The sequence below is a fragment of the Hanstruepera ponticola genome (assembly GCF_012931685.1).
Taxonomy (GTDB): domain Bacteria; phylum Bacteroidota; class Bacteroidia; order Flavobacteriales; family Flavobacteriaceae; genus Hanstruepera; species Hanstruepera ponticola.
On the sequence record NZ_JABANC010000001.1, the window covers coordinates 1 to 115,343 of the forward strand.

107 protein-coding genes and 1 tRNA gene (1 of these 108 running past the window's edge) are annotated in these 115,343 nt (G+C 33.8%); 50 read left to right on the top strand and 58 right to left on the bottom strand.

The annotated features are described in order from the left end of the window. Together HGK31_RS00005 and HGK31_RS00010 are read right to left on the bottom strand one after the other, a co-directional pair. The coding region (locus tag HGK31_RS00005; protein ID WP_191857982.1) for a hypothetical protein at positions 1-621 on the bottom strand (621 nt) is incomplete at its 3' end. Positions 622-833: 212 nt separating this feature from the next. Beyond that, on the bottom strand, positions 834-1,415 hold the full coding sequence (locus tag HGK31_RS00010; protein ID WP_191857983.1) for an NUDIX hydrolase: 582 nt from the start codon (positions 1,413-1,415) through the stop codon (positions 834-836). A gap of 116 nt (positions 1,416-1,531) precedes the next feature. On the opposite strand from HGK31_RS00010, the gene pyrE reads away from it, so the two are divergent. Next, the gene (gene pyrE, locus HGK31_RS00015) at positions 1,532-2,176 is read left to right on the top strand and encodes an orotate phosphoribosyltransferase (protein ID WP_191857984.1); all 645 of its coding nucleotides are present in this window, start codon (positions 1,532-1,534) and stop codon (positions 2,174-2,176) included. A 28-nt stretch (positions 2,177-2,204) separates the two neighbouring features. Then, positions 2,205-2,600, top strand: a complete 396-nt coding sequence (locus tag HGK31_RS00020) for an SRPBCC family protein (RefSeq protein WP_104734556.1) — start codon at positions 2,205-2,207, stop codon at positions 2,598-2,600. On the opposite strand, the gene HGK31_RS00025 is transcribed toward HGK31_RS00020, so the two are convergent. Continuing rightward, positions 2,597-3,328 carry a biotin--[acetyl-CoA-carboxylase] ligase gene (locus HGK31_RS00025; RefSeq protein ID WP_191857985.1) on the bottom strand — a complete coding sequence of 244 codons (732 nt, stop codon included), beginning with the start codon at positions 3,326-3,328 and terminating at the stop codon, positions 2,597-2,599. The genes HGK31_RS00020 and HGK31_RS00025 overlap by 4 nt on opposite strands. A gap of 95 nt (positions 3,329-3,423) precedes the next feature. Between HGK31_RS00025 and rsfS the strand changes: the two genes are divergently transcribed. The 6 genes from rsfS to HGK31_RS00055 all read left to right on the top strand — a co-directional run bounded on the left by rsfS (position 3,424) and on the right by HGK31_RS00055 (position 8,219). Beyond that, the gene (rsfS, locus tag HGK31_RS00030) at positions 3,424-3,795 is read left to right on the top strand and encodes a ribosome silencing factor (RefSeq protein WP_104734558.1); all 372 of its coding nucleotides are present in this window, start codon (positions 3,424-3,426) and stop codon (positions 3,793-3,795) included. Positions 3,796-3,803: 8 nt separating this feature from the next. Beyond that, a complete protein-coding gene (gene ftsH, locus HGK31_RS00035) occupies positions 3,804-5,771 on the top strand; it encodes an ATP-dependent zinc metalloprotease FtsH (RefSeq protein WP_191857986.1) in 1,968 nt (655 codons plus the stop codon). 113 nt (positions 5,772-5,884) lie between these two features. Next, positions 5,885-6,493: an LUD domain-containing protein gene (locus HGK31_RS00040; RefSeq protein ID WP_104734560.1), complete on the top strand. Its 609-nt coding sequence runs from the start codon at positions 5,885-5,887 to the stop codon at positions 6,491-6,493. Between the two features lies 1 nt (position 6,494). Further along, positions 6,495-7,304: a phosphatidate cytidylyltransferase gene (locus HGK31_RS00045; RefSeq protein ID WP_191857987.1), complete on the top strand. Its 810-nt coding sequence runs from the start codon at positions 6,495-6,497 to the stop codon at positions 7,302-7,304. Position 7,305: 1 nt separating this feature from the next. Then, positions 7,306-7,956, top strand: coding sequence for a phosphatidylserine decarboxylase family protein (locus HGK31_RS00050; RefSeq protein ID WP_191857988.1), 651 nt, complete (start codon positions 7,306-7,308; stop codon positions 7,954-7,956). After that, positions 7,953-8,219, top strand: coding sequence for an acyl-CoA-binding protein (locus HGK31_RS00055; RefSeq protein ID WP_104734563.1), 267 nt, complete (start codon positions 7,953-7,955; stop codon positions 8,217-8,219). The genes HGK31_RS00050 and HGK31_RS00055 overlap by 4 nt, the downstream gene beginning before the upstream one ends. Positions 8,220-8,224: 5 nt before the next feature. Here the strand turns inward: HGK31_RS00055 and pafA are convergent, their stop codons facing one another. Further along, positions 8,225-9,907, bottom strand: a complete 1,683-nt coding sequence (pafA, locus tag HGK31_RS00060) for an alkaline phosphatase PafA (protein ID WP_191857989.1) — start codon at positions 9,905-9,907, stop codon at positions 8,225-8,227. A 107-nt stretch (positions 9,908-10,014) separates the two neighbouring features. On the opposite strand from pafA, the gene HGK31_RS00065 reads away from it, so the two are divergent. Both HGK31_RS00065 and HGK31_RS00070 read left to right on the top strand, forming a co-directional pair. Continuing rightward, positions 10,015-10,755, top strand: coding sequence for an MlaE family ABC transporter permease (locus tag HGK31_RS00065; protein WP_104734565.1), 741 nt, complete (start codon positions 10,015-10,017; stop codon positions 10,753-10,755). Beyond that, positions 10,752-11,519: an ABC transporter ATP-binding protein gene (locus HGK31_RS00070; protein WP_191857990.1), complete on the top strand. Its 768-nt coding sequence runs from the start codon at positions 10,752-10,754 to the stop codon at positions 11,517-11,519. The genes HGK31_RS00065 and HGK31_RS00070 overlap by 4 nt, the downstream gene beginning before the upstream one ends. Positions 11,520-11,529: 10 nt before the next feature. Here HGK31_RS00070 and HGK31_RS00075 read toward each other — a convergent pair whose 3' ends face one another. From HGK31_RS00075 to HGK31_RS00090, 4 genes are read right to left on the bottom strand one after another with little or no spacing between them, the layout of a single operon-like run. Next, positions 11,530-12,273 (bottom strand): DUF6090 family protein, encoded by a 744-nt coding sequence (locus HGK31_RS00075; RefSeq protein ID WP_191857991.1) that lies wholly within the window; start codon positions 12,271-12,273, stop codon positions 11,530-11,532. Position 12,274: 1 nt separating this feature from the next. Next, positions 12,275-13,759 carry a DUF389 domain-containing protein gene (locus HGK31_RS00080; RefSeq protein WP_104734568.1) on the bottom strand — a complete coding sequence of 495 codons (1,485 nt, stop codon included), beginning with the start codon at positions 13,757-13,759 and terminating at the stop codon, positions 12,275-12,277. A gap of 3 nt (positions 13,760-13,762) precedes the next feature. Further along, positions 13,763-14,842 (bottom strand): mannose-1-phosphate guanylyltransferase, encoded by a 1,080-nt coding sequence (locus tag HGK31_RS00085; RefSeq protein WP_191857992.1) that lies wholly within the window; start codon positions 14,840-14,842, stop codon positions 13,763-13,765. Positions 14,843-14,844: 2 nt separating this feature from the next. Next, positions 14,845-15,441: a SprT-like domain-containing protein gene (locus HGK31_RS00090; protein WP_191858867.1), complete on the bottom strand. Its 597-nt coding sequence runs from the start codon at positions 15,439-15,441 to the stop codon at positions 14,845-14,847. 302 nt (positions 15,442-15,743) lie between these two features. On the opposite strand from HGK31_RS00090, the gene HGK31_RS00095 reads away from it, so the two are divergent. The 8 genes from HGK31_RS00095 (at position 15,744) to HGK31_RS00130 (ending at position 21,718) form a co-directional block, all read left to right on the top strand. After that, positions 15,744-16,091, top strand: a complete 348-nt coding sequence (locus tag HGK31_RS00095) for a hypothetical protein (RefSeq protein WP_191857993.1) — start codon at positions 15,744-15,746, stop codon at positions 16,089-16,091. Next, positions 16,085-16,525 (top strand): hypothetical protein, encoded by a 441-nt coding sequence (locus HGK31_RS00100; protein ID WP_233450928.1) that lies wholly within the window; start codon positions 16,085-16,087, stop codon positions 16,523-16,525. The genes HGK31_RS00095 and HGK31_RS00100 overlap by 7 nt, the downstream gene beginning before the upstream one ends. Before the next feature lie 140 nt (positions 16,526-16,665). Continuing rightward, entirely contained in the window at positions 16,666-17,226 is a 561-nt protein-coding gene (locus HGK31_RS00105; protein ID WP_191857994.1) for an STM3941 family protein, read from the top strand. 10 nt (positions 17,227-17,236) lie between these two features. Continuing rightward, complete coding sequence (locus HGK31_RS00110; protein WP_191857995.1) at positions 17,237-17,818, top strand: YdeI/OmpD-associated family protein; 582 nt, start codon at positions 17,237-17,239, stop codon at positions 17,816-17,818. Between the two features lie 205 nt (positions 17,819-18,023). Beyond that, positions 18,024-18,911, top strand: a complete 888-nt coding sequence (locus HGK31_RS00115; protein WP_191857996.1) for an NmrA family NAD(P)-binding protein — start codon at positions 18,024-18,026, stop codon at positions 18,909-18,911. Positions 18,912-18,983: 72 nt separating this feature from the next. Beyond that, on the top strand, positions 18,984-19,733 hold the full coding sequence (locus HGK31_RS00120) for a DUF6090 family protein (RefSeq protein WP_191857997.1): 750 nt from the start codon (positions 18,984-18,986) through the stop codon (positions 19,731-19,733). Positions 19,734-19,809: 76 nt separating this feature from the next. Continuing rightward, positions 19,810-20,328 carry a RidA family protein gene (locus HGK31_RS00125; protein ID WP_191857998.1) on the top strand — a complete coding sequence of 173 codons (519 nt, stop codon included), beginning with the start codon at positions 19,810-19,812 and terminating at the stop codon, positions 20,326-20,328. A 151-nt stretch (positions 20,329-20,479) separates the two neighbouring features. Next, positions 20,480-21,718 (top strand): fibronectin type III domain-containing protein, encoded by a 1,239-nt coding sequence (locus tag HGK31_RS00130; RefSeq protein WP_233450930.1) that lies wholly within the window; start codon positions 20,480-20,482, stop codon positions 21,716-21,718. Between the two features lie 66 nt (positions 21,719-21,784). Here the strand turns inward: HGK31_RS00130 and HGK31_RS00135 are convergent, their stop codons facing one another. From HGK31_RS00135 to HGK31_RS00145, 3 genes are all read right to left on the bottom strand, one after another. Beyond that, positions 21,785-22,195 carry a hypothetical protein gene (locus HGK31_RS00135; protein WP_191857999.1) on the bottom strand — a complete coding sequence of 137 codons (411 nt, stop codon included), beginning with the start codon at positions 22,193-22,195 and terminating at the stop codon, positions 21,785-21,787. 142 nt (positions 22,196-22,337) lie between these two features. After that, a complete protein-coding gene (locus tag HGK31_RS00140; protein ID WP_191858000.1) occupies positions 22,338-23,162 on the bottom strand; it encodes an alpha/beta hydrolase in 825 nt (274 codons plus the stop codon). Next, positions 23,128-24,000 (bottom strand): alpha/beta hydrolase, encoded by an 873-nt coding sequence (locus HGK31_RS00145; protein WP_191858001.1) that lies wholly within the window; start codon positions 23,998-24,000, stop codon positions 23,128-23,130. Before HGK31_RS00145 ends, HGK31_RS00140 begins: the two co-directional genes overlap by 35 nt. 154 nt (positions 24,001-24,154) lie before the next feature. On the opposite strand from HGK31_RS00145, the gene HGK31_RS00150 reads away from it, so the two are divergent. Next, the gene (locus HGK31_RS00150) at positions 24,155-24,616 is read left to right on the top strand and encodes a hypothetical protein (RefSeq protein WP_191858002.1); all 462 of its coding nucleotides are present in this window, start codon (positions 24,155-24,157) and stop codon (positions 24,614-24,616) included. Positions 24,617-24,686: 70 nt separating this feature from the next. On the opposite strand, the gene hemL is transcribed toward HGK31_RS00150, so the two are convergent. Genes hemL through HGK31_RS00165 form a run of 3 tightly spaced genes read right to left on the bottom strand, consistent with a single transcriptional unit; the run spans position 24,687 to position 27,698 of the window. Then, positions 24,687-25,973, bottom strand: a complete 1,287-nt coding sequence (gene hemL / locus HGK31_RS00155; RefSeq protein WP_191858003.1) for a glutamate-1-semialdehyde 2,1-aminomutase — start codon at positions 25,971-25,973, stop codon at positions 24,687-24,689. 10 nt (positions 25,974-25,983) lie between these two features. After that, entirely contained in the window at positions 25,984-26,793 is an 810-nt protein-coding gene (locus HGK31_RS00160) for a glucosaminidase domain-containing protein (RefSeq protein ID WP_191858870.1), read from the bottom strand. Next, positions 26,793-27,698, bottom strand: coding sequence for a 1-aminocyclopropane-1-carboxylate deaminase/D-cysteine desulfhydrase (locus HGK31_RS00165; RefSeq protein WP_191858004.1), 906 nt, complete (start codon positions 27,696-27,698; stop codon positions 26,793-26,795). The genes HGK31_RS00160 and HGK31_RS00165 overlap by 1 nt, the downstream gene beginning before the upstream one ends. Before the next feature lie 437 nt (positions 27,699-28,135). Between HGK31_RS00165 and HGK31_RS00170 the strand changes: the two genes are divergently transcribed. From HGK31_RS00170 to HGK31_RS00190, 5 genes are all read left to right on the top strand, one after another. After that, positions 28,136-33,304: a T9SS sorting signal type C domain-containing protein gene (locus HGK31_RS00170; RefSeq protein ID WP_191858005.1), complete on the top strand. Its 5,169-nt coding sequence runs from the start codon at positions 28,136-28,138 to the stop codon at positions 33,302-33,304. 231 nt (positions 33,305-33,535) lie between these two features. Next, positions 33,536-38,020: an Ig-like domain-containing protein gene (locus HGK31_RS00175; RefSeq protein ID WP_191858006.1), complete on the top strand. Its 4,485-nt coding sequence runs from the start codon at positions 33,536-33,538 to the stop codon at positions 38,018-38,020. A 379-nt stretch (positions 38,021-38,399) separates the two neighbouring features. Beyond that, positions 38,400-38,561 (top strand): DUF5522 domain-containing protein, encoded by a 162-nt coding sequence (locus HGK31_RS00180; RefSeq protein WP_191858007.1) that lies wholly within the window; start codon positions 38,400-38,402, stop codon positions 38,559-38,561. Between the two features lie 137 nt (positions 38,562-38,698). Further along, complete coding sequence (locus HGK31_RS00185; protein WP_191858008.1) at positions 38,699-40,693, top strand: urocanate hydratase; 1,995 nt, start codon at positions 38,699-38,701, stop codon at positions 40,691-40,693. A gap of 19 nt (positions 40,694-40,712) precedes the next feature. Continuing rightward, a complete protein-coding gene (locus tag HGK31_RS00190) occupies positions 40,713-41,252 on the top strand; it encodes a DUF4136 domain-containing protein (protein WP_104734589.1) in 540 nt (179 codons plus the stop codon). Between the two features lie 64 nt (positions 41,253-41,316). Here the strand turns inward: HGK31_RS00190 and HGK31_RS00195 are convergent, their stop codons facing one another. From HGK31_RS00195 to HGK31_RS00275, 17 genes are all read right to left on the bottom strand, one after another. Continuing rightward, a complete protein-coding gene (locus HGK31_RS00195) occupies positions 41,317-41,667 on the bottom strand; it encodes a hypothetical protein (protein ID WP_191858009.1) in 351 nt (116 codons plus the stop codon). A 130-nt stretch (positions 41,668-41,797) separates the two neighbouring features. Beyond that, positions 41,798-42,859, bottom strand: coding sequence for a bestrophin family protein (locus tag HGK31_RS00200; RefSeq protein ID WP_191858010.1), 1,062 nt, complete (start codon positions 42,857-42,859; stop codon positions 41,798-41,800). A gap of 42 nt (positions 42,860-42,901) precedes the next feature. Beyond that, on the bottom strand, positions 42,902-44,980 hold the full coding sequence (locus tag HGK31_RS00205; RefSeq protein ID WP_191858011.1) for an alpha-ketoacid dehydrogenase subunit alpha/beta: 2,079 nt from the start codon (positions 44,978-44,980) through the stop codon (positions 42,902-42,904). Further along, on the bottom strand, positions 44,977-46,323 hold the full coding sequence (locus tag HGK31_RS00210) for a dihydrolipoamide acetyltransferase family protein (RefSeq protein WP_233450932.1): 1,347 nt from the start codon (positions 46,321-46,323) through the stop codon (positions 44,977-44,979). Before HGK31_RS00210 ends, HGK31_RS00205 begins: the two co-directional genes overlap by 4 nt. A 71-nt stretch (positions 46,324-46,394) precedes the next feature. After that, complete coding sequence (locus HGK31_RS00215; RefSeq protein WP_191858012.1) at positions 46,395-46,991, bottom strand: acyltransferase; 597 nt, start codon at positions 46,989-46,991, stop codon at positions 46,395-46,397. Next, positions 46,991-47,743: an enoyl-CoA hydratase/isomerase family protein gene (locus HGK31_RS00220; RefSeq protein WP_191858013.1), complete on the bottom strand. Its 753-nt coding sequence runs from the start codon at positions 47,741-47,743 to the stop codon at positions 46,991-46,993. The genes HGK31_RS00215 and HGK31_RS00220 overlap by 1 nt, the downstream gene beginning before the upstream one ends. 63 nt (positions 47,744-47,806) lie before the next feature. Further along, positions 47,807-50,344: a phenylacetic acid degradation bifunctional protein PaaZ gene (gene paaZ / locus HGK31_RS00225; RefSeq protein WP_191858014.1), complete on the bottom strand. Its 2,538-nt coding sequence runs from the start codon at positions 50,342-50,344 to the stop codon at positions 47,807-47,809. A gap of 48 nt (positions 50,345-50,392) precedes the next feature. Further along, positions 50,393-51,607 (bottom strand): 3-oxoadipyl-CoA thiolase, encoded by a 1,215-nt coding sequence (pcaF, locus tag HGK31_RS00230; protein WP_191858015.1) that lies wholly within the window; start codon positions 51,605-51,607, stop codon positions 50,393-50,395. Between the two features lie 201 nt (positions 51,608-51,808). Next, positions 51,809-52,213 (bottom strand): PaaI family thioesterase, encoded by a 405-nt coding sequence (locus HGK31_RS00235; RefSeq protein WP_191858016.1) that lies wholly within the window; start codon positions 52,211-52,213, stop codon positions 51,809-51,811. 92 nt (positions 52,214-52,305) lie between these two features. Then, on the bottom strand, positions 52,306-53,502 hold the full coding sequence (locus tag HGK31_RS00240; protein ID WP_191858017.1) for a 3-hydroxyacyl-CoA dehydrogenase NAD-binding domain-containing protein: 1,197 nt from the start codon (positions 53,500-53,502) through the stop codon (positions 52,306-52,308). 57 nt (positions 53,503-53,559) lie between these two features. Beyond that, the gene (locus HGK31_RS00245; RefSeq protein ID WP_191858018.1) at positions 53,560-54,345 is read right to left on the bottom strand and encodes an enoyl-CoA hydratase-related protein; all 786 of its coding nucleotides are present in this window, start codon (positions 54,343-54,345) and stop codon (positions 53,560-53,562) included. Between the two features lie 18 nt (positions 54,346-54,363). After that, entirely contained in the window at positions 54,364-54,864 is a 501-nt protein-coding gene (paaD, locus tag HGK31_RS00250) for a 1,2-phenylacetyl-CoA epoxidase subunit PaaD (RefSeq protein ID WP_104734602.1), read from the bottom strand. Between the two features lie 54 nt (positions 54,865-54,918). Next, positions 54,919-55,671 carry a 1,2-phenylacetyl-CoA epoxidase subunit PaaC gene (paaC, locus tag HGK31_RS00255; RefSeq protein ID WP_191858019.1) on the bottom strand — a complete coding sequence of 251 codons (753 nt, stop codon included), beginning with the start codon at positions 55,669-55,671 and terminating at the stop codon, positions 54,919-54,921. Between the two features lie 68 nt (positions 55,672-55,739). Beyond that, positions 55,740-56,027, bottom strand: coding sequence for a 1,2-phenylacetyl-CoA epoxidase subunit PaaB (gene paaB, locus HGK31_RS00260; protein ID WP_104734603.1), 288 nt, complete (start codon positions 56,025-56,027; stop codon positions 55,740-55,742). A gap of 76 nt (positions 56,028-56,103) precedes the next feature. After that, complete coding sequence (gene paaA / locus HGK31_RS00265) at positions 56,104-57,060, bottom strand: 1,2-phenylacetyl-CoA epoxidase subunit PaaA (RefSeq protein ID WP_191858020.1); 957 nt, start codon at positions 57,058-57,060, stop codon at positions 56,104-56,106. Between the two features lie 69 nt (positions 57,061-57,129). After that, the gene (paaE, locus tag HGK31_RS00270; RefSeq protein WP_191858021.1) at positions 57,130-58,203 is read right to left on the bottom strand and encodes a 1,2-phenylacetyl-CoA epoxidase subunit PaaE; all 1,074 of its coding nucleotides are present in this window, start codon (positions 58,201-58,203) and stop codon (positions 57,130-57,132) included. Between the two features lie 69 nt (positions 58,204-58,272). Further along, entirely contained in the window at positions 58,273-58,842 is a 570-nt protein-coding gene (locus HGK31_RS00275) for a TetR/AcrR family transcriptional regulator (RefSeq protein ID WP_191858022.1), read from the bottom strand. A gap of 49 nt (positions 58,843-58,891) precedes the next feature. On the opposite strand from HGK31_RS00275, the gene HGK31_RS00280 reads away from it, so the two are divergent. Beyond that, complete coding sequence (locus HGK31_RS00280; RefSeq protein ID WP_104734607.1) at positions 58,892-59,197, top strand: rhodanese-like domain-containing protein; 306 nt, start codon at positions 58,892-58,894, stop codon at positions 59,195-59,197. Here HGK31_RS00280 and HGK31_RS00285 read toward each other — a convergent pair. From HGK31_RS00285 to alaS, 6 genes are all read right to left on the bottom strand, one after another. After that, positions 59,192-59,806 (bottom strand): DUF4230 domain-containing protein, encoded by a 615-nt coding sequence (locus HGK31_RS00285; RefSeq protein ID WP_191858023.1) that lies wholly within the window; start codon positions 59,804-59,806, stop codon positions 59,192-59,194. The two genes, HGK31_RS00280 and HGK31_RS00285, sit on opposite strands and share 6 nt — an antisense overlap. Before the next feature lie 142 nt (positions 59,807-59,948). Next, complete coding sequence (locus HGK31_RS00290; RefSeq protein WP_191858872.1) at positions 59,949-60,599, bottom strand: response regulator; 651 nt, start codon at positions 60,597-60,599, stop codon at positions 59,949-59,951. A gap of 44 nt (positions 60,600-60,643) precedes the next feature. Then, positions 60,644-62,527 (bottom strand): tetratricopeptide repeat-containing sensor histidine kinase, encoded by a 1,884-nt coding sequence (locus HGK31_RS00295; RefSeq protein ID WP_191858024.1) that lies wholly within the window; start codon positions 62,525-62,527, stop codon positions 60,644-60,646. A 588-nt stretch (positions 62,528-63,115) separates the two neighbouring features. After that, entirely contained in the window at positions 63,116-63,643 is a 528-nt protein-coding gene (locus tag HGK31_RS00300) for a DUF6252 family protein (RefSeq protein ID WP_104734612.1), read from the bottom strand. An 81-nt stretch (positions 63,644-63,724) separates the two neighbouring features. Continuing rightward, positions 63,725-64,675 (bottom strand): GSCFA domain-containing protein, encoded by a 951-nt coding sequence (locus HGK31_RS00305; RefSeq protein ID WP_191858025.1) that lies wholly within the window; start codon positions 64,673-64,675, stop codon positions 63,725-63,727. Positions 64,676-64,707: 32 nt separating this feature from the next. Then, the gene (alaS, locus tag HGK31_RS00310; RefSeq protein WP_191858026.1) at positions 64,708-67,320 is read right to left on the bottom strand and encodes an alanine--tRNA ligase; all 2,613 of its coding nucleotides are present in this window, start codon (positions 67,318-67,320) and stop codon (positions 64,708-64,710) included. A 130-nt stretch (positions 67,321-67,450) separates the two neighbouring features. Between alaS and HGK31_RS00315 the strand changes: the two genes are divergently transcribed. From HGK31_RS00315 to HGK31_RS00335, 5 genes are all read left to right on the top strand, one after another. Then, entirely contained in the window at positions 67,451-68,422 is a 972-nt protein-coding gene (locus HGK31_RS00315; RefSeq protein ID WP_104734615.1) for a M23 family metallopeptidase, read from the top strand. Continuing rightward, positions 68,422-68,751, top strand: a complete 330-nt coding sequence (locus HGK31_RS00320; RefSeq protein ID WP_104734616.1) for a MerR family transcriptional regulator — start codon at positions 68,422-68,424, stop codon at positions 68,749-68,751. The genes HGK31_RS00315 and HGK31_RS00320 overlap by 1 nt, the downstream gene beginning before the upstream one ends. 69 nt (positions 68,752-68,820) lie before the next feature. Next, a complete protein-coding gene (locus HGK31_RS00325) occupies positions 68,821-69,420 on the top strand; it encodes a LemA family protein (RefSeq protein WP_191858027.1) in 600 nt (199 codons plus the stop codon). A 5-nt stretch (positions 69,421-69,425) separates the two neighbouring features. Beyond that, positions 69,426-69,863: a TPM domain-containing protein gene (locus tag HGK31_RS00330; RefSeq protein WP_191858028.1), complete on the top strand. Its 438-nt coding sequence runs from the start codon at positions 69,426-69,428 to the stop codon at positions 69,861-69,863. Further along, positions 69,863-70,681, top strand: coding sequence for a TPM domain-containing protein (locus HGK31_RS00335; RefSeq protein WP_191858029.1), 819 nt, complete (start codon positions 69,863-69,865; stop codon positions 70,679-70,681). The genes HGK31_RS00330 and HGK31_RS00335 overlap by 1 nt, the downstream gene beginning before the upstream one ends. Positions 70,682-70,695: 14 nt before the next feature. On the opposite strand, the gene HGK31_RS00340 is transcribed toward HGK31_RS00335, so the two are convergent. Next, on the bottom strand, positions 70,696-73,503 hold the full coding sequence (locus HGK31_RS00340) for an outer membrane beta-barrel protein (protein ID WP_191858030.1): 2,808 nt from the start codon (positions 73,501-73,503) through the stop codon (positions 70,696-70,698). 90 nt (positions 73,504-73,593) lie between these two features. Then, positions 73,594-74,898, bottom strand: a complete 1,305-nt coding sequence (gene der, locus HGK31_RS00345; protein WP_191858031.1) for a ribosome biogenesis GTPase Der — start codon at positions 74,896-74,898, stop codon at positions 73,594-73,596. A gap of 80 nt (positions 74,899-74,978) precedes the next feature. On the opposite strand from der, the gene HGK31_RS00350 reads away from it, so the two are divergent. Then, positions 74,979-75,710 carry an SIMPL domain-containing protein gene (locus HGK31_RS00350; protein ID WP_191858873.1) on the top strand — a complete coding sequence of 244 codons (732 nt, stop codon included), beginning with the start codon at positions 74,979-74,981 and terminating at the stop codon, positions 75,708-75,710. A gap of 8 nt (positions 75,711-75,718) precedes the next feature. Further along, positions 75,719-76,231: a GTP-binding protein gene (locus HGK31_RS00355; RefSeq protein WP_191858032.1), complete on the top strand. Its 513-nt coding sequence runs from the start codon at positions 75,719-75,721 to the stop codon at positions 76,229-76,231. A gap of 2 nt (positions 76,232-76,233) precedes the next feature. Here the strand turns inward: HGK31_RS00355 and era are convergent, their stop codons facing one another. The 5 genes from era to HGK31_RS00380 form a co-directional block, all read right to left on the bottom strand. Beyond that, positions 76,234-77,118, bottom strand: coding sequence for a GTPase Era (gene era, locus HGK31_RS00360; protein WP_104734623.1), 885 nt, complete (start codon positions 77,116-77,118; stop codon positions 76,234-76,236). A 41-nt stretch (positions 77,119-77,159) separates the two neighbouring features. After that, positions 77,160-77,232, bottom strand: a tRNA-Met gene (locus tag HGK31_RS00365). A 57-nt stretch (positions 77,233-77,289) separates the two neighbouring features. After that, positions 77,290-77,472 (bottom strand): CPXCG motif-containing cysteine-rich protein, encoded by a 183-nt coding sequence (locus tag HGK31_RS00370; RefSeq protein ID WP_191858033.1) that lies wholly within the window; start codon positions 77,470-77,472, stop codon positions 77,290-77,292. Between the two features lie 74 nt (positions 77,473-77,546). Beyond that, on the bottom strand, positions 77,547-78,362 hold the full coding sequence (locus tag HGK31_RS00375) for a Two component regulator three Y domain protein (protein WP_191858034.1): 816 nt from the start codon (positions 78,360-78,362) through the stop codon (positions 77,547-77,549). Between the two features lie 104 nt (positions 78,363-78,466). Then, the gene (locus tag HGK31_RS00380; RefSeq protein ID WP_191858035.1) at positions 78,467-80,371 is read right to left on the bottom strand and encodes an ABC transporter ATP-binding protein; all 1,905 of its coding nucleotides are present in this window, start codon (positions 80,369-80,371) and stop codon (positions 78,467-78,469) included. Positions 80,372-80,451: 80 nt separating this feature from the next. Here HGK31_RS00380 and HGK31_RS00385 point away from each other — a divergent pair, with 80 nt between their 5' ends. Continuing rightward, on the top strand, positions 80,452-80,844 hold the full coding sequence (locus tag HGK31_RS00385; RefSeq protein WP_191858036.1) for a DUF983 domain-containing protein: 393 nt from the start codon (positions 80,452-80,454) through the stop codon (positions 80,842-80,844). On the opposite strand, the gene HGK31_RS00390 is transcribed toward HGK31_RS00385, so the two are convergent. The 8 genes from HGK31_RS00390 to HGK31_RS00425 all read right to left on the bottom strand — a co-directional run bounded on the left by HGK31_RS00390 (position 80,825) and on the right by HGK31_RS00425 (position 91,351). Beyond that, a complete protein-coding gene (locus HGK31_RS00390; RefSeq protein WP_191858037.1) occupies positions 80,825-81,871 on the bottom strand; it encodes an NAD(P)/FAD-dependent oxidoreductase in 1,047 nt (348 codons plus the stop codon). The genes HGK31_RS00385 and HGK31_RS00390 overlap by 20 nt on opposite strands. An 89-nt stretch (positions 81,872-81,960) precedes the next feature. Next, positions 81,961-82,860, bottom strand: a complete 900-nt coding sequence (gene porN / locus HGK31_RS00395) for a type IX secretion system ring subunit PorN/GldN (protein ID WP_104734629.1) — start codon at positions 82,858-82,860, stop codon at positions 81,961-81,963. Positions 82,861-82,911: 51 nt separating this feature from the next. Beyond that, on the bottom strand, positions 82,912-84,462 hold the full coding sequence (gene porM / locus HGK31_RS00400; RefSeq protein WP_104734630.1) for a type IX secretion system motor protein PorM/GldM: 1,551 nt from the start codon (positions 84,460-84,462) through the stop codon (positions 82,912-82,914). Between the two features lie 53 nt (positions 84,463-84,515). After that, complete coding sequence (gene porL, locus HGK31_RS00405; RefSeq protein WP_230401582.1) at positions 84,516-85,163, bottom strand: type IX secretion system motor protein PorL/GldL; 648 nt, start codon at positions 85,161-85,163, stop codon at positions 84,516-84,518. 61 nt (positions 85,164-85,224) lie between these two features. Then, positions 85,225-86,595: a T9SS ring complex lipoprotein PorK/GldK gene (gene porK / locus HGK31_RS00410; protein ID WP_449404774.1), complete on the bottom strand. Its 1,371-nt coding sequence runs from the start codon at positions 86,593-86,595 to the stop codon at positions 85,225-85,227. A gap of 159 nt (positions 86,596-86,754) precedes the next feature. Beyond that, on the bottom strand, positions 86,755-87,921 hold the full coding sequence (locus tag HGK31_RS00415) for a formimidoylglutamase (RefSeq protein ID WP_191858038.1): 1,167 nt from the start codon (positions 87,919-87,921) through the stop codon (positions 86,755-86,757). Between the two features lie 6 nt (positions 87,922-87,927). Then, on the bottom strand, positions 87,928-90,420 hold the full coding sequence (topA, locus tag HGK31_RS00420) for a type I DNA topoisomerase (protein ID WP_191858039.1): 2,493 nt from the start codon (positions 90,418-90,420) through the stop codon (positions 87,928-87,930). 157 nt (positions 90,421-90,577) lie between these two features. Next, on the bottom strand, positions 90,578-91,351 hold the full coding sequence (locus tag HGK31_RS00425; protein WP_104734634.1) for a hypothetical protein: 774 nt from the start codon (positions 91,349-91,351) through the stop codon (positions 90,578-90,580). 152 nt (positions 91,352-91,503) lie between these two features. Here HGK31_RS00425 and miaB point away from each other — a divergent pair, with 152 nt between their 5' ends. From miaB to HGK31_RS00470, 9 genes are all read left to right on the top strand, one after another. Continuing rightward, positions 91,504-92,949, top strand: a complete 1,446-nt coding sequence (gene miaB / locus HGK31_RS00430) for a tRNA (N6-isopentenyl adenosine(37)-C2)-methylthiotransferase MiaB (protein ID WP_191858040.1) — start codon at positions 91,504-91,506, stop codon at positions 92,947-92,949. A 106-nt stretch (positions 92,950-93,055) separates the two neighbouring features. After that, positions 93,056-94,315, top strand: coding sequence for a sigma-54 interaction domain-containing protein (locus HGK31_RS00435; protein ID WP_104734636.1), 1,260 nt, complete (start codon positions 93,056-93,058; stop codon positions 94,313-94,315). Between the two features lie 40 nt (positions 94,316-94,355). Continuing rightward, positions 94,356-95,726 (top strand): DUF7507 domain-containing protein, encoded by a 1,371-nt coding sequence (locus tag HGK31_RS00440; protein ID WP_191858041.1) that lies wholly within the window; start codon positions 94,356-94,358, stop codon positions 95,724-95,726. 77 nt (positions 95,727-95,803) lie between these two features. Beyond that, positions 95,804-96,319: an LptE family protein gene (locus HGK31_RS00445; protein WP_104734638.1), complete on the top strand. Its 516-nt coding sequence runs from the start codon at positions 95,804-95,806 to the stop codon at positions 96,317-96,319. Position 96,320: 1 nt separating this feature from the next. Next, the gene (locus HGK31_RS00450; protein ID WP_191858042.1) at positions 96,321-97,262 is read left to right on the top strand and encodes a hypothetical protein; all 942 of its coding nucleotides are present in this window, start codon (positions 96,321-96,323) and stop codon (positions 97,260-97,262) included. Further along, a complete protein-coding gene (secG, locus tag HGK31_RS00455) occupies positions 97,262-97,618 on the top strand; it encodes a preprotein translocase subunit SecG (RefSeq protein ID WP_191858043.1) in 357 nt (118 codons plus the stop codon). The genes HGK31_RS00450 and secG overlap by 1 nt, the downstream gene beginning before the upstream one ends. Before the next feature lie 157 nt (positions 97,619-97,775). Further along, positions 97,776-98,051 (top strand): co-chaperone GroES, encoded by a 276-nt coding sequence (locus HGK31_RS00460; RefSeq protein ID WP_191858044.1) that lies wholly within the window; start codon positions 97,776-97,778, stop codon positions 98,049-98,051. A gap of 25 nt (positions 98,052-98,076) precedes the next feature. After that, positions 98,077-99,708 carry a chaperonin GroEL gene (gene groL, locus HGK31_RS00465; RefSeq protein WP_104734642.1) on the top strand — a complete coding sequence of 544 codons (1,632 nt, stop codon included), beginning with the start codon at positions 98,077-98,079 and terminating at the stop codon, positions 99,706-99,708. 116 nt (positions 99,709-99,824) lie between these two features. Next, a complete protein-coding gene (locus HGK31_RS00470) occupies positions 99,825-102,200 on the top strand; it encodes a hypothetical protein (RefSeq protein ID WP_191858045.1) in 2,376 nt (791 codons plus the stop codon). A gap of 69 nt (positions 102,201-102,269) precedes the next feature. On the opposite strand, the gene HGK31_RS00475 is transcribed toward HGK31_RS00470, so the two are convergent. The 6 genes from HGK31_RS00475 to xrtF form a co-directional block, all read right to left on the bottom strand. Beyond that, positions 102,270-102,623, bottom strand: coding sequence for a heavy-metal-associated domain-containing protein (locus HGK31_RS00475; protein ID WP_191858046.1), 354 nt, complete (start codon positions 102,621-102,623; stop codon positions 102,270-102,272). An 18-nt stretch (positions 102,624-102,641) separates the two neighbouring features. Next, positions 102,642-104,879, bottom strand: a complete 2,238-nt coding sequence (locus HGK31_RS00480) for a TonB-dependent receptor (protein ID WP_191858047.1) — start codon at positions 104,877-104,879, stop codon at positions 102,642-102,644. After that, positions 104,876-105,607, bottom strand: a complete 732-nt coding sequence (locus HGK31_RS00485; RefSeq protein WP_191858048.1) for a heavy-metal-associated domain-containing protein — start codon at positions 105,605-105,607, stop codon at positions 104,876-104,878. The genes HGK31_RS00480 and HGK31_RS00485 overlap by 4 nt, the downstream gene beginning before the upstream one ends. Positions 105,608-105,674: 67 nt before the next feature. After that, a complete protein-coding gene (locus HGK31_RS00490) occupies positions 105,675-106,052 on the bottom strand; it encodes an HYC_CC_PP family protein (RefSeq protein WP_230401583.1) in 378 nt (125 codons plus the stop codon). 81 nt (positions 106,053-106,133) lie between these two features. Next, the gene (locus HGK31_RS00495) at positions 106,134-106,562 is read right to left on the bottom strand and encodes an exosortase F system-associated membrane protein (RefSeq protein ID WP_104734647.1); all 429 of its coding nucleotides are present in this window, start codon (positions 106,560-106,562) and stop codon (positions 106,134-106,136) included. Beyond that, positions 106,559-107,107 (bottom strand): exosortase family protein XrtF, encoded by a 549-nt coding sequence (gene xrtF, locus HGK31_RS00500; RefSeq protein WP_191858049.1) that lies wholly within the window; start codon positions 107,105-107,107, stop codon positions 106,559-106,561. The genes HGK31_RS00495 and xrtF overlap by 4 nt, the downstream gene beginning before the upstream one ends. 90 nt (positions 107,108-107,197) lie before the next feature. Here xrtF and HGK31_RS00505 point away from each other — a divergent pair, with 90 nt between their 5' ends. From HGK31_RS00505 to HGK31_RS00540, 8 genes are all read left to right on the top strand, one after another. Further along, entirely contained in the window at positions 107,198-107,653 is a 456-nt protein-coding gene (locus tag HGK31_RS00505; RefSeq protein WP_104734649.1) for a GAF domain-containing protein, read from the top strand. Between the two features lie 112 nt (positions 107,654-107,765). After that, on the top strand, positions 107,766-109,298 hold the full coding sequence (gene purH, locus HGK31_RS00510; RefSeq protein ID WP_191858050.1) for a bifunctional phosphoribosylaminoimidazolecarboxamide formyltransferase/IMP cyclohydrolase: 1,533 nt from the start codon (positions 107,766-107,768) through the stop codon (positions 109,296-109,298). 55 nt (positions 109,299-109,353) lie between these two features. Then, entirely contained in the window at positions 109,354-110,382 is a 1,029-nt protein-coding gene (locus tag HGK31_RS00515; protein WP_104734651.1) for a rod shape-determining protein, read from the top strand. 10 nt (positions 110,383-110,392) lie between these two features. Then, positions 110,393-111,205 (top strand): rod shape-determining protein MreC, encoded by an 813-nt coding sequence (gene mreC, locus HGK31_RS00520; RefSeq protein WP_191858051.1) that lies wholly within the window; start codon positions 110,393-110,395, stop codon positions 111,203-111,205. Between the two features lie 142 nt (positions 111,206-111,347). Next, positions 111,348-111,701 (top strand): rod shape-determining protein MreD, encoded by a 354-nt coding sequence (locus tag HGK31_RS00525; RefSeq protein ID WP_317169708.1) that lies wholly within the window; start codon positions 111,348-111,350, stop codon positions 111,699-111,701. Then, a complete protein-coding gene (gene mrdA / locus HGK31_RS00530; RefSeq protein WP_191858053.1) occupies positions 111,701-113,647 on the top strand; it encodes a penicillin-binding protein 2 in 1,947 nt (648 codons plus the stop codon). Before HGK31_RS00525 ends, mrdA begins: the two co-directional genes overlap by 1 nt. Further along, complete coding sequence (gene rodA, locus HGK31_RS00535; protein ID WP_191858054.1) at positions 113,631-114,905, top strand: rod shape-determining protein RodA; 1,275 nt, start codon at positions 113,631-113,633, stop codon at positions 114,903-114,905. Before mrdA ends, rodA begins: the two co-directional genes overlap by 17 nt. A 188-nt stretch (positions 114,906-115,093) precedes the next feature. Next, positions 115,094-115,343, top strand: the 5' end (the start) of a protein-coding gene (locus tag HGK31_RS00540; protein ID WP_191858055.1) for a DUF2092 domain-containing protein. 479 nt of this gene lie beyond the right edge of the window; 250 of the gene's 729 nt are visible here — the first part of the coding sequence; it begins with the start codon at positions 115,094-115,096; its stop codon lies off the right edge, out of view.

Here is a 115,343-nt window from a genome sequence, read left to right on the forward strand (position 1 = left end):
ACCTGCATTAACAATCACTAATCCTGATCCTTGTGTTAAGACATAAACTGTGTTGTATCCTGCTGGTACATTTGAGTTGCCATCTGGTGTCGCTGATAACGTAGCCATACCATTTACTAACTCTACTGAATCCATATCGGCTGTTAATGTACCTGCGTCTGCAAAACAATTATTAGTAATAGTAATTGTAAACATGGCACGATCACAGTTTCTACCTCTTCCTCTATCTCCAGCATGAATAGCTGTCATTACTTTGAACGTTCCAGTTCCTAAACTCCATGATGTGTCTCCATTTGGGAATGTATATTCTTCAGAGTTGTCAATAATTGCGATTCGTTCATTCGTTTCTAAATTTTCAGCAGAAATTCGAGCGCTTTCTGAATTACCTTGAACATCTAATTTCAAATAGAAGTTTGCAGGTAGTTCACTTAAATCGTACACGTTTCCATCTTCAATACTTATGGATTGAGAACCATTTGTGAATTGAACACTTTCAATTGTTCCACAATCTCTATTTAACGAAGAAATAGATTGTTGCGCATGGAATTGAAATGAAAATAAAAATAGAAACAAAAGTAGCATGGTAGTTTTGGGGATCCGAAAGGTAATGTTTTGTTTCATCTTTTAAATATTTTTGTCTAATGTTTGTTACGCAAATATAGACAAAAATATATTATATGTCTAACTTTTTATATTTTTTCTTGTACAAATAAAATAAAAAGATATGTACGTGTTTGATTTTCAACAACATATATAATTAAATAAAACTCAGATTATCAATTTATAGCTATCAGCAAAAAAAATTCCCTTCAGTGATAGGGATATGGAAGGGATTATATCAAAGATTTGATATTGGCATAGCTGTTTTTAAGCGCTTTGTTAATTTCCGATTGATTCAACCAAGCTACTTCGGTAATACCTTCGTTTTCTTCAGGCTCTAATTTGCCAGTGTAAGTTGTAGTCATCTCAAACCAATGCGTAATCTTAATTTTATATTTTCCATTACGTTTGAAAATATGATAGGTAGTTTCTAATGGTTTTACAATTTTTAAATCACGTACTTTAGTTTCCTCTTCAACCTCCCGAATAGCAGTCTCCTCAATAGTTTCTTTACCATCAACTTTACCTTTAGGAAGATCCCATTTCCCATTTCGGAAAATAAAAAGTATTTCTTCTTTATTATTATAAACCTTACCTCCACCTGCTACAACATTAGGAAGCTTTTTTAAAAATTTTTTAAGGAGTTTATCTTTGTCATCATGAATAAGTCTTACTTCTTTTATTGAAGAACGGTTTAACTCTTTGATAACTTTACTAATATTTACTGATTTTAGCAGATAGTTTTTAAAACCAGATTCTTTTTCAACTTCTGTCGTTAAGATAATAGGTTTATCATTAACAAAAACTTTGTACATATGAACAATAGTTGTATTAGTGTCATGTAAAAATATCAAAATTTATATGATCACACTAGAATTAAAAAAATAATTTTAAAAACTTACATTAACTAAAAAAGTGTAATTTTGCGACTATGATTTTCAATAAACATACCGCCAGAAAAACCGCAGAAGTTTTACTTCAAATTAATGCAATTAAACTTCAACCAAAAGATCCTTTTACATGGGCTTCAGGTTGGAAATCCCCTATATATTGTGATAATCGTATAGTATTATCTTACCCACATATACGTAATTACATACGTGAAACTATGGCCAAACAAATTGAAAAACAATATGGACGACCAGATGTAATTGCAGGCGTTGCAACAGGTGCTATTGGTATAGGCATGTTGGTTGCTGAGTATTTAGGTTTACCCTTTATTTATGTTAGACCTGAAGCCAAAAGTCATGGTCGTAAAAACCAAATAGAAGGACATCTGGAAAGCGGTCAAAATGTAGTGGTTGTTGAAGATTTGATAAGTACCGGAAAAAGTAGTTTGAATGCCGTTAAGGCCATAAAAGCCAATAAAGGTGTCGTTAAAGGTATGGTTGCTATTTTTTCGTATGATTTTCAAGTTGCAAAGGATAACTTTGAAAAAGAAAATGTGCACCTTCTAACTTTGAGTGATTATGAATCACTTTTAGAGCAAGCACTTCATACAAATTATATTTCCAGCAAAGAGCAAGACATTTTAACATCTTGGAACGCCAATCCTTCAGATTGGAATGCTAATTGATATCTTCTTTACAGAAAAATAAAAAACCATGAATTTAGAATCTCCAAAAACAATCGTAAATAAATCACCACAAGAGGTATTCAATTTTCTCTCCGATGTTAAAAACTTTGAAAAACTCATGCCTGAAAACATTAGTAAATTTGAAGTTTTAGATGAGGATAAATTTCTTTTTGCTTTGAAAGGTATGCCTGAAATTATCTTAAAGAAAAAAGAAGCTACATCTCCAAACAAAATTGTACTTGGAGCTGCAGGTGGAAAAATTGATTTTTCGTTAGTAGGTAACATTACTGAAATAGATTCAGATAAAAGTGAGGTTCAATTGGTATTTAATGGTGATTTTAATCCCATGATGGCCATGATGATAAAGGGACCTATTACAAAATTTATTGAAACCCTTTCAACCAATATACCTAGCTCTATTTAATAAAGGAGTGTAATTTCCTTTAGATTAAATTCTGCTAAAACATTATCTTCTAACAACAATTGCAGGCATCCTGAATCTGTCACCTGCTTAATGTAGCCTGAAAAGAGATTTCCTTCAGTATCACTAAAAGTTGAGGGTTTATCTTTTCTGAATAAATGAGACTCATATTCAGTTTTCAATTTATCGAAAGCTTTGGCTTTAAGAATTTTAAAATAATGCTTGATATTTGTAATAAGTCCAAATAGCACCTCATTGATATCATAATGCTGTCCACTTAACAACTTTAAAGATGATGCTCTGGGTAAATTATCAAATTGTGTTTGATTAACATTTAATCCAATTCCAATTATTGTGGCTCTTAATTGATCTTGTTTCACTACATTTTCGATAAGAACACCGCACAACTTCTTATCTTCTGACAAAATGTCGTTCGGCCATTTTATACTTAATTTTGTAATTGAAAATTGCTGAAGAGTCTTAATTATGGCTAGAGAAACAACCATACTGATATAAAAATGAGATTTTAATTCAAGAAAAGAAACATCTTTAAACATACTAACCATAAGGTTTTTACCTGATTCTGATTCCCAATTAGTCCCAACTTGTCCCCTACCTTTTGTTTGATAATCACTCATTACAATGGTATAATCCTTCAACGGTTTTGTACTACTCAATTGCCGTAAATATGAATTGGTGGAATCAATGGCATCAAGTTTGATTATATGCATTCTGGTGGCGTAATTTTAAGAGGCTAAAATCTTATGATTTTTTTACACTATAAAGAACTAAAAAATAATAACTTTGCACAAATTAAATCAAGTTAATGGCGAAAAAACATTCTAATGCAGACCAATTAATAACTTCTATATTAGGCGGAATTGAAGATGTAAAAGGAAAGGAAATAAACATTCTAGATTTACGGGAAATTGAGAATACAGTTTGTGACTACTTCATTATTTGTGAAGGTACGTCCAACACCCAAGTAAATGCCATTGTTAATTCCATACAAAAAAAAGTAAGCAAAGAGTTAAAGGATAAGCCTTGGCATATTGAAGGAGAAGATAATGCCGAATGGGTACTCATGGATTATGTCAACATTGTTGTTCACGTTTTTCAAAAACATATTCGTGAATACTACGACATTGAAAGCCTTTGGGGCGATGCCAAGACAACTGTAATTGAAACAAACTATTAAAGAAATTAATGACAGATAATAAGAAATCAAATAATAAGAAACCTAAATTCAGTCCCTATTGGATTTATGCTGGAATCATAGCTATCTTTTTAGTTGTAAATATTCTAGGCGGTAGTAGCTTTAATGAAACCAATCCTACCACACCTTCTCAATTTATGAGTTATTTAAGAGATGGTGATATTGAGAAAGTTGAAATCGTAAATAGACGCGAAGCTAAAGTTTACTTAACAAAGGAAGCTGAACAAAAGGATATACACAAAAAATCTAAACCAACTACATTTTTACCAACTGCAAGCCAATTACCAAATTACAAGTTTGAATTTGGTGATCTTCAGAATTTTGAAGATGATATGGCTCAAATAGTAAATTCGGAAAATTTAGATCCTAAACCTAAAATAGAATACAAAACAGAACAAAATCTTTGGGGTGACTTTTTAATTGGTTTGCTTCCATTTATTTTACTAATTGGTGTTTGGATTTTTATCATGAGACGCATGTCTGGTGGTGGTGGCGGTGGCGCTGGTGGACAGATTTTTAATATTGGAAAATCAAAAGCCAAACTATTTGATCAAAACACCGAAGTAAAAACCTCTTTCAAAGATGTTGCAGGTTTGGAAGGTGCAAAAGAAGAGGTTCAAGAAATTGTTGACTTTTTAAAGAATCCTGAAAAATACACCTCATTAGGAGGTAAGATACCAAAAGGAGCCCTACTAGTAGGCCCTCCAGGTACAGGTAAAACACTTTTAGCTAAAGCCGTTGCAGGTGAAGCTAAAGTACCTTTCTTTTCATTATCGGGTTCAGATTTTGTTGAAATGTTTGTTGGTGTTGGAGCGTCGCGAGTACGTGACTTATTTAAACAAGCTAAAGAAAAATCACCCGCTATTATATTTATTGACGAGATTGATGCCATTGGCCGCGCCAGAGGAAAAAATGCTATGTCAGGTAGTAATGATGAACGTGAAAACACGCTCAATCAACTTCTAACTGAAATGGATGGTTTTGGAACCAATACTAACGTCATTGTATTGGCTGCAACCAACCGAGCTGACATTCTAGATAAAGCCTTGATGCGTGCTGGTCGTTTTGACAGACAAATTTTTGTTGACCTTCCAGATGTAAGAGAGCGTAAAGAAATTTTTGAAGTTCACCTAAGACCTCTTAAAAAATCTAAAAATTTAGATATTGATTTTCTATCTAAACAAACACCTGGTTTTTCTGGTGCCGACATTGCAAATGTTTGTAACGAAGCTGCTTTGATTGCTGCTAGACAAGGCAAAAAGGAAGTTGATAAGCAAGATTTTTTAGACGCTGTTGATAGAATTGTTGGTGGACTTGAAAAGAAGAATAAGATAATTACTCCAGACGAGAAAAAGGCTGTTGCTTATCATGAAGCTGGTCATGCAACCGTTAGCTGGATGCTTGAGCACGCTGCACCACTTGTAAAAGTAACTATTGTACCAAGAGGAAGATCCCTTGGTGCTGCTTGGTACTTGCCAGAAGAGCGTCTTATTGTAAGACCAGAACAAATGCTTGATGAAATGTGTGCTGCTTTAGGTGGTCGTGCTGCTGAAAAAGTGATATTCAATAAAATTTCAACAGGAGCTTTAAGTGACTTGGAAAAAGTGACTAAACAAGCACGAGCTATGGTAACTATCTATGGGTTGAGTAATAAGGTTGGAAACCTTACCTATTATGATTCATCTGGTCAAAGTGAATATGGTTTTACAAAACCCTACAGCGAAAAAACAGCTGAACTCATTGACAAAGAAATTTCAGATATTATTGAAGAACAATATCAACGTGCTGTTAATCTGTTAGAAGCCAATAAAGATAAACTAACCCAGCTAGCAGAAGTACTGCTTGAAAAAGAAGTTATTTTTAAAGACAACCTTGAAAAAATATTCGGAGAGCGTCTATTTAAAACCAACGAGGTTATTGCAAAGCCAAACGATGTTGTAAAGGACGAAGAAGAATAATATCTTTTTTTCTGTTAACATTAACTAAAAATCTTAAATTAACCCAATGGTTCGTTTAAGATTTTTTATATTTGAAAAACACCTAAATCACACAGATTAATAGCAATTAACACATGAGTCTGTTTAGAAAAATTTTTGGTTCCAAATCTGAAGGCAAAGAGGAAGAATTGAAATCAGAAGATAGAGGCAAATACATGCCAGAGGTAAAGCTACCAATAGACGAAAGGTTTACTATAAACTTTAAGGCTAATGGCGGTAAATTTCTCTATTGTGAAAATTTAAGCGAAATTTTTGAGAGTTTTGAAAACATACTAATTGAAAATGACTGGCAGGATAAAAATGGATTTATTTTAGATAAAAACCTTAAAGATCGTTTTAGTGATATTGATATGACTAAAACCCAATCAGTTTCTGATGCCATGTATTTTTTAACAACTTGTGAAAATCTTATTGCCGATGATGGATCACTGTTAATTTCGTCAAATCAAATTGCTGAAAAAAAGCTAAAGGAATTTCCAGATAATTTTATTGTTTTTGCCACAACCAGTCAAATTACTGCCAATATTGGCGAAGGACTTCGTGGTATCAAATCAAAAAACAGAAAAAAAATACCTACAAATATTACCACTATCAAACATTTTAAATCGGTAGAAGAAAAAGATTTTATGACCTATGGTAGTAGTTCCAAAAATTTATACTTGCTTCTATTAGAAGATTTATAAAATGAAAGAGATTTTAACACGCTCATTTACTGGTTTATTATACATTTCCCTGTTAATGGTTTCTTTGTTAAACCAACATGCATTAATCATATTATTCTATGTTTTTGGTTTAATATGTCTGGCAGAGTTTAAAAAACTTATTGGTTATAAATCTATAATTCCTTTTATAATATTTACAGTACTATATTTAGTGTTTGGTTATTGGCAGTTTTTCATGAACTCCAACAACGGCCTGGACGAAGCCACGCGTATCTTACAGGTTATCACCATTTTTGTGCAACTCTTTTTAATTAAAGACTTGTTTACTGAAAAAACTATACCCTTATTTATCTCAAAACGCTTTATTATAACTACCTTTTACTTATCCAGTAGTTTTGTGTTTTTAATACTGATAGCTAATCCCAAACACACCTTTGAACCATTGGTACTTCTTGGGTCCTTCATATTAGTTTGGACCAATGATACCTTTGCCTTTTTGGTTGGTAAAAACTTTGGGAAACAAAAACTATTCTCCAAAATATCACCCAAAAAAACAGTTGAAGGATTTTTAGGCGGTTTATTTTTTGCTTGTGTAGCAAGCTATTTTATTGCTACCTTTACAAAAACTTTAAATTTTAATCACTGGCTTATTTTGGCTATTATCATCAGTGTTTTTGGTACGCTTGGAGATTTAATTGAATCCAAATTTAAACGCCAAGCAAATGTAAAAGATAGTGGCATTATCATGCCAGGTCATGGCGGATTACTTGACCGTTTAGACAGCATCATATTTGCCTCACCATTTATTTATTTGTTTCTACAAATTATATAGTATGTTTCATAAAGAAGGTCATAAAATCATTTTAATCACACTCATTTTTGTAGTGGGCTTATTCTTGCTTACAGATAGTTTTAATCTGGCCTATTGGCTAAAAACACTTATAATGGTTACATTATTGGTGTTTTTAATATTGATATTACAATTTTTTAGAAACCCTAAACGATTTATTCATATCAATGACGACAATGTCGTATCACCTGTTGACGGAAAAGTTGTTGTGATAGAAGAAGTTTTTGAAAAAGAATATTTTCAGGATAAATGTATTCAGGTTAGTGTCTTTATGTCACCTATTAATGTGCATGTGACGCGTTATCCTGTGGGAGGAAAAGTGTTATACAGTAAATATCATCCTGGAAAATACTTAGTTGCTTGGCATCCTAAAGCCAGTGAAGAAAATGAACGCACAACTGTTGTCATAGAAAACCATAGTTTTGGCAAAATATTATACAGGCAAATTGCAGGTGCTTTGGCAAAACGGATAGTGAACTATGCAAAAGAAGGCGAAAACATCATCCAAGGTGCGGATTCCGGTTTTATTAAATTTGGGTCAAGAGTAGATTTATTTTTACCTTTAGACTCCAAAATCAAAGTAACATTGAACGAAAAAGTTCGTGGTGGTGAAAGTATTATAGCAGAAAAATGACTTCCGAAGAATTAAATATTGCATTTAACGAAGCCGTTGAAAGAATTAATGCGCATAAAGAGCCATTTCCTGCAGATTTTCTTTTGAGACTTTATGCTTATTACAAAAAAGCCACTAATAACTACGGAAGACCAAGTAGTAGAAAGCCAATAATAAATGCTTTCAAAACCAATGCACTGTTTCAGGTTCAAGACATCACTCAAGATGAAGCCAAACAAACTTACATTGATCTAGTTAATAATTATTTTCTGTATAGAAAGTAATTTACCTAATTATCCTTAAGCACAAACTCTAAAGGCTTTCCTATAGATCCATTTGGGAAACTGATTTCCAACAACGCTGAAATAGTGGGTGCAATATCAACAATTTCAGTACGGGTTATTGTACTGCCATTTTGAATTCCCTTACCAAAAAATAGCAGTGGCACGTGAGTATCATAATTTAAACCGGTATGGTGATCAGTTCCAGTTCTATTCCAAGGAGTATCCTTAAATACGGCTGGTTCGTAAACAAACAATATTTCGCCCGATCGCTTTTGATTATGACCGTTTCTTAATAAACTCTCTAAATAGCCATCAGGTCCTTCAAAATGATTGAGTTCAGAAGTAATATAAACCTTATCAATAAGATTATAACTCAATAACTTTTTGGCTAGTTCTGCTTTCACATCTTGTAAATTAAGATTGACTGCCTCAAGTTTCTCGTGATCTAAAAACAGCTGATTATTAGTTCTGCTTAAAATCACATTATCTAAATTGTATTTCTGCAACAAATAATCATTCAACTCCTTTCGCATGCTACTTTCATCAAAAAGCCCTGAAGGTATTTTATTCGATTTCAAATAACTAGGCACATTAGGAGCAGCGTGGTCAGAAGTTAAAAAAACCGTATACTCGCCTACCCCAACTTGCTCATCTAGTACTAAAAACAAACGCTCCAAATCCAAATCCAATCGTAAATATGTGTCCTCAACCTCAACTGAATTAGGTCCAAAATCATGTCCAACCTTATCGGTACTTGAATAGCTTATTGTCAAAACATCTGTAATGCTATCTTTTCCAAGTTCTTCGGCTTTAATGGCCTCTATTGCAAAATCTGTAGTTAAACTATTTCCAAAAGGTGATTCAGTTATAATTTTAAAATTACCATTTTGAGTTTTTAAAAGTTCTAAATCATAAGGAAATGTAGCAGTTTCTTTGCCTTTAAACAGTCTTTCGAATGTGTTTAAATCACTGCCACTTTCAGTGTAAGTTGTAATATCATATAAGGTATTCCATACCTTAAAATAAGATTCAGTAATATCCGATTTATTAAAATCATCGACCCATTTGGGCAATGTGTTCATATAAAATGTACTACTTATCCAATTACCATTACCATTATGATCATAATCAAGCCAATAGGCTGCATTGGCCGTGTGACCAGCAGGCAATATTGCGCCACGATGCTTAATAGAAATCCCAATAGTCTTTCCACGCAATTGTGTAAATAATCTATTTTCATCAGCAAATGTAGTATTCAATAATCTTGCAGGTGATTTTTTCCCATCATTACTTGAAGTACCTAACGCATCTACTGTATCATCCTGAACACAATTAACTTGGGTATTTAAATTTTTATCAAACCAATTATTACCAATAATACCATGGTATTTAGGTGTTGTCCCAGTGAAAATTGTTGCATGTCCTGGACCTGTTTTGGTTGGTATGTAATTGAAGTGATTGTTTTTACAGTTGTAACCTTCACGCATCATTCTTTTAAAACCACCTTCACCATATCTGTTTGCAAATCGTGTTAGGTAATCATAACGCATCTGATCAACCACAATTCCAACAACTAATTTTGGTTTTGAATTTTCATTTTCTTCATTTTGAGCTTTAATATCTAAATTTTGGGCTTTGCAGGAAAAAAATAATGCTCCAAAAAATAACAACAAATAGGTTTTTTTCATTTCTACTAATCAATTAAAAGCCAAAAATAGTCATTTTTAAACATCGCTATTTAAAATTACGGTTAAATACATTTTAGTTTTTTATTTTAGCATGAACAAAATAGTCTATGACGTACCTGCATAATATTGGCGTTTATTTTTTAATGATTAAAGAAATGTTTCGTAAGCCTACCAAATGGTCGGTTATGAAAACATTAATTTTTAAAGATATTGATGATTTAATCATGGGGTCATTGGGCATTGTAGCTTTTATTTCCTTTTTTGTTGGTGGTGTAGTAACCATACAGACGGCCTTAAACATCAGTAACCCTCTAATACCAAAATATCTAGTTGGTTTTGCAACCAGACAATCGGTGATTTTGGAGTTTGCTCCTACCTTTATTTCCATCATTATGGCTGGAAAAGTGGGTTCATTTATTACTTCTAGTATTGGTACCATGCGTGTTACCGAGCAAATTGATGCCCTCGAGGTTATGGGAATTAATACTATTAATTACCTTGTATTTCCCAAATTTGTAGCCATGATGTTATATCCTTTTGTGATTTCAATTGCTATGTTTTTAGGTATTTTAGGCGGTATGGCGGCTTGTATATATGGCGGTTTTAGCACATTGGAAGATTATATTATGGGTGTTCAAATGGATTTTATTCCTTTTCACATTACTTATGCTTTTATTAAGACTTTTGTTTTTGCCTTCCTCCTAGCTACTATTCCATCTTATTACGGCTACTATATGAAAGGTGGTGCATTGGAAGTTGGTAAAGCCAGTACAACATCCTTTGTTTGGACGAGTGTGATGATTATTCTTTTAAATTATATATTAACCCAAATGCTATTGAGCTCATGATAGAAGTAAAAGATGTACATAAGTCGTTTGGAGAAGCACATATTTTAAAAGGTATATCCACATCGTTTGAAAAAGGTAAGACCAGCTTGGTTATTGGACAAAGTGGTTCAGGTAAAACGGTCTTTTTAAAATGCTTATTAGGTTTGTTTAGTCCAGAAAAGGGCACCATATCCTATGATGGTAAAGCTTATTCGGATTTATCTGATGATCAAAAACGTGATTTACGTGCCGAAATGGGCATGGTCTTTCAAGGAAGCGCTTTGTTTGACAGTATGACAATAGCTGAGAATGTTATGTTTCCTTTACGCATGTTTACTAAGCAGAGTAAAAGTGAAATGCAAGATCGTGTAAACTTTGTTTTAAAGCGTGTAAACCTAGAAGATGCTCATAACAAAAAGCCTAGTGAAGCATCTGGTGGTATGCAAAAACGTGTTGCCATTGCGCGAGCTATAGTAAACCGTCCTAAATATTTGTTTTGCGACGAACCCAATTCTGGTTTGGACCCCAAAACCGCTATTGTGATTGACAACCTGATACAAGAAATAACAGAGGAATATAATATTACGACCATTATCAATTCACATGATATGAATTCGGTTATGGAAATTGGTCAAAAAATTGTGTTTTTAAAAGATGGTCATAAAGCTTGGGAAGGTTCCAACAAGACTATTTTTAAAACAGACAATGAAGCTGTAACAAACTTTGTTTATTCTTCAGAATTATTCAAGAAAGTCAGACAGATGTATATAGAAGAAAGGGAATAGCTGGTTTTTTTTAATTATTTTTCAACGCTTCGGATATTTGCCTTTTCAGATTAATTATTTTTTCTTCCATAGTTTTTGCGCGCAGTCTAACAAACTTATTTTCAAAATCAATAGCTCTAATTAATTTAATGAATGAGTCATTGTTTTTCAATTTTAAATAATCGTCTTGAGTACAATTTAAAGTCGTTAGAAAATATTTATCTAAATCACTCATCCAACTAAAATATTTTAAGAAATATGGCTGAATCAGGTTTGATTTAAACATTATTCGCTCTTTCTCATATTGATTATAATAAGGATAATAAGACTCATATAAATCTGAAATAGCTATACGTAAACTATCATTAACTACTATTTCGACACCTTTTGAACTTAATAATTCATAACCGCTTTTATTTGGATTAAAATGTGGCGCGACTTTCATTTTGGCTACGTTATAATTAAACTTTTCAGATGGTATTTCATGATTACTTATATAATCAACAATATCAATAGCTGCAAATTCAATACTATCCATTAATGAAATGTCCTCGCGAATTTCTTCTAGATCGAAACTTAAGTTAGTATTTATCTCTTTTAATATTTTTATCTCTAAATCTGACTTTTTATTCTGATCATTCCAATCGTTTATTTGTAGAGCAATTAAAATACCAATGACCACTAGTATGATTTCACCAATGGCATAAAGCATGTATTTATTAAAACGGTTTTGAGACAAAAGGTTTCGACGTATTTTTCTTAAAAGCGTTACCATTTTAGTTTTTTCGTCTGATGGCCAAGGTATCTAAACTCAATTTCACCTTTAACCAACGACCTAACTTATCAGTTTCTGATGGAATATTGGCTTCCTTAATTTTAGATTTATCCCATTTTACAGTAAAAACAGATAGTGTGTCTGATTTTTTAAAATCAGACGATATTTCATTGGCATAACTAAAACTTTCCAACGCGTCATAATTGATTTGTACTTCTTTTACAACCTGGTCAAACGGAATCATTTTTTCTTCCAATGCGGCTAACTTTTTTTCTCTATCTTCCAGATAAGCTATTTTTTGCGTTTGGTTAATTAAATCAATGGAGTCTCGATAACGCAATTGTTCCATATATTTTAAATTATCAAATTGCTCAACGCGGTTTTGGTTAAAAACAATTCTTGTATCTAATAAGGCTGGATAGGACGCTTTTCTATTTTTAAGCAAGTTTATTGTTGTTTCAGGAATTTCATCAAGGCCATAAGTGTTGAACGAAATAAACGAATTGCCATCATTAAAACTATAATTGGCGTTCTTCTTAATATATTCAAACTGTGGCAAGGCTTTCAATTCATTATCAATAAAGCTTTTTGCAGCTGTTTCAAAGTTACTCTCTTTAAGTACATTCCAAAAAGTCCACACGGCAGGCACCATTACTATAATGGCAAGAAAAGAGGCTATTCTGGCAATTCGCTTACGCTTTTTGGAATTAGCATATTTAAGCATGGGGAAGCGCAAGGCTTTTACAACTATAAATGTTGCTAGAGCTATAAAAATAGTATTGATTATAAAGAGGTACATAGCACCAAAAAAGTAAGGCCAATTGGCTTTAGCCAAACCATAACCAGCTGTACACAGAGGTGGCATTAAGGCTGTGGCGATTGCCACACCGAATATAACTGAAGCAATAGTCCCCTTTTTTGTTTTTGCAATTATTAATGCTGAACCACCAAAAAAGGCAATAAGCACATCACGAATATCTGGTTTTACACGACCCAATAATTCGGAGGTATCTTCACTTAATGGGAATAACCAAAAGAATAAAAACGCTGTGAGTAAACTCAATACAATCATGATTGCCAGATTAATGAGTGACTTACGCATGGTATCAATATCATTAACTGCCACGGAAAGACCAATACCCAAAATAGGTCCCATAAGCGGCGAAATTAACATGGCACCAATAACAACAGCCGTGGAATTGGCATTTAAACCTATGGATGCCACAAAAATAGAACAGACCAAAATCCAAGCGGTAGCACCTTTAAAAGAAATATCTTTTTTTATGGCTTCAATAGTCTCATCTCTATCCGTATCTTCTCTAAAATCCAGTAACTCAACCAGAAATTTTTTAATGTTTTGAAAAAGCCCTTTAGCATCTTTCTTAACGGCTTTTTTTGATTCCTCTACTGCAGCATCTCTTGAAGCATTACCATCTTCAGCGTGCGCTTTTTCTTCATCAGAAAAATTAAATTTATTTTCTTCCATATACTATCCTAGATTGTCTCCAAACTTATCTTTTACGCTTTGGAGTACCTTTTTAATATCTTGTTCTTTTGCTTTAGGAAAGATAAGCAAAACTTCTTTTTTGTCAACAATTATATAATCATCAATACCATCAATGATCACCACCTTGTTTTTAGGTGTACGTATCACATTTCCCCTTGCGTCCTCAATAAGAGTTTGGGCATTTACTACGGCATTATTATTAGCGTCTTTATCCAATTTATCATAAAGACTTCCCCATGTTCCCAAATCATTCCAATCAAATGTAGCGGGAAGGACATAGACATTTTTAGAGGTCTCCATAATGGCGTAATCTACTGATATGTTTTCGGCCTTGGCATAATTCTCTTTAATGAAATCTTCCTCCATAGCTGTGTTATATGCAGCTATACCCTGTTTAAACAACTCAAACAATTCTGGTTGATTATTCATAAAGGCTTCAATCACGCTTTTTACACTCCACATAAAAATACCAGCATTCCACAAGAAATTACCTTGCGCTATAAATTGCTTGGCCGTTTGATAGTCTGGCTTTTCACGAAACTGTGCTACCGGCTTTATGGCTGCACGCTCGTTTTTATCATATTCTATATAACCATAACCTGTATTTGGGAACGTTGGCTGGATACCCAAGGTCATAAGGGCATTGTTTTGTGAGCAAAAATTAAAAGCGTCTCTAACATTTTGTTCAAAGGCTTTTTCGTCTTCTATCCAATGGTCACTTGGCGCTACAAGCATAAGAGCATTTGGGTTTTCTTTTTGTATTTTAAGCGAGGCATACAAAATACAAGGTGCCGTATTGCGCATGGCTGGTTCCAGAACTACCTGACGCTGTGTAACATCGGGTAACTGCTCTAAAACCAACTGGTTATAACGCGCATTAGTGAGTATAAAAATGTTTTCTTTTGGAATAACGTTGGCAAGCCTGTTAAAGGTTTTTTGTATCAACGTATCTCCTGTTCCCAGCATGTCATGAAATTGCTTGGGAAATTCCTGCGTGCTTATAGGCCAAAAACGCGATCCTACACCTCCTGCCATGAGTATGGCATAATAGTTTTTATTCATAATTAATTAACTAATTCTACTTCTGCATTTGGGTTGAAAAGATACAATTTTCCTGATGCAACCTCAACACATTCATAGCGTTTTACACGTTTTTCACCTTTTTTAAAGACTTTACCATTGTATAACTTAAAGTTTTGTCCCAAAGGTACTTCAAACACAAAGGTTTTATCATTGGGTTGATCAAACTGTTTTAATGCCCAAGCTAAAGCGGTATCAGTATCACTAGATGCTTTGGGATTTTTAAAATGTTTAGCCAAAAGTGGCAATAGAGCCATTGGAAACACTTGTGGATTTAGAAACGGAAGCATAAGGCGTTGAAAGGTGTGCTTCCACTCTTTGCCATGTGGTTTTATGTTTTTTCCAAAGGATTTATAAGCTTCAAAGTGCGCTATTTCATGAATAAGCGTTATTAAAAACCTATAGGTGTTTAGGTTAGCATTAATGGTTATTTGGTGTTTTCCGTTTGGGAGATTTCTATAATCGCCATGCCGCGTTTTACGTTCGCTTTTAACCTTTACGGTAAGTTGGTCATGATTTAACAAGCTTATGACTTGATTTACCGCTTTTGGTGGAATGTGATTTAACAGAGTTTTATGCATGACACAAACATAATATTTTTTAGGACTCAAAATTGTAAGAATTTTCACGGCTTGACCTGAAGGAGACCTTAAGGAGACCTGAATAAAACCTCACACAGACCTTAAGGAAATATTAACCAAAAATTACACATAACCACCTGTGGTTTTAGTGGTATAAAATGATTAGATTTGGGTAGTGGTATAAACTCACTAGTAAACAATTACACCCAATTTTGCATGTAAAAGCACACTTATTTGGTGTATGTATAATAAATATAACACTACTAGTAGTGTTATACACATGTTGTGGTTAATTTAAGAAAATGACGATAGAACAATTAAAATCGAACATAAAATGGTGGGAATCCAAAAGATGGATTTATAATGTTGCTGTTGGACTTTTCGGAATTTTTGGAATTTACGATGGACTTTCAAGAGGAGAATACTCTTGGACAGTAGACGACACAATCGGAATTTTGATTTGGGGAATTGGAGCAAATATTTTTTATTCACTAGGAATTTTATTGGAATTATTTGACTGGTATTACCTGAAAAACAGAGTCGGAATTAAAAGGTTCCGAATGGTATTTTTCATAATCGGAATTTTATTCAGTTGCCTATGGACTTTATGGTGTAGTTGGATTTATTTTGCAAAACCACATTTATGGTAAAACAAATCAAGAAGTCTAAAATGAACGAAATCTATTTATCAAAAATAAATGAAGAACAAAATCGAGAGGTCATTGTAGAAGGAGATGACCATTCTGTTTGGGCTTATGTCTTGAAACATTCGGAGGAAAGTATCGGAATTGAATTTGACGGATTTATATGTTCTCGTGGAACTCTTGTTGAGTCAAGTAAAGAAATAAAAAACTATATCAATAACGCTATTTCTGCGCCATTAATGAAAAGGTATTCGAATGAATTCTCTATCCAACGAGAAATTGAAAATAAGGACATAGAAATTGATTGGAACGGAAACGAAATAAGTATAAAACTAAACGGAATTGATTTTCTGATTATGGATTTAAAAAACCGAAAATCTTACTCAAAATCAACATCTGAAAATGGTTCTTATGGAATTCCAATAACTGAAAAAAACTAACCACAACACCGTATATAATTTATTGCTTGGTTCTAGCCTACTTACGAAAATCCTCGCGGATTTTCTATTCGGTTTTTATTTGCTAAATTACGTGCTTAACCACGCAACAAACCATATACAAACACGTTGGGCAACAGATTATGAATCCTAATTCACAAGAAAACATAATAAAACTTAGTAAGCCTAAAATAGTTCTTTTGACACTTGGATCAATTGTATTTGTGTGTCTAGGAGTTTGGATTGGAAAATCTGTTGGTCTTAAGATTACTTCTAATACAATATTAGCTCAAACTATCAGCTTAATCACAATTGTTTTTTTTGGAATGACAGCTGTATATGGTTTATCAAAATTATTTGATTTTAAACCTGGTCTTACAATTAATTCAATAGGGATTTTAGATAATTCAAGTGCTGTAGGTGGACAACTAATCAAATGGGAAGATATTAAAGGATTTGATATTATACAGATTAGAAGTACGAAATTCCTTTTAATCTATGTAAAAAATCCTAAAGATTATATTAATAAAGCAAATAGGTTTAAACGATTTTGGATGAGAATGAATGATAAAAAGTTTAGAACTCCTTTAAGCATTTCATCAAACTCGCTGGATTGTAATTTTGACGAATTAATTAAGATTATTGAAACTAAATTGAATGAATACATTGCCACACACGCTGGGCTTAATTATCACCAACACTAAATGTTAAACTATGAATCCAAAGGTAGATTGGTTTTTTGAAAAAGATACGACTTGGAAAACAGAGTATCAAAAGTTAAGAGAGATCGTACTCGATTGCACTTTGGTTGAAGCATTAAAATGGGGAGTTCCTTGTTATACTTTTAATAAAAACAATATTGTTTTAATTCATGGGTTTAAAAATTATTGCGCATTGCTATTTCATAAAGGGGTATTGCTTAAAGACACTAATAATATCTTAATTCAGCAAACTGAAAATGTTCAAGCGGCTAGACAGATTCGGTTTACCAATTTAAAAGAAATAATAGATTTACAGCCTATTATAAAAGCCTATATTTTTGAAGCTATTGAAGTGGAAAAGGCAGGATTAGAAGTAAAAATGAAAAAGACTTCAGAATTTGAAATGCCTGAAGAACTTAAAATAGCATTTAAAAACAATACTGAATTGGAAACTGCCTTCTATAACTTGACACCAGGACGGCAAAGAGGCTATCTTCTACATTTTTCGCAAGCCAAGCAATCTAAAACTCGAGAATCGAGAATTGAAAAATGTACTGATAAAATTCTTAATGGCATGGGATTGAATGACAGATAGCGTAAATAACAGTGTGAAAAGCCAGTTGTTAACAGTGACCTACCTGTCCTGCAAGCGAGTAAGTAATTACTTGTACTCACCTGTTTAAAAAAAATTCCGTTAGACTTTACAAAATCTTTTTCTCACTTTATTCATATAGAATTTATTATCTTTTCAATCTCCAATCAGCACTATATCTAACCTGCAACTTGAGTCATTATAAAAAATGAATCGCATACTTATAACTGGAGCAACAGGAAATATTGGGACAGAAGTAGTTCACTACCTTTCTGAATTGGACAATAAATCTGAATTAATTGTAGCTGTCAGAAATGTGGAAGGTGCAAAGATAAAGTTTTCCTATCTATCCAATTTATCCTACAGGTTATTTGACATTGGGAAGCAAAACTCTTTTGATGCTGCATTTAAAGATGTTGACATTTTATTCTTGCTTCGGCCACCACACATTTCAGAGGTCGATAAATATTTTCAGCCTTTATTACAATCAGGGAAAAATAATGGCATTGAGAAAGTGGTTTTTCTTTCGGTACAAGGTGCAGAGAAAAGCAAAGCTATTCCTCATAATAAAATTGAGCGGTTAATTAAGTCTATTGGTTTCAAATACATTTTTGTGCGTCCTAGCTACTTTATGCAAAACTTAACAACTACATTACTACCTGAACTACAAAAAAACCAAACCATTACGCTTCCTTCAGGACAGGCAAAATTCAATTGGATAGATGTAAAAAATATTGGAGAAGTATCAGCCGTATTAATAAAATCATTTGATAAATATCAAAATAAAGCCTACGACATTACAGGATTGGAAAACAAAAATTTTCAAGAAGTGACAGAATTAATGAGCGAAATAATAGGGACTAAATTCAATTTTAAAAGTATTAACCCAATTAGTTTCTACTTCAAAAAGAAAAAAAGTGGCGTTAAAAGTGAATTTGCTTTTGTTATGACAATGCTTCACTTCTTACCAAGATTTCAAAAAGAACCTGATATTTCAGATAACTTTAATAGAATTACAGGAAAGAAACCAACAACACTAAAAGCGTTTATAAACAGGAAAAAAATAGTTATAACAACACCTAAACTATGTATATAAAATTGTTGAGATAGATTTTAGGCACTCATTATGAATAATCAATAAGATTCCCGCTTTCTCTGGAAATAGCATATGATAAAATTCTTTAGACACATTAGGCAGCAATTACTTTCAGAAGGCAAAACTGGAAAGTATTTTAAATATGCCATTGGCGAAATAGTTCTTGTAGTGATTGGAATTTTGATTGCATTACAAATTAATACTGTCAAAAATAAAAATGACAAAAGATCTGAAGAAATTACTCATCTTGAAAATATTTTATCAGACTTAAAACAAGACAAATCAGAATTAATTAAGATAATTGACAGAAGGCAATCCAAAACAGAGTCTGCAACGATTATGGAAAGCTACTATCATACAAAAAAAGTAGATAGTCTTAACCGCTATTATTTTCACTGGACAAATGTCCTTATGTGGGAAACACATAATCCAAGTTTAGTTACTTTTAAAGAACTTATTAATTCTGGCAAACTTTCAACTTTAACAAATGAAAACGTTAAGCAGTTATTACTTCAAATAGATTATAATTACAACCAGATGTTTGAACTCAGAAATCATTTGTATCATGATTATACTGATTATTTTTATAAACCATTTGGAGATTTTATTGATTACGAAAATGGTCTTAAAGCATTTTTAGAACCAAATGCGAAAATTGAATTATCAAGAGAAGATGTTGAAATAGCACTCAAAAGTAAACGTATTAAAAACGGATTTACATTGGCAAGACTCAATAATCAGCTTTTGTCCCAGCAATTAACCGACATATTAACTAAAGTTGATTCAACCATTGTGCTAGTTGAGCAAGAGATAAAAAAATAACAACAACTAAAAAAAACACTCAAAATAAACGGGATAGCCGAAAACCGACCATAGTAGGCAATTAACAATCTAATTTATGAAAACACAAACTTACCAATTAACTTTATTCACATTACTTTTTACTTTGGTTTTTGGAATCCAAAGTTGTGAACAAAAACAAAACGAGGAAACTAAAGAAGTGGAAAAAGAAATAGTTGTTGAACCTGAAAAACCCGAATACTTTTCGCTAAGACCAGAAGTGGAAAAAGCATATGGTTATTCACACGCTGTAAAAATTGGTAATGCCATTAAAGTTTCTGGTGCTGTAAGTATGGATAATGAAGGAAATCCAACAGCCATTGGTGATTTGGGACAACAAATGAAAAACTGCTATGCCGATTTGGAAAAAATTCTAAAGCATTACGGTTGTACATTTGATGATGTTGTCGTTGAAAATATTTTCACAACCAATATGCCTTTATTTCTTGAAAATGCAGCTTATCGCTCTGAAATTTATAAAAACCATTTCCCTACAGGATCTTGGCTTGGTGTAAAGGAATTGGCAATTCCAGAATTTATGATTGAAATTGAATTGGAGGTTCATAAGAGTGAATAATTGTTAAAACGTATCATAGCATCATTACATACGCTATTAAAAAATCTGGTTCACAACCGCTAGAACTTGTGAATCAGATTTTTACCGATTTTTTTTATTTTGATTGAATGAAAATTGTTATTTTCACAGTCAGAAAAAATTCGAGTCTCTCATGAAATCCTATTTATTTGCAGCGTGTATGCTGTTTTTGGTTATGTCTTGTTCTAGTGATGATGATGTAACGGTTCCGCAATGTGCAAAACCCACCAATGTTTCAGCTAGTGCTGTCACCTTTGAAAGTGCTACCATATCATGGAATGATAACAATGCTAGTTCTTACACTGTTGAATTTGGTTTATCTGGTTTTACTATAGGTTCAGGAACAACTTCAAACACTAATGAAAATAGCATAATGCTTTCAGGCTTAACAGCCAATACAAGCTATGATGTTTATATAAAATCTAATTGCAGTAGTACCAACACAAGTATGTACACCAATACATTTACGGTTACAACTGCTGCACCTTTGGTAGTACCTCAATTTATGCCAAACCTTTCGGAGTTGAATTTATTTACTGGTGACCTAGAAAATCTAACCCCTAGCCCATATGCTTTTGTATATGACTTAAACACACCACTGTTTACAGATTATGCATACAAGCATCGTGTAATTGCTTTGCCGCCAGGAACAACTATGGATTATGTTGACAATGGCTTTCCTGATTTTCCAGACAACACCGTTATTGCAAAATCATTCTATTACTTCAATGATGAGCGTAATGAATCATTAGGAAAAAAACTTATTGAAACGCGCATATTAATAAAAGTTGCTGGCGAATGGGAATTAGGAAACTACAAATGGAACGAAGCTCAAACTGATGCCGTGTTGGATAACACCACTGGTACCGTTCCTGTAACTTATATTAATGCGTCTGGTAATACACAAAACGTGAATTATGTTATTCCATCAGCCAACCAGTGTTTTGACTGTCATAATAACGAAAATATTGTAACACCAATTGGTCCAAAGTTACGAACTATGAACTTTGATAATCAATTACAAGATTTTATTGATGCTGGACATTTGAGCAATTTGACTGACCCGAATACGGTTACTGTTTTACCTAATTGGGAAGATGACTCCTATACTTTAGAGCAACGTGCAAGAGCTTATTTTGATGTAAACTGTGCGCATTGTCATTCAGATGGTGGGTTTTGTCAGTTCCAAACCTTGTTGCGTTTAACCTATGAAACACCATTTGAAGATTCTTATATTTTTGAGTCTAAAGATGAAATAGATACCAGAATGGAAACTTTTAATCCGCCTTATACCATGCCGCTAATTGGCACCACCATGGTTCACGATGAAGGCTATGCTTTAATACGTTCTTACTTAAGTACGTTAGAATAAAAACAAACCCTTGATTTAATTAAATCAAGGGTTTTACTTTTCTACCTTTTTCATAAAATTATTTTTCTATTTATTACATCTCGCATGTTTATACATGCCCTTGTATGGGTTAAAGCCTTTTGGCAAATAATCTTTAGTATCAAAACCAAGATTAACTTCCTCATCAAGCTCTACCAAATCAATTTTGCTCCAATCCAAATCATGCTTTCCTTTTAATGGATTGAAATTAGATGGCAAATATTTACTGGTATCAAAACCATAACAAACCTCCTCTTCTAATTCTAACACGTGAATATCCTCAATGGCAATAGGTTCTGCATCGGGATTGTGAAATAATAGAGTTTCAAGGTGCGCTTTTTCACTTAAAACAGATTCTGTTTTATATGACGATAAATCGTCAGGTTCTTCATTTGGGGAATCGGTCACAACTGTACTTGCTGCAAGTATCAAGCTGCTCATTAAAAATACAAGTTTCATTTTGGTAAAGATTTAATTGTTTACATGAAGTGACAAAATTTTACTGAAATTGTTACATAACTTTTGAAATCTTTAACACTAAAAATCAATACTTTATATTTTAATTAAGAATCACAACGCGATACGTTAAGAATTTTAATATTTATTGTAGTTGATTTTTTATAGCTTCATGGTACGCTTCATAATCAATAAGGTTGTTATGATTAGCACCTTCTACTTCTACAAAAATAGTCTGTTCAGGGTTTGAAATGTCACGAAGCTTCTTTCCTGAAGCAAGTGGCACAACCTGATCATTGGTGCCATGAAGAATTAAAACAGGACAGTTTACTTTTTTCATAAACTTAAAAGAAGGAAACTCATAGCGCATTAATTGTCTAACTGGAAATATAGGAAACCGTCTTTGAGCCACATCTACCAAACTATAATAAGGTGTTTCTAAAATGAGGTTTTTTGGAGTATTTTCAGAGGCTAAATAGGTTGCAACTCCTGTTCCTAATGAACGACCATACAGCACAATATCTTGCTCCTCATAATTCTCTCTTAAATAATCATAACAAAACTGTGCGTCATGATAAAAGGCTTTTTCATTTAACGGTCCAGTACTCTTTCCGTAGGTTCTGTAATCTATAACAAAAACGTCGTAATTATATTGCGTGAAATATTGAGCTGTTGCTCCCCATCGGCTCAAATCACTTGCATTACCATGGAAATAAAGTATCACCCCTTTGGGCTGCTTTGCTTTAAAATGAATAGCGTTGATTATGGTTTCATCGTCTGTATTCAGAAAAATTTCTTCAAAATCTCTTTTGAAATTATAGGTATAATTCTGATCTAGAGCCGTTGGTAAAAAAATTAGCTTTTCCTGAAACATATATAGTAAGGCTCCTATCATCACATATAGTCCAAGAATTATCAGTAGGATTTTTTTGACTTTACTTTTTTGACTTTTTTGATGTGTGTATGACATTAATGCTGGTTGTTTCTAAATCTAATTCTTTAGGTTTTGTATTGAGGATTTCATCTAACATTACATGATAGGATTCAAAATTATTGAGATTTTTATGGCCACCTCCAATTACTGTATGTAATTTGGTCAATTTGGGATTAATTTTAGACAACTTTACACTGGTTTTATAAGGTATGAGCTTATCATTGGTACCGTGAATTATATGTATTGGGCATTGAACATACTTCAACCATTTATAGGTAGGTAATGGATATTTCATTAATAATGAAAATGGCATAAATGGTGCATATCGTGCTGTAACTTTGGTTAAACTATAATAAGGCGCATCAAGAATGAGCATTCTAGGGTGATTCATAGAAGCTAACTTTGTAGCAAAACCAGAACCCAATGAGCGACCATAAAGAATAATATATTTTTCAGGCACAAGCTCTTTGAGTTTATTATAGATTACTTGTAAGTCTCTTTTTATTGCTTTCTGCGATCGTCTTCCGGTACTTTTACCAAACCCTCTGTAATCAACCATAAAGACATTAAACCCATGTCTGGTAAAATCTACTGCAAATTTACCCCAGCCTTTTATGCTTTTTGAATTTCCTTTGAGGTATAAAACAATGCCACGTGGTTTTTCTTTTGATTTAAACAAAACACCATTAAGTTCAGCGCCATCTCTGGTTTCCATATTAAACTCCTCAATGTCTTGATTTTCATAGTAAAACTGAAAATCTTTTGGTAATTTCTCTGGCTTAAACAACATGTAGTCCTGAAGAAAATACAATGCTAAACTTATAACTACATAAGCTATAATTACAATTATTATGATGGACCACCAATATGTCATTTTATAGAAATTACGTTCTTACAATATATGAAAATCAATAATGAATACTGTTGTGAGTAGTCATAATGTTAATATCAGGTTAAAATACCATGAAGGATTAAACTTAAATCAAGTTTCATAGTCAAAGCAGTACATTAACAAAAAACGGTATAAAATGAAAAAACTATTTTTAATTGCGTTGGCTTTAGTAACACTACAAGTTTCCGCACAGCACATAAGAGAAGGAAACAAAAAGGGCGAGAAAATGGAGCGCATGAACGACTACACACCAGAACAAATAGCCGAACTTCAGACAAAAAAAATGACTTTACATTTAGATTTGAATGAAGCCCAGCAACAAAAAGTTATGGCATTGAATCTCCAGAATGCCACTGACAGAAAAGCCATGATTGAGGCTAAAAAACAGATGGCGAAAAAAAGTGATGATCAAGAAATGTCAAAAGAAGACAAATTGAAAATGAAAAATGATATGCTAGACATGCAAATTGCCATGAAGCAAAAAATGAAAGATACTCTAGACGAAAAACAATATGCTAAATGGGAAGAAATGATGTCTAAACGAGGAGAAAGAGGTCGTGCCTATCAAAAGAAAAAAATGCACAAAAAGAACGATTAATATTTGAATTAGTTTAATTGGTTAGTTAGTTAAAATGGGCAATTCTATTATTGGAATTGCCCATTTTTATTTATAAACTTTTACTAACCGTGTTAACCGCTTCAATAGTTTTATCTAAATCGTCATAAGTTAAGGCTTCAGTAACAAACCATGTCTCAAACGCACTTGGTGCTATATAAACCCCTTCATTCAACATACCGTGAAAGAACTTTTTAAAACTTTCATTATTTCCAGTTGCTGATGATTGAAAATCTACAATTTCGATATCTGAAAAATGTACAGAAATCATTGAACCTACCCTATTGATAGTATGTGTAATATTATTTTCTATCAATACTTTTTGGATACCTTCGTGTAGATATTTGGTTTTATTTTCAAGTCTATCGTAAATGTCACTATCTTTATTTAATTCCTCAAGCATAGCCAAACCGGCTGCCATTGCTAACGGATTACCACTCAATGTTCCTGCTTGATAAACTGGTCCTACAGGAGCCAAATAATTCATAATTTCATTTCTTGCTGCAAAGGCGCCAACTGGCAAACCTCCGCCTATAACCTTTCCGAAGCAAACAATATCAGCCTTGATATTGTAACGTTCTTGAGCACCACCTTTGGCCAAACGAAAACCAGTCATAACCTCATCAAATACCAAAAGAATATCATTAGCATCACATAAAGCTCTTAAATCTTCCAAAAAACCGCTCTTTGGCGGAATGCAACCCATGTTGCCTGCAACTGGCTCTAAAATAATACATGCAATTTCATTCCTATTTGCATTAATAATGTCCTTTACATTTTCAATATCATTATATGTAGCCAATAAGGTATCTTTAGCAGTGCCTTGGGTCACACCCGGACTATTTGGTGTTCCAAAAGTTACAGCACCACTTCCAGCTTGAATCAAAAAGCTATCACTATGACCGTGATAACATCCTGCAAATTTTATAATCTTTTCCTTTCCAGTAAACCCTCTAGCCAATCGCACAGCACTCATACAAGCTTCTGTCCCTGAATTGACAAAACGAATTTTATCAATATTGGGCACCATGGATATAGCTAACTCGGCAATTCTGGTTTCTATTTCTGTAGGTGTTCCAAATGATGTACCTTTTTTTGCTTTTTCCACAACAGCATCAACTACAGGTTTGTAAGCATGACCCAATATCATAGGTCCCCAGGAATTAATGTAATCAATATATGTGTTGCCATCAGCGTCATACAAATAAGCACCTTGAGCTTTTTCAATAAAAATTGGTGTCCCTCCTACAGCTTTAAATGCGCGTACTGGAGAATTGACACCGCCAGGAATAACGCTTTCTGCTTCAGCAAACAAAGCACTACTTCTTTGATAGTTCATGTTGTTTTGATTATTTGGATTTAACGATTAACACATTGCCAATGGTTAAATCATTTGATTTTAGATTGTTTAGCCTTTTAATTTCTTCAACTGTGGTATTGTAGCGTTTAGATAGTGAATACAACGTATCTCCTTTCATAATTTGATGAGTAAGTCCAATGCCTACCGAATTGATTTCCGAAGTTTTTCCAAGCACTGCCTCATCATATTTGTACAATTGATAACGCTCAATTAAACTAATCAACTTGTCTGGATATTTTCTATCGGTTGCATAGCCAGCCGCACGCAATTCTTTTGCCCAGCCTCTATAATCATCTAGTTGTAATTCAAATAATTTATAATAGCGTTTTCGTTCTTTTAGAAACAACGAATGATCACGAAACGAATACCTAGCGTCGTTATATTTTCTAAAACACTCTTGTCGGGCATCATCATCATGATAAATTTTTGCGCCAGTCCACTCATGACATTTTATACCAAAATGGTTGTTGGCTTCAACAGATAAACGTCCTTTCCCTGAACCCGATTCTAAAATCCCTTGAGCCAATGTAATACTGGCAGGAATACCATATAATCGCATTTCATTTTGAGCAATAGGACTGTATAACTGGATGTATTGTTCAGTAGGTGTGCCTGTCAATTCAATTGTGTTTGCCGTTCTTGTAGGTTCTGAAACCGCATTATTTTGCTTATTTTCAGGTTGTTTAACCACACGTTCCGTTTTGGGTTTACTTCTATTTGTTTTACTAACAGCTCTTTTTTTTGAGCCACAGCTAAAAATTAATATAGTTAAACCTATAATACATACAATCCTTTTCATCATTTCAATAAGGGCATTTTTTTTCGTTCTAAATATTGATTCATTCCAGATATTCCCTGAAGGCCACCTGTGTGAATTGCTAGAATTTTTGATCCTTTCTCAAAAAATTCTTTCTCAATTAAATCCATGATTCCAAAAAGCATTTTTCCAGTATAAATTGGATCTAATTGAATATCATATTCCATTTTGAAATCATTTATAAAACTGATTAATGCTTCATTTATTTTAGCATAGCCGCCAAAATGATAATCAGTAATCAAGTCCCAATTAGATTTATTGGCAAATTTACTAATATCTTTCTTTAAAAAATCACCTTTTAAGGCTGGAAAACCTAAAATTTTTTGATTCTCAAAACTAGCATTAATTATTCCTGAAATAGTACCTCCTGTCCCAACAGGGCAACATATATAATCAAACGCTTTATCGGTTTTTGTTACTATTTCTTCACAGCCCTTAACTGCTAGGCTATTTGTTCCTCCTTCGGGTATGAGGTAAAAATCTCCGAATTCCATTTTTAGGGATTCTATAAAATCTGTTTCCGATTTCCTTCGATATACTTCACGCGACACAAACTTAAATTGCATACCATTATCCCGTGCCAAAGACAACGTTGGATTTTCATCCACTTTGTCCATTAACTCCTCCCCTCTAATAACCCCAACAGTATTAAAGCCAAACTTCTTACCTGCCATGGCAACAGCTGCAATATGGTTTGAATAGGCACCTCCAAAGGTTAATAAAGTGGTTTTATTTGCTTTTTGAGCTGCTATTAAATTGTATTTCAGCTTTCTGTATTTATTTCCTGAAACTAATGGATGGATGGAATCTTCTCGCTTAATTTTTAGAGAAATTATGCCTTTATTCAAAATGGTATCATTAAGTACTTCTACAGACTCAAAAAACATAAAATAACAAGTTCAAAACAAGGGTTAAAATTACAAAATAAACTGGTGAAACGTCAAAAACAGCAGAGTAATATTATGACTACATTATACCGATAATAAATTGATTTCCACGATGTAATGAGGGTATTCAACTTATAAAACAAACTTTTTATCGATTTTGGTACTCAATATTATTTTTCTTAACTTAAGAATGATATTTTTATGTTAATAATTTTTAAAAAAAACACGTTTCTAAAGTTAATTATTTATTACTAAATTCTTAATTTTCAACACTTTTAATAAAAAGATTGCTGTTTCTTTTAAAATTTAAGATTTTCCCCAAAAATCTACATAGGTCTTGACCCATTTTGTTATTTAAACATGATACAATTTCGTATTATGTTTTGAATTAATTTTTAGCAACCTAAAAACGATATCCGTTTTTTAATCATAACATAATGAGGCACCTATACAAGCTTATTTCGTTTTCAAAAAACAATTTATTATTCAATTTTACTTTAGCGTCAGTTTTCATTTTACTATTTTCAATAAATGGTTATGGACAAGGTGCTACTTGTGCTACTGCAGAGTCATTGCCTATTGGTTCATGTGACATAAACACAACTATTTCAGATGCTACTCTAGAAGCAGGGACTCCAACAACAACTTGTGCAACAAACTTTAATAGAGAAGGCTGGTACACTTTCACGGTAACAGGAGGGCCTCTAGACGTAACCATTGAGGGTATTCAAAATGCAGCTTCAACTAGAAACCTTGTTCTACAAGTTTTATCTGGTACTTGCGGTGCTTTATCACAGGTTACTGGTGGTTGTCGAAATGCAACAGGAAATGGAGGTGCTGAAACCCTCAGTCTCACTAATTTAGCAAATGGAACATATTTTTTAAGAGTGGTCAACTCAAGAAACAATGCAGTAATGGACATGGATAGCATTTGTATTACTTCGCCATGTAACGCACCCACTGTTACTGCAGCAACAGCAATAACCAATTCAACAGCAACCATTAACTGGACTGCGGCTAGCCCTGCGCCTAGTAATGGTTATCAATATGTAGTGTCCACATCTAATACAACACCAGCTGGTGCTGGAACACCTGACGCTGGATCACCTGCAAATGTGACTGGTTTAACTGCTGGAACTACATATTATGTATTTGTAAGAAGTGATTGTGGTAGTGGCTTCAGCTCATGGTCTGGCCCAGTATCCTTTACAACCACTTCAGGCCCTGCTAACGATGAACCATGTGGTGCAACCAATTTAACTGGAGGAGCTACTTGTACTGTAACCAATGATACAACTGTTGGAGCAACATATACAACTGGAATTCCAAATCCTGGCTGTGGTTTTTACCAGAGTACTGAACCAGATTTATGGTTTACTACAACGGTTAGTGCATCTGGCGCCTTACAAATTGACGCCTTTGATATTGGGGTGATGGATCCAGTAATAGCAGCTTATTCAGCTACTAGTTGCTCTGGACCTTTTACACTTATTGATTGTGATGACGATGGTGGCAATCTATTGGATTCTCAATTAGTCTTGACAGGGCGCACTCCTGGTGAAGTGATTTATATTCGTGTTTGGGAATATCAAGGAAACAATAATGGTCCTTTTGATATTTGTGTAACGAATCTTGTTGACCCATGTTCTTCAATTACCAACATTCCTGCTTGTGGTTCTACTACAATTAACGCAACTATTGCCTCTGGAAATGGATTATTCAACGATTCCTGCTTTGGCACACCTGGTGATGAACAAATCTATTCTTTTACACCAAGTGTTACTGGAAATTACAACATTACGCAAATATCATCAAATGTTGGTCATGTTAATTATGGTTACAACACAACATGTGGCCCTTCTGGTTGGACTTGTATCGATGATATGACTACTAATGGCGATACTAGTTTTTTCAATTTTACTGCCGGAACAACATACTATATTATGTTAGACACAGAAGACTCCACAGGAGGCACTGTGAGTTTTACACTAAACTGTCCACCACCTGTTCCACCAAATGATGTTTGCACCACATCTACAACTTTAAATTGTGGAGATGCTGACGTTCCAGGTACAACTAACGGATCTACTAACGTAGCCCACGGTACTGGATGCGGTTCTATTAGTAATTATGGTGTATGGTACACTTTTATTGGTGACGGTAATCAAACCACTATTTTCACAGATGCTGACCCTGGTTTTGATCACGAAATGGCTATAGTTTCTGGTAATTGTGGAACATTAACAAACATTGCCTGTGTTAATGCAAGCGGTGCTGGAGGAACAGAATCTTATACCTTTATTACAACTAACAGCACTCGTTATTTTGTTTATATTGCTGACGATGTCAATGGCTCAACCGATACTGGAAATTTCACTATTTCAAGAAGTTGCACACCAGTTACTCCACCACCTAATGATGACTGTCCTGGCGCTATAGATCTTACTGTTAATGCTAGTTGTGTACCAACTTCTGCTACCAATGAATTCGCAAGTAACTCTACTGGTGTTGCTAACCCTTCATGTGCCAACTATCAAGGAGGTGATGTTTGGTTTACAGTAACAGTGCCTCCAAGCCCAGGCAACTCAATCACAATAGATACTCAAGCGGGTGGTATTACTGATACTGGTATGGCGGTTTACACTGGAACCTGTGCAGGTGGTTTAACAGAAATTGCATGTGATGATGACAGTGGTTCAGGTGCTATGTCAAACATTACACTTAATAATGCCAATGATGGAATAACAACTGGACAAGTTTTATATATTAGAGTATGGGAATATGGTAACAACAATTTTGGCTCCTTTGGTATTTGCGTAACTGCCCCTACTCCTTTTAATTTTGATGTTGAAATTTGCCAAGGTGATCCTAGTCAAGCAATGGCTACTGATTTATTTTGTTTTGATGGTGGTACAAACCCTCCCTCTATTACAGGCACTATAGGTTCAGGTAGTTTTCAAACATTTAGCCAACCTTGGTTTACGGTTAGTACAGACCCTTGTCAGTTTTCTACAACCTTATTTAGAAGATATGATGTACAAACGTTTACAGTATCAGCTGATGCTACCTATGTGTTTTCAATAGTTCCCTCTGGCACAACCATTGGCGATACTATGGGATACATTTATGACACATCTGGAACAACTGTTCCTGGTACTTGTGGCACTGGGTTTATAGCAGGTGATGATGATAGTGGGCCTGGTTTACTATCCGAAATAACAGCATTTTTACAAACTGGTGTCACATATGCGCTTGTTACGACAAACGCATTGGGTGGAAGTACAGATGCTGGAACCTACGAATGGGAAACAGGCTCTGTCGCTACATCAGCGGAGTGGTTTGATGTACAAACTGGTGGAACAGCAATTGGATCTGGTTCTTATTTTGACCCAGTAACTTCTGGTTATTTTGCCGATACTGAAACGCCAGGTACTTATTCATTCTGGGTGGGATGTCCTAACAGCACAGACCCTAGGATAGAAACGTTCTACACAATAAACCCTAGACCAGCAGGTGTTATTTCAGGTACTAGTACGGGTGCCTGCGGTTCCTATGAAATCACAATTACCATTAATGACCCTTCTGCTACGCAATGGGACATAGAATATTCAACTGATGGAGGTACAACTACAACAGCTGTATATGGTATAAGTTCACCTTACACCTTTACAGCAACAGAACCAGTTGGAACAACCTATACATTAGAATCTATTTTAAATTACTCTGGTTTCTGTTATGCGGATCCGGCTGATATGACTGGTAGTGCCACTGTTACTTCTGCTGCTAAAACGTGGAATGGTACAGTAAGTACTGCATGGACGAATCCTAACAATTGGTCTCCTAGTGGCGTACCAACCTTATCTGACTGTGTTATTATTCCTAATGCAGGAGCCAATTTTGACCCTATAATTGATGGTACTAACGACAATGCTCAAGCTGGTTCATTAACTGTACAAAATGGTGGCTACTTATTAGTGTTAGCAGGTGGAACCATCACTGTGCAAAATGAAGTAACTGTTGTAGGTGGTGGAACATTTGAATTGGAAGGTGCAAATGGAGGAGCAGGTGGTTCATCATCAAGTATAAGTGCTAATTTAATTCAGATAAGCGATTCAGCTGTAAACTCCGGGGTAATCACTCAAGACAGAGCGACTTATGTACGTATTCAAGATTATGCCTACTGGTCTTCACCTGTAGAAAATTATAATAGTTCTTCTATTTCAGGTACACAATATATTTATGAGTGGATTCCTACCATTTATGTAAATGCCTCAACCCAATTTGGAAATTGGAGCTCTGCAACCAATACTATTATGGAGGCTGGAAAAGGCTATATTGTGCGTGGTCCTAGTGGTAATGGTAACACTAATGACCAAGCCGAATGGAATATGATAACATTCAATGGCACACCTCATAATGGTGTTTATCAGTCAACAATAGAGCGTGGCGATTATACAGGAGGACCTAATGCAGGAAATGGTGGGCCTGGAGGCGATCAATACACTAATCAAGATGATAATTGGAACTTATTAGGTAATCCTTATCCGTCAAATTTAGATGCTGATGCTTTTTTACTTGAAAATGCTGTAAATAACACGAGAATCGATGGAGTTGTTTATTTATGGACACATGGCACAAAAATAAGACGTGGTAACAGTCCGTTTTTTGGTGATTATACCTTAAGCTATGATGAAGCAGATTATTTAGCTTATAACTATACAGGTTCAACTGGTGGGTTTAATGGCATTATCGGTTCAGGACAAGGTTTCTTCGTTTTTATGGAAGATAGTTACGGAACAGCTAATGGAAATTTATTTGAAGGTACTGCAACCTTCAATAACAGTATGAGATTAGGTACAGATGAACAATTTTTCAGAGAATCAAATTCATCGAGAAGGCCTTCAGAGCTTGAACGCCATAGGATATGGTTGGGTCTAGTACAACCTTCTAACAATGTAAGCACCATTTTAACTGGATATATTGAAGGTGCCACCATGGGTAAAGATCGCTTATTTGATGCAGGGTTAATGAGTGGTAGCAGTAGAAAACTATACACTCTAATTGATAATGACGATAGAAAGTATGTTATTCAAGGTAGAGCTTTACCTTTTGATGATTCTGACATTATCCCGTTAGGAGTCATCATTGATCAAGAAGGTGAATACGCTATTTATCTAGAAGATGTTGATGGAATTTTTAACATGGATGCAACGCAAGATATTTTTATTGAAGACGTCGCACTAGGAACAATTCATAACCTTAAAGAATCTCCTTATTTCTTTACCCCTACAGAAATGGGCGAATTCAATGATCGTTTTAGAATTAGATTTACAAGTAATTCTCTCGGAGTTGATGAGTTTAGTACAGATTCTAATATTACGATTATGGCACCCAACAGTGAATACGTAAAAATAAATACAACATTTGATGTTATTGATTCTGTGGTGGTTTATGATATTTTAGGCCGTAATCTCATGAGTTTTGATAAAGTCAATGAGCAAGAACTCATTATTGAGAATACTGTTTTGAGTGATGGTGTCCTAATGGTGAAAGTAACTTTAGCAAATGGCGCTCAAAAAATTCAAAAAGTAGTATTAAGAGATTGATATCCTGATTAATCCTCAAAATCCCTCAAAAAGGTCTTGGTATATTCAAGGCCTTTTTTTATTAACATAAACACCTGAATATCAAATCAAACAGTGTTTTAAATGAAATTTAAGTCGTTCATCGATTTTGATTTTAAATTGATCTTAAATTCCCTAAACTTGTTAACAAAATTAGCTTAAATACTTAATTTTTAGTATTTTAACTATAGCTATTATCAAATTCAGGATGTTATGAAGAAAATTACTTTTAATATTAGATGGGTAATTCCGTTTAATTCAAAACAACCAACCAAAAACTTAAAGCATCTTTCAATTATATTACTTGTTTTTTGCTTTTTCAATCAAAATACCTTTGCCCAAATCTTTACTGAAGATTTTGAAGCAGCTTCATCGACTGCCCCAATACAAGCTGAACATGAATTGAGTGCAACTGCTTACTTGAATTGGGAGAGCGCTCAATTTACTGCACAAACAAATGACAATTATTGGTGGATTTTTGATAATACTAGGTGTAATGTTATAACTGGTAATTATTCAATGGCTGTTAGCCAAAATAATCCTGTAACTTCTGGTGCTTTACCACAATATGCTACTAATAGAAGAGCATATACTTTAGGCTATCATACTGTTGCTATCGATGCAACAAACTATATGAATATTACATTAGATTTTAATTGGATTGCTGGAGGTGAAGCAGGAGAAGATTATGGAAATGTTGTTTATTCTACTGATGGAGGAAATACATGGTTTACAATTCCAGGAGATTACTTGAATCAAAATACTACACAATCGGTTACAAATTTAGACTTATCTGTTGTTGATGGGCAAATTTTTCATTTAGGATTTAGTTGGATTACAGATAATAATGGCGGTGATAATCTTGGATTTGTAGTTGATGATATTGTGGTGAATGGAACGCTTTTAACTCCTTGTACTACCCCCAATCAACCAACAACTTTATCCTTAACACCAACTGGTGATACCATAAATGGATCTTTTAACGTTCCAGGTGCCAACCAGCCTGATAATTATTTAGTGGTAATTAGCACCTCTGCTACAGCACCTACTCCTACTAATGGAACAGTCTACAATATTGGAGATACTATAGGGGCTGGATATACTGTAGTTGACAATGATTCAGATACTCTTTTTACAGCAACTGGTTTAAATCCCTCCACAACCTATTACATTTATATATTTTCATTTAATACAGGTTGTTTAGGAGAACCAACCTATAATGCTACAAATCCATTGACAGGTTCAACAACAACAACAAACTCTACATATTGTACACCAGCCACAAGTAATAATGTCAACACACGTTACATCAATGATGTTGAATTTATTGGAACGTTAAATGATATTACTAATAATGGAAATGGATCATCATCTACTTCTAATGGTTATTCTGACTACACAGGGTTGACTAATTGCATTCAGGCTCAAGGTGAAGGAGTAAATATTTATGTTGGCAGCAATTCTGGAAGAGGTCATTTTAAGGCTTGGGTTGATTGGAATAAAGACGGTATATTCAACAATGATGCTTCTGAAATAGTATATGATTCCGCAGGAATAGCCACTTCAACAACAACATTTGGCTTTGTAATTCCAGCTGGTCAACAAATTGGCGATTACCGAATAAGAATCCGCTTTTTTAACAGCTTTCGTTCTCAAGGTCCAAATGTTTATGAATATTATGCTTATGATTTCAACGCTTGTGAAACATTCTCAACACTTGCATATGCAGGTAGAACTTATACTGCATATGGAGAAGCAGAAGATTATTTATTTACAGTAGTTCAAAGTTGCCCAGCTAAAATCACTAGTCTTACTGAAGGCACAACTTGTGGTCCAGGTTCAGTAACCCTGTCTGTTACAGGTTCTGCTGGTGTAACAGGCTTTAACTGGTATGACTCTGAAACGGGCGGTAATTTAATAACCACCACTAATAGTGGTAATTTTACACCTATAGTATCTCAAACAACAACTTATTGGGTAACTGCTACTAATGGAAGTTGTGAGTCACTTGTAAGAACAAAAATTGTTGCAACCGTTAATCCTGTCTCCGAGCTAACTATTAATTCGGCAAATAGTATTTGTGGAGAAGATAACATCATTGAAATTTCTGCAACTGGCGATACTGAGCTAGCCTATTTAATAGATGAAGATTTTGAAGGCGGTGGGTTAGGTGTTTTTACTGGAGTTAACTACGATCTAAACGGCACTGCAATTGACGATTTATCTGAATGGCAAAATGAGACAAGTACTTACGTTCCTTCAAATCTTGTATGGTTTCCTGCAATTTCATCTGGGTTTGGCACAAATAATTTTGCGATGTCAACATCAGACGTAAATCCAACTTATTACGTTGAAAATTCTTTAGAATCACCAACAGTTGACACCTCTAGCTTTAATGATTTAACGTTGGATTTTGACATGTATTTTTCTAGATATGTTTTTGACAATTCTAATCCGGGATTATATGAGTTTGTTTACATAGATGTTTCTACAGATGGCGGAACTAATTGGACGAATATTCAAGTGTATGACAATGATATTGGTTATGGTACTAGTTTTGAAAGTAGATCATTAGATTTGTCTGCCTATGTTGATGAGCCTAATTTTAAAATTAGAGTATATTATTTTGCAGCTTGGTGTGATGGTGTTGCAATAGATAATATTCAACTATATGGCACTAGAGACTTGATACCTTCTTTTACTTGGACTAGCGCGACAACTATAGATGCCTATACAAACCCAGCTGCAACAATACCTTATGTTTCAGGCACAGCTACTTTAGGTACTATTTACATCAAACCCTCAATCACTCAATTGGAAGATCCTAATTTCACTTTTACTGCTAATGCCACTTTAACCAATGGGTGTATTATTAATAAAGACATAACCATTCAAAATAAAACTAAAGTATGGCAAGGATTGTCATCTAATTGGAATGACCCTAGTAACTGGAAACCTTCTGGTATTCCAGATAATACCAATTGTGTAATCATACCTGATAAACCCATTGACCCAATAATAACAAGTGGTATTGATGGTGATGCTTTTAGCCTATCGGTCAAAGATGATGCCTTATTAACAATTAACGCTGGTGCAACGCTAACGGTAGTTGATTTAGTGAATATTGACACACTTGGAGAAATTATTTTGGAAGGAATTAATGGTGCCGTTGATGGCAGTAGTTCTAGTGTTAGTGGTAGCCTAATTCAAGTAGATGATAGTGCCGTAAACACTGGTACAGGAAAATTAACACTCAATCGAAATACATTTGTTAGAAGTCGAGATTATGTATATTGGTCTTCTCCAGTTGAAAATTATGCAGTGACAAGCATACTAAATACACCTAATATTTTTAAATGGATTCCTACAATATTTGTTGATAGTGCAACCCAATTTGGAAACTGGACAGCTACAACAGAAAATATGTTAGCTGGTAAAGGATACATAGTAAGAGGTGGCCCAGAAGGAAATGGAACTAATGATACAGCAGCATGGAATACTGCTACTTTTGAAGGTGTTCCTAACAATGGTATTATCACAATTCCTATTTTAAGAGGTACCTGTATGGGTAATGGATGCGGAGGCACAGGTAATGGAGGAACCAATGGCACAGATTTCACTGAAGATGATGATAATTGGAATTTAGTAGGTAACCCATATCCTTCAGCTTTAAGTGCTCTTGAATTTTTACAAGAAAATTCCGAAGACAATGACCGAATTGAAGGAACCGTTTACTTATGGACGCACGGTACTAAAATTAGAAGAGGTAATAGTCCTTTCTTTGGCGAGTTTGTTTTTAATTATGATATTGACGACTATACCGAATTTAATTACACTGGCTCAACTGGTGGTTTTAATGGTTTTATTGGCTCTGGTCAAGGATTCTTCGTATTAATGGACGATGCTAGTCCTTCTGGAACAAATTTAGTTTTTAATAACAGTATGCGTGATAGATCTTACGAATCTGGAGTTCAGTTTTTTAGAAATTCTAGTGAAACAGCTAATAATAGAGAACGTCATAGAATTTGGTTAGATTTAATTCCACCGTCAAGAAATGTGAGCACTACACTTATAGGTTATGTTGATGGAGCCAGTAATACTAAAGATAAACTTTTTGATGCAAAGTTGATGAATGGCAGTACTAAAAAACTTTACTCTATAATAGAGGGAAGTGACAAAAAATTTAGTATTCAAGGCCGCGGATTACCTTTTGATCAAAATGACAAAATTAAACTAGGTATTATTTTAGAGGAAGAGGGTGAATACGCCATAAATATTCAAGAAATTGATGGCCTATTTGAAACCGAAAACCAAACCATCTTTTTAGAAGATTTAGAATTAGATATTGTGCATAATCTATCAATATCACCATATTTCTTTAATGCTTCTGAAATCGGTGAATTCACAAACCGTTTCCAAATAAGTTTCACAAATAACGCCCTATCAATTGATGAATTGGACAATGATTCTGGCATTAGTATTTCAGCACCAAACAATGAATATATAAAAGTGAAATCATATTTGGTGGCTATAAACAGTATTACAATTTATGATCTTTTAGGCAGAAAATTAGTTGATAAAAAACAATTAAATCGCAATGAATTAGAAATTCAAAATATTGCTAGAGGCAACGTATTTATGGTAAAAGTTACTTTGACCAATGGTAGCCAAAAAATTCAAAAAGTAGTCTTGAAATAATTTAAAAATTATAAATATCTAATAAATGAGAAAAAAGATCTTGATTTTAAATAATCAAGGTCTTTTTCATTTGTATAAGCTTCTCGTTCAAAGGAGATATTCTGGTATGCTAAACACCATTTCTTATATTGTAATAACCTAATAATAAATTCAATAAAATACCAGATAAAAAAGGGAATAATGAGCATTTCTAACTGTTGTTTTAGATGAATTCTTTCATGATTAACCAAAACATTATCTTTTTTACTACTCCGGTATTTCAAAAAAACGAATGGAAATACGGTTATCCCCAAATAACCGTTAGGCACTAAATATTTAGAAATTAAAATCATGCTTTATCACAATCAAAAATCTATCCAATTTACATTATCTTTGTAACATGAAAAAGATAATCCCTATTGAAAAGGGTGATTTTTATTGGACCCCTGAAGGTTATCGCTGTTTCACCGAGCAATACCACCTTAAGCGTGGTTATTGTTGCGAAAGCGGTTGTAGACATTGCCCTTATGGGTATAATATTAAAACGCAATCTCAAAAATAAACACCTCATCATTGGATATACTTTTAATGACATATCGCATAAAAGTTGCTAACACACACCATCGTGTTGATATTCGTTATCCTTAGTGCGAATCTAAAAATTCCGCATTTTTAGATTAATAATAAAACCATTACAAGATGACATTCCAAGAAGCTATATTACAAGGTATTCCAGATATATTACCTAAACCCAAAGTATTTGAACCCCAAATTAATCACGCACCAAAGCGTAAAGAAATTCTTTCTGATCAAGAAAAAAAACTTGCATTGCAAAATGCATTGCGATACTTTGAGCCTAAACATCATAAAATCTTATTACCAGAATTTAAATCAGAACTAGAACGCTACGGTAGAATTTACATGTATCGTTTTCGCCCTGATTATAAAATGTATGCTAGGCCAATTGATGATTATCCTGCAAAAAGCAAACAAGCCGCAGCAATCATGCTTATGATTCAAAACAATTTGGATTATGCGGTTGCACAACATCCTCACGAACTCATTACCTATGGCGGAAATGGAGCTGTGTTTTCTAACTGGGCACAATACTTATTGACCATGCAATACTTGGCAACCATGTCAGATGAACAGACTTTAGTTATGTATTCTGGGCATCCAATGGGCTTGTTTCCATCGCATAAAGACGCGCCACGAGTCGTGGTCACTAATGGCATGATGATTCCTAATTATTCCAAACCAGACGATTGGGAAAAATTTAATGCTCTTGGTGTTACTCAATATGGACAAATGACAGCAGGAAGCTATATGTATATTGGTCCGCAAGGTATTGTGCATGGTACTACAATCACTGTATTAAATGGCTTTAGGAAAATAAAGAAAGAACCTAAAGGTAATTTATTTGTAACGTCAGGATTAGGCGGCATGAGTGGCGCTCAACCAAAAGCTGGTAATATTGCTGGATGTATTACTGTTTGTGCCGAAGTTAACCCTAAAATAACACAAGTAAGATTAGACCAAGGTTGGATAGATGAAAAAATCACTAATCTAGATGAATTAGTAAACAGAGTCAACATTGCCAAAGAAAAAAATGAAACTGTTTCTATAGCATATTTAGGAAATGTGGTTGACGTATGGGAAAAATTTGACCAAGAAAATATCCATATTGATTTAGGAAGTGATCAAACATCACTTCACAATCCTTGGGCAGGCGGTTATTATCCTGTAGATATTTCGTTTGAAGATGCTAACGAAATGATGGCTAATAAACCTGAATTATTCAAAAATAAAGTACAAGAGACGTTACGCAGACATGCTGATGCTATAAATAAACACACAGCAAAAGGGACTTATTTCTTTGATTATGGAAATGCCTTTTTATTAGAGGCTTCACGTGCTGGTGCCAATGTGATGTCAGATAACCCAACCATAGGAAGAGAATTTAAATATCCTAGTTATGTACAGGACATTATGGGTCCTATGTGTTTTGATTACGGTTTTGGACCATTTCGCTGGGTTTGTGCTTCTGGGAAACCCGAAGATTTGGCCAAAACGGATGCAATAGCTTGCGAAGTTTTGGAAGACATTATGAAAAATTCTCCGCATGAAATTCAGCAACAAATGGCTGATAATATACAGTGGATAAAAGGTGCTCAAGAAAATAATTTGGTTGTTGGATCACAAGCCAGAATTCTATATGCAGACGCTGAAGGGCGAATGAAAATCGCTAATGCATTTAACGATGCTATTGCAAAAGGTGACATCGGTTATGTTGTTTTAGGTCGTGATCATCATGATGTTTCGGGTACAGACTCGCCATATAGAGAAACCAGTAATATATATGACGGCTCTCGATTTACTGCAGATATGGCTATACACAATGTTATTGGTGATAGTTTTAGAGGAGCCACTTGGGTCAGTATACACAATGGCGGTGGCGTTGGTTGGGGAGAAGTTATTAATGGAGGATTCGGCATGGTTCTTGATGGCACTAAAGATGCTGAAAGGCGTTTAAAATCAATGCTTTTCTGGGATGTTAATAATGGGATTTCTCGTCGTAGTTGGGCAAGAAATGAAGGTGCCATTTTTGCTATAAAGCGTGCTATGGAAGTTGAACCAAATTTAAAAGTAACTATCCCAAACATAGTAGATGATAATATACTAGACTCGTTATAACTAATTAAAAACAATTGCTATGAAAAAATTAATTTTTAAATCGCTACCGCTACTTATATTAGCACTAGCGTTCTCTTCTTGCAGCTCTGTGAAAGTGGTTGCAGATTATGATAAACAAGTAAACTTTAATGAATTTAAAACATTTGCTTTTTACAAACCTGGTATTGACAAAGCAGAAATTAGTGATTTAGATAAACGTAGAATTTTAAGAGCAATTGAGAGTGAATTAATTGCTAAAGGTTTTATTAAATCTGAAGATCCTGACTTACTGGTAAGTATTATAGCTTCATCTAGAGAAAAAATTGATGTTTATAATAATTTTTATGGAGCTGGCTGGGGCTGGGGCTGGAACCCTTATTTCTACGGAAACTATAACACAGTTTCTACATCAACGGAGGGTGTTCTATATATAGATTTAATAAATGCTAAAAACAAAGAACTTGTTTGGCAAGGACAGGGTATCGGTTATTTAAATGTATCAAGTAATATTGATAAAAAAGAAGCTAGAATTAAAGAGTTTGTAAAAACAATTTTAGAAAAATATCCACCTGAAATGTAATTTTTAAAATAAAAAAATAGCGGTCAATTGACCGCTATTTTTTTATCTATAAAGCAAATGTTATTTATTTCTTTTCTTCTTTTTCCAAAGACCTCATGTAAATTGCATATTGTTCTGGATTTAGAATAGCTTTAATTCTTGTATTAGTGTTATCCATAACAGCAGCTCTAGTTTTTTGACTAGATTCAATATTTTGACTTGTAGATCCAATTGCTGATAAATTACTTTCAGCATCAACTAATAACTTGAATATTTCTCTTTGCTGATCACCAGTTAAACCAACTAATTCATGAATTTCGTGAGTTTTTTGTTTAGCAATAGCTTCTGGACTTTGTTTCTTTTCTTGCGCATTTGAATTTTGCATTCCTACAAAAAACAAGGCAATAATACTAAATAATGTAATGTATCTTTTCATAATTATACTATATTAATTGTAATTTAAGAGGTTGAATATACAAAATATATCATTATATTTTTTAGAACTTATTCAATATTCCTTATACTACCTAAATATCGGTTTAATTACATTCAAACCCTTTAAAACCTTACATTTGAACGTCATGTTCTTCTGGAAATTGTTGAGGAATATCTTCTAAACTCTCATCTAGCATTTGTCTTAAATCAATTTCTATTCCTCTAGCTATTGTTGAAATTGGCACATCATTAGAAGTACCCTCAAATGGATTCTCACCTACTCTTGCCATACGCTCCATAATATGAAATGCCCAAGAAACCGCAGCACAAAATGGAATTCCTAACCAAATAAAGTTTTTACCAATATGCCAGAAGTCATCGACCATTGTAGCTCCAATTTCCGCAAATTCCGGAATTATTCCAAAAGGTAGTAGTAAAGCAAACAAACGAGTTAAATACAAAGCTAAACTGGCATATTGTCTGGGGTAAGGGAAGTTTTTTATACGTTCACTTTTGCCTTGATGCGTAAATAACTCTTCTAAAACATTCTCCAATTCTAGAAACGCAAACTCCCAAATAAGTCCCTTATCTTTTAACTCCTTAATATGTTTGGATTGTAAATAGAGGATTGCAGTTTGTTTATTAGATTTACTTAAAACATAAGCTTCCTCTTCAGGCGACAAATATAACATCAAGTTATCTTCTAAATCGGATACTCGCTCTGGAATATGAATCATTCTAGACCATTCCTGATTGGTTTTAGCGGTATGTTGCGTTTCCCAAGACTTCCGTTGTCGCATAGCGTATCGTAAAGCTGTCAGCCAAGCAATATGTCTATAAATGAGCGTTTTTTTATGTTCTTGAATTTCGGATTCAGGAACTATGACTTTACCAATAGGGTTGGAAACCATATCCTGAACTTTCATGCCCCAAGTACGTGAGGAGTTTACAATGGCTCCCCAAATTTTACGTGCTTCCCATATTCTGCCATAAGCCGAATTGTTCTGAAAACCAACCATAAAGGCTACAGCTGTACCAATTAAAGCAACTGGTGTCCATGGAACATTTAAAAATGTAAAATCAAAAACCCTATATAAAACAGTAATAAAACCTGCATAAAAAAAGTAAATAAGAGTTTCCCATCGTGACCATAATACGATGTCTTTTACGGAATAGCGTTTTTTAGTTAACATGTATCACACAATTTGTTCGAAGATACAGATTAAAGCTAGAAATTAATAATTCAATAAATCTTCTATTTTCTTTTTCACTTTTTCAGTAGAAGGAATCATGGTTTGTTCTAGAGTTGAATTTAACGGAATTGCAGGCATATTTTCACTCCCAATAGTCATAACAGGTGCATCTAAATACTGAAAGCATTCTTCCTGAATTTTTCCAGCTAAAGCTCTTGCAAAGCTATTATTTGAAGGCTCTTCAGTAACTACTAAACATTTACCGGTTTTCTTAACCGATTTCATTATAGTTTCTTCATCTAATGGGAAAAGCGTTCGTAAATCAATAATCTCAATTTGATCACGCATATCTAATTCACCAGAGGCATTATAAGCCCAATGAACGCCCATTCCATAGGTCACTACGGTTAAGGTTTCAACATCCTCTTGCTTCCAAATTTCTTGTAAAACCCAGGCCTTTCCAAAAGGCAATACATAATCCTCTGAAGGCTCCACAGATGTTGCTGTTAAGGTTCCTGGTACTTTTGACCAATATAAACCTTTGTGCTCTAAAATTATCACAGGATTTGGATCGTGATAAGCAGCTTTTATCAAACCTTTTAAATCCGCTCCATTACTTGGATAGGCTATTTTAATGCCTCGAATGTTAGTAATAACACTTTCTACCGAAGATGAATGATAAGGGCCTCCACTTCCGTATGCTCCAATGGGTACTCTTAAAATCATACTAACTGGCCATTTCCCATTAGACAAATAGCAACTGCGGCTCACTTCTGTGAATAATTGATTGAGTCCTGGCCAAATATAATCGGCAAACTGAACCTCAACAATGGGTTTTAGTCCTACAGCACTCATACCCACTGTTGACCCAACGATAAACGCTTCTTGGATTGGTGTGTTGAATACACGATCGTCGCCAAATTTTTGAGCCAAGGTTGCCGCTTCACGAAAAACACCACCAAGCCTTCCACCTACATCCTGCCCATACAGCAAACACGTTTTGTCTTCTTTCATGAGCTCCTCCACCGCAAATAAAGCACAATCTACCATTACCACTTTATCTGCACCTTCTGGCGAACGCTCTCCTTTTTCTTCAGTAATTGGAGTTGGTACAAAATCATTTGTAAATAAATCTTCTGGTTTTGGATCTTCAGCTTTTAAGGCTTTTTTGAAATCGGCCTCAACTTTTTTCTTCGCTTTAACCTCTAAATCCTTGACTTCTTTTTCTGTAAAACCATTATCCACTAATTGTTTTTTCAAAACCGGATAAGGATCTCTTGAACGTGCTTCATCTAAATCGTCACGATACCACTCCATTCTAACTCCAGATGTATGGTGATTTAAAAGTGGAACTCGAGCATGCACTAAAAAGGGTCGTCTTTCTTTTCTGATTTTTGCGATTACCTTTTCTAGGGCATCATAGCTCTCCATAAAATTAGCACCATCAATACTTATGGCTTCCAAACCATTGAAACCTTGTGCATATTCATATGCATTTTGTGCTCTAGTTTCTTCAGCATTTGCAGAAATATCCCAACCGTTATCTTGAACTAAATACAGAATTGGCATTTGTTTTAAAGCTGCCATTTGAAAGGCTTCAGCGATTTCGCCTTCAGTAACTGAAGCATCACCTAAAGAGCAAACCGTAATTGGCTTAATATCTCTCGATTGCGCTCGAGATGACATATCTAAAACAGTGTTCTCTAAATTTTGCTTTTCTAAATATTGCATACCCATGGCAACTCCTGTGGCAGGAATAGCCTGCATACCTGTTGCAGAAGATTGATGCGGAACTTTAGGTTTATCATCATCTTTTAAACTTGGGTGCGAATAATAGGTTCTACCACCTGAAAATGGGTCATTTTTTTTAGCTAATAACTGAAGCATTAAATCATAAGGTTGCATACCAAATGCTAAAAGCATAGCATCATCACGATAATATGGAAACGCATAATCTTGAGGTAACAATTGCAAACCTAAAGCCGTTTGAATGGCTTCATGACCTCGAGATGTAGCATGCACATATTTTGAAACCTGTTTAAAATTTGCTTCGTATAGTTCAGCCATAGATTTGGCTGTACATAAATTTAAAAATCCTTTTTTTAAAATTTCTTTTTTCATATCGTTCTTTCCACATCAAATTGTTCAAAATAATCAGCAACTCGACGTACAAAACTGCCGCCTAAAAAGCCATCAACAACACGATGGTCAAAAGATAAAGACAAATACATCATACTACGTATAGCGATGTCGTCACCATTTTCTGTTTCAATGACTTCTGGCCTTTTCTTTATTATTCCTAACGCTAGAATGGCCACTTCCGGCTGATTTATTATAGGTGTTCCCATAACACTCCCAAAAGTTCCCACATTTGAAATGGTGAAAGAACTTCCTTGGATATCATCTGCTTTTAAATTGTTTTCTCTTGCTTTCTCGGCTAGCGCGTTAACATCAGTTGCCAGTGATACTAAATCTTTGGTATCGGCATTTTTTACTACTGGTACAATTAGATTTCCACTAGGAAGTGCGGTAGCCATACCAATATTAATATCGTCTTTCACAATAATGTTTTTACCATCAACCGACGCATTAATATTTGGGAAGTCTTTAACAGCTTTAGCGACAGCTTCTACAAATAGAGGTGTGAATGTTAATCGCTCGCCATACTTCTCTTCAAATGCTTTTTTGTTGGCATTTCGCCATTTTACCATGTTTGTCAAATCGGCTTCAACATATGCCGTAACATGAGGTGAGGTGTGTTTTGAATACACCATATGATCTGCAATCATTTGGCGCATACGATCCATTTCTATGACTTTACCTTTCCCTTTGTCAAAAGTTAATTGTGGAATACGGTAAGCCGTTGGATCTTTCGTAACAGGCTGGGCAAACTTAAATGGTCGCCCTTCTTCTATATACTGGAATACATCGCTTTTTCGCAATCGCCCTTCTTTACCTGTTGCTGGAATTCTAGCTAATTCTTCAAAACTGATATGGTGTTTTTTTGCAATAGAAACGACTAATGGTGAAAAAAACTGATTTGAATTTGATACAGAAAATGACTGTGCTTGAGATTCCTCAACTGCGTCTGGAATAATTTGACGCTTCTTTTTAGTTTTTTGTTTTTGTGAGGCCTCAACTGCGCTCGACGTGACAGCAGATTTATTTGATGCCTTTTTTGAAGTTGACACGTTACCATCAGTTTTAATAATGGCAATGGTCTCTCCTATTTTAATAACATCGTTTGCTTTAAAACGTATTTCTTCAACAACACCTGAAACCGTAGATGGCACTTCAGAGTCAACTTTATCTGTAGCCACCTCTAAGAGCATTTCATCTTGTTCAATGGTATCACCCACGTTCTTAAACCACGTAATAATGGCTGCTTCTGTTATACTTTCACCCAGTTTGGGCATTTTAAATTCATAACTTCCTGCGTAGGCAGAAATCTGTTTATCTTTCATTTCTAAACTTGTTATCGTTTAAACTCGAGTTCTTTTATTTTGGATTCCTGCCTTCGCAGGAATGACAAATTTTATTTCTTCATAAAATCACGAAGTGTATCGTAAATACCTTCTTGTATTTTCATTTTCGCTGGAACCTCTCTTAATGGTTCTACCTCCTTTAAACTTTCATGGCAATCTTTTGGTAATTGTTGATAGAGTTGCGTGCCTTTGGTTTTCCATGCTAACATCTCATCACTAACTTGTTTTAAAACTTTTGCTGGATTACCTACTACTAAACTCCGATTTGGAATTTTGGTTTCAGCTTTTATAAAAGCCATAGCACCAACTATACTTTCATCACCAATTTCGGCATCATCCATAATAACAGTGTTCATGCCTATTAAACAATTTTTACCCAAGTTTGCTCCATGAATAATTGCACCATGACCTACATGAGCACTCTCTTTTAGCGTTATTGATTTACCAGGAAACATATGGACTGTGCAATTTTCTTGAACATTAACACCATCTTCTAAAATGATTTGTCCCCAATCACCTCGAATAGCCGCTCCTGGACCTATGTAGCAGTTTTTACCAATAATTACATTCCCAGTAACAGCAGCTAAAGGATGTACGAAACTGCTTTCGTGAACCACTGGAGTAAAGCCTTTGAAACTGTAAATCATTATTTAAATCCTTTTAACTTTTCTTTTGTAAAATCGCTTAACACCAATCTACCACTTGTCTGCGCACGTTCTGCCAATAGTTCATCCCAATGGTCTGTGCCTTTCCAAAACACTTTTTTCATCTCCATCATGGCTTCTGTATTATAGGTACATAAATGTTCTGCTGTTGCTTTTACGGCTTCGTCTAACGCTTCTGTACTCTCATAGACATGTGTAAATAAACCTTTTTGTTTAGCCCATTCTGCTGGATAAAACGAATTGGCATCTATAGCAATTTGAGACATGGCACTTAATCCCATTTTACGCTCAATGGCTGGTCCGACAACAAATGGTCCAATACCAATATTCAATTCACTTAACTTAATTGCAGCAAATTTAGTTCCCATACAATAATCGGTTGAAGCTGCTAAACCTACTCCACCACCAACTGTTTTACCCTGAATACGACCAATAATAAATTTGGGACATTTACGCATGGCGTTTATCACATTTGCAAACCCAGAAAAGAAAACTTTTCCAGTTGCCGCATCATTAATATTTATAAGCTCTTTAAAACTAGCGCCAGCACAGAAGGTTCGGTCTCCTCCACTTTTTAGAACAATAACTTTAATAGCATCGTTATGTCCAGCATCAGTAATAGTTTGTGCTAATTTTGCCAACACATCTCCTGGCAATGAGTTATGAGCAGGATGAAAAAATTCAATATAGCCTACTTCATTTTCTATTTCTAACTTAACATAAGGGTCACTCATATTGTTTTATTTTATCTTTTTGTGAGACCTCTCGACTGCGCTCGAGGTGACATTAGTTTTAATTTATATTAATCCAAATTGTTCAAAATGGTGATTTAAATGTTTACGTTCTAATAAATACCACTCGTATCTATTTAATTCACCAAAAACCATATTTTTTAATGTCGTATCAGGATGTTCTTTAAAAAATTCTAGATATTTTTCACGCTGCGACTTAAAATTTTCAATTGCTGCTGCTAAATTTTCATACTTTAAATTATCTAGTGTGTCTTTCTCTAATAATGGAAATTGAGAATTTTGAGGAAACTTTTTATAATTATACAATGAATGATGAACTTTCTCTAATATCTTTTCTGGAGTTGAAATTTCAAAGTCTTGAATCTCTCCAGCAGCAATTTTATATGTATATTCCAAATGTTCAATCATATGTTGTGGTGTCATGATTCCCCATTTTGGTTTTGTATCCTCATTCAGTTTTAAAAGACATTCATTAATCTTTTCATCTGTCATTTCAACAAAGGTTTCTTGCTTTTTTTGAACCATTGTAAGTATAGTAGCAACAGCTACTAAAGGACTATCTTTTTCGTTTTTTTGACTTTCAGGTCTATTTTCAAAATTAGCATCAAATACCTCAACATGCCATTTAACAATCCCACTTGGATGTTCAGCTGAAGCTACATCGCGATCTACTTTCTCCTTACACGTTAAACGCACATAAATTGTGTCATTATGATACAATGGCCTTAAAAAGCGAATACTATCTAAACCATAATTTGCCGCTACAGGACCTTTGTTTGGATACACAAATAATCCAGCTGCAGCTGAAATTATGAAATAGCCATGAGCCGTACGTTTTTCAAATATGCTTCCGTCTAATGACGTAATATCTGTATGCGCATAGAAATGATCCCAAGTTAAATTGGCAAAGTTTTGAATGTCAGTATCTGTAATTGTTCGCTTATGAGTTTTAAGTGACATTCCTGGTTGAATATCTTCCCAATGGTATTGAAACGGATGTTGTTCAGCATTTTTATATTTTGCATTTTGCTGATAAATGCCTGTTATTTCAGTAAGTGTTGTTGGTGTTCCTTGAATTGCTGTACGTTGTAAATAGTGTTTTATTCCACGCATACCTCCCATTTCTTCTCCTCCACCTGCTCGTCCAGGACCACCATGTACTAATGTGGGTAATGGCGAACCATGTCCAGTACTTTCTTTTGCCATTTCACGATTAATAACTAAAATACGTCCGTGATGACTAGCCGCATTCACTACATATTCTTTAGCAATATTATCATCATAAGTAGCTATAGAAGACACTAATGAGCCTTTACCCATTTGTGAAAGTTGAACTGCTTCATCTAACGATTTGTATGGCATAATTGTACTCACCGGACCGAATGCTTCACGTTCGTGAACAATGGTGTTTTCGAGTGGGTTATCTGTTCTAAAAACAACAGGACTAATAAAAGCGCCCTTATCAGCATCAGCTCCAATAGTTTCAATCCTGTCTAGGTTTCCATATACAATTTCAGCTTCTTTGGCTATATCGGCTATAGAATTTCTTACAGCTTCAACTTGTTGCTTACTCACTAAAGATCCCATTCTAACTTCTTTGAGTCTTGGGTCACCAATAGTTATTTTATCTAAAGCCTTACCTAATGCAATTTGAACATCTTCAACTCGGTCTTCAGGCACAATAATTCGCCTAATTGCTGTACATTTCTGCCCAGCCTTAACGGTCATTTCTTTGCGAACTTCTTTGATAAATAAATCGAATTCAGGTGTTCCCGGCTTTGCATCTTCTCCTAAAATGGATGCATTCAATGAGTCCGCTTCCATAGTAAAAGGCACAGACTCTTGTATTAATCTTGGATGTGCTTTAAGTAATCTTCCAGTGGATGCAGACCCAGTAAAGGTCACCACATCTTGAGATTCTACGGTATCTAAAATAGATTTTACTGTCCCATTAATAATTTGCAACGCACCTTCTGGTAAAATTCCGGAATTGATAATTTCTTTAGCAACAGCTTCTGCTAAATACGATGAAGAAGGTGCTGGTAATACCACAGCCGGAACTCCAGCCATCCAATTAACAGCACATTTTTCAAGCATGCCCCAAACTGGGAAATTAAAGGCATTAATATGAACGGCTACACCTTTTTTAGGCACCATAATATGATGTGCCATAAAACGTCCACCACGTGATAAATCAACAGGATCGCCTTCTACATGATACGGTTGATTTGGAAATAATTTCCTTAATGATGCATTGGCGAATAAATTTCCAAAACCACCTTCAATGTCAATCCAACTATCAATTTTTGTAGCTCCAGTTCTATAGCTTAATTCATAGAATGCGTCTTTTCGTTTGGTTAAATAGAAAGCAAGCTTCTTAAGCATATTACCACGCTCTTGAAAGGTCATTTTACGGAGGACCTCACCACCTTTGGTTCTTCCATATTGCAGAATTTCTGGAATATCTAATCCTTCAATTGCGACACTAGTAAATGCTTCACCAGTAACAGCATCAAGGATTGGTGTACCTTCTTCTTTTCCTGTAGTCCATTGACCTTGGACGTAATGTTGTATTTTGTTCATATTCTATAAAATAAAATGGATTCCTTCCTTCGCAGGAATTACATACCTCTATAAATTCACATTTTCAATAATGGCTGCATAGCCCTGACCAACACCCACACACATCGTTATTAAAGCATAGCGCTTGTTTTGTTCTTGCAATTCTATTGCTGCTGATAAAGCAATTCGTGCTCCCGTAACTCCTAATGGGTGTCCTATGGCAATAGAACCACCATTTGGGTTTACTCTTGGATCATCATCAGCTAATCCCCAAGCTCTTGTGCAAGCCAATGCTTGAGCCGCAAAGGCTTCGTTAAGCTCAATGATATCTATGTCGTCCATGGTAAGACCTGCTTTTGCCATTGCTTTATTTGAAGCTTCAACGGGCCCAATACCCATGATTCTTGGCTCTACACCAACCACAGCAGAACTTACAATTCTTGCTAATGGTTTTAAGTTATATTTTTTAACGGCATCTTCTGATGCCACGATAGTTGCTGCTGCACCATCATTTAAACCAGAAGAATTGCCAGCAGTAACACTGCCTCCTTCCTTTTTAAACGCTGGACGAAGTTTAGCTAAAACTTCTAAAGATGTTGTTGGTTTTACAAACTCATCTTTTGAAAATCGGATGGAGTCATTTTTTCGTTGTGGAATTTCAACGGTTACTATTTCTTTATCTAAACGTCCATTTTCTTGTGCTTTTGAGGCTTTCATTTGGCTCCAATACGCAAACTTATCTTGATCTTCACGGGAAATATTGTATTTCTCGACCAAATTTTCAGCCGTATTACCCATTCCATCGGTTCCATACATATCCTGCATTTTCGGATTGATAAAACGCCATCCGAAGGTTGAATCATACATTTTAGAATCACCACCAAAACCTGTTGAAGGCTTAGCAATAACATATGGTCCGCGCGTCATATTTTCAACACCTCCAGAAATAAACAGGTCACCATCTCCAGCCTTAATAGCACGATTAGCATGAATAATTGCTGACAAACCAGAGCTACACAATCGGTTTACCGTTTCACCAGGAACCGAATACGGTAATCCTGCTAACAATGAACACATGCGTGCCACGTTACGATTATCTTCTCCAGCTTGATTTGCACAACCCATTATCACATCATCATAAGCTTCTTTTGGGATATTTGGATTTCGTTTTACAACTTCTGAAATTACTAAAGCCCCCAAATCGTCTGTACGAACAGCTGATAATGTTCCTTTGTAATTTCCTATTGGTGTTCTTATGCCATCTATTATATATGCTTCTTTCATAATTAATGCCCACGAAAGTGGGTTTCTATAATTGTTACTATTATTATTTTTTAGCGTTACCTAAAGGTCGGGCTTTCCTTTATATCTTTTGCAAAAAGCAAAAGGATGTCACTTAAATCCCTAACGCACTTACTTGCTATGTTTTTTCTTAACCAAAATTTATCATCTATTTGTTAAGAGATTCCTGCCTTCGCAGGAATTCTATTCCCAATCCTTTTGAGTTCTATAGACAACACCTTTAAAAAGTGCTACTAATTCATCGCCTCGTTTCACTTCGACGATATTAAACCCTAATTTATTGTTTACTTTTTCGATAACTGATTCAGCCACTAGATAATCACCTTCCTCTAATGCTTCAATATGATTAATACTAGTTTCAATAGACACGGCATATTTGCCATGCGTATTTGCTGTAAAACCAAATGCTGTATCAGCCAATGAATAACTTATACCACCATGTGCATAATTCATACTGTTAAGCATATCTTTTCGTATGGTCATACCAACCTTACAACGCCCAATCTCACATTCTAATATCTCAATACCTAGCCATTGACTAAAAGCATCTTGACTTAACATTTTATATGGAATTAATTCTCCTTTCATATTTACTATTTTGTCACTTCGAGTGATTTTCGTCAGAAAATTGTATCGAGAAGTCTCGCTTGTTCTCGATAAGCTTCGCACTCGAACTGACGCTAGTTAAAAAATGTTTTTTGCTCTCTATTCATTTTACGTAACAGAGGACTACAACGGTAACGATCTTCATGATATTCGTTATACAATTCATCCATTTTATTGACGCACCAATCAATTCCTTTTTCATCTGCCCAAGCCAATAAGCCCTTTGGGTAGTTAACGCCTTTGGTCATGGCATTATCAATGTCTTCTGCCGATGCAATGTTTAAAAACAAAGCATCTGCTGCTTCGTTGATTAGCATGGCTAATACGCGTTCGAATATGCTCTCTGCTAGAGACCTCTCGACTGCGCTCGAGGTGACATCTAGACTTCCTTTAATCTTTCCGTTTTCATCATAATCATAATAGCCTTTACCGGTTTTACGACCTAAATATCCTGCTTCAGCAAAGCGTTTCTGTGTAAATGCAGGTTTGTATCTTGGGTCGAAATAAAATTCCTTAAATACAGTTTCTGTAACGGTATAATTGACGTCATTCCCGATAAAATCCATTAATTCGAATGGTCCCATACGGAAACCTCCTAGCGTTTTTAAACTCCAATCTATTGTTGCGAAACCCGCTTCGCCGTCGGGCAGGTCTGCAATGCCTTCTTCGTAAATACGCAAAGCTTCACCATAAAATGGTCTTGCCACACGATTCACTATAAATCCTGGTGTGTCTTTTGCAACTGCCACCACTTTTTTCCAATCCTTAATAGTTTGTACAGATTTATCTAATACGTCTTTTGAAGTTTGAATCGCTGGAATAACCTCAACTAACTTCATTAAAGGTGCTGGATTAAAAAAATGAATCCCAACACAACGTTCTGGTTTCTGTAATGAAGCCGCTATTGATGCTATAGATAAACTAGATGTATTGGATGCAATGATACAATTGTCAGAAACATAAGTTTCTAATTCTGAAAACACCTTTTTCTTAATATCCAGATTTTCAACAATAGCTTCTATGGTTAAATGAGAATCTGCTAAATCCTTTAAATTATCTACATATGATATATTAGACTGAATTCTATTTTTCTCATTTGAATCGATTCGGCCTTTTTCAATAAGTCTATTTAATATTTTTTCAAGGCTTGCTTTAGCTTTATCTAAAGCCGCTTGGTTGGTATCGTATAATTTTACATTACAACCAGAAGTAGCTGCAACCTGCGCAATGCCGCTTCCCATTGTTCCACTTCCTATTATTCCTATGTTCATAATTCTGTTTATCTTTCAATGCGACCTCTCGACTGCGCTCGAGGTGACCACTTTAAATTATTTTCCTTTAAAAGTTGGTTTACGTTTTTCAACAAAGGCTGCAACACCTTCCCGGTAGTCCTCGCTTTGTGCTGCTTCTATTTGTAATTTAGACTCTAATGCTAATTGCTCTTCTAAACTATTTGTCATAGATTGATTAAACAATTCTTTAATCATACCTAGTGCTTTAGTTGGCATATTAGCCAATTTTAAAGCAAGTTTACTAACCTCATCTTCAAAGTTTTCTAAAGGAATCATTTTGTAAATCATTCCTAATCGTTCTGCTTCTTCAGCTGAAATCTTGTCTCCTAACATGGCTAATGCAGTTGCTTTTTGGAATCCAATAAGTCTTGGCAAAAAGAATGTCCCAGCACTATCTGGAATTAAACCAATTAGGCTAAATGCTTGAATAAAACTTACTTTTTCATGAGCAACAACAATATCGCAAGCCAGTGCAATATTTGCTCCTGCACCAGCTGCTACTCCATTTATTGCACCAATAATTGGTTTTTTGATAGAACGAATTCGAGTGATTATTGGATTGTAATGTTCTTCGAGTATTTTTTTAAATCCTGGGTTTAAGTCTGGATTTGTGACTTCTTTTAAATCTTGACCTGCACAAAAGGCTTTTCCGCTTCCAGTAAGGACAATTGCTCTTACATCAGTATTGGCTTCACAGTCATCCATAATAGACTGGAGACTTAAAGCCATTTCACGATTGAAACTATTAAATACTTCTGCTCTGTTTAGCGTTATATACGCTACTTGGTTTTCAATTTTTAAAAGAATTGAATTGTTGCTCATACCTATGTTTCTTGTTGTCTATTTAAGACATTTAAAATAGTCGAATGGCTCTTGACATTCATCACACTGAAATTGTGCTTTGCATGCTGTTGAACCAAACTGACTTACTAATTTTGTGTTTTTGGATCCACACTGTGGACATTTTACCAATCGTTTACCATTTAGCAAAACATCTTTATCTGCCTCTGCCTCTAAAGGAGCCGCAATGCCATATTTCTCCAGTGCTTTTCTACCTCGTTCTGTAATCCAATCCGTTGTCCAAGCGGGATGGAGAATGAGTTCAATTTTAGATTTATAACCTGCATTTTTAAGTGCTGCCATAATATCATCTCCTATCACATCCATGGCTGGGCAGCCGCTATATGTTGGTGTAATTTCTACTTTTACAATATCATTTTCAATAATTGCAGAACGCACAACACCCATATCCATAATGGATAAAACAGGAATTTCAGGATCTGAAACCTGCTCTAGAATTGGGATTAAGATTTTATCTATATGTTGTTCCGTTGTTGTCATAATTATATTTAATGAGATCCTGAAACAAGTTCAGGATGACAAATCATAGATTTATCACCATTCCATATTGGGATAGGCACGTTGCATATATTGTAATTCAGCCAACAAATAACCCATATGTTCTGTATGAATACCTTGTTTACCTCCTTTTTGAAAATATTTTAATTCTGGCACTTGAATTGTTGCCTCTGTTAAAACTTCTGCAACATTATTATAATATGTGTCCTTGAGTTTAGTAACATCAACTCCTATCCCTTCTGAAACCATCTGTTTATCGGCATCAGTTTGGTGAAATAACTCATCTGTATAAGTCCATAAACCATCAATGGCATCTTGCATTTTGGCGTGACTTTCTTCAGTACCGTCACCTAATCGTTTCACCCAATCTGAAGAAAAACGCAAATGGTAACTCACTTCCTTTAAGGATTTTGTTGCTATAGCTGATAGCGTTAAATCCTTACTCTTTTGTAATTCAGTTAAAAATAGATAATGGTACACGTCAAATAAAAATTGACGTCCGATGATATATGCAAAATCTCTATTTGGTTGTTCTACCAATAACACATTTATATAGTCACGCTCTTTGCGCAACATCGCAATATCGTCTTCAGTTCTATCGTCTCCAGCAATTTTTGCAGCGTATTGATAATAACTACGTACTTGACCAAATAAATCTAAAGATAAATTTGTACATGCAATATCAGTTTCCAAACTTGGCCCATGACCACATAACTCACCTATTCTTTGACCAAGGATAAGACTATTGTCCGCTATTCCTAAAATATATTTGTATAAATTATTTTTCATAGTTTCTCTTAATGAGATTCCTGCCTTCATTTCGACAAGCTCAATGTGACACGCAGGAATGACAATTATTACATGTGTTTTATTTCATCAGGCAAATCATAAAATGTTGGATGACGATACACCTTATCTTGAGCAGGCTCAAACATTTCACCATTATGTTCTGGATTAGATGCTGTTATGTGTTTAGATTCTACCACCCAAATACTTACACCTTCATTTCTACGCGTATAAACATCTCTTGCATTTTCTAGAGCCATTTCTGCATCTGCTGCGTGCAGACTTCCAAAATGCCTATGCTCTAATCCATTTTTACTTCTTACGAAGATTTCCCAAAGTGGCCAGTTTTTTGTTGACATAATATTATTTATTGATTCATCATTTATTATTGATTCGAAATTCCTCAAAAGAATTTCTCTCAAATTGATGATAATTTTAAACTACTTGTTTTGCTTTTCTTTCTCCTTGCTTTTCGGCATAAGCCATAGCCGCATCGCGAACCCATTCGCCACGTTCCCAGGCACCAACTCGTGCTTTCATACGTTCTTTATTCATTGGACCGTGACCTTTAACTACTTGCCAAAATTCATCCCAATCAATTTCACCAAAATCGTAACAACCGCGTTCTTCATTCCATTTTAAATCTGGATCCGGAATGGTTAATCCAAGAATATCTGCTTGAGGCACAGTTTGATCTATAAACTGTTGACGTAAGTCGTCATTTGATTTTCGCTTTAATTTCCATTTCATGGATTGCTCTGTATGTATAGATTCTGCATCTGTTGGCCCTAACATCATTAAACTTGGCCACCACCAACGATTCAATGCATCTTGCGCCATCTCTTTTTGTTCTGGTGTTCCATTACACAATTTGAGCATGATTTCATAACCTTGTCTCTGGTGAAAACTTTCTTCTTTACAAACGCGAATCATGGCTCGTGCATAAGGTCCGAAAGACGTGTTACACAATGGCACTTGATTGATGATAGCTGCACCATCTACCAACCATCCAATAGCTCCCATATCTGCCCAAGTAAGTGCAGGATAATTAAAAATGGACGAATATTTGGCTTTTCCTGTATGTAATTGCTCATACATTTCATCACGTGAAATACCTAAAGTCTCGGTTGCGGAATATAAGTATAGTCCATGACCTGCTTCGTCCTGAACTTTGGCTAACAATGCAACTTTACGCCTTAATGACGGTGCTCTAGTAATCCAATTTCCTTCAGGCAACATGCCAACAATTTCGGAGTGTGCATGTTGAGACATCTGACGAATATGTGTTTGACGATACTTTTCTGGCATCCAATCTTTTGGTTCAATTTTTTCGTCGCGCGCTATTCGCGCTTCAAATTGCTCTTCTAGGTTTTTTATTTGTTCTTCACTCATAATTTAGTATTTAGTGAATAATTCTATTTATAATAGATTCCTCGACTGCGCTCGGAATGACATATCTTTTTAAACATCAAAATCCACAACAACTTTTTCTGTTGTTGGTACGGCCTGACAGCTTAATACATAGTTTTGTGCGACTTCTTTATCTTCTAATGCGTAATTAATCTTCATTTCGACTTTACCTTCTTTTATCTGACACTTGCAGGTACTACAAACACCACCTTTACATGCAAACGGCAAATCGGCACCAGCACCTAAAGCGGCATCTAAAATATTATCGTATTCTTTGGTCATGGTGAATTGGAATTCTTTCCCACCATCAACAATAGTGACTTGTGTGCCTTCTACTTTTTGCTGTGCCAATCGTTCAGCTCGTTTAATATCTTCTTCTGAAAGACCGGTAACAAACAATTCAAAATGCACCAACTCTTTTGGCAAACCTTTATTTATCAAATATTGGCTTACATACTTAACCATTTGTTCTGGTCCGCACAGAAACACTTCACTCGTATCTGGAATATCAATAAATATTTCTGTAAGCACCTTCATTTTCTCATCATCAAATCGGCCATTAAACAAGTCTATATCACGTCTTTCTTTGGTTAAAAAATAATAGATTTCTAGTCTTCCAAAATACGTGTTTCTCAACTGTTCCAAGTCTTCTTTAAAGATAATGGATTTTGCCGTTTTATTCACATAAAACAATTTACAAGTTGAGTTTGGCTCTTCAGCCAAATGCGTTTTTATCATAGACAGTATAGGCGTTATACCACTACCTGCTGCAAAAAACAAATAATTCTTGTTTTTTTCTTTATTACAATTAACTCCAAATGTTCCGCTAGGTGTCATTACTTCTAGTGTATCTCCTGCTTTCAATTCTTCATTAACATAAGTTGAAAATTTTCCTCCCGGAATGAGTTTTACAGCTACTTTCCATTGGTTCTCCAAAGGGCTTGAACATAATGAATAGGAACGTCGTACGTCTTCATCGTTAATAATAGCTTTTAAAGTCAAATGCTGACCTTGTCTAAATTTAAAAGCATCTTGAGATGATTCAGGAATCTCAAAAGTGATAACCGATGTATCTTCGGTTTCTTTATAAATATCTGCAACTTTTAAGTTGTGAAATTCTGCCATATTATTCTTTTGAACATCTAACTAACACTTGTTAGTTAGATTTACAAATTTACAAAAAAATTCTATTAACTATTTGTTAATTCCACTAATTAGGATTGTACTCAAATTTTTTGATAACTCCTCAAAATTTAAATCTTCTTTTTTAGGTATCCAGAGATATAAAGAGCGTAATGTAGATAATAGCGAAAACAACATAGTTTCTATATCCGAATCAATAATTTCATTTTTACTAACACCATCAATTAAAATGTTTCTAAAGTCATTTTCATAGTTAGTTCGTAATTCTAGATAATACTGCAATTGGCCCTCAAGATGCATCCAATCATTATTCAATGATGCCATACCATAAGTATTCTTGCTGGTAATGTTGATATGCAATGCAATGATGTCCTTTAACTTTTGAATTGAAGATTGGTTAGAATTATTGATTTGCTCCATACCATTAGTAAATTCTTCAGCCAACGAAATGATTATTTCTTTTAATATCTCTTGTTTAGAACTTATGTGGTTATAAAGACTTGCAGCTTTCATACCCATGGTAGTTGCCAAATCGCGCATGGTCACAGCACTAAATCCTTTTTCTTTAAATAATTGTGCAGCTGTTTGAATTATCTCCTCTCGTCGTGTTTCAGATTTCAATTGTAGATTTTAATTATTTATTTGTAAATTTAAATAAAATGAAATGACTATGGGATTCTTAGATTTTTTATTTGGAGCAAAGAAAAGGCAGATTCAATATTTTTTAGAAAATGGGGCTGTAATTCTAGATGTTAGAACAAAAAAGGAATGGGATAATGGTCATATTGAAAATGCTGTACATATTCCTTTAAACGAATTACAAAATCATGTTGAAGAACTAAAAGCAATGAATAAACCTTTTGTAGTATGTTGTGAAAGTGGTGTACGGTCGGCTAAAGCTGCGAAATTCTTGAATCTAAAACGTATAGAAGCTACTAATGGAGGTGGCTGGGTAAGTTTGAGAAAGAGATTATAATTTTAATCCCGTAAGTTCATTTATATTATCAATAGGTTTTTCATTATACTTTAAAGTCCATCCCATTGAATTTGTTAAAATATGAAATTTTGCCAATTCGCTAATCAATCTGTTTTTGGCATTTAATTTTATATCTGAAGCCTCTACCTTTTGCATGAGTGATTTCTTTACAGTCTCTTTAATATTGTTGTAGTCTTTGGCTTCAAAAGGGTTTAAATAATCCGCTTGAACATCATAATATTCAAAATCAGGATTTATTTTTATTTCTTCCTTTGGCACACCAGTAATATGAAGCGTTTTGTTTTTTTCATCAATACTGTAAGTTATTTTACTTAAATCATATGCTATAGTCACATCGGCATTGACCACAACTAGAGCTTTTTTTTCAACGTTGACTAAATCGGCAAAAATGGCTTTTGAATTTTTATAAGTAAACACTTCACTAAAATGACCTTCAGTTACCACTAACTTACCAACGTTTTTAATTTGTTCCTGTATTAATGTGGAATTTTCCTTTAGCAGAGTTTCTTCTTTTTGTTTATCGCCACAATACTTGAATGACAACAAAACCACCAACGTAATTATTACACCAAATAAAATTTTTCGCATATTACTAAAATACATAAAAAAACAAAGCACTGATATCTTCGACAATGAAGTCTTATCAATGCTTGCGTTCTTCCTTGATTAATAGCAATTCAAAAATACGTTAATAGAAAAAATCAAATGTTCTCTATCGATTAAATTATTGTTAAATTAAATTATTGTTTTTTGCTTTTTGAACGGCTTCAATCTTATTATGGACTTGCAATTTTTTGTAGATGTTTTCTATATGTTTTCGAACGGTACCTGTGGATAGTATAAGATTTTTTGCTATTAAATTATAACTCAATCCTTTGCTTAACTGCTCCAAAACCTCAACTTCTCTTGGAGTTAATTTTATATCTTCCTTATCAGACTCATTTTCAATATTTAGTGGATTTCTTAATAACCTAAGAGTTTTCATAGCAATAGAAGGATTCATAGCTGCACCACCATTTAATGTTTCAACTATGCCATCATGCAGATCTTTGGCATTGACATCTTTTAACAAATAACCATCTGCTCCAGCTTTTATGGCATTAAAAATGTTTTCGTCATTATCAAAAACTGTGAGCATAATAATTTTGATATGCGGATATTTTTGCTTCACTATTTCTGTAGCTTCTATACCATTTAAAACTGGCATTTCAATATCCATTAATATTAAGTCAATATTGTGATTGGACTCCAATTTCACTAGTAGGTCAGATCCGTTAAGTGCTGAAAATTTAAAATCTAAATCCTCAAAAAAAGACAGTTTTTCATTTACTGAAGTAATTAAAAAAGAATTATCATCTACTATAGCTATTTTAATTTTCATCATTCTAGTTTTTACAAAACGAATTTACTAAACAATATAAAGCCTTACTTATTTATAGCCTTTTTCACAATTATTGAAGTGCCACGTTTAGGGTAGGAGTTTATTTCTATCTCTGCCTCCAATTCATGTGCTCGCTTTTTCATATTGTTAAGACCATTTCCAAATTCGACCGTTTCTATATCAAAACCTTTTCCATTATCAATTACTTGTATGACTACAGCATTGTTAATCTCTTGAATTTTTACAGTAATTTCAGTTGGGTTTGCATATTTTAAAGCGTTATGAATGGCCTCTTGGATAATCCTATAAATATTCATGCCTTCAACAGAAGTAAATTTTATAGTATCATTTACATTTTCTGTGTGAAATGAAAACGTTATTTTTTCAGAGACTCTATCTGCCTTTTCAATAAAATTTGAAATTCTGGCTTGTAAATCATCAATAGTAATCTCATTTTTATTCATTGCCCAAATGGTATCTCGCAATTCATGAATAGTGGAGGTTGTAAAGCGACCTATAGAATCTAATTTATTACTCAACTTTTCTGGTAATTGAAACCCGTACTTCAAATTATCTAAAGACGAAATTATAAAGGTTAATTGCGCGCCTATGTTATCATGCAAATCCCTTGAAATTTCAAGGCGTTGTTCTTGAAGTTTATTTTGTGTTTCAATCTTCACCAATGCTTCTTTCAATTCACTTTCTCGCTGTAATTGTTTGTTTTTTAGTTTTTGCTGACTGTAAAACAGATAGCCCAAAATAAATAAAAGCACAGCCAAAATTATCAAGCCAATTACTTGTGTGTTTTTCCTGTTTAAATCAAGTTCCTTTTCAGCCAAATCAGCTCTTTGAGCAAGAATTTCCTTTTCTTTTTTTTCGGTTTGATATTCAATTTCCAATTCAGCAATTTTGTTTTTAGTATTTTGATTATGAATACTGTCTTTAAAAGCGGTGAAATCTTTGTAGTAAATTAATGCTTTTTCAGGTTGACTATTGGCTGAATAATAAGTCGAATAATTTTCTAAAGCCATTTCAATATCTGTAGCGACTTTATATTTTTTAGCAGTAGTATAAGCACTATCAATATACTTTTTAGCTTGTGGTACTCTGTTATATTCCAATAACACTTGAGCGATATTGTTGTAACTAGCTCCAAGACCTGCAAAATTTCCGATTTCTTTTTCTAATGTGGCGGATTTTTCAAAATAGACAAGAGCAGAATCAATTTCACTCATATAATAATAAACAGCTCCCACATTATTTGCCGATTCAGCAATGCCTTTTTTATCGTTTAAGATTTGTTCTATTTTTAAAGAGTATTGAAAATATTCCAATGCTTTTGTTAGATTTCCTTCATTGGCATAAATAATAGCAATGTTATTATATACTTCCGAAATTCCTTTTTTATCATCCAATTTTTCAAAATCAGCTTTAGCTTTCAAATGGTATTCTATAGCTTTATCATATATATTGTTGAAACTGTAAACTATTCCAATATTGTTATGAGTAGTTGCAGATTCACGACGCATATTTTTTGCTTCATAGATACTCAATGCTTTTATAAGGTATTCAATTGCTTCATCATACAACCCTAAATTTCTGTTGACTACGCCAATATTATTATAAGCTGAAGCACTTATTATGGAATCATTAGTATAATTTAAGGCTTCAAGCGAAAGTGTTTTTGCTTTATCAAAAGTTCCCAAATCTCTATAAACAACGCCCAAACTGTTTTTTAAACGTCCTATTTCTTTTTTATCATTATCCTTTTGAGCTATTACCAAACCATCTTCTAAAATTGAAATGGCTTTTTGGTGATCATCCTTATAAATATCTAAAGCTGAATCATTAAGAACTTGTGCTCGGTTTTGGGAATATGAAAATAATAGGGTAAAAAAAAGTAAGACAAAATAAATACATTGTTTCATGTGGTTAGCTTTTACATATTTAATAATAAACAAAAAATGTTTATTGACTTAAAAGTTATTGGATAATAAACTCTTTTGCACATCCATCAATTCTTTCAATATAAATGAAACTTGCTTAAACATAAATACGTTTAAACTATCCAATAATTTTACTCTATGTTTAAGCGAACTTTGTAATTGAATTTGATCAGATAGTTTATTTGTTAAAACATTAAAACTCTGATTTCTTGTATTGACATCTTTAAGAATTTCAAAAAATTTAAATATTGAAGTAATTACCAGAAAGATTACAAGCGTAATAATAATAACATTGAAGTACATCTTGATGAAGGTATTAAACAAAAAAAACACCAATTATAAACTGTTTTTACACAGTCTATTAAATTGATGTTTCTTTATATATTGATTAATAGCATAATAAATTTACGATTTAAAGTGACATGAAAATTAATTTTTCGATAAACTGCCTTTAAAAAAGATTAAGCGTAATAACTGTCTGGTCATCACGCCTAATCAACAAATCTCAACAACAAGATTTAATTATTGCTTGTTAAGATTTTCAAGTATTGCGTACAAACTCAGACTGATTTAGGTTGTTTGTAATGTTAGGTTAAACGAACCATCTGTTATATTTTTTACAGAACCGTCGTTACTGTTTTTGCATTCGTAATTAAAGGTTCCTTTAACCTTTGTTTCTGTTTGTTCTGAAATATTTATTTCACCAATAACTCCCGAATCTTGAAAAGGTGCTGACCACGTTTGTGTATTTGAAGGATCACTGATGTTAGGCTCAATGTAAGAAGCTACAATAAACACATTGTCATCTGAAATTTCATAAGATCCAACACCTTCATAACCATTGATTATAATATTAATAGCTTGAGATTGTGTGTTCCCTTGAAGAATTAATGTTGTTTGACCACCTCCTGAAGACATATTAGCAAATGATGTGATTTCTAAAGATGTAAATTGGTTTCCGTTAATTTTAGCTGAAATAGTACCTGAAGCAGCTCCAACGCTACCTGGATCTCCACCATCATCATCACTTTTACATGATGTTAATGACACCATTGAAGTTACTACTACTAATAACATAAATTGTTTTAAAGTTCTCATTGTTGATAATATTTTATTGTTAATAATGGTTCAAAATTGCAACAATATGAAAATGAAAACAATACGATGAATTACGTATTTTTAAAATACGATATGGGGAAAATCCTTTTGTAGATGGATCTGTTTCTGCTTTAAATCCTCTAGAAATCTTTGATGTTCTTCAGAATTAGGATTAAATGGCTTATGTAAAAGCCGTTTTTGGATAGCATCAATATTTTGAAGAGTTTCTGTAGCTTGATTAGAAACCCAAACATTTTGAAACTTTTCCCAAATATAGTTCACGGCAAGCGTATTAGGATGCAACATGTCCTCCTTATAAAAACGGTAATCACGTAATTCGTCTAACATGATTTCATATGAAGGAAAATAATATATCTGATTTCTTGGTTCTACTACTTGGTGAATAGCTGCAACTAAATGTGCTTTACTTCGGGTATTTTCAACAAATCCATCTTTAATGTGACGAACTGGAGACACTGTAAAAATCACTGAAGTATTAGAATTGACGCTTTTTATTAATGCCACAATACTTTTAAGTGATTCCGAAATATCATCAACAGTTAATAATTCTTTTACAAACTGTTTTTGAGATACTTTATGACAATTAGCCACAATGTTATCGGTTTCTAAATTTCTATAAACCCATGCCGTACCCAGCGTTATGATAATATGTGATGCTTCTTTTAAAAACGAATTTGTAAGAGAGATTTGATTATTTAGCTCTTCTATTAAATCTTCTTTTGATGAATTACTCAATCTAGAGTGAGCCTCATAACAATGCCACTGCTCATTGTGAAAAAAAACATCATTTTTAGAATAATCTTTTTTATTAATAGCATAAGTAATCAAATTCTCAATGGCCAGTGGATGAAATAGAATACCAAACGGATTTTGTAGCTGCTGAAACTTATAATAATTTAATTTCTCACCTATATTCTCTACAAAACACGACCCAAACAGTATTATTTTGGAGTGATAATCAATTTGATTATGCTGCTGTGGTTTTAAGGGTATTTGAGTTTGTAGTTTCATAATAGTAACTTGAGACAAGCTCAAAATGGCAATTAATCAAGATAAGATTTAACTGCTTTTAAAGCTTCTTTGATACCATCAGGATTTTTTCCACCAGCTGTAGCAAAAAATGGCTGACCACCTCCACCGCCTTGGATATGTTTTCCCAATTCTCTAACTATTTGTCCAGCATTCAAGTTCCTTTCAGCAACTAATTCTTTTGAGATATAACAAGACAATAATGCTTTACCCTCATTTTCAGCACCAAACAACAGAAATAAATTATCATATTGACTTCCTAATTCGAAACATAAATCTTTTATACCTGAAGCATCTAAATCCACTTGTTTTGCTAAAAATTGAATTCCGTTATACTCTGTCAATTCGTTTTTAAGCTCACCTTTTAGGTTTTTGGCTTTTTCCTTCAGCAAAATTTCAATTTGCTTTTTTAAATTACTATTTTCTTCTTGTAAATTCTGAAGTGCTTTTACGGGTTCTTTGGTGTTATTAAGCATGCTTCTGATGTTCGTAAAGACTTTATAACCTTCCTCAAAATAATCTTTCATCGCATCATTTGTTATGGCCTCTATTCTGCGTATTCCAGCCGCAACTGCACCTTCTGAAACAATTTTAAAATACCATATATCGCCAGTGTTTTTCACATGTGTTCCGCCACATAACTCTATAGATTGACCAAATCGAACCGTTCTAACGGTATCACCGTATTTTTCGCCAAATAATGCCATGGCTCCTTCCTCAATAGCTTGTTCCATTGGAATGTTACGCTGTTCTTGTAAAGGTAATTTTCCAGCAATTCTAGCATTTACAAAGTTTTCAACATCACGTAATTCATCAACAGTCATTTTTGAAAAATGCGAAAAATCAAAACGCAAATATTTACTATGCACTGCACTACCCTTTTGCTCAACATGAGTTCCTAAAACTTCACGTAAAGCTTGGTGTAATAAATGCGTTGCTGTGTGATTACACTCGGTTCGGTAACGTTGTTTCTCATCTACAATAGCTTTAAAGTTTCCTTGAATATTTTTAGGTAGACTTTTCGTAAAATGAATGATTACGTTATTTTCTTTTTTGGTATCAACAATATATATTACATCTCCTGTTGCATCCTCAAGATAGCCTTTATCACCAACTTGACCACCTCCTTCGGCATAAAACGGAGTCAGATTAAAAACCAGTTGATACATATCGCCATCTTTTTTTGAAGTCACTTTGCGATAGCGGGTAATTTTCACATTGGCCTCTAAAGCATCATATCCAATAAATTCCTGATCGGCATCATTAATTAAAACCGTCCAATCATCGGATTTTAATTGAGATGCTTGCTTGCCTCGTTCTTGTTGCTCCTTTAATTTTTTACTAAACTCCTCATGATTATAGGTAAATCCGTTTTCACGAAGAATTAAATCTGTTAAATCTTCAGGAAAACCATACGTGTCTTTTAGTTCAAACACTTTGTTTCCAGAAATTTCTTTTGAATTGGAATGCGTAATAATTCTGTCTAGTAATAATAAGCCTTGATCTAATGTTCTTAAAAATGAAGCTTCTTCTTCTTTTATTACATTTTCAATTAGTTGCCTTTGTTCTTTTAATTCTGGAAAAGCTCCTCCCATTTTTTTAATAAGCACATCAACTAAACGATATATAAATGGTTCCTTTTGGTCTAAAAATGTAAATCCATATCGAATGGCACGACGTAAAATTCGACGTATCACATAACCCGCGCCTGTATTACTTGGTAATTGTCCATCAGCAATTGAAAAAGCCACTGCACGTACATGGTCACTTATAACTCTTATTGCAACATCTACTTTGTTAGACACCCCATAATCTTTCCCGGAAATGGTTTCAATTTCACGAATAATTGGTGTAAATACGTCAGTATCATAATTGCTTTTTACGTTTTGCAAAACCATGCACAAACGTTCAAAGCCCATACCTGTATCAATATGTTTGTTTGGTAAGTTTTCTAGCGAGCCATTGGCTTTGCGATTGTATTGCATAAAAACCAAATTCCAAATTTCAACTACTTGCGGATGATCCATATTTACCAAATCTTTACCTGAAACATTGGCTTTTTCTTCTTCTGAACGAATATCAACATGTATTTCACTGCAAGGACCGCAAGGACCTTGATCTCCCATTTCCCAGAAATTATCTTTTTTATTCCCCATTAAAATACGGTCTTCAGAAATGAGTTCTTTCCAAAAATCGTAAGCTTCTTGATCCATGGGAATATTATCCTCCTTATCACCTTCAAAAACGGTTACATATAGTATGTCTTTATTAATTTTATATACTTCCGTTAACAATTCCCAGGCCCAAGCAATCGCTTCTTTTTTAAAGTAATCGCCAAAGCTCCAATTTCCCAACATTTCAAATAAGGTGTGATGATAGGTGTCATAACCTACTTCCTCAAGGTCATTATGTTTTCCTGAAACACGTAAACACTTTTGTGTATCTGCAATTCTATTGTTCTTGGGCTCGGCATTTCCTAAAAAATATTCCTTAAAAGGTGCCATTCCTGAATTAACAAACATAAGCGTTGGGTCATCCTTGAGTACCATAGGTGCTGACGGCACAATGGCATGTTGCTTATCTTTAAAATAATTCAAAAATGTTGAACGTATATCTTGGGATTTCATGTATGAGTTTGTGTTTCAAGCTTGTGTTAAAATTCCGTAAAGTGCTAAACTATTTTTATATTTGTTAGTTTACTTGTCAGAAAAACCACTTATTAGTAATAGTTATCTGCAAAAATAGTAAATTTAGCCAATGAGTAAGGTAAAATATTATTACGATTCTGAAACGCTTTCTTATAGAAAAATAGAGCGCAAAAAAGGACGTACATTTAAATACATATCAGTTTTTATACTGGCTGCTGCCTTATTTGGTTTTCTTACAGTTTTTATTACTAGTCAGTATGTTGAATCGCCTAAAGAAAAAGCTCTGAAACGTGAATTATCTAATATGCAATTACAATATGAATTGCTTAATAGAAAAATGGACGAAGCACAATTAGTTTTAGAAGACATAGCGAATAGAGACAATAATATCTACAGATTATATTTTGAAGCCAATCCTATACCAGATGAACAACGTAAAGCAGGTTTTGGCGGTGTAAATCGTTACAAATATTTAGAAGGATTTGACAATTCGAAACTCATTATTGAGAGTAGTAAGCGATTAGACATCCTACAAAAACAAATTGTAGTACAATCAAAATCTCTTGATGAAATTGCCAAAATGGCCGAAGAAAAAGAAAAGTTATTGGCAGCCATACCAGCCATCCAACCCGTAAGAAATGAAGATTTAACACGAATGGCTTCTGGTTACGGCATGAGAAACGACCCTTTCACAAAAGTGAGGAAAATGCATTGGGGAATGGATTTTACTGCACCAAGAGGCACGCCAATCTATGCCACTGGTGATGGTGTTGTAACCAGAGCTGATAGTAATTCGGCTGGATATGGAAAACACATTCGAATTGATCATGGCTATGGTTATGTGAGTCTTTATGGACATTTATATAAATACAATGTCAGAAAAAATCAAAAAGTTAAACGCGGTGATTTAATTGGTTTTGTAGGAAGTACAGGTCGATCAGAAGCTCCTCACCTACACTATGAGATTTTCAAAGACGATCAACGTATCAATCCTATTAATTTTTATTATGGTAGTTTATCACCACAAGAATTTAATGAACTACTAGAAAAGGCAACTTTAGAAAACCAATCTTTAGACTAATGCATATAGAACTACCAGAAAAAAGATATTACGGAATTGGTGAAGTAGCCAAAGCTTTCGACGTAAACACGTCATTAATTAGATTTTGGGAAAAGGAATTTGATGTACTGAAACCAAAAAAAAATGCAAAAGGCAATAGAAAGTTCACACCTGATGACATTAAAAATCTTAAGCTTATTTATCATTTGGTTAAAGAACGTGGTTTTACTCTGGAAGGCGCAAAAATTCATTTAAAAGAAGAGAAACAGCAAACACTAAATAACTTTGAAATCATCAGTAAATTAGAAGATGTCAAAGCACAGCTAATCAAAATCAAAGAACAGTTGTAACATTTTATTGATTTTGTCAACTTATTAATGGTTACTTACAAAAAACACTAACATTCAAAACTTAATATTATGAAAAAATGGTTAATCCCAGTTATCGTCATTGCCGTAATAGCTTTTGCTCTTTATTCATGGGCAGTTGGATTTAACAATACTGCAGTTGAATACCAAGCTGATGCAGAAACTGCATGGGCTGATGTTGAAAGTTCTTATCAGCGTAGGAATGACTTAATAGGTAATCTTGTGAAAACCGTTCAAGGAGCTGCAGATTTTGAAAGAACAACTCTTCGTGAGGTTATTGAGGCTCGTGCCAAAGCAACTTCAACAACAATTGATGCTAATAATTTGACAGCCGATAATATGGCTCAATTCCAACAAGCTCAAAGTGGTTTAAGTGGTGCACTTTCAAAACTATTAGTTTCTGTTGAACGTTATCCTGATATTAAAGCCAATCAAAACTTTTTGGAACTACAGGCACAATTGGAAGGTACTGAAAACCGCATAAATGTTGCCAGAGATCGCTATAATGAAAAAGTCAATATTTATGACAAGCATATTTCAAAATTCCCTGGAACCCTTTTAGCAGGATTATTTGGTTTTGATGACATGCCACGATATAAGGCAGATCCTGGAAGTGAGAATGCACCTGATGTAGATTTTGATTTTGAATAAACCTTATGTCAAAAATTGAAGATTTCCTGACAGCACAAGAAGAACAAGAAATCGTTTCTGCTATTCGTCAAGCTGAAAAAAACACGTCTGGTGAAATACGTGTACATATAGAAAACTCTACAAAATTAGATGTTTTTGATCGTGCAAAGGAAGTATTCCATATGTTAAAAATGGATAATACCAAGCAGCAAAATGGTGTACTAATTTACGTAGCAGTGGAAGATAGAACTTTCGTGATTTTTGGTGACGAAGGTATAAACAAAGTTGTTGAAAGTGATTTTTGGGATACGACTCGTGATGCCATATTAAAAGAATTTAAAAAAGGTGATTTTAAACAAGGGTTAATTAATGGTGTTTTAAAAGCTGGAAAGGTACTTGAAACTTATTTTCCATGGCATCATACAGATACTAATGAACTCCCTAATGATATATCAAAGGGTTAATGGCGTTATTTAAAAACTTATTAATTGGGTTGCTTTTTTTGGGTTGCTTTTCAACAAGCACTCTATACGCGCAATATGAAATTCCTGAAATACCAAAAGAGCAGACCTCTGTTTATGATTACATTGATTTATTATCTGTTTCAGAAAAAAATAGTCTAGAAGAAAAACTGATAAAATATTCTGATACGACGTCTACACAAATCGTTATTGCTATAATAAGTTCAACTAAAGGCGAGAACATTAATTATTTAGGCGCACAATGGGGAGAAAAATGGGGAATTGGTCAAGCTGAAGAAGATAATGGCATACTCATTCTATTGGCAAAAGATGATCGTAAGATTGCTATAAATACTGGTTATGGCGTTGAACATCTTTTATCAGATGCTATATCAAAACGAATCATAACCAATGATATAATCCCTTATTTTAAACAAAATAATTATTTCGGTGGATTGAATCGAGGTGCTGATGCTATTTTTGAAGTTATGACGGGCGAGTATCAGGGCTCGAGACAATCTTCTTCTAATGGATTTCCAATAGGTTTTTTCTTCTTCTTATTTATCGTATTTATTATTATCCTGATTGCAATTTCCAAAAATCGGAGAGGTGGAAATAATGGCGGTTCTGGTGGTAAAAAACATGAAGGCATGAGTATTTTAGATGCCATTATATTGAGCAATATGGGGCGTGGTAGTTATGGTAGAAGTTCTGGAGGTGGACTATTTGGTGGTGGTTCAAGCGGAGGATTTGGTGGTGGATTCGGCGGTGGCTTTGGAGGCGGTGGCTTTGGAGGCGGAGGTGCTTCAGGTGGCTGGTAGCAATATTTTATTTTTTAATCAAAAAAGAAAACATCATTACCACCTGTTTCTCCTTTTTTACCCAAACTATTAAATTTCCAACTAAAACTCAACATAAAATATTGTTCTAATACAGTACTTTGCGAATCTTGAATATAATTTTGTGTGGCCGTTCTTCTTGCGTTGGTGTTTTGATTTAATAAATCATAGACCTTTAAAGTTACAGTTCCATTGTTTTTAAGAACAGAGTACGCTAACGTGGAATTCCAAAACCAGGCACTACTTTGAAATCCTGGACCAATATTTGGGTTGTAGTTATATTGTATATCATTTCGCCATTCAAAATTTTTAGGTAAGAATAAGGCTGTTTTAATATTTAAATCATGATAAGAAAACTTTCTATCCTCAAAGTCATCAATGTCATACTTATTTGTAGTGAACGTAATACGGTATCTTGGTCTAATTTCAAGTATATCCTTCCAAGTAAACGTTAAACTTGCACTTGGTGAAATTGATCTCACCTTACTTGCATACATAACATCATTATTGAAATTTATGCTCTTATTTAAATTTGCAAAAGCACCTACACCAAACTTAATTGTTCGTAAACTATCTACTTTAACATCCTTACTGTAGTCCAAATTTCCATTTACTCTATAATTCCCATCTACATTGGCATAAGTTGTTTCTCTAACAAAATTTTCATCAATAGTCGTTTTAGACACCACTTGGTTTTCAATAAATGTAGCACTCACATAACTATAAAACCCCGTTCGTTTTTGCCAGTCAAATGCGTTAAACCCCATGCTGATTCTATGGTTGTTGGAAGGCTCTAAGTTTGGGTTACCAACAACAGTGTTCAATGGGTCAGACACATTAGCAAATGGCTGTAATTGTTCTAACTGTGGCGGTGTGTTATTTAAACGATAACCTGTCCACAGTGAAGCTTTTGGGTTGAACCTGTAATTAAAGCTAGACCATAATTCTGTAGCTTCAAAACGTCGTTTTATACTTAATTGTGGTCTTAATAAATCGACATTTTCAAGTGTTCTAAAAATATAATCAAATCCAGCTCTAGCTGACCATTTCTCCTTACGATAACTTAAACTCACGCCTGGAGTCATACTTTCATTTAAATACTCAAAATCCGTGCTCAAATCATTATTAAATATACTGTATTCACCATTAGCGTCTTTATCAAAAGTACTTTTCCTATCGGTGCTTTTGTCTCTACTATAATCATAGTCAAAATTGATAAAAAACTCTTTTTTAATAATAGGCAATCGATATCTAATATCTGATCTAAAATTACTCACACCACCCTCGCCATCAGTGTATTGGTCGCGTATCACTTGGTCTATTAAGACATAATCTGGATTATTAGGATTGTTCACATCTTCTCCATAAACATTTGTTTGCGAAGTCAAAAAATCATCTGAATTACGCGCATTAATTTCATTTGTTAAACTAACTCTTACGAATGCGCCTTTATCTCCAAATCGTTTAGTAACATTTAAATTATTTCTGAAATTTTTGGCATCGTTTTCAACCAGTGAATTTGTATTTGATTCATTGGTCAATATACGCTCGTCATTTAATGATTCTTCAAAATTATCAAATGTGGTTTTACTTTTTGAATAGCGAAAGGATGGATCTATATTTATTAAAAAAGTAGAATCTACTTCAATATCAAACCCCATATTTGCACTGTGATTATCATTGTCATTGTATGTACTTGATAACGAGTTTGTGAAATATCTTGAATCAGGCAAAATATTCTCTCTTTGGGTTGCTCGTTTGTTTTCTGAACTACTTCCTGAATAAAAATAGTCTGCAGAAATGTCTGTGGTTTCACTCAACTCATCAGCATAATTAGCTCCAATATTTTGCGACTTCACAATACCTTCTCCACCTCCAAATGAACGACCATCAATAGTAAAAGAGCCATTACTTGACATAGACATGCTAGAACCACCTCCAAACATTTTTCTAATTTCACCAAAACTAAAACCAGGCGAATTAATATTATTACCACCAGCCAAAACACTTATTCGTTGATCATTATCAAAATAATTAAGCATTCCTGCCATTTCATAACGCTCATCAGTTCCGCCTCCTGCAGCTACTCTACCAAAAACACCTTTATTATTTTCTTCTTTTATAGTCAGGTTAATAGTTTTATTCTCACCATCTACCGTCTCACCTGTGAAGGCTTCAGATTTTGTTTTGGTATCAACAACCTGAATTTTTTCAATAATATCTTTTGTTAGGTTTTTAGTGGTAATTGTTGGGTCATCACCAAAAAATGGTTTTCCATTAACAAGTATTTTATTAACCTCTTTGCCATTGACTTTTATTTTTCCTTCATCATCGACTTCAACACCTGGTAACTGTTTTAATAAATCTTCAACAGTTGCATCCTTTTTGGTTTTGAACGATTTCACATTAAACTCCAATGTATCTTTTTTAATAGTGATTGGAGCAGCCGATTTGATAACGACTTCATCAAGCGCATTTGAAACTTCCATTTCAATAACACCTAAATCTATGGTTTCTTTATTTAGCTCAACCTTTTTGTAATATGTTTTATAACCAACATATGAAATATAGAGATTTACTGATTTGTCATTGGTTTTATCTTCTAATTGAAACTCCCCTTCTTTATTGGTAATGGTATAAGAAATCACTGAACTATCTTGAACTCTCTCAACATGCACCGTAGCAGACTCCAACGGCAAATTTTCATCAACCGATTTGATACTACCGAAAATTTTAAAATTATTGGATTGCGCAAAAGTAAAAGTTAAGCAAAAGCAAGTTGCTATCAGAAATAGAGACTTCATTTTTTGATTGATGGTTGATTAAGATTATTCAGAAAAACGAAGGTAAATCGATTTTCGTATGAATTTTCTTAAAAAAAAGATAAAGTTGTGTTATTTTTTTCTCATGTAAACGCTCACCGGAACACCATGGAAATCAAAATGTTCGCGCAACTTATTTTCAAGAAAGCGTTTGTAAGGGTCTCGGACATATTGTGGTAAATTACAGAAAAACGCAAACTGTGGTTGGGGTGTAGGTAATTGCATAATGTATTTAATCTTCACAAACTTGCCTTTATATGCAGGTGGTGGATAATTTTCAATAAGCGGAAGCAATACTTCATTGAGTTTACTCGTCTTAATTTTCTTCGAACGGTTTTTGTAAACTTCAACAGCCGTTTCAATAGCTTTAAAAATACGCTGTTTATTTAGAACAGAAATAAACACAATAGGCACATCGGCAAATGGTTCTATTTGAGACTTTATATATTTCTCAAATTCCTTGATTGTTTTATTGTCCTTTTCAACTAAATCCCATTTATTGACTAAAATTACAATACCTTTTCGATTACGTTCTGCCAACCAAAAAATATTTTGAACTTGGCCGTCAAAACCTCTGGTGGCATCTAAAACTAGTAAGCACACATCACAATGCTCAATGGCTCGAACACTTCGCATAACAGAATAAAACTCAAGATCTTCCTTGACTTTGGATTTTTTTCTAATTCCAGCAGTATCAACCAAATTAAATTCAAATCCAAAACGATTGTATTTTGTATCTATAGCATCTCGTGTAGTTCCTGCAATATCGGTAACTATATAGCGATCTTCACCAATTAAGGCATTTATGAATGATGATTTACCAGCGTTTGGTCTCCCTACAACGGCGAAACGAGGTAGCTCTTCTTCTTCAACTTCTTCTTTTTCTGGAAGTGCCTCAACAAGCGCGTCCAGTAAATCACCTGTACCACTACCATTGATGCTAGCAATAGTATAATAATCTCCTAAACCAAGCGAATAAAATTCAACAGCATCTTCAGCGCGTTTAGCATTATCAACTTTATTTACAGCTAAAAACACAGGCTTTGTTACTTTTCTCAATAATCTAGCAACATCTTCATCCATTCCAGTAACCCCAGCTTCCACATCGACCATAAAAATAATTGCATCAGCTTCATCGATAGCAATTTCAACCTGCTTGTCTATTTCAGCTTCAAAAATATCGTCACTACCTTTTACATAGCCACCGGTATCAATTAAAGAAAACTCTCTGCCGTTCCAGTCACTCTTACCATAATGACGGTCTCTAGTGACACCACTCACAGCATCAACTATTGCTTCACGACGTTGTATTAAACGATTGAAGAATGTTGATTTTCCAACATTTGGCCTTCCCACTATGGCTACGATATTACTCATTACTTATAAAATTTGATGCAAATATAATGATAAGCTTATGATTTCGTTATATTTTAGTACAGCGTTTAAAATTTAAAATGATGAAAAAGAATTTACCTGCAATATTTTTTTCTTTAGCCATAATTATTTCTGCCTACATATTGGGTAATTCTTTTATGAATAGAAATAAAGTTGATGGAAGCATTTCTGTAACTGGATTGGGCAATGAAGACTTTACATCAGATTTAATAGTTTGGGGTGGCTCATATCAACAAGAAAACTTTGACTTGACAGAAGCCTATAAAGCCTTGGAAAATGATAAAACTGCTATTACTAAATATCTTAAATTAAAAGGTATTAGTGAAAATGAACTGGTATTCAATGCTGTAAATAGTTCGAAAAATCAAAGAGCCAAGTATTCGTCTGATGGCAAATATATTGGTGAAGAATTTCTAGGTTATCGACTGACTCAATCTTTAAAAATTGAATCAAATGATGTAGAAAAAGTAGAAAAAATATCGAGAGAAATAACAGAGCTTTTAAACAAAGGTATTCAGTTTTACTCTGAAACACCACGTTATTATTACACTAAATTAGCAGATTTGAAAATTGAAATGATTTCAAGAGCTACATCGGATGCCAAGCAACGAGCAGAAATGATAGCTACTAACTCTGGAGGTAGGCTTGGCAACCTTATATCAGCTAAAATGGGTATCTTTCAAATAACTGGGCAAAACTCAAATGAAGATTACTCATGGGGTGGCACTTACAATACGTCCTCAAAAAAAAAGACTGCATCAATAACCATGAAGTTAACTTATGAAGCTAACTAATTTGTTTTATGTCCATTAAGAAACAAGATATTGTCTTACGCCCGCGATTTAAAAAGCTACTGAATAAAAAAAATACTTTTTATTTAGAACAATTTCAAATGGCCAAAACCAACCAGAAAAAATTTATTGTTTCAATAATTGATGACCATGTATTTTTGAAACTCCCCAAAGACAAACAACAGTTTTGGTCTCCTCAATTACATTTGGAAATAAATGAAGATGGCGAAAAAACTGCTATTCTACACGGTGTTTTTGGACCCAATCCAACAGTATGGACCATGTTTATGTTTTTTCACTTTATTGTTGCTGGTTTATTTATTGCTTTCGCTATATGGGCTTACTCAAATTGGGCTTTAGATAATTCCTACGTTGTTCAACTAGGTGTTATGTTTTTATTGGTTATTTTATGGTTTGTACTCTATTTTGCAGGACGCATTGGAAAAGATTCTAGCAAAGAAGAAATGCACGACCTTTATGATTTTATGATTGAGGTTATAAATGAAAAACCCAACAATAAATAATACTATTGATTGTAACCAAAACGTTTCAACTGTCGTTGATCACTACGCCAGTTTTTATTCACCTTCACATATAGTTCTAAATGTACCTGCTTACCAAAAAATTTCTCTAAATCCTTTCTAGCCTCTATACCAACTCGTTTAATGGCTGAACCTTTGTGTCCTATAATAATGCCTTTTTGAGTTTCACGCTCTACCATTATTACAGAACGCATGCGGATAATATCATCTTCTTCAAAAAACTCTTCTGTATCAATCTCAACAGCATAAGGTATTTCCTTTTTATAATGCATTAAGATTTTCTCACGAATGGTTTCATTAACAAAAAAACGTTCGGGCTTATCTGTTAGCTGATCTTTTGGATAAAATGGGGGCGATTCAGGTAATAACTCAACTATACGACTAAATACTTCTTTTACATTAAAACCTTCTAATGCCGATATAGCAAAAATCTCAGCATTTGGGACTTTTTCAGACCATAAAGCAACATGTTCCTCTAATTGCTCTTGATTGGACTTGTCAATTTTATTTAAAAGCAATAGAACAGGTGTTTTCGAATTGGTTATCTTATTAAAAAAGGCCTCATCTTTTAATTCCTTTTCACCTATTTCCACCATATAAATAAGCACGTCAGCATCATCAAATGCTGATTTTACAAAATCCATCATGGACTCTTGCAATTCATATGCTGGCTTTATAATACCAGGCGTGTCGGATAAAATCACTTGAAAATTATCGCCATTAACAATTCCTAAAATTCTGTGTCGAGTTGTTTGTGCTTTGGAAGTAATAATAGACAGCTTCTCACCAACAAAGGCATTCATCAATGTTGATTTCCCAACATTGGGATTACCTATAATATTTACAAAACCTGCTTTATGAGAAACCACACTATAAAAAAAAGTCTCTCAAATTTTGAGAGACAAATTAGTAGCGGGAACTGGACTCGAACCAGTGACCTTCGGGTTATGAGCCCGACGAGCTACCTACTGCTCTATCCCGCGATTTAGACTGCAAATATACAATGCTTTTTAGATATTACAAGTATATTTTACAGAAATTTATTGTTCAATACTTTCAGCATTAAAATAAACTAATTCGGTATTGTCAAATTTCACTTGTATTTGAATAGGGTTACAACACACCTCACAGTCTTCAATATAACTTTGGTTTTCTTGACTAATATCTAGCAACATGGATATACTTTCCCAACAATAAGGACAATGAAAAAACTGTTCTAACATGACAATAATTTACAAAAAAAAAGACCATGAATTATTTCATGGTCTCTTTTTTAACTATTGTTAAAACTTAAAAATTAATCATTGTCAGTAATTACGGTATCTACGTTATTAAAATCCATAAAGTTTGGATTATTACCATTTACAATGCTAATGTAATCTTGACTTAATTTGTTATCACTTACCATAAACGTCATTAATTTTGGAAAATAAGACAGTTCAAATGGTAAATCTCCTGTTAATTCATTGCTTGCTAACACAAGTTCTTCCAACTGCTTTAATTCAGCAATTTCAACGGGAATCTCACCAGAAATCTTATTATCGATTAAACTTAATTTTACTAATTTGGTGAGGGAATTTATCTGTGTTGGAATCGTACCAGACAACTGGTTACTTCCAATTAACAATTCTTTTAGGTTAGACAAGCCTGTAATAGCCACTGGGATCTCTCCTGACAAACTATTACTGTATAATTTTATGACTTTAAGATTTTGAAGGTTACCTATTTCATCTGGAATACGCCCTTCTAAACTATTCATAAATATTTCTAGAGATTCTAATTGCTTTAATTCACCGATTGATTGAGGTAAATTACCAGTGATTTTATTAAAACCTAATTTGATTGATTTTAAATGAGTTAACTTTCCTAATTCTTCAGGCAATGTTCCTTGCAGATTATTAAACTCAAGGTTTAAAGCAACAACTTGATTTTCTTCAACCGTAACACCATACCAAGTATTTATTGGTGTACTTAAATCCCAAGTGTTTACCCATTGGTCACCTTTGGTTGCGTTGTATAATGCTAGAAGTGCTTCTTTTTCGCTTGTTGAAACGCTTGCAAAAGAATTTACAGCTACGAAAAGACAAAGTAATGTTAGTTTTAAAGTTTTCATATTCAATAGATTTGGGATTAATCTGATTCAATATTAGAACAATGAACGCTTAAATCCAAAATTATTCGATGAACTACTATTTAATGTAAGAATTTACGTATTAATTATAGTGAATCTATTTGTTCATGTACTTTTTCCCAATCTTTCATAAGACTCTCAAGTTTATTTTTTTTTCCTTGATAGTCATCAAAAAAAGCTGGATCCGACACTATTTCATCATAATTAGTTGCTAATTCTACATCAATGGATTTGATGTCTTTTTCTAGTTGATTAATTTTGGATTCAAGATTACTCAACTTATTGGTAAGTGATTTTAATTTTTTTTGAGACTCGTAGGAATCCTTATTACTTGCTTTAGGCTTTTGCTTTTCAACCTCTCTTTTTTCAACTTCTCTCAAATTTTCAACATTTCGCTGTTCCAAATAAAAGTCAATATTACCTAAATACTCCTTAATTTTTTGATCTTTAAACTCATAAACCACATCAGTAAGTCCTTGTAAAAAATCTCTATCATGTGATACTAAAATCAAAGTACCTTCAAAATTTTTCAAAGCATCTTTTAAGACATTTTTTGATTTAATGTCTAAATGGTTTGTTGGTTCATCCATTACTAACACATTGAACGGTTGTAATAGTAATTTTGCCAATGCTAAACGGTTACGTTCGCCTCCTGATAAAACACGTACATATTTATCAACTTCTTCACCACGAAATAAAAAAGCTCCTAATATATCACGAACACGACTCCTGTTCTTTTCATTAGCAGCATCAATCATAGTATCTAAAACCGTTTTGCTTCCATCCAAATACTCTGCTTGATTTTGGGCGAAATAAGCTATTTGAACATTGTGCCCCAGTTTTAAATCACCTTGATGTTTTATTTCACCAACAATTATTTTTGCCAAGGTAGATTTACCTTGACCATTTTGGCCTACAAAGGCAGTTTTTGTATCTCTTGAAATAGTTAGGTTAATATTTTTCAAGACCTGCAAATCATCATAATTTTTCGAAATTTTTGATGCTTCTACAACAACTTTACCAGGTGTAACTGAAACTGGAAAATTCAAGGACATTACACTGTTATCCTCCTCATCAACTTCAACGCGCTCCATTCTATCCAATTTCTTTATTAAAGATTGTGCCATTGATGCTTTTGATGCTTTTGCTCTAAATTTTTCGATAAGTTTTTCAGTTTGCTGAATTTGCTTATCCTGATTTTTCTGGGTTGCCAGTTGTTGTTCCTTAATTTCTTTTCGCAGCACTAAAAACTGTGAGTAAGGCTTGCTGTAATCATAAATCCTACCTAGTGAAATCTCTATAGTTCTGTTGGTCACATTGTCTAAAAACATTTTATCGTGAGATACAATAACTACAGCTCCAGGATAGTTTTTTAAGAAGCCTTCTAACCAAATAATTGATTCTATATCTAAATGATTGGTAGGCTCATCCAACAATAATAAATCATTATTTTGAAGTAATAATTTGGCTAATTCAATACGCATACGCCATCCTCCAGAGAAGGTATCTGTCAGCTTATTAAAATCATCACGCTTAAAACCAAGACCTTGTAATATTTTTTCGGTTTCTCCTTGATAATTATAACCACCTAAAATTTCATATTGATGTTGCAATTCATTTAAATCAATCATCAGTTGATGATATCCTTCACTATCATAGTCAGTTCTTTCAACCAATTGTTTATTAATATCTTCTAGCTTACTTTCAACTTCTTTTATTTCTTTAAAAGCTTCATACGATTCTTCCAAAACCGTACGTCCAAATTCAAAATCTATATCTTGTTTTAAAAACCCTATTTTTAAGTTTTTATCAGCCGCTATTTGCCCTGAATCAGGTTCCATCTCTTTAGAGAGAATTTTAAGCATTGTGGATTTACCTGCACCATTCTTTCCTATAAGCCCAATGCGATCTCCAGAGCTTAATTTAAAAGTTATTTCTTCGAACAAATATTCGCCTTGAAATGAAATGGAAAGATTATGAATGTTAAGCATTTTGTTACAATTGTTACAAATTGTTATTGATTAAAGAATTAATTTTGCAATTCCCAAAGTGCAAAAGTAAACTTTTAAAGATGATTAAAAAAGGAAGTAAGATATATAGTATTCTAACTGGAAGGTGTCCTAAATGTCATCAAGAATCCATGTATGAGAACAAAAACCCTTATGTGTTAAAGGATGTTTTAAGAATTGGTGAAAAATGTTCTCACTGTGGTACAAAGTATAGAATAGAACCTTCTTTTTTTTATGGCTCTATGTATGTAAGTTATGCTGTTGGAATTGCTTTTGCTGTTGCTGCATTTGTAATTAGCTATTTAATTCTGGATGCAAACCTAGACGTCGTATTTATATCTATAATTGGGACACTTATAGTTTTTGCTCCTATTATCATGCGCTTATCACGAAATATATGGATTAACCTCTTTATGCACTATGATAAAAGCTTGGTTAAAAAGAAAACCGATTAATATCAATTTCTGGAATTAAGGGTTCATTACATTCTATGTAATTGAATAAAGCATTCGCTATAAAAGGTGCAATCATTACACCTCGAGTTCCCAAGCCATTTAGAACAAAAAGATTATTGTACGCTGTATGTGAACCCACAAGTGGTCGTCTATCTTTTACGGTAGGTCTAATACCAGCAACTTGATTTATTACTTTAAATTCACAATGTATGAGGGTTTTTAATTTTGAAACCAATTCTTCACGGGCTAATTCTGTAATAGATTGTGTCTTATCTTCCCAATTATAAGTAGCTCCTACTGAATATACATCGTTGCCTTCTGGAATTACAAACACAGACGATTTTAAGGCATAATCTATTTTTAAGTCAGGAGCTTTTATGGTTAATACTTCACCTTTAGTTCCCGTAAGTGGTAAATAGTTGAAATAGATATTTTTTTTCAATCCGAAACCTTCACAAAAAATTACTCTATCAGCTTTTAAACCGTTATATTCAATCTCATCGTTTTGTATTTTGAGTTTTTCATGTTGAAATCTTTCCTTTTTTAATACATTTTCATGTTCTAAAAATTTTAAGTAATGATCAATCAGCATGTTTGTATCTACTCTACCAGCTTGTAAGACTTCACCAAAACCAAAACCAGCTTCAATATTATTATTGGAGTTCTTAATTATTGTTTGTGAAAGAAAAGGCTCCAATTTAGGTTTATCCATAGCGTCAAACCACAAATTTTGTTCTTGTACTGAAGTGAATTTTCTATACAACTTCAATTCATAATCTAATTTTACATTAAGAAGAGATTCCAATTGACTGTAAAAAGGCTTGGCCAACTTTAATTGTTCAGAAGCTAGCCATACTTCAGAAAAACGTTTTAAAATAACAGGGTTATACATACCTGCAGCAACGATTGATGATTGTTGAGATGCATCATCAAATAATAAAAATGATTTATTGTTTGTTCGTAATTTTTCGCAAAATGCAATGCCTGCCAAACCACATCCAACTACAATATAATCTACCTTGTTCATTATACTTTTTTATACACTTTGCAAATATCGTAATAAAAAACGCTCACTAAAAAAGTGAGCGTTTAAACTATTATTTATTGTAGAACTTATTAGTAAGCCCACATATCTAATTCGAAGTTTCTTATCTTCTCCTTTATTCTATCTGATTCTAGTAACTGCATTAAAGCATTTTCAGAAATATATTCGGTTACCTTACGGTCGCCATATACGTTTTCCTCTTTGTAAACATAACCATTAAAGCGTCTAGAGTTCAACAAGTGATCAAAACTAAATGAAACAGCACTGTTTTCATTATTAAACGCTTTGGCCTCATGTAAAATATCCCTGGCATCCGGATAAAATACCCAAAATAGTGGAATAGGCTCCTTATTGGCTTCATCATCAGAATCTAAAAAGTTAACGTCTGGTGCAGCTGGTGCTATACCAATAAGTCGATATTTCATTTCTGCTTGACGCTTATCAAAATACCATAAACCTTTCATTAAATAAGCACTAACATGAAAAGAAGTAATATCCGTTTTTACAATATATTCCGGATCAACATAACCATCAGCGTTATACTGCTCGTATCCAATATCCAAAGTATCAATTTTAGACATACTCGCTTTCAGATCTTTAATTGTACGTTTTGCTGTGAAATAAGAATCATCATAGATGTTTTCCAAATCACCTTTTTTAACGCTATTCCACAATACATCAAATAACGATCTTCTGTTTTTACCAATATTATTAGTATCAACAGGATAGTATAACGGAAAATTAACACGCTCATCAAGAACTACGCGTTCCCATGTCATTTTGGAATACATGATATCTCTATCATCAACATACCCATATTCCAATGGCTCATCATTGTCCAATGCTTTTTGGGCTTCTGTTCTTACACCTATTTCTTCAGGTGATTTCGCGCTCAATAAATTGGCCTGCGAAAACGAAGCAGTCACAAAAGACATACTTAATACGGTTAATAATAAACTTCTTAATTTCATCTGTTTAAATTTTAGTTATTAGGGCTTATCATCAGATGCTTAAACCTTCTATTAATTTGTAATCTCAACAACTACAGGAGATACACCTTTTAATTTATAAGATGAATTCCCTCTAATTTGAGCTTTGATATCAAATATTGAAACTTGATCACCACGTCTAGCTTTACGTAATGCATTTTTTGCTTGGCTGTTCAACTTGGTTCCGTTAACTGAAACAGAAGGTTGTCCTGGTACTTTTATTTTAAATGATGTTACCTGAATTGGTAATTCAAAATCAAAATCGTCCAATTTCGCACCTATAGTTGAAATCTCAACACTATTACGAGGTAATTTAACAATACCATCTTGTCCACTTACAGTTCCTGTAGGTTTAGGAATATCCTTAATTCTAAAGACAGCACGATCACTTACTTTAGTTCCATCAGGCAAAGTACCATTAACATTAATAGCCACCTCTCTACCTGAACCTGGATTCATAACATATTTACCAACTCCAGATCCCTTACTTAAACCAGGAGCACTTGCAGTTACATTGTTATCAGAAACTCCAGCAAAAGAAATAGTCATTGGGTTAGAAACACCACGATAAACAACATTCATCTTGTCAGCTGAAATAGTAGCTGAATTTGGTTTAGGTACAACTGCATACGTTGACTTCACAGGAATAGAAATAATAGAATCTCCTTCTTTAAATTGGAATTCTCCTTCTATTTCACGTTCACCAACAGCTCCCGCAGGGAACTTAAGTAATGTTTGACCAGCTTGCATAGCTGTATCAGCTAATGTTTCACCGTTTATAATTACTTTATCAGCACGTAACGTTTTATCATTTTTACCTAAAATAATACGTCCAGTAAAATTTTCTCCTGAAAAGAATGCTGTTTTGTCTGGAACAACAATCGCATCAAAATTTGTTAATGATGCCTCAACTTTCAGTTTACCAGCTAACATTGATGATAATACTTCAGATTCTGTAGTCTTAACATCGGCTTGTAATTGTGTCATTTTAGTTAAAGATGCCACTAATGGAAAACCTTTATAGTGATAATCTAACCAATCTATTTCATTTCCATCTCTGTTTGTTACAGGATCTGTAGCAAACTTTTTCTTAACATCTTGAGCTATGCTTTGCATATCAGGATTTGTTTCTAGGATAGCTGAAACACCATTTCTAAATTTAGCTATTTCATCTAAAAACTTTTGTCCTTCTGGCTTAAGCTTTTCTCCTATGAAAAAATAATTGTCAAGGAAATCTCCTTTGTCCATTATTTCATAATCCTTAGGGTCTTCAACCGTAGCTGTCATTTTCCCCTTTAAATCAACAATGTATGAATTAAAGTCATTTGCCAACTCGCTGATTTGATCAGCATCTCTTTTTAATGGTTGATATTTAGCTGGTTGTTCTTCAACTTTTTCAGCTAAACCCTGCATGAAAGCCTCATTTCTTTCAGTAGCTGCTTCATTAGATTCGACTAATTTTTCGTTCATTAGTCCGAATGCAGATAGCACCTCTTTTGACATATTTAATGCTAGCATCGCAATGAATACTAAATACATCAAGTTAATCATTTTCTGCCTTGCAGATAATTTTCCTCCTGCCATTTCTAATTAGTTTTTTTAGTTATTGTTAAATACATTTTGTTTGTAAAAACTAATTAGCTTTTATTCATTGCAGATAGCATACCACCATAAACACCATTTAATGACGATAAGTTAGATGCTAATGATTGCATTTGTTCTTTTAATTTAGTAGCGTTTTCAACAGCTTCTTCATTGATTGCTGCTTGTCTATTTGCAGCATCCATTTGAACTTTGTAAAGACTATTTAAAGACTCCATTTGAGCAGCAGCCAATGACATTTCCTCACCGTACTTTTTAGTTGCAGCGATTGAATCAACTGTTGGGCTAATACCTTTTGCAGCACCTTCAAAATTCTTAATACTTTCTCCTAAACTTGACATTAATTCAGCATCAATTTTAGCTTCTTTTAATAAGTTATCTAATTTTTTAGATAACAGTCCTTCAGCATCTTTTGGTTGCTCTTTCTTCTTATTAGCTCCCATACCTCCAGCTAACTCTGGGTAAACCAATGACCAATCTAAATCATCATCAACAGGTTCAAAAGCTGAAAGTGCAAAGATAATTGCTTCAGTTACCAGACCAATAGTTAACATTACGTTACCTGTAAGTGGTCCTATTTCAAAGTGAATAATTTTAAATAGTGCTCCAACGATTACAATTGATGCTCCTAACCCATAAGCCATTGCCATGAATTTCTTAAATGCTCTTGATTGTCCTGCCATAATTTCTGGTTTTTTAGTTAAGTATAATACTTAGGTAGTTTAATATTTAGTTATAGTTTAATTAATTTTTTGCGTTTAATGTTACGTCTGTTCCCATATAATCCTGAACAGTTCTAAAGCCAATGTAACTTCTTGCAGAATCTGCATATTCGTAATCTCTTGAACTAACCTGCATATAATAGGCTACATCTTTCCATGAACCACCACGAACAACTTTTCGTTGGTTGTTAACGTCATTGACACTTGGATTTACAGAAGATACAAACTCATAAGATGACGGATCATATGATGCATGCACCCATTCTGATACGTTACCAGCCATGTTATATAGATTATAATCATTTGGCTCGTAGGATTTTGCTTCTACAGTATATAAGGCTTGGTCGGCCGCATAATCACCACGCAATGGTTTAAAGTTAGCCATAAAGCATCCTCTATCATTTTTAGTGTAAGGACCACCCCATGGATATGTAGCGGCTTGAAGACCACCTCTTGCTGCATATTCCCATTCAGCTTCTGATGGTAAGCGATATTCGTTTACAAAATGTTGTTTTTTCTCTTTTCTGTAAGCATTATGGTATAGCGTACGCCATTCGCAAAATGCTTTGGCTTGTTTCCAAGACACACCAACAACTGGATATTCATCATAAGCAGCATGCCAAAAATAATCATTGTGCATAGGCTCATTATATGAATACGCAAAATCACGAATCCAAGCTGTAGTATCTGGATACACCTCAACTTCTTCAGTGATGATGAATTCAGAACGTTTTTTACCTTTATTCTTTGCTTTCGCAGCCTTTTCAATATCCATATATTTATACTGGAATTTGAATTTAGTTACATCCCAAGTACGTTGCCCGTTATAAGACTCTTCCATTGGTAGGTACATGGTGTCCATAACTTCAGCATAATACTCATCGATATAATTAGCTGTATCAAACTCAATATCAATATCTTTATTAAGTTTTCTGCCTTCGTATCCTGTAGGTCCTAAACCAGCATAATTGTCATACATATACTTTTCGTATACAGACATATCATCTGGATTTTGATCAACAAAAGCATAATCACCAATAGTTCCAGCATCGGCTTGTGTCATTCCAACCTCATCAGCTAGAATAGCCAAGCGTGTTCTGATTGTTGAATCACGAACCCACTCAACAAATTGTTTGTACTCGCTATTAGTAATTTCAGTAGCGTCCATATAAAAAGAACGAACTGTAACTGTCTTCGCTGGCGCATCGTGAATACCGGCAAGATCATCATCTGCCTTACCCATAATAAATGCTCCACCAGGTACTAATTCCATACCATATGGCTTCTCGGGATGCCATTTTTTTCCTTTAACTCCTACTAACTGCCCCCTGTCACCAGAGCCACAACTTGTCAGTATAGCTAAAACTGCGGTTAATAAAAATAATTTCTTCATATCCATAGAAAACTCGAGGTTAATTATTGTCTTAAAAAATTTAAGAGCGTAAACATATTTATATATTTTGTAAAAAACAACTTTTTATCAAAAAAATTTACGTTTCATCGTGAAAAAAGTGCATTTTACCGATAAAAACATCGACGAACGGTAACTCATTTACACACAATTCTTTTGAAACGCTTTATACCAGCGCTCTGGTACTACATTATTACAAGCATCTAGATAATCTTGGTGCATGCAAGGTAATAACGTATGTCTTTTTAATTTATTATTCACTTCTTCCAAAAATGGTATTTCAATCCACCAACGTTGCGTTTTCATACTTTTATAGAATACCAACTCTTGTAAGTCCACTAAGGTAGTGAATTTTTGATAGTTATCATCATTTAAAAAATCATCATCTTTCACCCTAAAATTCACACCTTCAATAAAGTACCATAGCATTTGGGAAATTAAACTAGCTGTAATTTCATCATCTTGACTGGGTTTATATTCAAAAATACCAAATGAGGATACTTTATTACTTATTCCTGCATATCTGGATATAGTACAAATCTCTTTACCATCTAATCCATTTGGTGAAGACTTTTGTTTTGAACTAACTTCTGAAGCTTTAACAACATTTAAATCAATACTTACTATGTTGGCATCTCTCAAAACAGGCTCAACCATAGTAACGTTATTAGAAACTTGACCCAAACGATACGATTCAAAGTACAGCTTGTCCATTAAGTCAATTTCTTCTTGAGAATTATAGTATGTTTGATAACCAATTGATGCGTAATTGAATAAATTATAAGGTTGGTCAAGTATAACTTTCCCTACAAAGCTGTTATTCTTAATGGGTTTATTAGAATCACCCAAATCAAATTTGGAATCTACATTTACAATATTAACCATTGGCATTAAAGAGTCATAGGCTCGATACATGGGATACGTTAAGTCTTGACTCCCACCAATTATAATTGGAATAATATTTTTTTGAATCAATAATGAAACAGCAGTCTTTAGTGCAAAATATGTATCTTCAACTGTTTCCCCTTTTTGAATATCACCTAAATCAGCTATCTGTGTATGCCAATTACCTGGAAAAAGTGCGTAAAGCGCTTTTCTTATTTCATTTATATTAAACTCTTCACCCAAAAAATCAACATCGTTTCTATTTTCAAGAACACCAATAATTGCTAGCTGAACATCATCTAAATCAGGGATTCCTAATTGTTTAGAATGAATTGTCATTTTTTTACCAAGTGATTGCTGTGATAATAACTCATTATGCGCGACAACAGAATCTGCAACAGGTGATAAAAAATTAAAATTCATAATCTGCTATTTCTTTTTAGAAGTACTTTTCTTTTTTGTAGTTTTTTTCTTTTTTGGTGCATTCTTATCCAAAATATCTTGAGCTTCTTCCAATGACATGTCAGAGACGTCTACTGTTTTTGGTAATTCAACTTTGGTTTTTCCTTTTATAACATTGTGTCTCCCCCAACGTGCTTTTTCAACACGAATTCCAGCATCTTCCCAATTGTGAATTAATTTATCTTTTTCTTTTTGAATTTTATCCTCAATCAATGTTATGATATCATTATCACTTAAATTATCCCAATCATACTTTTTGTTGACGTTAATAAACATATTGTTCCACTTTATAAATGGACCAAAACGACCTTTACCTTTTTGCACTGGCAAATCTTGATACATATATATAGGTGCATCCGCTTTTTTCTTTTCTTTTATCAATTCAATAGCATCATCCAATTCTACGCTCAAAGCATCCATACCAGCTGGCAATGACACAAATTGCTTTCCAAACTTTACGTATGGACCATAGCGACCATTATTAACTTGCACTTCTTCACCTTCATAAGTTCCTAAATCTTTAGGCAGTTTAAACAAATCCATAGCTTCTTCATAAGTAATGGTGTTTAGTTGTTGGTCAGGTGACAAACTAGCGAACAATGGCTTCTCCTCTTCCTCTACTGTACCTATTTGAACCATTGGCCCAAACTTCCCTAATCTCACACTTACTTGACGACCTGTTTTTGGGTCTGTTCCCAGCACACGTTCTCCAGACTCTCTATCAGCATTTTCCTGAACATCTTCTACAACAGGATGAAAGTTTTTATAAAAATCTTTCATCATTTTAGACCAATCTACTTTACCTTCAGCAATATCATCAAAATCTTCTTCAACTTTGGCTGTAAAATTATAATCCAATATTTGCTCAAAATGATTGACCAAAAAATCAGTAACAATCATTCCTATATCTGTTGGTACTAACTTACCTTTATCTGAACCTACTTTTTCGGTTAACTGCTTATCTTTTACTGCTCCATTTTCTAAAGTTAATTGAGAATATTGACGCTCAACACCATCAACAGTTCCCTTTTCTACATAATTTCTATTCTGGATAGTTGAAATAGTTGGCGCATAAGTAGATGGACGTCCAATGCCTAACTCTTCTAGTTTCTTAACCAATGACGCTTCGGTGTAACGTGCAGGTGGACGCGTGTAACGTTCGGTTGCTGTGATGTAATTATTAAGAAGTGTTTCATTAACTTTCATAGCAGGTAACATACCATCTTGTTCGGTATCTTCATCATCAGTCCCTTCCAGATAAACTTTTAGGAATCCATCAAAGGTTATAACCTCTCCATTAGCTGAAAATAATTCAGCATGCTTATTTGCCGAGATTTTCACATTCGTTCTCTCAAGTTTAGCATCACTCATTTGTGAGGCAATAGCTCGTTTCCAAATCAAATCATATAAACGCGCCTGATCGCGATCAATATTTACTGAATGTAATGTAAAATCAGTAGGTCTAATGGCCTCATGCGCTTCTTGAGCACCTTTAGATTTTCCTTTATAATTTCTTGGTTTACTGTATTCAGAACCATAAGACGATTCTATTTCTTTTTGAGCACCTTTACGTGCTTCATCAGACAGATTCACACTATCTGTTCTCATATACGTAATTAAACCAGCTTCATAAAGACGTTGCGCCATCGTCATGGTTTTACTTACTGAAAAGTACAATTTACGAGAAGCTTCCTGCTGCAATGTTGATGTTGTAAAAGGCGCTGCAGGTGATTTTTTTGCTGGTTTTTTATCTAATTCTGAAACTTTAAATTCTGCTGAAATATTAGCCTTTAAAAAATCCTCGGCTTCTTTTTTTGTATTAAAATTCTTAGGTAGTTTTGCTCTAAATGTTTGGCCTTCCTCATTTGAGAACTCAGCATCTATTCTGTAGGAACCTTGTGGTTCAAAGTCTTGAATTTCACGCTCGCGCTCTACAATTAATCTTACCGAAACAGATTGCACACGTCCAGCTGATAATCCGCCTTTTACTTTTCTCCAAAGTACAGGAGACAATTCATAACCAACTATTCTATCTAAAACACGTCGTGCTTGCTGCGCGTCAACCAAATCATAATCTATTCCTCTAGGATTTTCAATAGCCTTTTGAATAGCCGATTTTGTTATTTCATGAAAAACGATACGCTTGGTTTTTTCCTTATCTAATTCTAACGACTCTGCCAAATGCCAAGCAATAGCTTCTCCTTCTCGATCCTCATCACTAGCAAGCCAAACCATTTCAGCTTTCTTGGCTAGATCTTTTAATTTTTTAACTACTGATTTTTTATCTTTAGAAACCTCATATTTTGGTTTAAAATCGCCATCAACATCAACACCCAACTCCTTTGAAGGTAAGTCAGCGATATGCCCAAAACTAGATTCTACTTTAAAATCTTTTCCTAAAAATTTCTCGATTGTTTTTGCCTTTGCAGGTGACTCAACAATTACTAAATTCTTTGCCATGTATCATTTTTTAAGGCTACAAATGTATATGAAAAAAAGTTTATGTTCCTAATTTTAAAATCTTGAATACCAAAAATTAAAGCTAATTGAAAGAAAAAACCCATGCTTTTTTTAGTATAAAAACACAGGCTTAATCGTCTTAAAATAATCTTTTAGACTATTCTACAATATGGTTAATTGGGCTATCAGAGTTAAAGCCTACTACATTTTTATAGACTAAATAGGTAGGATGATAAACAAAGGCTGCCGTGAATAGTACGCCAATTCCACAGAGTATCATTCCTATTATTTGTGCCAATAATGATGAAACAATTAATAAGCCAAAAACCAATAACCACTTTTTATTACCTAAAGCAAAACTTCCTTTGATAATGTCACTAACCGAGAGCTCTGGGTTGAAGGCAAAAAACATAGTGAAAAATGACATAGGCACCATAACATATATTAATGGTAAGAAACATAATAAGGTTGCTATGGATGAAATAACAACAGATGCTAACATTAAAACAAATAATTTGCCTAAATATTTCCCTTTTATAAAATGAAAGAAATCGGATGTTAGCACTTCTTCATCATGATCCAAACGCTTCATTATTCTAAAAAAACCAGCTTGAAGCGCAATCGTTACAGTGCTTAAAACCAAAGCACCAACAATTATTAGAATAATAAATAAAACAGAAAAGCCTGCAAACACAGCATCATAGGCATCTGGGTTTATGTCACCACTTTCCGCTTGAGCAATCATGACACCAATTAACGGCACATAAATTATCAGTATTAATGGCAACATAATTATCATGGAGAATAATTGCAGTAAAAATCCTTGCATCCAAGTTTTCTTAAATAATTCAATGGAATCATTAAAAATGTTACCAAAATCTAATGCTTTGGCATTTTGAATTTTTTCTAAAATACGTTCTATTGTATTCATATATAATGTAAGATTGGTTAGTTTCGTTTATCAAAGTAACCATATAAATAGTCAATAACAAAATTATTTTAATTGTATGACACTTTGTCACTAATTAGAAAATAATCGTAACTTTGCATACTTATTGACTGAAAAGACTTTCAGAGGTATTTATGGAAAAGATAATAGACGAAAATAGACAAGGTGAAAGCCTAAATTTAGAAGCCAAAAAAGATAATAGCCGTAAACTTTTTATTGAAAGCTATGGCTGTCAAATGAATTTTAGTGATAGTGAGATTGTGGCTTCAATTCTTTCAAATGAAGGATTTAATACAACACAAAACCTCGAAGATGCTGATTTGGTATTAGTAAACACCTGCTCTATTCGTGATAAGGCCGAACAAACTGTTCGCAAACGTTTAGAAAAATACAATGCTGTAAAAAAGATTAATCCAAAAATGAAAGTTGGTGTTTTAGGCTGTATGGCAGAACGTTTAAAAAGTAAATTTCTTGAAGAAGAAAAGATTGTTGATTTAGTTGTTGGTCCAGATGCTTACAAGGATTTACCCAACCTATTATCAGAAGTTGAAGACGGTCGTGATGCTATAAACGTCATACTTTCAAAAGAAGAAACATATGGTGATATTTCACCAGTTCGTTTAAATAGTAATGGTGTAACTGCATTTGTCTCAATTACCAGAGGCTGTGACAACATGTGTACGTTTTGTGTTGTACCATTTACCCGTGGCCGTGAGCGCAGTCGAGATCCGCAAAGTATTATTGAAGAAGTCAACGATTTATGGAATAAAGGTTTTAAAGAAATTACGCTTTTAGGACAAAATGTGGACAGTTACCTTTGGTATGGTGGCGGATTAAAAAAAGATTTTGACAAAGCCAGCGACCTTCAAAAAGCTACTGCTGTAAATTTTGCGAAATTATTAGATATGTGCGCACAAGCACAGCCTAAAATGCGCATTCGCTTTTCAACTTCCAATCCACAGGATATGACGCTAGATGTTATAGAAACTATGGCAAAGCATCGTAATATTTGTAATTACATTCACTTGCCAGTTCAAAGTGGAAGCAACCGTATTTTGAAAGAAATGAACCGTCAGCATACGCGTGAAGAGTACTTCAAACTCATTGATGACATTAGAAACATTATTCCAGATATAGCCTTAAGTCAAGATATGATTGCTGGTTTCCCAACAGAAACCGAAGCAGATCATCAGGACACCTTAAGTTTAATGGAGTATGTAAAATACGATTTTGGTTTTATGTTTGCCTATTCGGAACGCCCAGGAACACTAGCAGAACGAAAGATGGATGATGATGTTCCTGAAGCTGTTAAAAAACGTCGCCTTCAAGAGATTATTGATTTGCAACGTGCGCATGGTCATTATAGAACACAGCAGCATTTAGGCAAAGTGGAAGAAGTATTGATTGAAAAAGAATCAAAAAAATCTGACTTGCATTGGTCAGGAAGAAACACACAAAACACCGTAGTGGTTTTCCCTAAAGAAAACTATAAAGTTGGCGATTTTGTTAATGTAAAAATAATCGATTGCACCACAGCTACGCTTATTGGTGAAGCGATTGGATATTCTGAAAACAATTAAAAAAATAAAGAACCAAGAGACAAGAATCAAGAATGACTCTAAAATATTTTGTTAAAAAAAATATAGTCTTGACTCTTTTGACTTGACTCTTGAATCAAGAATAAATATGGAATCCATTCAAGCAATAAAACAACGATTTGGCATCATTGGCAATGATCCCACACTTAATCGTGCTATTGAAAAAGCCATACAGGTTGCACCTACAGATATCTCCGTTTTAGTTACTGGCGAATCTGGTGTTGGTAAAGAGAGTATTCCAAAAATAATACATCAATTATCGCACAGAAAACACGGTAAATATATTGCTGTAAACTGTGGAGCTATACCAGAAGGCACCATTGATAGTGAATTGTTTGGTCATGAAAAAGGTGCTTTTACTGGAGCCACTCAAACACGCTCTGGTTATTTTGAAGTTGCGGATGGCGGAACCATTTTTTTAGACGAAGTTGGCGAATTACCACTTACAACTCAAGTACGTTTACTGCGGGTGCTTGAAAATGGTGAGTTTATAAAAGTTGGCTCCAGTAAGGTTCAAAAAACAAATGTTAGAATTGTTGCTGCTACAAACGTCAACATGTTCGAAGCCATCAAGAAAGAAAAATTTCGTGAAGACCTTTACTATCGCTTGAGTACTGTTGAAATTCACTTGCCGCCTCTTCGTGATCGCAAGGATGACATTCATTTACTTTTTAGAAAATTTGCTAGTGATTTTGCCCTTAAATACAAAATGCCAACTATCAAATTAACTGATGACGCTGTAAATCTATTATTAAAATATCGCTGGAGCGGTAACATACGTCAGTTACGAAATATTGCCGAACAAATTTCTGTTTTAGAACAGAATCGCACAATCAGTGCTGCAACTTTAAAAGATTACTTACCTGACGCATCAAGTAACTTACCTGCTGTAATAAATACCACAAAATCAGAAAGCGATTTTAGCAGTGAGCGAGAAATATTGTACAAAGTTCTTTTTGATATGAAGAGTGATTTAAATGATTTAAAGAAACTCACCATGGAACTAATGAAAAGTGGCAACGGTTCAGAAGTTCAAAAACAAAATGAAGGTCTTATTCAAAAAATATATGGTGAAGATGATGAAGAAACAACTGTTGAAGATTTAGAAGTATTATCAATCCCTGAAAAATCATCTGAATCTAATTACTCTGAATCTGAAGAAATCCATGATAAGTATCACTTTGCCGAAGAAATTGAGGAAGAAGAAACATTATCTTTACACGACAAGGAGTTGGAACTCATAAAAAAATCACTTGAGCGCCATAACGGTAAACGAAAACTAGCAGCTCAAGAATTAGGCATCAGTGAACGCACGCTTTACAGAAAGATTAAGCAATTTGATTTGTGATAATTTATTGATAACTTAACGAATTATAATTCAATTCATTATGATTCGATTACTAACAATAATCTCCCTAATCTTTTTCTTTTTTTCCTGCAGTGACAATTCTGATGATAATCAATCACCACCTAACACTAATGAAAATGCTGGGCTGGAAGTCACTAATATTGTTGAAGTAACTTCTGATGAAAACAACTTTTTGGGTGTTGATGATGTTTTAACCTACACCATTTCGGTTAAAAACACGGGTGAGGTAGACTTAACCAATATCAGCTTGTCTTATACTTTGGCTGACAATAATGGAAATACGTTATCGCTAAATCACCCTATTGTATTTGTAAGTACAGATTCAGGGAGTAACAACGGATCATTATTAGTCAACGAAACAGCTATTTACACCGCCAATTATACCATAACACAAACCGATGTTGATGCAGGAGGCGTTTCCAATAGCATTATGGTTGATGCTGAAACCCCTAATGGTATTGTTATAACAGATGTTAGTGATGACGGCATTGACACGGACGGGAATCTGACAGATGATGCCACAATAACCAATTTAACCGAACCAACAACAGACTCTACCATAATCTCACAATTTCATATTCTCAATTCAGATGGTAATCCTTATATAAAAATGTATTTTGATTATTATGGGCAATTGTATAAAATATACTATACTGATATTCGTACGCAACCGCATAATATTTACATTTATGATTTTGAGTTTGATTCAGAACAAAGACTTGTTAATTACTCAAAAAATGATGTCAATGGTGTGCCCTTATGGTCTAGCAATGTTACTTATAATTCAGAGAATAGGATTATGAGTATTGGCAGTCGTCAGATTGAATTTTTTGATGATGACCCTGATTATTACATTGATTCCACAAACTATACAGAAGATGTTTGGACTGATGGTGACATTGAATATACTGAAGCATATTTTGCAAAGTATATTATTAGTAGTACTAATCCAATGCTAAGTGTATGTAGCTATTTTTACACTTCTGAATACAATACAGTGACGGATGAATTTTCAGAATTTGGATCATGTGGCGACATGTTTTGGAATGGCTACAATGGTAATGTTGGAAGTGATTGCTCCGATACTGATTGTGTAGTTTTTAGTCACAATTCAATTACTAATCCGCTATACTCTTCTACTAACTTGATTAATTTATTCCCTTTAATTGATCCTTTTATTGGAAATTACAATCCAATATTTTATTTATTTTCTCAAAACAACTTAACCTTAATCAATTATTCTGATCCAAGTATGATTACCTTTAGTTACACCTTGAACGGAAACAATTTACCAGAATCTTCAACTAGACAGTATATTGATGAACTCGGACCTCAACCTGAAAGAGCTTTTGGCAATTATTATTATCAAGGCGATGTAATTCCAGATTAATATTTTTTGAAAACTTTATGACTTACTTGCATTTAAAGAATTAAATTTGAACTTCATTTATTTTTAGTTTTTCTAAAATGATTCAAAAAAGAGTTTATATATATATTGGATTATTGATTTCCACTTTAACATTTATTGGCTGCGGAGCGTATTCGTTTACAGGAGCCTCTATTTCATCAGATGTCAAAACGTTTCAAGTAAATTATTTTCAAAATAATGCTCTATTGGTTGAACCAGGTTTAGATCGTGATTTCACATTAGCTCTACAAGATTTACTTTTAAATCAAACTAATTTAGATTTGGTGAAATCTAATGGCGACTTGGTTTACGAAGGCGAGATAACCGAATACAGGATATCGCCAACAACAGCTACCGCAAACAATACAGCAGCCCAAAACCGCTTAACCATGTCTGTAAGAGTTCGTTTTTATAATAAAAAAAATGAAGAAGATGATTTTGAGCAGAATTTCTCTTTTTTTTATGATTATACAGGTAGTACCCTATTAACAGGTGCAACAAAAGACGCTGCATATGAAGAGCTTTTTACACGTATTACACAAGATATCTTTAATGCCTCACTAGCAAAATGGTAATATGAATACTGCTGAATTTTCAAATATTATTCAAAAACCAAAAAAGGTTACCTCTAATCATACTGAAGATTTAGAAGCTATAATTAAGAAGTACCCTTATTTTCAATCAGCAAGAGCAATCCATTTAAAAGCTTTAAAAAACAACGATAGCTCTGATTATAATTCCGCCTTAAAAGTGGCAGCAGCTTATACTACGGACAGGAGTATTCTATTCGATTTTATCACTTCTGAAAATTTCATTCAAAACGAAATATCGCAATTTATTAAGAGTCACAACGACCACGTTAAGGACATGGATGTTTCTGCTGAAGCTGTTTCGGTTGATAAAAGTATTGAAATTGATGACGCCCTAAAACAACAAATAAAAGACACTGCTGATGTTTTAGACCCAGATTTATTTCAACCAAAAGTTGAAAAATCTAAAATTGTTAATTTTCAATTGGATGAAAATGAACCTATAAAGGATGCACTTGAAGCTAGTGGTAATCTAGAAGAATCTCCTGAAGACATTTTAAAAATTGGAACGCCTTTACAATTTGACATCAATGAAAAACATTCTTTTAATGAGTGGTTAAAGCTTACACGCTTTAAACCTATTGATCGTTCAATTGCTGAAGAAAAGTTAAGTCATACTTCAACTTCTAAAAACCCAAATGAACGTGATAAAAAATTTAAGCTTATTGATAGTTTCTTAAATACAAATCCTAAACTAAAGCCTACCAAATCGGAAACTAAAAACGTTAATTTGGCTGAAGAACAAATGATACAGCCTGAAGCTTTAATGACCGAAACTTTAGCTAGAATTTACGTGGAGCAAAAGAACTATAAAAAAGCTATTCAATCTTACAAAATTTTAAGTTTGAAATATCCAGAAAAAAGTGGTTTCTTTGCAGACCAAATTAAAGCAGTAGAACAATTACAAGAACAAAATAATAAAGAATAATGAGTACGTTTACAATATTTTTAGCCTTAATAGTTGTTGTAGCATTTTTATTAGTGGTAGTAATTATGGTACAAAACCCAAAAGGCGGTGGATTATCGTCATCATTTGGTGGTGGTGGCACTCAACAATTAGGTGGTGTAAAAAAGACAACAGACTTTTTAGATAAAAGTACTTGGACTTTAGCAACACTAATGTTGGTATTAATTTTACTTTCAAATGTTGCTATCAACAGAGGCTCTGGAAATGCAGAGTCAAAAGCAATTGATGATGTTAATACAACACAACCTGTTGTTCCTGCAGCTACAACACCTGCCCAGACTGATGACACTGGGACAGCAAATGATTCTGCCCAATAATTTACAGATTGAAAAACACAAAAAAGCCAACTAAATTAGTTGGCTTTTTTTGTACCTCAATTTATAGTGAAAATTTGTCAGTCCCAATCCATTGGCACATTTTTAGCTAACTATATATGCATAAAAACAAGTTTAATTAATCAAAATATAATACAAAATGGCATTAAACATTAAACCATTAGCAGATCGTGTTTTAATAGAACCGGCTGCAGCTGAAACTAAAACAGCTTCTGGAATTATCATTCCTGACAACGCCAAAGAAAAACCGCAACAAGGCAAAGTTATGGCAGTTGGAAAAGGAACCAAAGATGAACCAATGACTGTTAAAGTTGGTGACAAAGTTCTTTATGGCAAATATGCTGGAACTGAGTTAAAGCTAGAAGGTAAAGACTATTTAATTATGCGAGAGAGTGATATTCTTGCAATTGTTTAATCATCATTTAAAAAACTAAAGAAAAATGGCAAAAGACATAAAATTTGATATTGATGCACGCGATGGATTAAAACGTGGTGTAGATGCATTAGCAGACGCAGTAAAAGTAACATTAGGCCCAAAAGGTAGAAACGTAATTATTAGCAAAAGTTTTGGCGCTCCTCAAGTAACCAAAGATGGTGTTACAGTTGCCAAAGAAGTAGAGCTTGAAGACGAGCTTGAAAACATGGGAGCTCAAATGGTAAAAGAAGTTGCTTCAAAAACCAACGATTTAGCTGGTGATGGAACAACAACTGCAACCGTTTTGGCACAAGCTATCGTAAAAGAAGGTTTACGCAATGTAGCTGCTGGAGCAAATCCAATGGATTTAAAACGTGGTATTGACAAAGCTGTTGAGGCTATCACTAAAGATCTTGAAAAACAAGCCAAACAAGTTGGTAACTCGTCAGAAAAAATTAAACAAGTAGCTTCTATTTCAGCAAATAACGATGATACTATTGGTGATTTAATTGCCAAAGCTTTTGGAAAAGTAGGTAAAGAAGGTGTTATTACGGTTGAAGAAGCCAAAGGTACTGATACGTATGTAGATGTTGTGGAGGGTATGCAATTTGATAGAGGTTACTTATCACCTTATTTCGTGACTGATGCTGATAAAATGATTGCAGATTTAGAAAATCCATACATTTTGTTATTTGACAAAAAGATTTCTAACCTTCAGGAAATTCTCCCAATTCTAGAACCAGTTGCGCAATCAGGAAGACCTTTATTAATTATTGCAGAAGATGTTGAAGGTCAGGCTTTAGCAACTTTAGTTGTGAATAAACTACGTGGTGGTTTAAAAATAGCTGCTGTAAAAGCACCCGGATTTGGTGACAGACGTAAAGCAATGTTAGAAGATATTGCTATCTTGACAGGTGGAGTAGTCATTTCAGAAGAACGTGGCTTTACACTTGAAAATGCTGACTTAAGCATGTTAGGAACTGCTGAAACAGTAACTATTGATAAAGATAATACTACTATCGTAAACGGTTCAGGTAAAGCTTCTGATATAAAAGCTAGAGTGAGCCAGATTAAAGCCCAAATAGAGACAACAACTTCAGACTATGATAAAGAAAAACTACAAGAACGCCTTGCTAAATTAGCTGGTGGTGTTGCTGTCTTGTATGTTGGAGCAGCTAGTGAAGTAGAAATGAAAGAAAAGAAGGATCGTGTTGATGATGCTTTACACGCTACAAGAGCAGCCGTTGAAGAAGGTATTGTTGCTGGTGGTGGTGTTGCTTTAGTAAGAGCTAAAAAAGTTCTTGAAAAAATTACTACAGAAAATTTAGATGAAGTCACAGGTATTCAAATTGTTGCTCGAGCTATTGAAGCACCATTGCGTACCATTGTTGAAAATGCTGGTGGTGAAGGTAGTGTAGTGATTTCAAAAGTTATGGAAGGTAAAAAAGATTTTGGTTTTGATGCCAAGTCTGAAACCTATGTTGACATGCTTAAAGCTGGGATTATTGACCCTAAAAAGGTAACTCGTGTTGCATTAGAGAATGCTGCTTCAGTTGCTGGTATGATTCTAACTACAGAGTGTGCTTTAATTGATATTAAAGAAGATGCTCCTGCAATGCCTCCAATGGGTGGCGGTGGCATGCCAGGCATGATGTAAAATAACATTAATAGCAAAATTAAAAAACACTCCAAGAAATTTCTTGGAGTGTTTTTTTTATGAACTAAAATAGTATCTTTATTTTTTAATCTTTATTAAATCTAAACTTTTACATATTGAAATCTATTACCTTATTAACCTCCTTAATTTTAGTTTTACATTGTGGATTTTCTCAAAATGGAAATAGCAATTCTGCTGAAAACAGTTATGTGAATTTTTTTGAAATGAACCCTGAAACTATCTACACACATGTAAATAAATCAAAATTTTTATCAACTGAAACCCTATGGTTTAAATCCTACATTTATGATATTAAAACACAACAACCTTATCTTAGTACAGCTAATGTTTATGCTGCTACCTATGATTCTGACGGCGTGCTTATTGACAAAAAGTTATTGTATGCCATAGACGGCATGGCACAAGGTGAGTTTAATCTGTCTGAATATTTTCCTGGCACTTATTATCTCAAAGTATTCACAAATTACATGAGAAATTTTAATGACAGTCACCAAAGTTTACTATCATTTGAAATCCTTGGTGAAAACCCTTCGAAACCTAAAACAAAAACTACGAATCAACAATATGATTTTCAATTATTACCTGAAGGTGGTCAACTTTTAAATCAAGTGACAAATAGTATTGGTTTTAAAACACTAAACTATGAAGGCAAAGGTGTAGTAATTGAATCTGGAAAAGTTCTTGACAGTAAGAATCAGGTGGTTACAACCTTTAAAAGTAATGGTCTTGGCATGGGTAAATTCAGTTTATTTTTAAATGAAAATGAAACGTATTCAGTTGAGGTAAAGCTAGAAGACGGCTCTATTATAAATAAAAAGCTCCCTCAGGCCAATCAAAAAGGAGTTGTCATTAGCGTAAATAATTTGAATCCCAAAAACTTATTTATTAGTATTCAAACTAATGAGCACACATTATCAGAACTGCTAACAAAACCATACTTCCTGTTTATTCACAGAGACGGACTAATTAAAAAAATTGATGTAAATTTCAATGAAGGACAATATGACTACATCATTGCAGTTCCCAAATCTGATTTATTATCTGGAATTAATATTTTGACAGTTTTTAATGACAAGAATCAGCCAATAGTTGAAAGAATAATTTATAATAGCTCCAAGAGCCCAATTGCAAATATTGATTTGGTGAACACTTTTAAAGGAGGCGATTCTACTAAAATTAAATTACGAACTAAACTAAAAGATAGTATTGTCAATAACATTAGTATTTCCGTTTTACCAGCTTCTACAAAGGCCTATCCGCTTGGTCAAAATATCATTTCAAAATTCTTGCTCAAACCTTACATTGAAGGAACTATAGAAAATACCTTGCATTATTTTAAAAAAAATGACAGACAAGCGAATTATGATTTAGATTTACTTTTATTAACTCAAGGATGGAGCAAATATTCTTGGAATAAGATTTTTAATTCACCTCCAAAGGAACTTTATCATTTTGACGCTGGTATGCAAATCAAGGGAAAAGTCTCTAACAGAGGAAAAAATGATGAAATTGTTTTTTTTCATAAAGAAAGTAATACCATGTTAACATCTAAAATTTCATCTGATGATTATTTTAGTTTTGAAAACATTCTGATAGCTGATAGCACCCGAGTTTATTTTAGTCTCAAAGACAAAAAAGGTAATTTATCAAAAGCACATGTTTATACAAATGTCTATCCTAATTATAAAGAAGATACTATCCCAATATCAAATCTAGAAATTAAAAAATACTTTTATGATGATGATAAGGTTTACGAAAATCTCATATTTGAAAATACGACAACGTTAGACACAGTAACAATTCAAACATCAAAAAAACGCGATTCAAAAAATAAAATCATTTATGGTAGATTCAATACGAAAAAAATTGAATTGGAGAATGTTTATGATGATGTCACATTAATTACTGACATTATTAGTGCCAATGGCTTTGACGTTTATAATTCCCCAAGAGGTATTGAAATTGCTGCTAGAAGAGGGGTTGGTTATAGTTTTACAGGAAGAGCCGCATCACCCAATATATACATTGATAACCAGCTAATGAATGAAGCTCAAATGATAATTTTAATGAATTTAATGGTAAAAGATGTTGATGAACTGTTTATTTCTAGAACACCCTCACCTGGCACAACTGGTGTTGCTGGTGGATTGGGTGGTAATATAAATATTTATACTAAAAAATCTTTTTCAAATAAGTACATAGAAAAACAATCTTCTTTTTCATCAAAATTTATTGAATTTGGTTATTCTTTGCCTCAAAAATATACGTCTCCATTTTATAACAAAAGTCTACATCAATCTTTCGCTGACTATGGTGTATTAAATTGGGTTCCGAATCTAACAAATAATGATAACGGTGATTTTGAGTTTAAAATTCCTAATTACTCGTTTGATGATGTTAATTTATATATTGAAGGCATGTCGGTTAATGGTGATTTAATTTCTAAAATCATTACCGTGCCTTCCAACTAAAAATTATTTTTAAAAGATTGGAATAAAAAAACACCACGAGTTGTGGTGTTTTTTGATAGGATTGCTTCGTTAATCTTCATGATCTTTTTTTACATCTTCATCGCGATATCGGCAACATGCATGCACACTATTGTATGCTTCTTCCGTTGCTTTTATTTCTTTGGTATCATGACCAACATTAGCAATATTTTGATTAATAGTTTTTAAATCGGTTTTGCGTTCGTCATAAATTAATTTTAATTCATGTGTCTCAACATTCCATACAGCCGATTTCACACCTTTAGTTTTAATACAGGCTTTCTCTATACGCTCTTTACACATCATACAAACACCATCCACCTCAAGTGAGGCTCTAGCATTCTTATCTTGTGCATAGATAACGGAACCTAATAACATGATTAATACAATAACTAAATTTTTCATAAGTTTTATTTTTAAATTTTAATTTATTCTAAATCGCAATCCTGCGTAATACATACTTCCAAATACAGGACCATACACAAATGTTGTATCAAAATTCGCTCCAAACGGATCGTCTGCAGCCAAAATCGGATTGTTCTGCCTGACATTGGTTATGTTTTCACCTCCTAAATATACTTCAAATTTTGAAGAAAACACTTTTGTTATTTGCGCATTGATTGTTCCAACTGTAGGCGAGTATTCAGGCAACCTATATTGCGCTGGATTTGTAACAGTTGACGAAAAACGCTGTTTGCTTAACCAATTAAAGGTTGCATCAAACTTCCATTGACTGCCTTTGTCACCTCGTTTGGTTTCATAAGAAGCATTGGCAAAAAAACGATGCTTTGCTGTTAATGGCTTCTCTAATTTACCTGATTGATACTGTGTTTTTACATCATAATATTTATATGCCAAACGCAAATCAAAATGCTCAAAAACATTGTAATTTAATTCCATTTGAAAACTATTAGCATAACTATCACCTTGCAAATTATAAAAGCTAACTGTTTGAGGGTTTTCATAGTCAACTACAATTTGGTTCGTAAAATCAGTTCGGTAATAATCAAAAGCCACATCAGCTTTTCTACCAAACAAATTGAACCCTTGTAAATATGACAAACCGTAATTCCAAGCAATTTCGGGATCCAAACCGTAGATTTCACCTCCAGAATTTAAAATATTAATTTGACGAGATGTTGCAAACATACTTTGGTTTTCAGCAAAAATATTAGCACTGCGTTTACCTCTTCCTATAGAAGCTCTAAAAGCTGCTTTTTCCCATGGTGTATATCTAGCATGTAGCCTTGGTGTTACAAAAAAACCTAACAAGTTGTGGTTATCAACACGTAATCCTGCTGTTAGATTCAGCTTATCAAGATTATCATAATTATACTCAAAAAAGGCGCCAATAGATGTTTCTGTTCGTTCAAAATCAGTAGTATTTACAAACTCATCATAATGATCATAGGTATAACTAATACCCGTTTTAATTTTGTGCCTAGAATCACTGATTATAGAGTTATACATGGCATTAGCATAAAGACTATTGTGTGTAATATCATATTGATTCAACCCAAAGTAGGAGTCTTGTGTATGACTACTAAATGCTGTTTGAACACCAATACTTTGATATGGAATTTCTGGATTTACATAACCTAATTTAGCCGAAATCTCATAGCGTTCCGTATCTATTTCACTTCCCCAAGCATTTGTGGTTAACTTATCTGTATCTGGATTAAAATCTAGCTGACCCGTTTGCTTACCATCATTTAGGTATTTTAAATTGATAAAACTCACAAAACCTTTTTCAGGATTAGTATACTGCCAACGGTTCATAATATTAATTTGATTATACAAAGGCATATCTAAAAAACCATCATCATTAACATCGTGCTTTTTGTTATGCGTATTGCCATGTAAGTACAAACCTGTATGCCATTTATCACTCACTTTGGTATTAACATGAGTGTTTAATTCCATACGCTGGCTACTGGCTCCATAAAAGTTGACAAACAATTTATCATCTGTTGATGGTTTCACAAGTTCTGTATTAATTTGCCCTGCAATGCTTTCAAAACCATTAACAACACTACCTGCACCTTTGGTTATTTGAATACTTTCAACCCAAGTCCCTGGAATGAAACTTAATCCATATGCTTGCGAAGCTCCTCTAATTGAAGGAATATTTTCAGTAGTAATTAAAATATAAGGACTCGTTAATCCTAGCATTTTTATTTGTCGCGTTCCTGAAATAGCATCTGCAAAATTAACATCAATTGAAGGATTGGTTTCAAAACTCTCCGATAAATTACAGCAAGCAGCTTTCAACAATTCATCACTGCTCACAGTCATAATATTTTGAGCTTGTAAATATGATTTTGCCGTAGCTTGTTTTCTTGAGGTTACTGTTACCTCATCAAGGGTACTGGTACTTTGTAGAGTATGACGGATTCGTTTTGGTTCCGTTATGGTCAAGGTATCCGTTTTATAGCCAACATAACTAATTACCAGTTTTTTGTAATCGCTTTGATACGGAATAGTAAACTTTCCATCAAAATCGGTTACATCACCAACCGTTGAGTTAAGCCAATAAACATTAGCTCCTGGCAATGGTACTTCTTTGTTTTCAGCATTAACTTCCACTATCTCTCCACTGATTTCGGTTTGCGAAATAGACAAAAAAGGAAGCAATAACATAATGATTAATATCCTTTTCATGAGCTATAAATTTTAATCAGCATGATAATAGCCATAACTATCATAATACTATTTTCAATAAAAGTCGCTTTGGTCATAGGCAGTTTTAATGCTGTTCCCAAACAAGCGCATTGAATGGACTTTTTATCTAATAATGTTTTGGTGACTCCAACTGTTGTGATACCAAGAACAATTAAAGTAATTACTAAAGCTAAAGGAATTTGAAAACGCATCAGGAACATGAGTCCCAAAACAACTTCTATAAATGGGTATATCCAACCATAGGCTGGAACAACTTTAGCCAATGGATCGTACATTTTAAATGATTCCGGAAAACCTTTTAAATCCAATAATTTAAAAAAGCTAAAAACAATATAGAATAAGCCCATAAAATCAAGCATAAAACTGCTCCAATCCATTGGGCTGTTATTTAGTAAAAAAGCCGTTGTAATTATATAGCCAAAGATTAAAAACAAAGGAAATAATTGCTTTAAGTCTGACTTTTCCTCCACCTGTTTTGAAGTTGAAGCAAAGACGTTTTGCTCTTTTTTTTGTGAAATCTGATATTTTTCTGGTAATGCGTCTTGCAACGTTTTAGTCGCTATGTGTTGTGACATGGTAATTCGTGCTTCTTGAGCATCCAAATTTACCTGAACGTCATCAACATAGTCTAAATTTTGTAAAGCACTTTCAACTTTTGCCTTACAACTGTTACAGGTCATTCCCGTAACGGTATATGTATGTGTCATTTTTTATTTGATTTATAGATTGAACAATTAATTACCTATCCGTTTTCACGGAGGTTGTCCAAAAAAATCAAATTAAGAAAACCTGGTCACGTATCTGTATATCGTGAACCAAGTTGGGAGGTGAGTAATCTTTATGAGGAATTACTTGTTGCGATAAATCCTCAAATAACGTTAGATAAGAATATGCAAATGTGGTAACAAATACTTGTTGCTCAAAATCAAGGTCATCAAAGGCTTTCACTGTGAGCTCGTCCTGTCCTTGAACAACATCAATGGTATCTTTGCAGCAGTCCATTTTGGCAATAATTTCTTCAGCTTCTGAAGCACATTTTTCAGCTTCAGCAAACAAAGACACATCTACCAATACATCACCACAAAAATGTTTTTCAATAGTGAATGAAACCGTAGAAAACAGCACTAAAAAAGCCATTAGAACTGAAAACATACTATGTAAAACTTTCTTTACCACGATACAAATTTACAAAAAAGGGAATTAATAAGGTTTGTTTTAAAAAAGGATTAACATTTATTGATGCTGCTTATAGTAATAAAAAGCTGGAATCAACAAAAGCAGCAACAAAGGTTGAATTAAAAAACGACGAATATTAAAAAACAAATAATAGTCTTCTTGTCTGGGATTAACAACAAAGTATAAAAAGAGGACAATTAATATTAAAAATGAAATCCCATAAATAATAGCTGAAAACTTGACGATACTTTTATCTTTAAACAAAACATACAAAATACCTAACGAAATTAGAGTATTGAGCACAAAACGTAAGCTGGTAAAAGCGGTTAATTTAAAAACTTCACGCCTAGGCGAATCAATGTACAGATAATCGTTTTTAAAAAACATCAAAAAAGGATCGTAGAACAAACTGTTTTCAAAAATGCGTATTAAAATCAACAGGCCAAACAAGAAAAAAAGCAATAATATCTTTATCCTTTTTTTCATCGTATCTGTTTTACATTAGAAAACCTATTGACCCAAAACACCCATAGCAAGCAGACCATTCCATAAATTATACCAGGAAAAATAACTGTGTGTAAAATATCTTTTCTCCATGGGTAGTGATATAGCCCAACAGACAATATCACTACACGAACCAAATTAATCACATAAATCAAAACACTTCCAGCCAATATGTAAAAAAAAGTCGTTTTAAATTTTCCTGAAAACGCAATAATAAACGAGACAAATAGAATGATGACACTTACCGAATTACAACCTTCAATAATACGTGCCACATATTTCTCATTAATTATTAATTTCATAGAAGCCTCATCAGGATGCGGAATTACTTGCACTCTATAGTCTAAATCATGTAGCAAATATGCAGTTTGATTTGCTACTGCATGTGTCAGATAATCAGGGTAATATTTTTCGCCTGTTGACCATTGCAAGTAAAATTTATATGATATAGAAAGCACAAAATATACTAACAAAAAAGTTAGAATGAATTTAATAACTGATTTATATTTTATGAATAATTTCTTCATTTTGTCTATAAAATATCTGATGTTAAATTTATACAAAATGACATACTAATATAACCGCATTTTAAATACTTTTACCAAAACTTTTAAACAATGACGCTCCAAGGGTTAAAACCAGAAATAACTAAAATAGTTTCAAAAAAAGACACATCAGTTGATGATAAGTTATTTCTTATTTGCCAACTTCTTGAAAAAGAAATCTCTTATTACAATTGGGTTGGTTTTTATTTTAAAAATGGTGATAAAAACGAATTGAAATTAGGCCCATATGTTGGTGAACCTACAGACCATACCATCATCCCATTTGGAAAAGGTATTTGTGGGCAAGTTGCCATAAGTAATAAAAATTTTGTAGTACCTGATGTTTCAGCTCAAGACAACTACATTGCTTGCAGTATAACGGTTAAGGCAGAAATTGTAGTTCCAATTTTTGTAAATAGCCAAAATATTGGTCAGATAGATATTGACTCTAATACTGCCGATCCTTTTACCGAAGCCGATGAACGTTTTTTAGAATTTGTCTGCAAAAAAGTAGCAACAATTTTGTAGTTGTTAACAACTTCCGTTTTAAGTTGAAAAAACAACCATTTTCGCAGCCTTTTTAGACACTATTTTTTGATTGAATTAACTACTTTTGCAATCATTAAACAACACATCTAAAATGAGCAACAACAAAACCATTAAATCGGCATTAATATCTGTTTTTAGTAAAGATGGATTAGAGCCTATCGTTCGTGAATTAAACAAGCAAAATGTTACTATTTACTCAACTGGTGGTACTGAAAAATTTATCAAAGATTTAGGAATTAATGTCGTACCTGTTGAAGACGTAACCTCCTACCCATCCATTCTTGGCGGTCGTGTAAAAACACTACATCCAAAAGTGTTTGGCGGTATTTTAAATAGGCAAAACAATGATAGCGATGTAGCTGAATTGGTTGATTTTGATATTCCACAAATCGATTTGGTAATTGTTGACCTCTACCCTTTTGAAAAAACCGTAGCATCTGGCGCGAGTAATCAGGATATTATTGAAAAAATAGATATTGGTGGTATTTCTTTAATTAGAGCAGCTGCAAAAAATTATGCTGATGTTGTTTGTGTTTCATCAGTTGATGATTATTCAGCATTTTTAGAATTATTGCAAACCAAAAATGGTGAAACATCGGAAGATGACCGTAAACAATTTGCAGCTAAAGCATTTAATGTTTCATCACATTATGATTCAGCGATTTTCAATTATTTTAATAGCAATCACGAAATAGCTACTTTAAAAATAAGTGAAACAAATGGCAAGGTATTACGCTATGGCGAAAACCCTCACCAACGTGGTTTTTTCTTTGGAAATTTTGATGATATGTTTACCAAACTTCATGGTAAAGAATTAAGCTACAACAACCTATTAGACGTCGATGCTGCTGTAAATTTGATGAACGAATTTAAAGGTGAAGCGCCTGCTTTTGCTATTTTAAAACACAATAACGCTTGTGGTTTTGCACAACGCGAAACTGTTCATCAGGCATACGTTGATGCTTTAGCTGGTGATCCAGTTTCAGCATTTGGTGGTATTTTAATTGCTAATACTGAAATTGATAAAACAACTGCCAACGAAATTCATTCCCTATTCTGTGAAGTGGTTATTGCTCCTTCTTTTTCCAATGAGGCTCTAGAAATCTTAAAAGGAAAAAAGAATCGTATTTTATTGATTCTAAATGATGTCGAATTACCTCAAACAACTGTAAGAACCTGTTTAAATGGTGTTTTAGTTCAAGACAGAGATAATAAAACGGATAGCATCGAAAATTTATCTTACGCCACAAACAATAAACCGTCAGAAAGCGAGTTAGAAGATTTAATTTTTGCATCCAAAATTTGCAAACACACCAAATCTAACACCATCGTATTGGCAAAAAACAAACAACTATGCGCTAGCGGAACAGGTCAAACCAGTCGTGTTGATGCCTTAAACCAAGCAATTCATAAAGCAAAATCCTTTAATTTTGATTTGAATGGAGCCGTTATGGCTAGTGATGCTTTTTTCCCATTTCCAGATTGTGTAGAAATTGCAGATAATGCAGGAATTAAGGCTGTTATTCAGCCAGGTGGTTCAATAAAAGACCAGTTAAGTATTGATTATTGTAATGATAATAATATTGCTATGGTATTTACTGGAACGCGTCATTTTAAACATTAATTTTATTACATTTACGAGATAGACTTAATTAACCTCAAAAATTTACTTATAGCACATGGGATTTTTTGACTTCCTAACCGAGGAGATAGCAATAGATTTAGGAACTGCCAATACATTAATCATTCATAACGATAAGGTTGTTGTTGACAGCCCATCTATTGTTGCTCGCGATAGAGTTTCAGGCAAAATTATTGCCGTTGGAAAGGAAGCTAGTATGATGCAAGGAAAAACGCATGAGAATATCAAAACCATTAGACCTTTGAAAGATGGTGTTATTGCCGATTTTGATGCTTCAGAACAAATGATCAGTATGTTCATTAAAAATATTCCGGCGCTTAAAAAGAAATTGTTCCCACCATCCTTAAGAATGGTTATTTGTATTCCTTCTGGAATAACAGAAGTTGAAATGCGAGCGGTAAAAGAAAGTGCTGAACGTGTAAATGGAAAAGAAGTCTATTTGATTCACGAACCTATGGCTGCTGCTATTGGTATTGGTGTAGATATTATGCAGCCTAAAGGAAACATGGTTGTTGATATAGGTGGTGGTACAACTGAAATTGCCGTTATTGCTCTTGGTGGAATTGTATGTGACAAATCGGTTAAAATTGCAGGTGATGTATTCACAAACGATATTATTTACTACATGCGAACTCAACATAATTTATATGTTGGTGAACGTACTGCAGAAAAGATTAAAATTCAAATTGGTGCAGCAACTGAAGATTTAGAATTACCTCCAGAAGATATGAGTGTTCAAGGACGAGATTTATTAACTGGAAAACCTAAACAGGTATCTATTTCGTATCGTGAAATTGCAAAAGCACTTGATAAATCAATCTTACGTATTGAAGATGCCGTTATGGAGACGTTATCACAAACACCTCCTGAATTGGCTGCCGATATTTACAATACAGGTATCTATTTAGCAGGTGGTGGTTCTATGTTAAGAGGATTGGATAAACGTCTATCACAAAAAACCGATTTACCAGTATATATAGCTGAAGACCCACTGCGAGCTGTTGTTCGCGGGACAGGCATTACACTTAAAAACTTATCAAAATACAAAAGCGTATTGATTAAATAGCTTTTAAATCATGCAACAAATAATCAACTTCTTTTTAAGAAACAAAGTCTTTTTGTTGTATTTGTTTTTGATGTTTTTAGCTACGGTTTTTACCATTCAGTCACACTCCTACCACAAAAGCCGTTTTATAAATTCAGCCAATTTTTTAACGGGTGGTATTTACAATTCTGTCAATGATGTCCAGTCTTTTTTCAATTTAAGACATCAGAACAAACTACTTCAGGAGGAAAACAATTATTTAAAATCCATCCTATATAATTCTCAAGGTGAATTAAAAAATGCCTATGATAGCACACAAATCCTAGGCAATTATAAGTTTACGCCTGCTCGAATTATAAAAAACAGTTATGCTTTAAGCAACAATGTTTTAACACTTAATAAAGGAAAAAAGGACAGTATTAAACAAGATTTTGGTGTTATTACCTCAAAAGGTATTTTAGGAATTATTGATAAAACCAGTAAAAATTACGCGACTGTTTTATCCATATTGAACACTAATATTAAGATAAGTGCTCAATTAAAAAACACCAATCATTTTGGTTCCTTAATTTGGGACACCAAGTCACCTAACATCGTGCAATTAACAGAAATCTCTAAAATAGCACCACTAAAGAAAGGCGATACCATTATCACTTCTGGTCGTTCTATAATTTTCCCAAAAGGTATACGTATTGGGACAATTGAAAATTTTAAACTTGATGACGCAGAAAACTTTTATACCATTAACGTTAAACTGTTTAATGACATGACCAACATTGAACATGTTTATATTATAGAAAATAGAAGCAAAGAAGAAATCAATAGCCTGCTCAATAATGAATAATATTATTTTTTCATATAGTATAAGGTTCATTGTATTGGTTTTAGTACAAGTTTTAATTTTGAACCAAATCAATTTTTTGGGCAGTATTAACCCTTATCTGTATGTAATATTTATTTGTCTGTTTCAGGTGAATAATAACCGTATGGTATTTTTGTTTTTGAGTTTTCTTTTAGGACTTACCATAGATGTTTTTTCGGATTCTGGAGGTGTCCATGCTGCTGCATCAGTGACCATTGGTTTTATTAGACCAGTTGTTTTAAAATTTTGTTTTGGATCTGTTTATGAACACCAAACCATTAAATTCAAGAATGTAGATTTTGGAGCAAAAATATTCTATTTCATAATCATGGTTCTAATACACCATCTCATTCTATTTTTATTTGAAATTTTTAACCTTTCCGAAATACTTTTAATACTCAAAAAAACGTTATTCTCTGGAATATTCACTATTTTACTGTGTGTCGTAACATCTATAATTTTCAGTAGAAAAACATAATGCGCCAATTTTTATTATTTATCATCATCATTTTAGTCGGCTTTACTTTTTTAGGGCGATTATTCTATCTTCAAGTCTATACATTTAACACTCAAAATCTATATGAAGATAATGCCATTAGAAAGGTATATGATTATCCAAAACGGGGATTTGTTTACGATAGAAATGGCAAACTTTTAGTTGGTAATCAGCCCTCTTATGATGTTATGGTTATACCAAGAGAAGTAAAACCATTGGACACAACAGAGTTTTGTGCTTTGTTAAAAATCACAAAAGAACAGTTTATCAAGACTTATAATAAAGCCTATAATTATTCTCCAAGATTACCTTACGTATTTATTCCTCATTTATCAAAAGAAGATTATGCCGTTTTACAGGAAAAGATGCGTAAATATGAAGGTTTTTATATTCAAAAAAGATTGTTGCGTGATTACCAGACTACAGTTGGTGCCAATGTACTAGGTTTTATTGCCGAGGTCACACCAACTCAAATAGAAAAATCTCCTTATTATAAAATGGGCGATTTAATTGGGAAGCAAGGTGTAGAACTTTCTTATGAAGAAGAGTTAAGAGGTATAAAAGGTATCAAATTTATTCAAAAAGACCGATTTAATAGAGATATTGGGCCTTATAAGGAAGGTAAATTTGACACCTTACCAAAGCAGGGTAAAGACATTACCATTACAATCGACACAAAATTACAAGAATACGGTGAGTTGTTGATGCAAAATAAACGCGGTGGAATTGTAGCTATCGAACCAAATTCAGGTGAAATCCTAGCGCTAGTTTCGGCACCCTCATATAACCCTAATTTATTAGTTGGAAGAAAACGTTCACGAAATTATACAAAACTCTACAACGACTCCATCAATTTACCATTGATTGATAAAAGTTTATTACGAGTGCATGAACCTGGCTCACCATTTAAATCATTAGTGGCATTGACAGCATTACAGGAAGGTGTTATAAATACTGAAACCTCAATAAGCTGTTCAGGCGTTTACAGATATGGCCGACGCGGCACAATGGGTTGCCATTGTGGTGGTGGCAGACGCAGTTTAAATTTGGGTATTGCCAAATCATGTAACTCCTATTTTGCCAACGCCTTTAGAAAAACTATTGATAAATATGATAATGCCAGTCATTCTATGGACATTTGGAGTGGTCACATAAAAAGCTTTGGCTTAGGCCAATATTTAGGAACCGATTTACCAATAGGAAAAAAAGGAAATATTCCTGATGGCGCCTATTATGATAAGTGGTATCCAGATTTCAACTGGGGAGCTACAACGATAATTTCAAACGCTATTGGACAAGGTGAAGTACAAGTTACTCCAATCCATTTGGCAAATATGACTGCAGCAATTGCCAATCGTGGTTATTATTACACACCTCATATAATCAAAGATATTGAGAGTCAAGAAATAGACAACAATTTTACCACTAAACACCAAACGAGTATTGACGAAAGACATTTCGAACCAGTTGTTCAGGGCTTGTTTGATGTGTATAACAAAGGTACAGCACATTTTTTACAAGTCCCAGGAATTGAAATTTGTGGTAAAACAGGAACAGCAGAAAACTTCACTATAATTGATGGGACTAGAACACAATTGACAGATCATTCTATTTTTATAGCGTTTGCACCAAAAGACAACCCAAAAATTGCTTTGGCTGTTTTTGTTGAGAATGGTTATTTTGGAGCACGTTTTGCTGGTAGAATTGCCAGTTTAATGATTGAAAAATATTTGAAGGATGAAATCACTAGAAAAGATTTAGAGCATTGGATTTTAACTCATAGTCTTGAAAATGAATATGCAAAACCATATTCTGGTGGTCCTTTCAAAATAAATGCACAATCGCAATATCAAGTAATTGATTTGCCAAAAGAGACCGAAACCCTAAATCAATCAATAGTAATTCCAGCGAATGAGACAAACAGATAGATATTTTAAATTTGACTGGATAACCATTCTTCTTTTTTTACTATTAGTTGGTTTTGGCTGGATGAATATCCTTTCAGCTTCTCACATTGGTGAAACCATTGACTATTTTGACTTTTCTCAACCTTATGGCAAACAACTTGTCTTTATTCTACTTACTTTCTTATTAATAATTGTACTACTATCCATTGAAGCTAAATTTTATGAACGTTTTTCAAGTATTATTTATTTGATTGGAATTCTCTCTTTAGTGGGACTGTTTTTATTCGGCAAAAATGTAAATGGCGCTACATCATGGTATGGTATTGGTGGTATGACCATTCAGCCTAGCGAGTTTGCCAAAGCAGCAACAGCACTAGCTGTCGCTAAATACATTAGCGATATGAATACTGATATTAAATCTTTTAAAGATCAAATTAGGCTTTTTATCATTATTGCTCTTCCTGCTATTTTAGTATTGCTTCAAAATGATGCAGGGAGTACGCTAGTTTACGGTTCATTTTTCTTTGTATTATATCGTGAAGGATTACCTAAAATCTATTTATGGATTATTGTTATACTCGGTTTAATATCTGTTGCAGCATTAAAGTTTGGTCCCTTAATCACAATAGCCGCAACAAGTATTATTGTTTTTGGATTTCATTTATTAAGAAAAAAGAAACCTTCAATAATTCAGCCAATAGCTATGCTTATAGCAGCTATTATTTTAACGTTTGGTGTTAATTTTTTCTACCAAAACATACTGCAACCACATCAGCAGGATAGGATAAGCTTATGGCTTCGATTAGAAAAAGACCCTGTTAAAATTGAACAAATGCGTCGTGATATTTTGTATAATCTCTATGAATCTGAAAAAGCTATTAGCTCGGGTGGATTTAATGGAAAGGGGTTTTTAGAAGGCACTCGAACAACTGGTAAATTTGTCCCAGAACAGCACACTGATTATATTTTTAGCACAGTTGGTGAAGAATGGGGATTTCTGGGTAGTGCGCTGGTAGTTATTGTTTTTGTGCTACTCTTATTACGTATATTAAGACTGGCCGAACTTCAAAAGTCACAATTCAGTCGGGTTTATGGCTATGGCGTAGCCTCTATATTTTTCTTTCATTTTTTGATTAATATTGGGATGGTTATGGGATTAATTCCAACCATTGGAATCCCACTGCCCTTTTTTAGCTATGGTGGCTCCGGACTTTGGGGCTTTACAATTTTGCTCTTTATTTTTATCAAACTTGATTCCAACAAGATTAACGAGTGGTAATTATTTTTTTACTTCGTAAATATTATTGAAACGATATTATCTCATATTTATTTTAAACCATAACATAAAGATAATATTAATCTTCCGTGATTTCATTTGATAATTGTTTCATTTACAGGATTTTTTCTTACTTTTATTAGCCATAAATAATTATGGTTTTTCCATTTAAAAATAAACAACCAAAAATCATGAAAATACATCTTTCATTATTATTTTTTTTAATATTTTCAGTTAATTCGTTTTCGCAAATCAACAAAGATCACGATTCTACAGCAATTTTTATTTTAGATAAAATGGCCGATGTTATAGGAGATTTGCAATCTGTAACATTTGAATTAGATAATTCAACAGATCAATTTGATAGCAACAATAATATTGAAAAGCAGTATTCTACGAGCACCATTTCTTTTTCTGGACCTAATAAATTAAGAGTGAAAA

Coding starts and splice junctions, on each gene's coding strand:
- paaC (WP_191858019.1), bottom strand. CDS start 55,671: ATGAAAAATAATTTATACAAATATATTTTAGGAATAGCGGACAATAGT.
- HGK31_RS00150 (WP_191858002.1), top strand. CDS start 24,155: ATGAAAAAACTATTTTTAATTGCGTTGGCTTTAGTAACACTACAAGTT.
- HGK31_RS00325 (WP_191858027.1), top strand. CDS start 68,821: ATGAAAAAATGGTTAATCCCAGTTATCGTCATTGCCGTAATAGCTTTT.
- HGK31_RS00370 (WP_191858033.1), bottom strand. CDS start 77,472: ATGTTAGAACAGTTTTTTCATTGTCCTTATTGTTGGGAAAGTATATCC.
- HGK31_RS00460 (WP_191858044.1), top strand. CDS start 97,776: ATGGCATTAAACATTAAACCATTAGCAGATCGTGTTTTAATAGAACCG.
- groL (WP_104734642.1), top strand. CDS start 98,077: ATGGCAAAAGACATAAAATTTGATATTGATGCACGCGATGGATTAAAA.
- HGK31_RS00525 (WP_317169708.1), top strand. CDS start 111,348: ATGGTATTTTTGTTTTTGAGTTTTCTTTTAGGACTTACCATAGATGTT.
- topA (WP_191858039.1), bottom strand. CDS start 90,420: ATGGCAAAGAATTTAGTAATTGTTGAGTCACCTGCAAAGGCAAAAACA.
- porK (WP_449404774.1), bottom strand. CDS start 86,595: ATGAAGAAATTATTTTTATTAACCGCAGTTTTAGCTATACTGACAAGT.
- HGK31_RS00215 (WP_191858012.1), bottom strand. CDS start 46,991: ATGATTTACAGTTTCAAAGGCTTTACTCCAGTGGTTCACGAAAGCAGT.
- paaA (WP_191858020.1), bottom strand. CDS start 57,060: ATGAGTGAAGAACAAATAAAAAACCTAGAAGAGCAATTTGAAGCGCGA.
- HGK31_RS00300 (WP_104734612.1), bottom strand. CDS start 63,643: ATGAGAACTTTAAAACAATTTATGTTATTAGTAGTAGTAACTTCAATG.
- HGK31_RS00335 (WP_191858029.1), top strand. CDS start 69,863: ATGGCGTTATTTAAAAACTTATTAATTGGGTTGCTTTTTTTGGGTTGC.
- HGK31_RS00040 (WP_104734560.1), top strand. CDS start 5,885: ATGAGTCTGTTTAGAAAAATTTTTGGTTCCAAATCTGAAGGCAAAGAG.
- HGK31_RS00350 (WP_191858873.1), top strand. CDS start 74,979: ATGAAAAAGAATTTACCTGCAATATTTTTTTCTTTAGCCATAATTATT.
- HGK31_RS00090 (WP_191858867.1), bottom strand. CDS start 15,441: ATGCATAAAACTCTGTTAAATCACATTCCACCAAAAGCGGTAAATCAA.
- HGK31_RS00100 (WP_233450928.1), top strand. CDS start 16,085: ATGGTAAAACAAATCAAGAAGTCTAAAATGAACGAAATCTATTTATCA.
- der (WP_191858031.1), bottom strand. CDS start 74,898: ATGAGTAATATCGTAGCCATAGTGGGAAGGCCAAATGTTGGAAAATCA.
- HGK31_RS00190 (WP_104734589.1), top strand. CDS start 40,713: ATGAAAAAATTAATTTTTAAATCGCTACCGCTACTTATATTAGCACTA.
- xrtF (WP_191858049.1), bottom strand. CDS start 107,107: ATGAAGAAATTATTCATAAAATATAAATCAGTTATTAAATTCATTCTA.
- HGK31_RS00065 (WP_104734565.1), top strand. CDS start 10,015: ATGACGTACCTGCATAATATTGGCGTTTATTTTTTAATGATTAAAGAA.
- HGK31_RS00450 (WP_191858042.1), top strand. CDS start 96,321: ATGAATACTGCTGAATTTTCAAATATTATTCAAAAACCAAAAAAGGTT.
- HGK31_RS00075 (WP_191857991.1), bottom strand. CDS start 12,273: ATGGTAACGCTTTTAAGAAAAATACGTCGAAACCTTTTGTCTCAAAAC.
- pafA (WP_191857989.1), bottom strand. CDS start 9,907: ATGAAAAAAACCTATTTGTTGTTATTTTTTGGAGCATTATTTTTTTCC.
- HGK31_RS00340 (WP_191858030.1), bottom strand. CDS start 73,503: ATGAAGTCTCTATTTCTGATAGCAACTTGCTTTTGCTTAACTTTTACT.
- HGK31_RS00170 (WP_191858005.1), top strand. CDS start 28,136: ATGAGGCACCTATACAAGCTTATTTCGTTTTCAAAAAACAATTTATTA.
- HGK31_RS00390 (WP_191858037.1), bottom strand. CDS start 81,871: ATGAACAAGGTAGATTATATTGTAGTTGGATGTGGTTTGGCAGGCATT.
- HGK31_RS00505 (WP_104734649.1), top strand. CDS start 107,198: ATGACGCTCCAAGGGTTAAAACCAGAAATAACTAAAATAGTTTCAAAA.
- HGK31_RS00200 (WP_191858010.1), bottom strand. CDS start 42,859: ATGTTAACTAAAAAACGCTATTCCGTAAAAGACATCGTATTATGGTCA.
- HGK31_RS00240 (WP_191858017.1), bottom strand. CDS start 53,502: ATGAACATAGGAATAATAGGAAGTGGAACAATGGGAAGCGGCATTGCG.
- HGK31_RS00185 (WP_191858008.1), top strand. CDS start 38,699: ATGACATTCCAAGAAGCTATATTACAAGGTATTCCAGATATATTACCT.
- HGK31_RS00475 (WP_191858046.1), bottom strand. CDS start 102,623: ATGAAAAATTTAGTTATTGTATTAATCATGTTATTAGGTTCCGTTATC.
- HGK31_RS00355 (WP_191858032.1), top strand. CDS start 75,719: ATGTCCATTAAGAAACAAGATATTGTCTTACGCCCGCGATTTAAAAAG.
- HGK31_RS00180 (WP_191858007.1), top strand. CDS start 38,400: ATGAAAAAGATAATCCCTATTGAAAAGGGTGATTTTTATTGGACCCCT.
- HGK31_RS00135 (WP_191857999.1), bottom strand. CDS start 22,195: ATGAAACTTGTATTTTTAATGAGCAGCTTGATACTTGCAGCAAGTACA.
- alaS (WP_191858026.1), bottom strand. CDS start 67,320: ATGAAATCCCAAGATATACGTTCAACATTTTTGAATTATTTTAAAGAT.
- HGK31_RS00440 (WP_191858041.1), top strand. CDS start 94,356: ATGATTCGATTACTAACAATAATCTCCCTAATCTTTTTCTTTTTTTCC.
- paaD (WP_104734602.1), bottom strand. CDS start 54,864: ATGACAACAACGGAACAACATATAGATAAAATCTTAATCCCAATTCTA.
- HGK31_RS00290 (WP_191858872.1), bottom strand. CDS start 60,599: ATGAAAATTAAAATAGCTATAGTAGATGATAATTCTTTTTTAATTACT.
- porM (WP_104734630.1), bottom strand. CDS start 84,462: ATGGCAGGAGGAAAATTATCTGCAAGGCAGAAAATGATTAACTTGATG.
- HGK31_RS00085 (WP_191857992.1), bottom strand. CDS start 14,842: ATGAATAAAAACTATTATGCCATACTCATGGCAGGAGGTGTAGGATCG.
- HGK31_RS00165 (WP_191858004.1), bottom strand. CDS start 27,698: ATGTTTTTTGAGTCTGTAGAAGTACTTAATGATACCATTTTGAATAAA.
- HGK31_RS00055 (WP_104734563.1), top strand. CDS start 7,953: ATGACTTCCGAAGAATTAAATATTGCATTTAACGAAGCCGTTGAAAGA.
- HGK31_RS00080 (WP_104734568.1), bottom strand. CDS start 13,759: ATGGAAGAAAATAAATTTAATTTTTCTGATGAAGAAAAAGCGCACGCT.
- HGK31_RS00025 (WP_191857985.1), bottom strand. CDS start 3,328: ATGCATATAATCAAACTTGATGCCATTGATTCCACCAATTCATATTTA.
- paaB (WP_104734603.1), bottom strand. CDS start 56,027: ATGTCAACAAAAAACTGGCCACTTTGGGAAATCTTCGTAAGAAGTAAA.
- rsfS (WP_104734558.1), top strand. CDS start 3,424: ATGGCGAAAAAACATTCTAATGCAGACCAATTAATAACTTCTATATTA.
- miaB (WP_191858040.1), top strand. CDS start 91,504: ATGGAAAAGATAATAGACGAAAATAGACAAGGTGAAAGCCTAAATTTA.
- HGK31_RS00115 (WP_191857996.1), top strand. CDS start 18,024: ATGAATCGCATACTTATAACTGGAGCAACAGGAAATATTGGGACAGAA.
- HGK31_RS00315 (WP_104734615.1), top strand. CDS start 67,451: ATGAGTAAGGTAAAATATTATTACGATTCTGAAACGCTTTCTTATAGA.
- HGK31_RS00480 (WP_191858047.1), bottom strand. CDS start 104,879: ATGAAAAGGATATTAATCATTATGTTATTGCTTCCTTTTTTGTCTATT.
- HGK31_RS00175 (WP_191858006.1), top strand. CDS start 33,536: ATGAAGAAAATTACTTTTAATATTAGATGGGTAATTCCGTTTAATTCA.
- HGK31_RS00020 (WP_104734556.1), top strand. CDS start 2,205: ATGAATTTAGAATCTCCAAAAACAATCGTAAATAAATCACCACAAGAG.
- HGK31_RS00305 (WP_191858025.1), bottom strand. CDS start 64,675: ATGAAACTACAAACTCAAATACCCTTAAAACCACAGCAGCATAATCAA.
- HGK31_RS00110 (WP_191857995.1), top strand. CDS start 17,237: ATGAATCCAAAGGTAGATTGGTTTTTTGAAAAAGATACGACTTGGAAA.
- HGK31_RS00485 (WP_191858048.1), bottom strand. CDS start 105,607: ATGACACATACATATACCGTTACGGGAATGACCTGTAACAGTTGTAAG.
- HGK31_RS00285 (WP_191858023.1), bottom strand. CDS start 59,806: ATGCGAAAAATTTTATTTGGTGTAATAATTACGTTGGTGGTTTTGTTG.
- pcaF (WP_191858015.1), bottom strand. CDS start 51,607: ATGAAAGAAGCATATATAATAGATGGCATAAGAACACCAATAGGAAAT.
- HGK31_RS00195 (WP_191858009.1), bottom strand. CDS start 41,667: ATGAAAAGATACATTACATTATTTAGTATTATTGCCTTGTTTTTTGTA.
- HGK31_RS00050 (WP_191857988.1), top strand. CDS start 7,306: ATGTTTCATAAAGAAGGTCATAAAATCATTTTAATCACACTCATTTTT.
- HGK31_RS00490 (WP_230401583.1), bottom strand. CDS start 106,052: ATGTTTTCAGTTCTAATGGCTTTTTTAGTGCTGTTTTCTACGGTTTCA.
- HGK31_RS00515 (WP_104734651.1), top strand. CDS start 109,354: ATGGGATTTTTTGACTTCCTAACCGAGGAGATAGCAATAGATTTAGGA.
- HGK31_RS00245 (WP_191858018.1), bottom strand. CDS start 54,345: ATGAGCAACAATTCAATTCTTTTAAAAATTGAAAACCAAGTAGCGTAT.
- ftsH (WP_191857986.1), top strand. CDS start 3,804: ATGACAGATAATAAGAAATCAAATAATAAGAAACCTAAATTCAGTCCC.
- HGK31_RS00010 (WP_191857983.1), bottom strand. CDS start 1,415: ATGTACAAAGTTTTTGTTAATGATAAACCTATTATCTTAACGACAGAA.
- HGK31_RS00280 (WP_104734607.1), top strand. CDS start 58,892: ATGGGATTCTTAGATTTTTTATTTGGAGCAAAGAAAAGGCAGATTCAA.
- HGK31_RS00435 (WP_104734636.1), top strand. CDS start 93,056: ATGGAATCCATTCAAGCAATAAAACAACGATTTGGCATCATTGGCAAT.
- porN (WP_104734629.1), bottom strand. CDS start 82,860: ATGAAATTAAGAAGTTTATTATTAACCGTATTAAGTATGTCTTTTGTG.
- HGK31_RS00145 (WP_191858001.1), bottom strand. CDS start 24,000: ATGACATATTGGTGGTCCATCATAATAATTGTAATTATAGCTTATGTA.
- HGK31_RS00425 (WP_104734634.1), bottom strand. CDS start 91,351: ATGAATACAATAGAACGTATTTTAGAAAAAATTCAAAATGCCAAAGCA.
- HGK31_RS00140 (WP_191858000.1), bottom strand. CDS start 23,162: ATGTCATACACACATCAAAAAAGTCAAAAAAGTAAAGTCAAAAAAATC.
- HGK31_RS00380 (WP_191858035.1), bottom strand. CDS start 80,371: ATGCTTAACATTCATAATCTTTCCATTTCATTTCAAGGCGAATATTTG.
- HGK31_RS00205 (WP_191858011.1), bottom strand. CDS start 44,980: ATGAAAAAAGAAATTTTAAAAAAAGGATTTTTAAATTTATGTACAGCC.
- HGK31_RS00095 (WP_191857993.1), top strand. CDS start 15,744: ATGACGATAGAACAATTAAAATCGAACATAAAATGGTGGGAATCCAAA.
- HGK31_RS00210 (WP_233450932.1), bottom strand. CDS start 46,323: ATGAAAGATAAACAGATTTCTGCCTACGCAGGAAGTTATGAATTTAAA.
- HGK31_RS00320 (WP_104734616.1), top strand. CDS start 68,422: ATGCATATAGAACTACCAGAAAAAAGATATTACGGAATTGGTGAAGTA.
- HGK31_RS00125 (WP_191857998.1), top strand. CDS start 19,810: ATGAAAACACAAACTTACCAATTAACTTTATTCACATTACTTTTTACT.
- HGK31_RS00375 (WP_191858034.1), bottom strand. CDS start 78,362: ATGAAAACTTTAAAACTAACATTACTTTGTCTTTTCGTAGCTGTAAAT.
- HGK31_RS00130 (WP_233450930.1), top strand. CDS start 20,480: ATGAAATCCTATTTATTTGCAGCGTGTATGCTGTTTTTGGTTATGTCT.
- HGK31_RS00495 (WP_104734647.1), bottom strand. CDS start 106,562: ATGAAAAAAAGGATAAAGATATTATTGCTTTTTTTCTTGTTTGGCCTG.
- HGK31_RS00120 (WP_191857997.1), top strand. CDS start 18,984: ATGATAAAATTCTTTAGACACATTAGGCAGCAATTACTTTCAGAAGGC.
- HGK31_RS00415 (WP_191858038.1), bottom strand. CDS start 87,921: ATGAATTTTAATTTTTTATCACCTGTTGCAGATTCTGTTGTCGCGCAT.
- HGK31_RS00235 (WP_191858016.1), bottom strand. CDS start 52,213: ATGAAAGGAGAATTAATTCCATATAAAATGTTAAGTCAAGATGCTTTT.
- paaZ (WP_191858014.1), bottom strand. CDS start 50,344: ATGAACAAAATACAACATTACGTCCAAGGTCAATGGACTACAGGAAAA.
- rodA (WP_191858054.1), top strand. CDS start 113,631: ATGAGACAAACAGATAGATATTTTAAATTTGACTGGATAACCATTCTT.
- HGK31_RS00070 (WP_191857990.1), top strand. CDS start 10,752: ATGATAGAAGTAAAAGATGTACATAAGTCGTTTGGAGAAGCACATATT.
- hemL (WP_191858003.1), bottom strand. CDS start 25,973: ATGAACTATCAAAGAAGTAGTGCTTTGTTTGCTGAAGCAGAAAGCGTT.
- paaE (WP_191858021.1), bottom strand. CDS start 58,203: ATGGCAGAATTTCACAACTTAAAAGTTGCAGATATTTATAAAGAAACC.
- HGK31_RS00045 (WP_191857987.1), top strand. CDS start 6,495: ATGAAAGAGATTTTAACACGCTCATTTACTGGTTTATTATACATTTCC.
- HGK31_RS00105 (WP_191857994.1), top strand. CDS start 16,666: ATGAATCCTAATTCACAAGAAAACATAATAAAACTTAGTAAGCCTAAA.
- mreC (WP_191858051.1), top strand. CDS start 110,393: ATGCAACAAATAATCAACTTCTTTTTAAGAAACAAAGTCTTTTTGTTG.
- mrdA (WP_191858053.1), top strand. CDS start 111,701: ATGCGCCAATTTTTATTATTTATCATCATCATTTTAGTCGGCTTTACT.
- HGK31_RS00220 (WP_191858013.1), bottom strand. CDS start 47,743: ATGAGTGACCCTTATGTTAAGTTAGAAATAGAAAATGAAGTAGGCTAT.
- HGK31_RS00160 (WP_191858870.1), bottom strand. CDS start 26,793: ATGAAAAGGATTGTATGTATTATAGGTTTAACTATATTAATTTTTAGC.
- secG (WP_191858043.1), top strand. CDS start 97,262: ATGAGTACGTTTACAATATTTTTAGCCTTAATAGTTGTTGTAGCATTT.
- purH (WP_191858050.1), top strand. CDS start 107,766: ATGAGCAACAACAAAACCATTAAATCGGCATTAATATCTGTTTTTAGT.
- porL (WP_230401582.1), bottom strand. CDS start 85,163: ATGGCAGGACAATCAAGAGCATTTAAGAAATTCATGGCAATGGCTTAT.
- HGK31_RS00330 (WP_191858028.1), top strand. CDS start 69,426: ATGTCAAAAATTGAAGATTTCCTGACAGCACAAGAAGAACAAGAAATC.
- HGK31_RS00445 (WP_104734638.1), top strand. CDS start 95,804: ATGATTCAAAAAAGAGTTTATATATATATTGGATTATTGATTTCCACT.
- pyrE (WP_191857984.1), top strand. CDS start 1,532: ATGATTTTCAATAAACATACCGCCAGAAAAACCGCAGAAGTTTTACTT.
- HGK31_RS00295 (WP_191858024.1), bottom strand. CDS start 62,527: ATGAAACAATGTATTTATTTTGTCTTACTTTTTTTTACCCTATTATTT.
- HGK31_RS00385 (WP_191858036.1), top strand. CDS start 80,452: ATGATTAAAAAAGGAAGTAAGATATATAGTATTCTAACTGGAAGGTGT.